This is a genomic window from Streptomyces sp. NPDC002032 (genome assembly GCF_042890765.1).
In the GTDB taxonomy this organism is placed as follows: domain Bacteria; phylum Actinomycetota; class Actinomycetes; order Streptomycetales; family Streptomycetaceae; genus Streptomyces.
The window spans coordinates 1-113,204 of sequence record NZ_JBIASM010000002.1 but is presented as its reverse complement, the minus strand read 5'-3'; the positions used below and the strand labels follow the sequence as shown (position 1 = coordinate 113,204).

Here is a 113,204-nt window from a genome sequence, read left to right as displayed (position 1 = left end):
GTTCTTCCCGGTCGCCGGGTCCGCACTGTCGGCGTCGAGCGCGGAGGCGAACCCGCCCTGCTCGGTGCGCAGTTCACGGACCATGAAGTCGGCGGTCTCCAGCGCGACCCGGCGCGCGAGATCCGACCCGGTGGCCCGCCACAGGTGGGCGTAGGCCCGGCACAGCAGGGCGTTGTCGTAGAGCATCTTCTCGAAGTGCGGGACCACCCACTCCCGGTCCACGGAGTACCGGGCGAACCCGCCGCCGAGCTGGTCGTAGATGCCGCCCCGGGCCATGGCCTCGCAGGTTTCGGCCGCCATCTGGAGGGCGCCTTCGGAGCCGGTGCGGGCGTGATGGCGCAGCAGGAACTCCAGCACCATGGACGGGGGGAACTTCGGAGCGCCGCCGAAGCCGCCGCGCACGGAGTCGTACTCGCGGGTCAGCCCGAGCAGGGCCCCCGCCAGCTCCTCGGGCCCGGGCGGGGTGGCCTTGCCGTAGTCCAGCTGCCGCCCGGCCAGATCCCCCACGATCCGGCGCGCGACCTCCGCGACCTCCTCGGGCCGGCCGGTCCAGGCGGCCCGTACGCCTTCGAGCACCTGCATGAAGGAGGGCATGCCGTGCCGCGGCTCGGGCGGGAAGTAGGTGCCGAAGTAGAAGGGCTCGGCGTCACCCGTCAGGAACACGGTCATGGGCCAGCCGCCCTGCCCGGTCGCGGCCTGCACGGCCTCCATGTAGACGGCGTCGACGTCGGGCCGCTCCTCGCGGTCGACCTTGACGTTGACGAAGTGCTCGTTCATGTACGCGGCCGTCAGCTCGTCCTCGAACGACTCGTGCGCCATGACGTGGCACCAGTGGCACGCCGAATAGCCGACGGACAGCAGAACGGGCACATTGCGCCGCTCCGCCTCGGCGAACGCCTCGGGGGACCACTCCCACCAGTGCACGGGATTGTCGGCGTGCTGCTGCAGGTACGGGGACGTGGCATGGGCCAGGCGGTTCACCATGTGGGCAGTATCGCAGCACCGGCCGCCGGAACCCCGAAACCGGAACGGACCGGGGGGTGGGTGCCGATCGGTCGATCCGCCCCGTCCCGCCGGAGGCAGTGCGATCCACCCAGGAGGTCCGCAGCCGCGTGCTGCGCGCGGCCCGCTACATCCCAGGCGAGCAGCTGGGTACCTGCGACGACACCAGACCGGATCGAAGGGGGGCGCCGCCACGCGGTGTCCAACCGGCGGCCTCCATATTGGATACGGTGTTGCTGTTATGGTGTTGGCCGAGGAGGTGGACGTTTCAGTGGCAGCAGCTGATCGTACGCAGGCGACCCCGGCATCGGGTCGGGGCCCGGGGCGTCCACCCGTGCCGCTGGAGCGCATCGTCTCCACCGCGTTGCAGATCGTGGACGACGAAGGGGTCGACGCCCTCTCGATGCGGACGCTGGCCCAGCGCCTGGGCTCGGGCACGGCGACGCTGTACCGGCATTTCGACAACCGGACAGCGCTGGTCGCCCATGTCGTGGACCGCATGTTCGGCGCCGTGGAACTGAATGGCGACGAACTCCTCGCGATGGGCTGGCAGCAAGCGCTGCGGACGGTCGCGCACACCATGTTCGAGGCCCTGGCCCGGCACCGGAACGCGGCGCGCCTGCTGGTCGAAGAGATACCCCTGGGGCCGAACGCCATGGCACTGCGGGAGCAGTGCGTCGCGGCCCTGCTCGACAGCGGCTTCCCGCCCCGACTGGCCGCCCACGCCTTTGCCACCCTCGCCCGCTACGTCCTCGGATTCGCCATACAGGTCAACGGTCACGGCGGCGGCGGGCAACTCGACGACGCACAACTGTCCGCCGTCTTCCAGAACGTCGATCCGGCCTTGTTCCCGGCAACGAGCACCGTCGCCGGGTCGATGCCCGTTCCGATCGAGGACGAGTTCTCCTTCGGACTCGAACTCCTCCTCAGCGGGCTTGCCCACCTGCACGACGACGCCTGACCAGCCAGGACGACGCGAACCTGAGCTGCCCGCCTACGAAGTCATCGCGGCCGGCGCCCGGGCGTCCGGGGGGGGCAACCGGTCGCCGGATGGTCAGGCCTCCAGCTGTCGCGACCCGAGTGGCCGGCGGTTCGTCAGCGGAAGGCGAAGTGTTCGGCGTGGAGGTGCTCGCGGGGCACGCCCTGGCGGTGGAGGGCGCGGGTGAGGTTTTCGATCATTGAGGCGGGGCCGCAGAGGAAGACGTGCGTGTCGGGGGTGATCGGTCCGGCCTCGGCCTCGATTCTTTCGGCGGTCAGACGGCCGTGGCTGCGGCTGAACGTCGGGTGGAGCCGGAACTCGGGGCGGTGTGCTGCCGCTGCGGTGAGTTCCGGGAGGAACGGGGCGTCTTCGGCGGTGGGGGCGCAGTAGAAGAGGTCGGTCTGGGCCGGCACCGCACCGGGGTGGGTGAGCCAGCCGAGGAAGGGCGCGATACCGATGCCGCCCGCGATCCAGATCTGCCGGGGTCCGCCGAGGCTGTGGTCGAACATGCCGTAAGGACCCTTGAGGGTTGCGGGGTGTCCTTCGCTCACGTCCGTGTAGAGGCCGCGTGTACCGCGGCCCAGGGCACGGATGGTGAGGCGTACCGAGCCGTCGTCCTGCGTTCCTGCGACGCTGAAGGGGTGTTCGTGCCAGCCGCCGACGCGCAGGTAGACGAACTGACCTCCGGTCACGGGAAGCGCCGTCCTGCCGGTGGGCGTGAGGGTGAGGTCGAGGATGTCGGCCGTCGGCCGCTCGACCCGGTGGATGGTGTAGTCCGCCCGGGGTTCCCTGCGCCGTAGCACCAGTTCGTCGTAGGCGTAGGCGGCCATGCCGATGGTGGCCATGGTGACGTAGATCGCCAGGAGGGGCGTGGATCCGTCGATGACGCGATCGAGGAACCAGCCGTGCAACAGCGCCGACAGGAGCAGCAGGCCGGTGAGGCGGTGCAGGAACAGCCAGCGCTCGTAAGGCAGTCGGAGGATGCGGCCGACCTGGCCGAGTGAGATGAGGATGAGCAGCAGCAGACCGATGGCGGAGACGGCACCGAGGAGATGGCCCATCCCTACCGACGCGGTTTGGTGGGCATAGCCGTACGGGCTCCCGTCGAACCCGGAGAAGAAGTGGAGGAGCAGGTGGGGGGTGAGCAGGAGGATGGACCATATGGCGTACCGCTTGTGCTGGCGGTACATGCGGTCCAGGCCGCCGAACCACTGCTCCAACCACCTCAGGCGGGTGGCCAGCACCAGGGTGCAGGACATCAGGTAGGCGGACAGGACGCCGGTGAACTCGCCGATGAAATAGACGGCGCTGAGGCCCTCGGGCCTGAGCCAGTCCCAGGCCAGGTAGAGCATGACCGCTCCGGTCGTGACCGACAGGGGGCCGACGTGGCGCTTCTTCAGGCGCGCGTCCAAGGGGGCGCGTGCGATCCGGATGGCGTAGATCGCTATCGCGATCAGGATGGGCATCGTCTCCCCCTCGGGGGTCGGCACTGCGGACGAAGGGGCGCGGGTGCGGTCGGGCGGACCGTGGGGTCGCGGCTTGAGCGCCATCGGGCCCAGGTGGCTGCGGTTCCGAGGGCGGCTGCCGGCGCTGCCCATCCGTGGAGCCGTGGACTCGATCGGCAGCGCTTCAGGCGAACAAGGCCGCGAGGTAGGAGGCGACAAGCACCGCGCACACGGCGGCGGGCACGAGTTTGGCCACCGGGTCGCCCTTGCGCAGGTGTACGACCACAGCTCCGGCGAGCAGCAGGAGAAGCCCGGCCCCCGCGAGGCCGCCGAGCGGCGGCACGGCGAGGCCCAGCGCCACGCCGGCGACTCCTGCCAGTTGCAGCACCCCGATGCGGCGGTAGGCGGCGACCGAGAAGCCGGTCTCGGCGGCCAGCTCGCGTGCCTTCGGCAGTGCGAGTGTGTTGAGCACTCCGCTTGCCCCGAAGATCAGGGCGATGAGGCAGGCGAGGGTGATGGTGAGGATCATGAGGTACTTCCAGGGTGTCGGCGTGGTGGCGGCGTCACGAGGCTGTTACGGGATGGGTCGGGCGCGGTCGGAGAAGTCGACGGCCTCGGCGTCCGGCCGGTGCGGCGTCATCGTGACGACGTGCGCCCGCGCAGCAGGGTGCGGCTCATTCAGTGGCCCCCCGACCGGGGTGGGTGTGGCTCGGCGGGGGCACGGCGCGGCTCGTTGTCCACGGCGTCATCGCCCGCACGGCGGCTTGGGTGGAGGTGCGGAAGTCCCGGGTGGCGATGTGCCCGAGGTAGCCGTCGGGACGGATCAGCAACAAGGTGTCACCGGTCAGGCCGTAGGCACTGCGCAGCGTGTTCTCGGGGTCGGAGAAGGCGCGGCCCTCGCCCGCGGCCGCTCCGACGGTCAGCCGCTTCAGCTGGGCGCCCGTCGTCGGCCAGTCGAGGAGTTCGAGGTCCCGGGCGGCGCCGGGGCCGTAGGCGACGGCGGTGAAGTGCGGCCCCTGGAGGAGGTCGAACAGGCGGGTCTCGGCGCCGTCGGCGCCGAGCAGTCGGGCGTCCGGGGCGCGGTCGCCCACGTGCAGCGTGCCGCCGTCGCTGCCGTTGGCGGGGGCGAGCGGGCCGCCGTAGTAGGTCAGGGCGAGCTGCTGCTCGTCCTTGCCGCGCTTCATGCTGGAGGGGTCGAGCTTGGCGATGCCGCCCCACTTCTCCGTGGACAGTCCCAGGACCCCGGCGGCGATCGGCTGCCGCTCGGCCTCGTAGGTCTCCAGCAGGGCCGGGTCGGCGCCGGCGAGAACCTGGCCGAGCTTCCAGCCGAGGTTGTAGCCGTCCTGCATACCGGTGTTCAGGCCCTGGGCACCGGCCGGGGTGTGCACGTGCGCCGCGTCGCCGACGAGGAAGACCCGTCCGCGGCCGTAGTGCTCCGCGAGACGGATGTTGGGCCGGAACACGGACTTCCAGTGGATCTCGTGCAGCTGGATGTGCCGGTTGCGGGTGTGGGAGTGGATCCGGTCGATGATGGCGCCGATCTCCTGAGGCGGCACCTCGTCGGGCGTGAGCCGGATCATCCACTGGAACATGTCGCTGCCGGGGAGCGGGCAGGCGGCGATGAGCTTGCCGCCGAGGCCGGGCCACATGTGCCAGCGGTTGCGGGCCAGGCCGCTGACGGAGGCATCCACGATCAGCACGCGGTCGGACTCGTCCGTCGTCCCGGCGAAACCGATGTCGAGCTGCTTGCGCACCGCGCTGGAGCCGCCGTCGGCCCCCACGGCATAGCGGGCGACGATCTCCTCGACCCCGTCCGCGCCCACCACCTTGGCGAGCACCGTGTCCTCGTCCTGCGTCAGCTCGGTCAGTGCTTTGTTGAACTCGACCTCGCGGCCGAGCTCGCTGAGCCGGGCGTGCAGGGCGCGGTCCGTGCGGAACTGCGGGATCAGCCAGGTGTTCGGGTACGGGACGTCCGGGGTTGCCTCTTTGGTGGGGAACATCCTCCACGGCACGCCGAGGGGTCCGGCATGGAGCCCGAGCTTGGGGTAGAGGTCGCCGCCGGCCAGCACGTCGTCGAGAGCGCCGAGGTCTTCGAGGACTTCGAGACTGCGGGGCTGGATGCCCTTGGCGCGTGAGCCGTCGAAGGTGTGGGGGGACCTGTCGACGATCCGGACGTCGAGTCCGCGGCGTACGAGGTCGATCGCCAGGGCGGAGCCCGAGGGGCCGGCACCGATGATCAGTACGTCGATGGGCTGCGGGTTGTTCATGAATCGAGCCTTTCGGTGCGTGCGGACACGAACGGGACGAGCTGGTCGGCGACGTCGCGAGGCCGTTCGAACGGGGCCATGTGCCCGCACTTGGTGATGATGTGGTGGTGATGGGGCTTCAGCAGGGCGCGCGCCGTGTCGATGTGCACCGGCGGCGTGACGGTGTCCTCGTCGCCCCACAGCAGCAGCGTCGGAATGCCCAGTGCCCCCGTCCGCCGGAAGAGATCGTCACGGCCGGCGAGAGGCAGGTGCTGGAGGGTGTCGAAGACCGCGTACAGCGAGCCCTCGAAGCGGAGGGTGCCGAGGACCATCTCGGTCAGTTCCGCGCCGAGCTCGGGGTCCCGGACGTTGTGCCCGAGGTGCCCCTGGAGCAGCCGGAGGCCGCGACGGCGGGCGACCACTCCGGCCAGCAGGTCGCTGCGCAGCAGCCGGTCGGGGGAGGCCAACCGCGGTTTCGCGAGACCGGCGGGGCCGACGATGGTGAGCGTGGACACCTGCGAGCGGTACTGGGCCGCGTACGTCATGGCGACGAGCGCGCCCATGGAGGTGCCGACCAGGTGCAGGGGCCGCGCCGTCAGGCCGAGCCGGTCCGTCAGCTCGGCCAGCTGCCGCGTGAACAGCGTCTCGTCGTATCGCGCCTGGACCCGGTCGGAATAGCCGCGGCCGTAGGCGCTGCAGGTCAGCGTGCGCAGCCCGTGGGCGTGCAGCTCGCCGACGAGGCCGTCCCAGTAGGACAGCGGGATGGTCAGGCCGCCGGCCATCAGGACCACGTCCCCGTCCTCGGGCCCCGTCAGCTCGTAGTGGGTGACGCCGTCGGACAGCTCGACGAAACTGCCGCGCAGCGCCTTGCGCGAGTCGGCGGTGAGCTTGCGGTCCTCGCCCGGGGCGACGAAGTACTTCATGGCACGGGTCTCCTTGCCCTCAGTTCGCGGGGGTGCCGGCGCAGGAGCCGAGGAACTTCGCGATCGCGTACGCGACCCACTGCGGTTCCTCCTCCGGCAGCAGATGTCCGCCGTGGGGGTGGACGAGCTCCTGGGCGCCGGGGATGTCGCGGGTGAAGTGCTGGCCGTCGATGCCCGCGCTGCGCAGCACCAGCGTGGGCATCGTGATGCGGGGGATCTGCGCGCTGCGGTCCGGCTGGTCGGTGTTGCAGAAGTCGACGAAGGCCGAGCGGTTACCGGGGCGGCTCATGAGCTGGTAGGCGCGGTCCACCATGGCGTCGTCCACGATCTGCGCATGCGGCCCGACGGCCTCGCGCAGGCTGCGTTCGACTGCCCCGCGCGGCATCACCCGCCTCAGCAGGGGCCGCACCAGCGGGTTGCGGGTCAGGCGCATCCCCGCGGGCACCGTCTTCTCCGGGTAGCCGGTGGCATTGACCAGCACCAGGCCGGTCAGCCGCTCCGGATGGTCCAGCGCGACGTTCCAGGCGATGTTGCCGCCCAGGGAATTGCCGGCCAACGCGTAGCGCGGCACGCCCAGCGCCTGCGCGAATCCCGCCACCGTCGCGGCGTACGTCGGGATCCGGTAGTCGCGGTCCTTGCGCGGGCCCGTCAGTCCGAACCCCGGCAGGTCGGGACGGATGACGTCGAACGAATCCGACAGCAGATCCGCCGCGCGGTCGAAGTGCTGCAGGGACGAGGCACTGCCGTGCAGCAGCACGAGTACCGGGCCGTGCCCGGCGCGCTTGTAGTGGATCCGCAGGCCGTCCACCTCGACGAACCGGGAATCGGGCTGGGGCTCAGACCAGATACTCATAATGGCTACAGTGTTACCGATAAGGTGGTCGTGTCAAGCGGCAGCCCTCGTCGCGGGCGCGGCGCCCTGCCTGTGCCGGCTCCTGCACGACAACCCGGAACGCAAGGCGCCACGCCTTGAGGCCGAGAACCACGACCACCCGAACGAAAGGTGTGCAGTACATGACACTCCGACGCGTTCTCAGCGGCCTGGGCGCCGCAGCGACCCTCGGCGCTGCCGCGGCGATCAGCACACGTCGCCGCGCTCTGGCGGCAGTCCCCCGCGAGCTGCGGCACCCCGTGCTCTTCCTCCCGCTGAACCTCGGCAACCCGGTCACCCTGGCCATCGCCCGCCGCGTCGTGCCCTTGGCGGGAGCCGCCTTGAGGCCCGGCGTCCGCATCGAGCGGCGCACACTGCCGGCCACGACCGACGACCTGCCCGTCGAGGTGCTCACCTACCGGGCATCGGGCCAAGCGCCGCGCGCAGCACTGCTCTGGATCCACGGCGGAGGAACCGTCATGGGTGCCGCTCGGCAGGAGAACACCTGGTGCAGCCGCGTCGCCGACGAACTCGGCGCTCTGGTCGTCAGCGTCGACTACCGCCTCGCACCCGAAAATCCGTACCCCGCAGCTCTGGACGACTGCTTCGGTGCGCTCCGCTGGCTTCACGCCAGCGCCGCCGACCTCGGCATCGACCCCGCCCGCATCGCCGTCGGCGGCGAAAGCGCCGGCGGCGGACTCGCCGCCGCCGTAGTCCAGCGCGCCCATGATTCAGGAGTCCCGGTCCGGTTCCAACTCCTCATCTACCCCATGCTCGACGACCGCACGGCTCTGCGCGCCGCCCCTCCCGACAGCGCCGGCTACACGTGGACCCCGGACTCCAACCGCTTCGCCTGGACCTCCTACCTCGGCCACCCGCCACAGGACCACGACGATCGCCCCTACATCGCGGCGGCAAGGCGCAGGAGCCTCGAAGGGCTGCCGCCCGCGTGGATCGGTGTGGGCGACCTCGACCTGTTCCACGACGAAGACGTCGACTACGCCCGACGCCTGAGCGAGGCCGGCGTCGCCTGCGAGCTGCGGCTCGAACCAGGCATGTACCACGGTGCTGACGCCTTGCTCGACGGCAAAGCACCTTCGATGACAGCTTTCCGCACTGCCGCCGTCGACGCTCTGCGAACTGCTCTGGCCGAACCCTGACCGCCCCGGCCTGTCCAGCCAACCTCGGATTCTCTCCCACGGCACTGTCGCGTTGGCCGCAGCCTGCGGCCCGCGCCCCTACTCCTCGGCGGCGACAGCAGGTGCGCTGCCCTCCAACCGCCGTCGGATGCCGGCGTACTTCTCGGCCCCCCACGCAGGCGCGGCAGCCAGTTCGGCCCCTACCGAAGCGTCGATGCTCTTGTTCGCTGCTTCCGGAGACCCGGCGTGTTCGGTGGGCCCATGCCCGTGTGGCGAACCGGTTGGCTCATGCGACCTCCCCGTACCTTCTCCAGCACGCCGAGCCCGGACCGGCCTGCACCTCCTCGTCCGCGCGCCCTACGGGAACCGTCTGTGCTGCGTCGAGGATGACGTCACCGATCGACGGGATGAGGTCGAGGCGAAGCATGGGCTCCTGCATGCGCACGGGTTCCCAATCGAGCTCGTGGTGGAGCAGCACCGCGAACGGCGCGCCGCGCCGCTGCCAGAAGGCCATGGGTTCGCCGCAGTCGTTCTCGAACGGTCTGACGATGTCGTCCGGTGCGAATTCGACGTCCGCCGTGTCGGCCCATCTGCCGACGCCCCCGCGCTCCCAGGCCAGGTAGGAACGCATGCTCCGCACGGGGGCCTCAGCGGTGGAATCGTCCGGCGCAGGGCTCGGGCACGGCGGAGCTGACGGGTCGCGTTGGCCCAGAAGAGCCCGCCCCGCTCGGGATCGTGGACCGCGCACAGGACGGGGAGGCTGCCGTCGCGCCAATTGCCCCCGTGGTTCCCGACCTGGACCCGGTGCCCCTCCCGGGTACGCGTCGATACCCCGCCCTTGACCTGCACGGCCAGGGAGTCCGCTGTTCGCTGCCCGTCCTGGACGAAGATGACGTGCAAGTCCTCAGTGTCCGGCGGTTAGGGCAGGGTACCGACATGCCACGTCGGCCGCCGGGGCCCCGGGGGGTACATATATGCGCGGGGGTGACCGGGGAGTTGTCAACTCCCTCTGAATTAGCTCAGATTCCTCACGATCGTGGTGGTCCCGCCGCACACTTGGGCCACGTTGCACGGAGCTCTCCGAGGAGGATGCCGATGCGGGACAGCCATCGCGAAGAGGCCGAACGGCTGCTGGCCCGGGCCGTCGAGGAGGAGGTCCGGCGGGCGGGGGCGGGGGCGCCCGTCGACCGGGAGGCCCTGCTGGCGCGGGGCCGGGAGGCGCTGGACGGGCTCGCCGCGGCGGCGGCCGAGGAGTACGCCGCCTACGTGGCGGCCCTGGACGCGGACGCGGCCGGTCAGCAGTCCCTCGGGGAGGCCTTCCGGCAGGGCAGCACCTCGACGGCCCTGCTGGCGACGGCGGTCGCGGCCGTCGCGGCGGCCGGGGCGGACATGGCCTTCGGCGTCGCCGCCGGTACGGCGCTCAGCGCGGGCATCGTCGTCGGCGTCGCGGGGGCGGCGACGACGGCCGCCAAGGTGGCGGCGGTGCACCTGCCCGCCGCCAACCGCCGGGCCGGGGCCGCGGGCCGCCCCGGCGGGGCCGCGCAGCTGAGGCTGCAGTGGCTGACGGCGCTGGAGGTGCGCGGCGTACGTCCCTTCCTGGAGCAGCAGCGCCCGGTACGGCCGGCGGCTCGGCGCGGCGCAGCCGCCACCGGGCGCACCACACCCCTGTCACCCGGAGCCCACGCGGCGGCGACCGCCAACGGCAACGGCCCCGGGGCCGCGCCGTCGTTGCGCGGCAGCGACCGCAGCGCCGAGGCCCGGCGGCGCGGCATGCTGGAGCAGTCCTTCGCGCAGCTCCCCGACGCCGGCGGCCTCTTCACCGGCCGGCGCGCGGAGCTGACCCGGATCGCCCAGTGGGTCCAGGCCGCCCGGGCCAGCACCGAGACCCGGCCGGTGGTGGTGGTCCTGCACGGCGAGCCCGGGGTGGGCCGCACCGCCCTGGCCCTGCGGGCGGCGCACGCGCTGCGGGACCAGTTCCGCGGGGCCTGTCTGGTGGACATGCGCGGCGGGTCCACCGCCCCCGGCGAGCCCCCGCTGCCCACCCGGGAGGCGCTGCTGCACCTGCTGAACCGGCTGGGCGCCCCGCGCGAGCAGCTCCTCTTCCGCGAGGGGGCCACGGCGGAGCAGCAGGTGCGCCGGCTCGGCGAGCTGTACCACCAGCACCTCCAGGGGCTGCCGGTGACGGTGGTGCTGGACGACGCGGTGGACCCGGAGCAGGTCCGCGCGCTCGTGCCGGAGCGCTCCGAGAGCCTGGTGCTGGTGACGGCGCGGGAGCCGCTGGAGCTGCCGTCCGGCCTGTCGGCGTGGGTGCACCAGCTGCCGGTGGTGCGCCTCGCCGGGGCGGAGGCGGCCGAGGTGCTGGCCGCCGGGGCCCGGGCGGCGGGCGGGCCGGCCCCGGGCGAGGCGGCCGCGGCCGGGCTGCTGGAGCTGGGCGCGGGGCTGCCCCTGGCGCTGCGCGCGCTGGCCCCGCTGGGCGCGGCGCGGGCCTCGGACCTCGGGGGCGGCGCGGGCGCAGGAGACGGATCCGGCGTCGGACCCGGCGTCGGACCAGGCGTCACGCCCGGCGCCGCATCCGGCGACGGCTCGCTGGAGCACGCCCTGGACCTGGCGTACGCACGCCTCCCGGAGGAGCGCCGCCGGCTGCTGCGGCGGCTGCCGCTGGCGGGCCGGGCCTCGCTGGGGGCCGCCGCGGCGGCGGCCCTGGCGGGCACGGACCGGGCCGAGGCCGGCCGGCTGCTGCGCGAACTGGCCGAGGCGGGCCTGCTGGACCTCGTACGCGGGGAGCGGTACCGGATGCACGACGCGGTACGGGCGTACGCGGCCTCGCGGCTGGCGGCGGACGAGGACCGGGCCGAGGCGGCCGCGGCGCACGAGCGGCTGATCCGCGACTACGCGCAGCTCGCGGACGCCGTGATCCGGATGGTCGACGGCAAGATGTCGACCCGCGCCCACCAGTTCGGCGGGCACGGCTTCGCCTCCCTGGACGCGGCCCTGCGCTGGCTGGACGAGGAGTCGAGCTTCATCACGGCGGCGCTGCGGCACTCGGAGGGCGTGGACCAGCAGGCGGTGCTGGACCTGCTGGGCGCGCTGTGCGACTTCTGCCTGCTGCGCGGGGACCTGTACCGGCTCGGCGAGATCAACGAGCTGACGCGGGCGGTGGACGGGGGGCGGCTGAACCGGTCGGTGCAGTGGCGTACGGGCATCGCGGCGCGCCAGCTCGGCGAGCTGGACAAGGCCCGCACCACCCTGACCTCGTTGGTGGACCAGTACAAGGAGGCGGAGCAGGAGGCGGGGGCCGGGATGGCGCTGGTCTCGCTCGGCATCACCCTGCACCACCAGGGCAACCTGCCGGAGGCCGCGGCGCGCATCCGGGAGGCGCTGGTGCTCCAGGAGCCGCCGGAGCTGGCGGGCGACCGGGCCTGGGGGCTGCACGCGCTGGCAGCGGTGGAGCGGGACCGGGCGCACCTGGCGGAGGCGCTGACGCTGCTGGAGGAGTCCCTGACCCTGCACCGGGAGAGCGAGAGCGTGCACGGGGAGGCGTGGGCGTACTTCCAGCTGGGCCAGGTCCGCCTGCGGCTGGGCGACGTACCGCGTGCGGAGGCGGAGCTGGGGCGGGCGCTGGAGTTGTACGGGCGCACGCGCGACGACCGGGGCGAGGCGTGGGCGCTGACCCAGCTGGGCCGGGCCCGGGTGGTCGACGGCGATCCGGCGGGGGCGCTGGAGCGGCTGCGGGACGCGCTGGCCCGCCACCGGCTGGCGGAGGACGCGCGCGGCGAGGCCTGGACGCTGTACTACCTCGGGCAGGCGCTGGAGGAGGACGGGGAGCGCGACCGGGCGGTGCGCGAGCTGGAGCGGGCCCGGACGATGTTCTCGCGGATGCGGGACGTGTACGGGCTGGCGCACGCCCGCTACCAGTCGGGCCGGGTCACCCGCGACCAGCGGGCCGCGCAGACGGGCAACCTGCGCAATTCCGGCTTCGCCCGCCAGCTGCTGATGGACGCCCGGGCCGATTTCCGACGGATCGGGCTGGCCCACGGGGAGGCCTGGACCTGTCTGGAGCTCGCGGTGGTCGACGCGGGCAACGGGCGGGTGGCGCAGGCGCTGGTGCTGTGCGAGGAGGCGACGCGGCTGTTCATCTCGTACGGGGACCGGCGGGGCGAGGACTGGGCCCGTTTCCTGCGCTGCACGCTGCTGCCGTACGCGGTGCCGGCCGCGCCGCAGGAGGCCCGGGCCGAGCTGGACCGGCTGGCGGGGTCCCCGCACCCGCTGCGGGACGGGCGGCTGGCGGACTGCCTGGAGACGTACGGGGTGGTCCTGGACCGGGGCGTGGATCCGGCGGAGGGCTGGCAGGCGTGGCGCCTGGGCATGGTGCCGGACCTGCACGCCCGGGAGGTCATGGGCGTCCCGGTGTCCGCGCCCGCGGCGGAGTGAGCGCGGGGCCCGCGCCGCCCGCACGGCGGCGGGCCGTACGGGCGCGGGCGCGGCGCACGCGCGCCCGCGCACACGTCCGTACGGCGCCGGGCGCGCCGGGCCCCCGACGCCGCATGGCACCCCGGAAGCGGCCTGCCCCCCGGGCGGGGGCCGGCTCCCCGGCGCGTACGGCTCGTACGGGGCCTACGGGCCTACGGACCTACCGGCCTACCGGCCCACGGGCCTACCGGCCCACCGGCCACGGAACCCGCGACCCGCAGGGCGGCCCTACGGGGCCTTCGCGCCCTTGGTCTTGGTCTTGGCGGCCGGGGCCGCCGCGGCGGGCTCCGGGGCCTCCTGGAAGTTGACCCGGCCCATGTGCCGGCTCATGGACTTCATGAGACCCCACACGCCGACGGCGAGGGCGGCGAACACGATGAAGCCCAGGAGCCCGGGGGTCACCTTGTTCTTGTCGAAGGTGTCGGCGGCCAGCGGAAGGAGCTGGGTGAATGCTGCCTGCGTAGCGCTCATAGCTACGCATTCTCCCGGATGCCCGCGAAGAGGTCGGACTCGGGGAGGGAAGTGTCGACCAACGACTTCGCCAGCTCGTACTCCTCCGTGGGCCAGACCTCCTTCTGGATCTCCATCGGGACGCGGAACCAGCCGCCGTCCGGGTCGATCTGCGTGGCGTGCGCGATGAGCGCCTTGTCACGGATCTCGAAGTAGTCGGCGCAGGGCACGTGGGTGGTCAGGGTCCGCTCCTTGCGCTCGAACTCCTTCCACCGCTCCAGCCACTCCCCGTACGGGGATTCCAGGCCGCGGGAGAGGAGTGCCTCGTGCAGGGCGATGGTGCGCGGCTTGTTGAAGCCCTGGTTGTAGTAGAGCTTCTGCGGCTGGTACGGGGTGCCGTACTCGGCCTCGGGGAACTTGTCGGTGTCGGCCGCGCCGTCGAAGGCCACCATCGTGATCTTGTGGGTCATGATGTGGTCGGGGTGCGGGTAGCCGCCGTTCTCGTCGTAGGTGGTGATGACCTGCGGCTTGAAGGCGCGGATCTTCTTCACCAGCTCGCCGGCGGCCTCATCGACGTCCGCGAGCGCGAAACAGCCCTCGGGCAGCGGCGGCAGCGGGTCGCCCTCGGGCAGGCCGGAGTCGACGTAGCCCAGCCATTCCTGCTCGATCCCGAGGATCTCGCGGGCCTCGTCCATCTCCTTGGCCCGCACCTCGTGGATGTTCTCCTCGATGTACTTGTCGCCCTGGAGCTTGGGGTTCAGTACGGAGCCGCGCTCACCGCCGGTGCAGGTCACCACCAGGACGGGCACTCCTTCGGACACGTACTTGGCCATGGTGGCCGCGCCCTTGCTCGACTCGTCGTCGGGGTGGGCGTGGACGGCCATCAGTCGAAGCTGCTCGGTCAAGACAGGATCCTCTGTGATTCGGCGCGAAGGGCGACTTCTATAGTGACCGAATCGGGGGGCGGAAAATTCCAGGGGTACCTCACCCTCCCCAGCGAGAGGAACGATCATGAGCGCCCTGCGCGAAGGACTGCCCGAGGGCCGTTACGGCCGCTCGGCGGATGAGCGTGCGGACCGCAAGCTCAAGATCGTCGGATCGGTCCTCGGGGTGGCCCTGCTGGGCGTGGTCGGCTGGATCGGCTGGGACTACGTCGGCGGGCAGGCGGTCAGCGCCGAGGTGATCAAGTTCCAGATCGTGTCGGACTCCGAGGTCAAGGTGCACCTGGAGGTCCGCAAGGAGGCCTCGGTGACCGGCGTGTGCACGCTCATGTCCCAGGACGAGCAGCACGGCGAGGTGGGCCGCGCCGACTTCACCTTCGCGCAGCGGGACTCGCGGGTGGACGAGATGGTCACGCTGAAGACCACGGGCCGGGCCACGATGATCGAGCTGATCGGCTGCCAGGCCGCGGGCTCGGCGGGCTGACGCGCGGGCCGCCCCGGACCGAAGGCCACCGGCGGCGGGGTGACGATCGGCGTTACCATCGCCGTGGAGACTCGCAGACTCGCGGTGCCTCCGTGCGGCCCGCCCGCACCGCGGGACGGGCCTCGGCGCCCCCACCGGCCACCGGAAGGGGAACACGCGCAGGTCGAGGGCCGCGTGCGCACCGATTTGGAGCGCTGACGGCCGCTGCGACCAGGCGGTACGGCGATTTCGCCGGGTGCGATGACACACTTCATACACATGGTGTCCTCCCCCTTTTCTTCCCGAATTGTTAGGCTCGTGGTTTCGCCCGCCGCTGGCGGCTTTGTATTCCCCTGTACCGACGAGGAGCAACCGTGACCCAGACGAGCGAGAGCGTCACCTGGCTGACCCAGGCGGCGTACGACCAGCTGAAGGCCGAGCTGGACTACCTCTCTGGTCCCGCACGCACGGAGATCGCCACCAAGATCGCGGCCGCCCGCGAAGAGGGCGACCTGCGCGAGAACGGCGGTTACCACGCGGCCAAGGAGGAGCAGGGCAAGCAGGAGCTCCGGGTCCGCCAGCTCACGCAGCTCCTGGAGAACGCGAAGGTCGGCACCGCGCCCGCCGCCGAGGGCGTCGTCGCCCCGGGCACGCTGGTGACGATCGCGTTCGACGGGGACGAGGACGACACGCTGGAGTTCCTGCTGGCCTCCCGCGAGTACGCGTCCTCGGACTTCGAGACCTACTCCCCGCAGTCGCCCCTGGGCAGCGGCGTGATGGGCAAGACGATCGGCGAGGACGCCGAGTACGAGCTGCCGAACGGCAAGAAGGCCGCGGTCAAGATCCTGGCGGTCAAGCCCTTCACCGGCTGATCACCCCCCTGCCGGCCCGCCACGGGCAGGCACGCACGTACGCGTGAGCCCCCGCCGGACCCGGCGGGGGCTCACGCGCGTCCGGGGCGTCGCGCGTCCGGGGGTCAGGCGGTCGCCGAGCGGTACTTGCGGACCGCCAGGGTGCGGAACACCGCGATGATCAGCACCGACCACAGGACCGACGCGAGCTCCGGGTGCTGCATCGGCCAGGCCGCGGGGACCGGGTAGCCCTCCGGGAGGTTGCCGAAGAGCTCGCGGGCCGCCTGGACGGTGGCGCTGAAGGGGTTCCACTCCGCGATGTGCCGCAGGAAGTCGGGCATGTTGTCGGAGGGGACGAAGGCGTTCGAGATGAACGTCAGCGGGAAGAGCCAGATCAGCCCGCCCGAGGTGGCCGCCTCCGGGGTGCGCACCGACAGGCCGATCAGGGCGCCGATCCAGGAGAAGGCGTAGCCGAGCAGGAGCAGCAGGGCGAAGCCGCCGAGGACCTCGCCGGCGCTGGTGTGGGTGCGCCAGCCGACGAGCAGGGCCACCGCCGCCAGCACGACGAGGGTGAGCGTGGTCTGGACGAGGTCGGCGAGGGTGCGGCCGGTGAGGACCGCGCCACGGGCCATGGGCAGGGAGCGGAACCGGTCGATGAGGCCCTTGTGCATGTCGTCCGCGACGCCGGCGCCCGCGCCGGCGGTGGCGAAGGTGACGGTCTGGGCGAAGATGCCGGCCATCAGGAACTCGCGGTAGTCGGCCGGGGAGGTGCTGCCGCCGACGGCGATGGAGCCGCCGAAGACGTAGCTGAACAGGACGACGAACATCACCGGCTGGATGACGCCGAAGACGATCACCTCGGGGATGCGGGACATCCGGATGAGGTTGCGCTTGGCGATCACCAGCGAGTCCCGGACGCCCTGGGTGACGCCGCCGCGCGGACGGGGGGCCGCGGGTTCCGCGGCCGGGGTCGTGACGGTCACCTCGCCGCCTCCTTCCGCGCGCCCTTGGTCCCGGCCGAGGTCCGGGCCGAGGTCCCGGCCCCGGTCCCGGCCGCGCCGTCCGCCTCTTCGTGCGCGGCGCGCTCGGCGGCGTGGCCGGTGAGGGAGATGAACACGTCGTCGAGGGTGGGGCGGCGCAGGCCGATGTCGTCGATCTCGATGCCCCGGGAATCCAGCTCGCGGATGACCTCGGCGAGGAGCTTGGCGCCGCCCGAGACCGGGACGGTCAGCTTGCGGGTGTGCTCCTCGACGGTGGCCTCCCCCTTGCCGAAGCCGACGAGGACCTGGCGGGCGGTGGGGATGTGGTCGCGCTCGTGGACGACGACCTCGACGCGCTCGCCGCCCGTCTGGGCCTTGAGCTGGTCGGAGGTGCCGCGGGCGATGACCTTGCCGTGGTCGACGACCGCGATGTCGTGGGCGAGGCGGTCGGCCTCCTCCAGGTACTGGGTGGTGAGCAGCAGGGTGGTGCCGCCGGCCACGAGTTCCTCGATGACGTCCCACAGGGCCTGGCGGTTGCGCGGGTCGAGGCCGGTGGTGGGCTCGTCCATGAACATCACGGGCGGGCGGACGACGAGGGCGGCGGCGAGGTCGAGGCGCCTGCGCATGCCGCCGGAGTAGGTCTTGGCGGGGCGGTCGGCGGCATCGGCGAGGCCGAAGCGGTCCAGGAGTTCGACCGCGCGCGCCTTGGCCGCGCGGGCGCTCATCTGGTAGAGCTGGCCGACCATCCGGAGGTTCTCGCGGCCGGTGAGGTATTCGTCCACGGCGGCGAACTGGCCGGAGAGACCGATGGAGCGGCGGACCTCGTTGGGGTGCTTCAGCACGTCGATCCCGGCGACGACGGCGCGGCCGCGGTCGGGCTGGAGGAGGGTGGTCAGGACGCGGACGGTCGTTGTCTTGCCGGCGCCGTTGGGGCCGAGCAGGCCCAGCACGGTGCCTTCGGGGACATCGAGGTCCACTCCGTCCAGAGCCCGTACGTCGCCGAAGGTCTTGACCAGACCTTCGGCGTAGATGGCGCCTGGCATGTGGGTGCTCCCAGAGTCGATCGGGCCGTAGGGGCGCGGCGACGTTCGACGGCGAAGCCGCCGAAATCGGGGCGTTCCTACGCGAATCCTAGGCACGCCGGGCGAGCCTCGCCCGGCGCACCGGCACCGTATCGCGTCATATCGCGAGCCGCCACGGCTTTCCCGAAGCCCGCGCCCGGGCCCGCACCGCACCCCGGCCCCGGCCCCGACCCCCGGCCCCGGCCCCGAAGCCCCCGCGCCCTCAGCCCGTGACCCGGTAGCCCGCGCCGTGCAGGGTCCGGGCGACCTGGGCGCAGTGCTCGGGGCCCTTGGTCTCCAGGTGGAGCTCGACCTCGACCTCGGTGAGCCCGAGCCGCGGGTCGGTCCGTACGTGGCTGACGTCCAGCACGTTGGCGTCCACCGTGCTCAGCACCCCCAGCAGCCCCGCGAGGGCGCCGGGCCGGTCGGTCACGCGCAGCCGCAGCGACAGGTACCGCCCGGCGGCGGCCATGCCGTGGCGCAGGATGCGCTGGAGGAGCAGGGGGTCGATGTTGCCGCCGGACAGGACGGCCACGACCGGGCCGCCCCCGTACCGTTCGGGCTCGCTCAGCAGCGCGGCCACCGGGCTGCAGCCGGCCGGTTCGACGACGAGCTTGGCCCGCTCCAGGCAGAGCAGCAGGGCACTGGAGAGCGCGTCCTCGGAGACGGTGCGGACGTCGTCGAGCAGCTCCCCGATGATCTTGAAGGGGACGTCGCCGGGCCGGCCCACCTTGATGCCGTCGGCCATGGTGGTGGGGTCGTCGATCGAGACGGGGTGACCGGCCCTGAGCGAGGGCGGGTACGCCGCCGCGCCCGCCGCCTGCACGCCGATCACCTTCACGTCCGGGCGCAGCGCCTTCACCGCGACGGCGATCCCGGCCGCGAGACCGCCGCCGCCGATCCCGACGAGGATCGTGCGGACCTCCGGGCACTGCTCCAGGATCTCCAGGCCGACCGTGCCCTGTCCGGCGATGATGTCGCGGTGGTCGAAGGGGTGGATGAACACCGCCCCCGTCCGGTCCGCGTGCTCCTGGGCCGCCGCGAGGGTCTCGTCGACGACCTGGCCGTGCAGGCGCACCTCCGCGCCGTACTCCTCGGTGGCGGCCACCTTGGGGAGCGGGGCGCCGACCGGCATGAACACCGTGGAGCGGACCCCGAGCAGGGAGGAGGCGAGCGCGACGCCCTGCGCGTGGTTGCCGGCGCTGGCGGCGACGACGCCCGCCGCGCGCTGCTCGGGGCGCAGGCCCGCGATGCGCACGTAGGCACCGCGCAGCTTGAAGGAGCCCGTCCGCTGGAGGTTCTCGCACTTGAAGTGCACCGGGGAGCCGGTCAGCGCCGAGAGGTGCCGGCTGCCCTCCATCGCGGTGACCCGGGAGACCCCGGAGAGCATCTTCTGGGCCCCCCGCACGTCGTCGAGGATGACCTGCGGAACGGGCTCGGGCACGCGGTAGTTCATGCGGCCAGTCTCGCAGCCCGCGAAGGTCCCGGCTCAGGGGCGAAATCTCGCCATGCGGAACGGTGGTGGGGTGCCCGGACCCAAGCACCGTACGAGTTCTCGTACGCGGCGTACGAGCCGCCGTACGGCCGCGTACTCTGTCCCCCATCCTTGTCGGCCCCATGCGAAGAGAGCCCACGGCCATGCCCTCCATCCCGGCCAGTTCCGACCTGCCCGCGGCGGCCGAAGCGCCCGCCGGATCCGGTCTCCTCGACGCGCTCCAGCACCAGGTCGCGGTCTTCGCCCGGCGGGCCGAGCAGACCCGCCTGGGCGGGGTCGGCCAGGCCCGCAACTCGATGGACCGCGCCGCGTACCTGCTGCTGAACCGCCTCGATCTGGAAGGCCCGATGGGCGTGAAGGCGCTGGCCGGAGGGATGGGCATCGACTCGTCCACCGTCACGCGCCAGGTCGCCCCGCTCGTCGACGCCGGTCTGGTCAAGCGCACCTCGCACCCCGAGGACGGCCGGGCCGTGGTGCTCGCGCTGTCCGCGCGCGGGCTGGCCCGGCTGGAGGAGGTCCGCTCCTCGCGGCGCGAGCTGATGGCCCGCGTGACCTCGGGCTGGAACGAGGAAGAGCGCGAGGCGTTCACGAAGCTGCTGACCCGCTTCAACCTGTCGCTGTCGGAGCTGATGGCCGCGGCGATCGAGGGCGGCCCGGCCTCCTGAGCGAACCCGCGTGATCCGGCCCCGTCCGACCCCTTGACCGGGGTGGTGGGACCGGCCCCACCATGGGTGCCGTGGACCGGCGTTCGGGGCGCGACCCGGAGTTCGAGGCCTTCGTCGCGGGCGCGGCGGGGCGGCTGCTGCACGTCGCCGTCCTGCTGACCGCCGAGCCGGCGGCGGGGAGCGCGGGGGCGGGGGCTGGGGCTGCGGGCGCGACGGCCGCCGGGGCGCCCGCCGCGCGGCGGCTGCTGGCCGGCGCGCTGGCCCGTACGTACGCCCACTGGGAGCGGCTGCGCGGCGACGACCCGTACGACCACACCCGCCAGGAGCTCTGCGCGGCCTACGCCCGCACGGCCCGGCGGCTCGGCCCCGGCACCGGGGTGCTGGCGCGGCTCAGCCCGCCGGAGCGGCTCGTCCTGGTGATGCGGATCTACGAGGGCGTCGCCGAGGAGGTCACCGCCGCCCAGCTGGGGCTGGCCCCCGAGCGGGTCGAGGCCATCTGCAACCGGGCCGTGGCCGCGATGCGGGCGACGCCCGGCCGGGAGACCGCCGCATGAGCCCCTTCGACCGTAAGGAATCGCAGGTCAGGGCACTGCTGGAGGGGCCACATCCAGCGGTCCCGGCCGGTCTGGCGGCAGCCGCCAAGACCCAGGGCCGGCGCCTGCTGCGCCGCCGCCGGGCGCTGCGCCGGTTCGGCTGGACGGTGCTGTGCGCGGCGGCGCTGGCCTTCGCGGTGTGGGCGGCGCTGACCCACCCGTGGGCCACGCCGCCGAGCGACGTCTCCCCTCCCCTGGAGGGCTGGTAGCCCTCCAGGAGCGGGGCCGGACGCTCTAGCCGAGGGCCTGGGTGAGGTCCGCGATGAGGTCGTCGGCGTTCTCGATGCCGACGGAGACGCGGATCAGGTCCGCCGGGACCTCCAGGGCCGAGCCGGCCACCGAGGCGTGGGTCATGCGACCCGGGTGCTCGATGAGGGACTCGACGCCGCCGAGGGACTCGGCCAGGGTGAAGATCTTGGTGCGGCCGCAGACCGCGACGGCCTCTTCCTCGCCGCCGGCGACCTGGAAGGAGACCATGCCGCCGAAGTTGCGCATCTGCTTGGCGGCGATCTCGTGGCCCGGGTGCTCGGGCAGGCCCGGGTAGAGGACCTTGGTGACCTTCGGGTGGCGCTGGAGCACCTCCACGATCTTCGCGGCGTTCTCGGCGTGCCGGTCCATGCGCACGGCGAGGGTCTTGATGCCGCGCAGCACGACCCAGGAGTCGAAGGGGCCGGCGACCGCGCCCATCGCGTTCTGGTGGTAGGCGAGCTCCTCGCCGAGGGCCTCGTCGGCGGCGACGAGGGCGCCGCCGACGACGTCGGAGTGGCCGCCCATGTACTTGGTCAGCGAGTGCACGACGACATCGGCGCCGAGCGCGAGCGGCTGCTGGAGGTAGGGGGAGGCGAAGGTGTTGTCGACGACGAGCTTCGCGCCGGCGGTGCGGGCGATGCCGGCGATCATCGCGATGTCGGTGATCCCGAGCAGCGGGTTCGAGGGGGTCTCGACCCAGATGAGCTTGGTCTTCGGGGTCAGGGCCGCGCGCACCGAGTCGGCGTCGGAGGTGTCGGCCACCGACCACTCCACGCCCCAGCGGGAGACGACCTTCGCGAAGAGGCGGAAGGTGCCGCCGTAGGCGTCGTTCGGGATGACCACGTGGTCGCCCGGCGAGAGCAGCGTGCGCAGCAGGCAGTCCTCGGCGGCGAGCCCGGACGCGAAGGCGAGGCCGCGCCGGCCGCCCTCCAGCGCCGCGAGGTTCTCCTCCAGCGCGGTGCGGGTCGGGTTGCCGCTGCGGCTGTACTCGTAGCCTTCGCGCAGTCCGCCCACGCCGTCCTGCTTGTACGTGGACACCTGGTAGATCGGGGGCACGACCGCGCCGGTCCGCGGGTCCGCCGTGTTGCCCGCGTGGATCGCGCGGGTCTCGAAGCTCTGGTGCTCGTGGCTGTCGTCGCTCATGGACAGATGCTATGCCCCGCGCGGGCCGCGGTCCTCTCCCGGCCTGACGGTGCGCTGGCAGGACGCTGACCCGCCCCCGCGGACCGGCCCCCGGCCCGCGGCTGCGGCACGGGTACGCGGGGGCGGGTACCGGGGGGAGGCGGGGTCATTGGCCTTTCCCCCGTCGCGTCTGGTTCGCTGGAGGGCATGCAGATGATCTGGGTCCTGATGGGGCTCGCCCTGGCCGCGGCCATGACGTTCCAGTTCGTACGGGCCAGGCGCGGCGGCGGCGGCCCCCGGCTGGTCGCCCCCGGCAGCCCCGACGCGGCCGACCCGGCGGACTACGGCTTCGTCCGCCAGGAGGAGCTGGACATCCGGGTGCCCGGGCCCGACCAGGACCTGATGGACGCGCTGGGCAACGTCCAGAGCAGCGGGCAGTGGCGGGCGGCCTCGGCCCTGCTGGCCGGCACCCCCAAGGACGGCGAGCTGCGCTGGCAGCGCGTCCAGGCCTTCGGCGGCGCGGCCGCGCTGGACCTGGTGCACCGGCCCGGGGCGGGCGCGCCGTGGCTGAAGGCGTGGCGGCTGGAGGCGGAGAAGGACGCGGGCGGCGCGCAGGTGCACGCGGAGCTGCTGGTGCAGCAGGCCTGGCGGCATTCCGGCGGGGTCGGTTCCGAGGACCACCGGATCATCCTGGAGGAGGCCCGGGCGGCCTGCCGCAAGGCGGCCCTGCTGGCGCCGGGCGACCCGGTCCCCTTCATCACGGAGCTGGCGATCGCGCGCGCCCTGGGGTACGCGGAGGCGGACTTCGACGCGCTGTGGGCGAAGGTGATCGACCTCGCCCCGGCCCACATGGGGGCGCACCTGGCGGCGCTGCACTACTGGTGCGAGAAGTGGCACGGCTCGCGGGAGAAGGCCGACGCCTTCTCGCACGCGGCGGCGGCGCGCGCCCCCCGGGGCTCGCTGCTGGCGGCGCTGCCGCTGTTCGCGGTGTACGAGCACCTGCCCGAGGTGGTCCTGGTGAGCAGCTTCTGGCAGAGCGCGGTCGTCACGCGGGCCGTGGAGGGGGCGCTGTACGCGGTGCAGTCGGCGCGGGCCGACGACCCGATGCTGGCGCACGTACGGCACCTGCTGCTGGTGTTCCTGGTGAACATGGAGCGCTGGGCGGAGGCGATGGAGCAGGTGCGGCACGTGGACGGTTACGTGGGCGCCCTCCCGTGGTCCGCCACGCCGGACCCGGCCGCCTCGTACGCGGTCCACCGCGCGCTGGCGGTGGCGGGCTACGAGGCCAACGGCGGCTCCCCGGCGACGCTGCCCCACTGACGCCCACCTCCCCCGTACCGCGTACGGGGTGGCGGGAATCCCGCCCGGCCCCCCGCCGTTGACACCCGTACAAGGAGGGAATCCCCATGTTCTCGTACCGTCGCACGCCCGAGCTGCCCACCCGCGAGGAGGCCCTCAAGGGCCGCACGCAGCCGCAGTTCTCCCTGCCCGAGCGCCACACCGTCCTCGGCAACCCGCTCGCCGGTCCCTACCCCGCGCACCTGGAGGTCGCCGACTTCGGCCTGGGCTGCTTCTGGGGCGCGGAGCGCAAGTTCTGGCAGACCCCGGGGGTGTGGACCACCCTGGCCGGCTACCAGGGCGGCTACACCGAGAACCCGGAGTACGAAGAGGTGTGCTCGGGGCAGACCGGCCACACCGAGGTCGTCCGCGTGGTCTTCGACCCGGCGCTGGTCTCCTACGAGGCGCTCCTGAAGCTGTTCTGGGAGTCCCACGACCCCACCCAGGGCTTCCGCCAGGGCAACGACGTCGGCACCCAGTACCGCTCGGCGATCTACACCCACTCCCCGGCCCAGCAGGCCGCCGCGGAGGCCTCCCGCACCGCTTACCAGCGCGTCCTGACCGCCTCCGGCTACGGCGACATCAGCACCGCCGTCCTCCCGGCGGCGGAGCGCCCCTTCTGGCCGGCGGAGCCGTACCACCAGCAGTACCTCGACCGCAACATCAACGGCTACTGCGGCATCGGCGGCACGGGCGTGGCCTGCCCGATCGGCATCGCCGAGGCCGACGGCTGATCGACGCAGGGGGTGCCTCAGGACGACTGAAACCCAGCGACGGCATCGGCGATTCGATTCCATCGGGAGTCAGCCGTCCTGAGGTCCTTTTCAGGCAAGGCTGACTCCGCCGAGCATGAGCTGCCACACGACTCGCCGCGATTCAGGACATGGCGACATCGGGTGCACGAAGCAGCCGGCTTGGCGGGTTGGGACAGTGGTGGGGAGTCCTGGCCGGCGGACTACTGATCGCCGCATGGATCAACAAGGCGGCCGGGCCCGCAGTCGTGATCGCGCTCTCAGCCGCCGTCGTGCTCTGGTGCTTCTTCCAAGCCCCAGTGACATGCGGCGCTCCCGTCAGAGGACGGGAAGACGGCTGCCGCAATAACGCAGCCGCCGTGCACCGCTGAGCTGGGGAGTGGTTCGGGCTCCTACCCCACGTGGTCAGCATGACGTTCAGCCACCAGTGACCGGCCGCACAACGACGTCAGAACCGTCCGTCCACCCCGACGGCTGACTCGCACAAGTCGCAGAGAGTCAACTCGACCGGACGTGATTCACGGAGCTGGCCAGCCGCTCCGCAGCGTTCACAGACCGTTTCGCTGCGCCTCCTGAACTCGCCCACCAGCTCACCGAACCGGGCGGCTTCGGCGGGTGTCCAGTCACCACCCGGTTTCCAAGGGCGGGGAAAAGCCTGGAACGCCAGGCTTGCCCACTTCTGCTTCACTGCCAGAAGCTCATACTCGGGGAACTCCGCAACAATCGACTCGTGGCAGCGCAGCACAAGGGACCGCCAGCCAGGCCCCACAGCGAAGCCGTAGGAGGGATCGCGGAAGTGCTGCCGGACTGGCTCCAGTTCAGCATCTGGTTCGTCGGCAGGACCTCGCTCAGGGTGCCTGCTCATCTCTATGCCTCGTTCGGATCGAATCCGTAGACCCGCAACGCATCAAGATGCAGTTCGCAAGGCCTGTAGCAGTCGCCAGCAAGCGTAGCGACTCGCGCACCGCAGGGGCACGCGCGGTTGAAGCCTGTTTCCCCGGCCGTTCGGGGCGCCCCACGGCTCAGGCTCGACCGCGCTCATTTGCATCGGCAGTCGTCTTTCCCGTTCTGGAAAGGATCAGCAATTGACCCGGTCGCAACCAGCTCGGGAGCATCGAACGCGACAGGCGTACGCCGACATGTGCTCAGGTCTCCGCTGACCGACTACCTGCGGTACGAACTGGCCGCCTACCTAGGCAACATCGCAGCTGGCGAGACCATTGGCATCATCGACCAGGCCGAGCAGCACGTGACCGACCTACCGGATCACGACTTCTGGTTGTTCGATGACCAGGTCGTGTACCGGATGCACTACACGTCCGAAGCTGCGTTCATCGGCGCCGAACTGCTTCCTGCCCACTGCCTTGCCGAGTATCAGGACTACCGAGACCGCGCCCTGGCCGAAGCGGTGCCGTTCGCGGACTACTGGGAGCGGCACCACTGACCGCCGACTCGATCGGGAAAGCCCTGCGGGCGCTGCGCGATGCATCCGGACTCACGGGTGACGCCGTGGCCCGCAGGGCTTCCATGTCTGCCGGAAAGCTCTCGAAGATCAAGACGGGCAAGGTACGCCCGACCGTCCAGGATGTGGCGCCGTATGGGCCCGTGGAAGCACCAGAAGACCATCCGGGCCATCGAAGCCGGCACCACCACGCTCAGGCTCTTCCAGGGCCAGCTCGTCCCCGGACTCCTCCAGACGCCCGAGTACGCCTCTGCCATCTTTTCCCTGCCGCCGGCCATGCCGGAAGAGAGCAGGGCCAAGACCGTGGCGGCTCGCCTCGAACGGCAATCCGTCCTGTACGAGCCGGGCAGGTCGTTCCGCTTCCTCAACTGTCCCTCCCCCGCACACCGCCTGCACCTGTGCCGGGTTGCGGTGTCTCCGCCGCCCTTGCGAAGCAGCGCACAGCGGCGTATGGCGCCGGCAAGACGCTTCATCTCGGCCACGGACAGGATGACCGGCTGATTCGGTGCGGCTGCCTTGATCTCCCACGCCAGCGTGAGCGCAAGACGAACGAAGGGGCACCAGCTGGATGGCCGTGCCCCTTTCCGTTTCAGCTCACTGTCAGTCGCGCCACTTCGGGACCAGCAGGTCAGGGTTGAAGGGGCGTCGGCCTCCGCCGCCCACCGGCAGGACGATCACCGCGTGCAGTGCCTCCCTGATTAGGGCGCGCTTCTGCGCCAAGTCCAGCCTGCCGGAGGTCCAGCGCTCACGTACATCGCCGGTGACTTCGGCCGCACGCTGCTGGTTGAGGACGTGGCGTGTACGGTCCGCACGTAGTTCCTTGACCCGAGATTCCATCTTCTGGTTCTCAGGGAAGAACAGCTCATCCGAGACCTGGTCCTCCTGCCACGCCTGGAGCAGCTTGCGCTGCTTCCGCGTCAAACGGTCCAGCTCGTCTTCCCCTGCCCATTTCTCGTCCACGTGCGCTGCCCTGGCTGCCCGTTCCTCCAGCTTCGCCAGAACTGCCTCCGTGATGAATTCGTCGATCTTGGCACCATTGCGTCCCGTGCCACCGCAGCCGCCCATTCCCTTGCTGGGGCACTGATAGAGGTAGCCACCGGAGAGATCCGGCCGCACGGTCGCACGGAGTGGCGAGTTGCAGATCTGACCTTCCGCACCGGGCTTTCCGCATCGGAGGATTCCGGTCAGCAGGTACGACGGGGTGCGATAGTCCGTGACCGTTCCGTCAGACTTCACGTTGGGACCGACGCGAGCCGAGAAGACGGCATCGATGGCCATCCACTCCTTCGGGGTGATGATCGGCTCCCAGCGGCCCACAACCGGCACGCCGTTGGCGTCGCGGACCAGCTCTCCGTTGTGCTTCCGCCAGCCACACAGCCGCGGGTTCCACAGCGCGAGCTTGAGGGAGCGGCTCGCCCACTCCTTGCCGTTGATCGTGCGGACGCCGGCCTCCCGCCATTCGCGGAGGATCGAGTGCAGGGACTTGCCTGCGATCACCTCGCGGGCACCCTTCGCCAGCCACGCCGCTTCCTCGGGCTCCAGCGTGAGCTTGTCGTCCTGCCAGCCGAAGGCGCGCTTTCCGCCCACCGGGATGCCCAGCTCGGCGCGGGCACGGTGCGAGCGGCGAGCACGCCGCTGCATCTTGCGCACCTCCATCTTGGAGATGACGACACCGAATAGCCCCATGGACTCCACATCCTCGCTGTAGAGGTTCTTCGACCCCTTGGCGTCGGCGTACAGCCGTCCTTCCTCGTACGTGAGCGCGTCCACAAACCGTTCGTAGTCGCCCGCCCGGCGCGTGAGCCGGTCGTCCGCGACCACGATGACGCCGCGTACGGGCTGCCCGTCGGGCATGTGGCCCGACTTGAGCGCCTTCACCATGGCCTCGAAGTCCGGACGCACCACCGCCGCCTTGGCTGCCGACAGGTCGTTGTCGGTGTAGCGGTGCACGATCGTCCAGCCGAGACGGGCCGCCGTCTCCCCGTTCACCTTGTGCTGGTCCTCGACGCCGTGGCCGTCCCTGGCCGTGTCGGCGGAGATACGCGCGTACGAGACAACCGGGATCACCGGTGCCGCTTCGTTCACGTCCCACCCCTTTACGAAGAGTCACTGATTCTACGCAAAGAGTAGTAGTACCCCCAGCAGTACCTCGACAAGAACCCGGCGGGGTACTGCGGCATCGGCGGGACGGGCGTCTCCTGCCCGATCGGCGTGGCCACCGCCGAGTGATCCCGCCCGTCAGCGGACCGTGACGTGGGCGCGGGCCCAGGAGGTGTGGTCGAAGGCGGAGTTGGCGTTGGCGTCCTCCACCACCAGGTGGAGGAGGCGGACGCCGCGGACGTCGAGGTCCAGCGCCACCGGGCCCGTGGCGGCGGTCAGGGTGGCCGTCGTCAGGAGGGTGCGGCCGTCGGCGCGGACGAGGGCGCGGGTCGCTCCGGCTGACGACTGCCGCGCGGAGAAGTCGTCGATGCCGACCAGCGCCGTGAAGCGGTCGGCGCGGCCGCCCAGGTGGTAGACGACCTCCGAGGGGGCGTGGACGCCCAGGCCCTTGGCGTAGGTGACGCCGCCGAAGGCGATCGGGGTGCCGTCGCCCGCCTCCTTGCGGCCGTTCGAGCTGTCCCGTTCGACGGGGCCCCAGCCGTTGGCGGCCGAGACCCAGGGCAGGTCGCTGAGGTAGGCGTCGGCGGTGGGCGGCGCCGGGAGCGGGGTGAAGCGTGTGGACGCCGTGAAGCGGAACGCCGACGTGGTGGCGGAGGCCGTCACCAGGCCGGCCGCCGCCGAGGGCGCCGTCACGGTCCAGAGGGTGGTCAGGGCCGCCCCCGGGGCCAGGGACGCCGCCGTCACCGGGCCGCCCGCAACCGCCGTCCAGCCGGCCGGGAGCGCCAGTTCGACCCGTACGTCCGGCCAGGCGCGGGCGGTGCCGTTGGCCAGCCGGGTCGTCACCGAGACGCCGTCGGAGGCCACCGTCAGGCCCCAGCCGGGGCGCGGGTAGGCGTCGGCCCAGGAGGACCGCAGCAGGCTGGTCAGGGACGTCACCACCGAGGGGTTCGCCGCCGCCACGTCCCGCTGCTCCCCCGGGTCCGCCGCGAGGTCGTACAGCTCGAACTGCCACTGCCCGTCGGGGGCGCCGCGGTCCCGGGCCGGGGCGAACCGCACGCCCTTCCAGCGGCCCTGGCGCACCGCCTCCGCCACCCGCTTCGCCCGCCCCGCGTCCTGTGCGTTGGCCCGGGCGGTGACGCCCTGCTCGTCGCGGTACCAGTACAGGTGCCCGTGGAGCGGGGCCACCGCGCCCGCGCCCGCCAGGACGGGGGCGGCGGAGAGGCCGTCGATGTCGGACGGGGCCGGGGCGCCCGCCAGGTCGGCGAGGGTCGGCAGGAGGTCGTAGAGCGGGGTGGGGCGGGAGCTGGTGGTGCCCGCCGCGATCCGGCCGGGGGCCCAGGCGATCAGCGGAACCCGTACGCCGCCCTCGTAGAGGTTGCGCTTGTAGCCGCGCAGCGGCCCGTTCGCGTCGAACAGGTCGGGGTTGACCCCGCCCTCCTCGTGCGGGCCGTTGTCCGAGGCGATCAGCACCACCGTGCGCTCCGCGATCCCGTGCGCCCGCAGCCGGTCCACGACCGCGCCGACCTGCGCGTCGAGCAGGCTGATCTGCGCCGCGTGCGCCTTGTCGGCCTGCGGCCAGGAGCGGGAGGCGTAGGCGCCCACGTCCGGGATCTCGCTGGGGGCGTGCGGGAGGTTCGGGGTGAGGAAGAGGAGGAAGGGGTCGGGTCCGGCGGCGCGGGCGTCGATGAAGTCCAGGGCGCGGGCGGCGATGGCCTCGGGGGCGTAGGTGCCGGCGGCGAGGGGTTCCTTGACGTCGTTGTGCCACAGGTAGGCGGGCCGGTACTCGTGGGCGTGGCCGTGGTCGATGTACCCGTAGAACTCCTCGAAGCCGCGCGCCGCCGGATGGCTGGGCTGGTCGGCGGCCTCGGGTCCGAAGCCCCACTTCCCGAACAGGCCCGTACGGTAGCCGCGCGCCCGCAGCACCTCCGCGACGGTGGTGTCCCCGTCGCGCAGGGCGCCCTGGCCGCCGCTGTCGGGGTTGGCCCGGACGGGGGCGTGGCCGGTGTGCAGGCCGGTCAGGAGGGCGGCGCGGGAGGGGGCGCAGACGGCGGCCGCGGCGTAGGCGTCGGTGAAGCGCAGGCCCTCGGCGGCGAGCCGGTCGATGCGGGGGGTGGTGATCAGCTTCTGGCCGTACGCGCCGAGGTCGCCGTAGCCCAGGTCGTCGGCCAGGACCACCACGAGGTTCGGGGGCGCGGCGGCCGCGCTCCCCGCGGCCGCGTCCCCGGCGGCCGCGGCCGGTGCGGCCGCGGGGAGCTGGGGCAGCGCGGCGAGGCCCACGGCGGCGGATCCGGCGAGGAAGTGACGGCGGCTGGTCATCTCGGACTCCTGGGCTGCGGACGGTCGGTGACCAGATCATCGGCAGCGGGGCCCGGCGGGGGCCATGCACGGAGCATGAAGAACGTGTGACGGCGGGCGGGGACGCCGGCCCGGAACGCCGGACCCGAAAGAACGCCGGACCGGCCCCCGCGCGTGCGGGGGCCGGTCCGGGGGAAAACAGGGGAGCCGGGGAGCCGGGGAGCCGGGGATCCGGGGATCCGGGGATCAGATGGTCGAGGCGTCGATGACGAAGCGGTAGCGCACGTCGCTGGCCACGACCCGCTCGTACGCCTCGTTGACCTCCTCGGCGGCGATGACCTCGATCTCCGAGCCCAGCCCGTGCTCGGCGCAGAAGTCGAGCATCTCCTGGGTCTCCGCGATGCCGCCGATCATCGACCCGGCCAGGGTCTTGCGGCCGCCGATGACGGAGAACAGGTTCAGCGAGACCGGCTCCTCCGGGGCGCCGACGTTCACGAACGCGCCGTCGACCTTCAGCAGGCCCAGGTAGGCGTCCAGCGGCAGCGGCGCCGAGACGGTGGAGACGATCAGGTCGAAGCTGCCGGCGAGCTTCTCGAAGGTGGTCTCGTCGCTCGTCGCGTAGTAGTGGGAGGCGCCCAGCCGCAGGCCGTCCTCCTTCTTGCGCAGGCTCTGCGACAGGACGGTGACCTCCGCGCCGAGCGCGGCGGCGATCTTCACGCCCATGTGGCCGAGGCCGCCGAGGCCGACGACGGCGACCTTCTTGCCCGGGCCCGCTCCCCAGTGGCGCAGCGGGGAGTAGAGGGTGATGCCGGCGCACAGCAGCGGGGCGGCCACGTCGAGGGCGAGGCCCTCGGGGATGCGGACGGTGTAGTTCTCGTCGACGACGATGTGGGTGGCGTAGCCGCCGTAGGTGGGCTCGCCGTCCTTGCCGACGGCGTTGTACGTGCCGGTCATGCCCTTGACGCAGTGCTGCTCCTGCCCGCGCCGGCAGTACTCGCACTCCCGGCAGGAGTCGACCATGCAGCCGACGCCCACCCGGTCCCCGACGGCGAACTTGGTGACGCCCGGACCGACCTCGGCGACGATCCCGGCGATCTCGTGGCCCGGGACCATCGGGAAGATGCCCTCGCCCCAGCCGTCACGGGCCTGGTGGATGTCGGAGTGGCAGATGCCGGCGAACTTGATGTCGATGAGCACGTCGTGCTCGCCCACCGGACGGCGCGGGACGGTGGTGCGCTCCAGCGGGGCCTTGGGGGCGGGAGCGGCGTAGGCGGCGACCTGGGTGACGGACATGGGGTGATCTCCTCGGACGAGGACGCGCGGCCCGGGGGTGGAAGCGGGCCGCGGCGTCCGTGCAGCGTTGGTGCGGTGCGCCCCACGATGCCGCTTTTGGCGCGGGCCACCCAGCCCCCTGCCGAGCCTAGGACTGCTGGACCTACCCCTGGCGGGGTCAGGATGACCCCCGCGTCCGGTATCCCCTCCGGGGATACTTGCGCTATGGATCACCTCGATCAGCGCGCCGAACTGGGAGAGTTCCTCCGCACCCGCCGGGCCCGGCTGCGGCCCGAGGACGTGGGCCTGCCGGACTACGGGCGCCACCGCCGGGTGCCGGGGCTGCGCCGCGAGGAGCTGGCGCAGCTGGCCGGGGTGTCGGTGGCGTACTACACCCGGCTCGAACAGGGACACGGCCAGAACGTGTCCGCGGAGGTGCTGGACGCCATCGCGCGGGCGCTGCGCCTGGACGGCACGGAGTCGGCGCACCTGAACCACCTGGCGAGCCCCCGCACCCGCAAGCGCAGCCGCCCGAGGCGCCCGCAGCAGGTCAGGCCGGGGCTGCGGTCGCTGCTGGAGGCGATGGACGGCGTACCGGCGTACCTGGTGGGGCGGCGGCAGGACGTCATCGGGTGGAACCCGCTGGCCGCGGCCGTCTTCGGGGACTTCGGGGCGATGCCGGCGGCCGAGCGGAACCTGGTGCGGCTGGTGTTCCTGGACCCGGCCACGGCGGAGCTGTTCGCGGACTGGGAGTGCCGGGCGTGCGAGGTGGTCAGCAACCTGCGCATGTACGCCGGCCAGTTCCCGGACGACGAGCAGCTCTCGGCGCTGGTCGGCGAGCTGTCGGTGAAGAACGAGGAGTTCCGGCGGCTGTGGGCGGCGCACACCGTCGCCGACAACAAGACGCACGGCGTGAAGCAGCTGCGGCACCCGCTGGTGGGCGCGCTGTCGCTGTCCTTCGAGACGCTGACGCTGCCCGACGATCCGGCGCAGTTCCTGGTGACCTACCACGCCGAGCCGGGCTCCCCGTCGGCGGACGCCCTGCGGATGCTGTCCTCCTGGTCGGCGCCCTCCCCCGCCCCTTCCCCCGCCCCTTCCCCCTCCCCGGCGCCGCCCGCGCCGGCCGAGAAGCAGGGCTGAGAGCGCCCGTCCCCCGCCCCCTACAGCCCTACAGCCCTACAGCCCCAGCTGGAAGAGGCCCGCGCCGCGCTCGCGGCGGTAGCCCAGGGCCTCGTTCACGGCCCGCATCGGGCCGTTGTCGTCGGCCACCGTGGTACCGATGCGGCGCAGCCCCGGGTGGCGGGCGGCGGCCCGCTCCAGCATCCGGAGCTTCACCGCCCGGCCGAGGCCCCGCCCCCGGTGCCCGGGGACGACGACGGTGTCGTACTGGAGTGCGCGCGGGCCCTGCGGGTCCGGCAGCACCAGCACGGTGTACGCGGCGACCTCCCCGGCGGGGGTGAGCGCCGCGACGGTCGTCAGCTCCCCGCCCCGGTCCAGGATGAGGCGCTGCGCGGCGTGCAGCCGCTCGGCCGTCCAGGGCCGGAACGCCTCGTCGCTGTCGCCGCTCGGCGCGTCCCGCATCGCCCCGTGGGCCACGGCGAGGGCCGGGGCCCAGGCGTCGGGGACCAGGCCGGACCAGGCCATGAGCTCGTAACCGGGGGTGGCGGGGGCGGCCGGGGCGGTGGCCGGCAGCTCCTGGACGTACCAGGCCATCGGCAGCACGTTGCGGAACCCGAGGGACTCGGCGAAGGCCTGCCCGGGCCCGCCGAGGTCGGCGACGGTGGCGACGGAGGTCCGGCCCTGGGCGAGCAGCTCCTCGCGGACCCGCTCCCACAGGGCCGTGCCCACGCCCCGCCGGCGCGCGTCGGGCCGTACGGTCAGCTCGTCGAGGAACGCGGCGTGGGTGTTGCCCTCCTCGGTGAAGAGCAGCAGGGCGGCCTGCCCGTCGCCCTCGGCGGTGGCCCAGCGGGCGACGTGGCCCCGGGCGGACGGCACCCGCAGCCGCCCGGCCGCCTCCACCCGGGCGGGAGGGGGCAGGCCGGGCAGGGCGGCCGCGTCGACGGCGTGGGCCGCGACCTGGACCGCCCACCAGGCGTCCACCTCGGCGTCGGCCAGGGGCCCGGACAGTGCGTTGATCTTCGTCATGCCCCGGACCCTAGGCGGTGTCCGGGGCGTGCGCTCAGGGGTTTTCGGTCACCGTGACCCGGCCGCCCCGGATGGTCGCGACGCGCGGGGCCCGGCGGGCGAGGGCGCTGTCGTGGGTGACCATCACGAAGGTCAGGCCGTGTTCCTTCCAGAGGCCCTCCAGCAGGTCCATGACCTCGTCGCGCATGGACTCGTCCAGGTTGCCGGTGGGCTCGTCGGCCAGCAGCACCTTGGGCTTCTTCACCAGCGCCCGCGCGATGGCGACGCGCTGCTGCTGGCCGCCGGACAGCTCGCCGGGCAGGTGTCCCGTCCGCTCGCCGAGCCCGACCGATTCCAGGGCCCCGGCGGCCCGCGCGCGCCGCTCGGCGGCTTTGAGGCGGAGGGGGACGAGGGCCGTCTCGACGTTCTCCTGCGCGGTCAGGGTCGGGATGAGGTTGAACGACTGGAAGACGAAGCCGATGCTCTCGGCGCGCACGCGGGTCAGGCGGGCCTCGGAGACGGTGGCCAGGTCGAGCCCGTCCAGGACGACTTGGCCGGCCGTGGGGCGGTCGAGCGCCCCGAGCATCTGGAGCAGGGTGGACTTGCCGCCGCCGGTGGGGCCCTGGATGACGAGCCGGCCGCCGTCCTCGATGGTCAGGTCGACACCGTCGAGCGCGTCGACGGTTTCCTTGCCGCGCCGGTAGCGCTTGGTGACTCCGGTGAGCTGGTACATCTGGTTCCCTCGGTTGCTGTGGGGGTACGCGGCCACGTGCGTGGCCGTACGGACGGACGCGGACGGGCGCGGACGGGCGGACGCGGACGGGCGGGCGCGGACGGGCGGACGCGGCGGCCGGGCGGGCACCCGGGGCCGGCGCCCGGCTACTCGACGCGGCGCAGGGCGTCCGCGGGCCGCAGCCGCGAGGCGCACCAGCCGCCGAAGCCGCCCGCGACGAGGCCGCCGGCCACCGCGAGGGCGACGGCCAGGCCGATGGTGGAGAGCGAGACGGGCGCGGTGAGGGCCACGTCCAGGGCCTTGCCGGCGGTGCGCCGGGCGGCGCCGCCGAACATGCGGGCCCCGCCGCCCCCGCCCCGGCCGCCGGCGCCCGCGAGCCGGGCGGTGAGGCTGGGGCTGACCGCAGTGATCACGTACGCGGCGCCGAGCCCGACGCCGATGCCGAGCACCCCGCCGATCAGTCCGTTGACCAGGGCTTCTCCGGCGACCTGCCGGGTGACGCGGCCGCTCGTCCAGCCGAGCGCCTTGAGGGTGCCGAACTCCCTGACCCGGCGGGAGACGGCGGAGGAGGTGAGCAGCCCGGCGACGAGGAAGGCGGCGGCGAGAACGGCGTAGGAGAGCCACGTCCCCACGGTGGAGGCCAGCGAAGAGGCCGTGGCGAGGGACCCGGAGACGGTGTCGGCGAGGTCGGCCGAGGTGGTGACGGTGGTGTCGGGGACGTTCTTCTGGATGGCCTGCTTGACGGAGCCGATGGCCTGGGAGTCCTCGGCCTGTACGTAGACCGTGGTGATCTTGTCGGCGGCCCCGGCGAGGGTCTGGGCCTGCCGGAGCGGGAGGTAGACGTTGGCGGTGGCGTCACCGCTGTCGGCGGTGGCGATGCCGATGACCTTGAACGGGGTGTTCTTGATGGTCAGCGTGGCGTCCACGGCGAGCTTGTTCTGGGTGGCGTACGCACGGTCCACGACGGCGACGGCGGTGTCGGCCTCGCCCGCCCGGAAGGTGCGGCCGGAGGTGATCTTCGAGGTGGTGAGGGGGCCGAGCGCGGGGTGCGCCACGTCGGCGCCGTAGACGGAGAAGGAGTTGACGTCGAAGTTCGCGCCGCCGCCTTCGACCGACCCGCCCTGACCACCGCCCGTACCGCCCTGGCCACCGCCCGCGCCGCCGCCGCCCGCGCCGCCGCCGCCCGCGCCGCCCCGGCCGGTTCCGGTACCGCCCTGGGAGTGCCTCAACTCGCCCCGCTTGAACTGGCCGTTGACCTTCATCACCTGGAGGCTGAGGCCGCCCACCGCCTGCGCGACCCCGCTCTGGCCGGACACCTTCCCGACGGTGGCCGCGTCGAGGGTCTGGAAGCCCTGAGGCATCACGATGTCGTGGCTCTGCTCGGCGTCCGCGTTCCCGTCGCCCTCGCCCTTGGCGTCGAACTGGAAGCGTGGTCTGGAGGGTTGTCCGTTCTCCCCCGGCGGGGTCTGCGCCTTGGTGACGGTCATGTCCGTGCCGAGGCCGTAGAGCGACTGGAGGACCTTGCCCTGGGCCGCGTTCATGCCCGCCGAGACGGAAGTGACCACGATGACGAGGGCGATGCCGAGGGCGAGCCCGGAGGCGACGACGAGCGCGGCCTTCCGGCGGCGGCGCAACTCGCGCCGGAGGTAGGTGAAGAACATGCGGCCGAAACTAGGCAGCACCCCTGATGGCCGGATAAGGCGCGGGTAAGAGTCGGATGAGAAGCACGGAAAAGCCGGACGGCGGGGACCCCTGGTGGGGTTCCCGCCGTCCGGCGTCAAAGCCGTCGCGCTGTCAGACCATCAGACCGTCAGGCCGTCAGGCCGTCAGGCCGTCAGGCCGTCAGGCCGTCAGGCCGTCAGGCCGTCAGGCCGTCAGATGCGGATCAGGCCGAGGGACCGGCCTTCCACTCCGCCCAGCTCATGTTCCAGCCGTTGAGGCCGTTGTCGGGCTTGACGGTCTTGTCCGGGGAGTTCATCACGGTGACCACGTCGCCGATGAGCGAGTTGTCGAAGAACCAGGCACCCGCGGTGTCCGGGTCGTTGGCGCCCTTGGAGTCGTTCAGACCGACGCAGCCGTGGCTCGTGTTCACGCTGCCGAAGATCGAATCGGATCCCCAGTAGTTGCCGTGGATGAAGGTGCCGGAGGTCGACAGCCGCATGGCGTGCGGGACGTCCTTGATGTCGTACTCGCCCTTGCCCTCACCGTTCTTGAAGCCGACGGTCGCGCCGTCCATCCGGGTCTCCTTGAACTTCTCGGAGATCACCATCTGGCCGTTGTACGTCGGGTTCTCCGGGGAGCCCGCCGAGATCGGGATGGTCTTGAGGACCTGCCCGTCCCGCGTGACCGTCATCTTCTTCGTCTTCGTGTCGACCGTGGAGACCTGGCTCCGGCCGATCTTGAAGTTGACCGTCTTGTTCTGGACGCCCTGGATGCCGGGAGCACCCTGCACGCCTTCCAGCGCCAGCTTCAGCGTGACGGTGGAGTTGGCCTTCCAGTACTCCTCCGGGCGGAAGTCGAGGCGCTGGTTGCCGAACCAGTGGCCGACGATCTCCTGACCGCTGCTGGAGGAGACGGTGATGGCCGCCTGGACGGCCTTCATGTCCTTGATCGGCTTGTTGAAGGTGATGGAGACCGGCATGCCCACGCCGACCGTCTCGCCCTCGTCCGGGATGTACGAGCCGATGAAGCTGTTCTCCGGGGACACCGTCGTGAAGGAGGCGTTCTCGTGCGCCTCGCGCCCGGCCTCGTCCTTCGCGGTCGCCGCCAGCGCGTACTTCGTGGAGCGCTTGAGCGCGCCCTCCGGCTTCCAGCTCTTGCCGTCGGTGGAGATCTTGCCGGCCACCGCCGTGCCGTCCGTGGTCTTCAGCTCGACCTTGGTGAGCGTACCGTCGCTGACGGTGACGTTCGTGGCGTCGTTCAGGCCGATGTTGGTCGCGCCGTCCTTGGGCGTGATGGCTATTCGCGCCTTGGAGGTGTCCTTGGCGGCCGCCGCGTCCACGTCTGCCTGCGACTTGCCCGTTTCGCCGTTGCCCTTTGCCTTCTCGTTGCCCGCGTCGTTGCAGGCCGAGAGCATCAGTACGCCGCCGAGCACGGCGGATACGGCCACCAGGGACCGCCTCCGCCGCTTGCTGTACGTCCTCACACGTCACTCCATCGTTGCCGGAAACCCCGAGGCTGCATTCCCGAGATCGGGCCGGGCAGGGGCGTGAACCCCTGCTCGTCCTGACAACGCGTTACGACGCGGAACGGTTCCACATTCCGTTCGGATGTGTGCAACCCCACGGTCAGGCGTTGTCGGCCTCTTCCTCGAAGTCACCATCTTCCTCGTCCAGGTCCCACTCCAGCGACTCGGGGTCGTATTCGACCGGTTCGCTGCTCCAGGAGGCCTGCGCCAGCTCCACTCCCGACAGCTCCGCGACCAGGTCGGTGGGGTCCACCAGGTAGGCCAGGGCCTCCGATTCGTCCTCCCGCACGGCCGACTCGGCGTGCCCGCGCTCCTCGTCAGGCATGAACTCGTCGGCCTTGATGTGCGCGAGGGCCGCTCCGATCAGGGCATCGGAATCGGTCACCTCCAGCACCAAATCCACCCGAAGCCGTACGTATCGTGATGTCTCAGAAGGGTTCATACGACGGAGAGTAAGCCCGCGACAGCCTCGACTTTCCCGCGACCCGCCCCTTTCACTAGCATCTGCCCACACGGCCAATTCGCTGCTTCCGCAAGGGGGATCGCACCGTGTCCGCACCTCGACCGCTGCTCACCGCTCTCGGAGCGACCACCCTCCTCGCCGCCCTCTGGTTCGTCCCGTCGGCGAACGCCACGGCCCCCGGACATCCGGCGGGCACCTCCGGCGCGCCCGCCGCCGCCAACACGGGCACCGTCACCGGCACCGGTACGGGCACCGGCAGCATCGCCGGGGCCGGCGAGCCGGAGGAGGGCACCGCCGTGGTCACCCTCTCGCTCGCCGACACCGGCGGCGTCGACACCACCCCGTACGTGCTGGGCGGCACGCTCTGCCTGGGCGTGGGGGCCGGGTTCGTGGCCTTCTCCGTACGCCGCTCGCGCGTCCAGTAGCCGTACCGCGCCGTACTGCGCCCTACGCGAAGGGCCGCGCCCCCGGGGATCGGATCCCCGGGGGCGCGGCCCTCGTACGGCTGCCGGTCGCCCCGGCGTCGTCAGGCGAGCGGGCGTCTCAGGCCAGCGGGCCCGTCACCGGCTCCACGGCGGCCACGAGCGCGCCCGCGCGCACGAAGGCGTCGGCGGCGGCCAGGTCGGGGGCGAGGAAGCGGTCCGGCCCCGGACCCTCCACGCCCGCCGCCCGCACGGCCTCGATCGCCGCGCGGCTGGCCGGCGCCGGGGTGAGGTGCTGGCGCAGCTCGATGGCGCGGGTGGCGGCGTAGAGCTCGATGGCGATGATCCGCGTCAGGTTGTCGATCGAGGTACGGAGCTTGCGCGCGGCCGACCACCCCATGGAGACGTGGTCCTCCTGCATGGCGGAGGACGGGATCGAGTCGGCGGAGGCCGGCACGGCGAGCCGCTTCATCTCGCTGACCAGGGCCGCCTGCGTGTACTGGGCGATCATCAGACCGGAGTCCACGCCGGCGTCGTCCGCGAGGAACGGCGGCAGGCCGTGGCTGCGGTTCTTGTCGAGGAGGCGGTCGGTGCGGCGCTCGGCGATGGAGCCGAGGTCGGCGGCGGCGATGGCCAGGAAGTCCAGGACGTACGCGACCGGGGCGCCGTGGAAGTTGCCGTTGGACTCCACGCGCCCGTCGGGCAGCACCACCGGGTTGTCGACGGCGGCGGCCAGCTCACGGGAGGCGACCAGCGCGGCGTGCGCCAGCGTGTCGCGGCCGGCGCCGGCGACCTGCGGGGCGCAGCGCACGGAGTAGGCGTCCTGCACGCGCGGAGCGGACTCCTCCTGGAAGTGCCCGGTCAGCCCGGACCCCTTCAGCACGGCGGCCATGTTGGCGGCGGAGGCGCTCTGACCGGGGTGCGGGCGGATGGCGTGCAGCTCGGGCTGGAGGACCTTCTCGCTGCCGAGCAGGGCCTCCAGCGTCAGCGCGGCGGTGATGTCGGCGGAGGTGTACAGGGTGGCGAGGTCGGCCAGGGCCATGACCAGCATGCCGAGCATGCCGTCGGTGCCGTTGAGGAGGGCGAGGCCCTCCTTCTCGCGCAGTTCGACGGGCTCGATCCCGGCCTCGGCGAGCAGTTCCCCGGCGGGGCGGACGGTGCCGTCGGGGCCCTCGGCGTCGCCCTCGCCCATCAGCGCCAGGGCGCAGTGGGAGAGCGGGGCGAGGTCGCCGGAGCAGCCGAGGGAGCCGTACTCGTGGACGACGGGGGTGATCCCGGCGTTGAGCACGTCGGCCATGGTCTGGGCGACGGAGGGGCGCACGCCGGTGTGCCCGGAGGCCACCGTCTTCAGGCGCAGGAACATCAGGGCGCGCACGACCTCCCGCTCGACGCGCGGGCCCATGCCGGCGGCGTGCGAGCGGACGATGTTGCGCTGGAGCTGCGCGCGCAGCTCGGGGCTGATGTGCCGGGAGGCGAGGGCGCCGAAGCCGGTGGAGACCCCGTAGACGGGCTCGGGCTTGGCGGCGAGCGCGTCGACGATCCCGCGAGCGTGGGCGAGGGCGTCGAGCGCCTCGCCGGACAGCTCGACCCGCGCGTTGTCCCGGGCGACCGCGATGACGTCCTCGGCGGTGGTCCCGGACGTCCCCACCACGACAGTGTGCATATCCATATTCAGCACCCTACGGACTGAATCCCAACCTGTCACTAGCCAAAATTGTCACGATCCCGCCAGGGGTGCGCCCCTTACCGGAACCTCGCTCGGAGCCGGCCGTCCGGGGCGCCCCCGAGGCCCGCCTGGGGGGCGGCTCGCGCGGGGCGGGCCCCTCACTGCCGTCCCCGGAACCGGCGGCGCTCCCCCGGCGCCTCGCGGGCGGCGGCCGCGTCGGCCAGGCGGACCACCGCCGTGTCGCGCCCCGCCACCACCGGCCCCGCCGACCGCGCCGCCTTCGCCTTGTACTGCGCCGCGTCCGCCAGCCGGAACAGCCGGCGCGAGGACTGCACGGGCCCGATCGGGTCCCCCGTCGAGGCGACTCCGCAGGCCACCCCCTCGCCCAGCTCCAGCTCGGCGGCCCGGACGCAGACCTCCTCGGTCACCCGTACCACCTCGTCGGCCGAGGGACCCGAGCTGACCAGGCAGAACTCGTCCCCGCCCAGGCGGGCGACCAGCGCACCCGCCAGCATGGCCCCGCACAGGCTCAGCACCGATCCGAACCGCTCCAGCAGCCGGTCCCCCGTCGCGTGTCCGAGGGTGTCGTTGACCTTCTTGAGGCCGTTCAGGTCACACACGACCAGGCTCACCACCGCACCGGTGCGCCGGTGCTCCTCCAGCGCCTCGTCCAGCCGCATGTCCACGGCCCGCCGGTTCGCGAGCCCGGTCAGCGGGTCGGTGAAGGCCAGCCGGCGCGCCTCCTCCAGCCGCTCGTTCTGCGCGAGGCCGGCCGCGACCACCGCCGCCAGCACCGTCGCGAACTCGGCGTCGTCCCCGTCGAAGTCCGCCAGCCCTTCGTCGCGGGCCACGTACAGCTCGCCCCAGGCGCGCCCGCTCAGCACGATCGGCGCGACCACGCAGGTACCCCGCCCGCGCCGGCGCAGGGCCTCGCCCCGGCGGCCGGGGCGCTCGCCCACCGCGCTCTCGACCCAGGCGTGCGGCCCGCCGCCGCCGGCCCAGCGCTCGTGCAGGAACTCAGTGATCTCCGGGAAGTCGTGCACGGGATAGGACTCGTCGTCGGGGAACTCCTCCTCCCCGGCCCGCCGCTCCCCCTCGTTCACCAGGACGCGCAGCCGCCCCCGCTCGCGCTCCCAGGCGGAGATCGCGGCGAACGACCCGTCCATGGCCAGCCGCGCGCCCCGCGCGGCGGCCCGGACGCTGTCCCGCGGCGCGCACGCCGCCGCCATGGCCTGCGCGAGTTCCACGACGGCCCGAAGCCGCCCGTCAACTCCCATCACCCCAGGTTAGGGGTTTTGTCCGATTTAGTGACAATGGGCGCGTCGTTCGGCAGCAGCAAGATCACCACGGACGCGGCCCCGGCCCGGCCGGGGACGCGCGGTGGCTACTCCCCGGGCCAGTTCGGCCGGCGCTTCTCGTTGAACGCCGCCACGCCCTCGGCCCGGTCCCCCGAGAAGGCCACCGTCCGCCAGGCCGCGTCCTCGATCTCCAGCCCGGCCGCCAGGTCCATCCCGTGCCCCAGCCGCAGCGCCCGCTTGGCCGCGCGCAGCCCGACCGGGGAGTTCGCCGCCATCGCCGCCGCCAGCTCCAGGGCCCGCTCGCGGTCCTCGCCCGCCGGGGCCACCGAGTCCACCAGGCCCAGCGACAGGGCCTCCGCGGCCTCCACCCGGCGCGCCGTGAAGATCAGCTCGGCCGCGCGGGCCGCCCCGACCCGCCGGGGCAGCAGCTGCGTACCGCCGCCGCCCGGGATCACGCCCACCGACACCTCGGGCAGCCCGACCACCGCCGTCTCGTCGGCCACGATCACGTCGCAGGCCAGCGCCAGCTCGAAGCCGCCGCCCAGGGCGAAGCCGTGCACCGCGGCGACGGTCGGCATCGGCAGCTCCAGCACGCCCCCGTAGGCGCCGCGGGCGGTCGGCCGCTGGCGCACCAGCTCGGCGTCCGAGAAGGAGTTGCGCTCCTTGAGGTCGGCGCCCACGCAGAAGGCCCGCTCATGGGTGGAGGAGAGCACGACGACCCGTACCGAGGCATCGGCGGCCAGCGCCGCGCAGGCGGCCCCGATGGACCGCGCCATCTCGGTGGACACGGCGTTCATCGCCTTGGGACGGTCCAGCACCAACTCGGCGACGACTCCGCCGTCGCCGTGGCGCCGCACCCCGACGAACTCCCCGAACCGGACCTCGTCCACAGCCACGCCACCCTCCCGGTTAACGAACGTTACCCGGGGATCTTAGGCGCCCTGCGCGTCAGCGACCAGGGCTCCACGACACCCAGACCGCGCACCGGCCGCTGCCACATCGGCTGGAGCGCGAAGCGGTACGCGCCGCCGCCCTCCTCGGTCTCGGCGTCCTTCTCCGACTTCGGCGCGGCCCCCGTACGGCTCAGCTCCTCGGCCATGGCGCCGTCCACCAGCACCGCGTCCTTGGGGGCTATGGAGGTCAGCCGCGAGGCCAGGTTCACCGTGGTCCCGAAGACGTCGCCCATCCGGGTCGTCACCGTGCCGAAGGCGATGCCCACCCGCAGTTCCGGCATCTGCGGGTCGGCCTCCATCGTCTCGATCAGCCGCAGCGCGATCTCCGCCGCCGTCGAGGCGTCGTCGGCGGCGTACAGCACCTCGTCGCCCAGCGTCTTGATCAGCCGGCCGCCGTGCGCCGCCACCAGGTCCGCCGCCGTCGTCTCGAAGGCCTCGACCAGCTCGCCGAGCTCCTCCTCCTCCAGGCGCCGGGTCAGCCGCGTGAAGCCCACCAGGTCCGCGAAGCCCACCGCGAGGCGCCGGTCGACCATCTCCTCGTCGTCCGCGACCTGCACGACCCGGCCCGTGGCCGCCGCCAGCTGGCGGCGCCACACGTAGACCAGGAACTCCTCCAGCTCCGGCAGCAGCAGCTCGACCAGCGGGTACGTGACCTCGGTACGGGTCATCCCCGGCTCCGGGGGCTCCGTCAGGCCCTCCAGGAACGAGTCGATCTGCCACTCCGCCAGCCGGGCGGTGGTCTGCCCCGTGGAACGGGCCACCTGCACCGCCATCGGCTCGCTCAGCAGCCCCGCCTCGACGAGACCGGCCAGCCGCCGCAGGGCCAGTACGTCGGCCTCCGTCAGGGCCTTGGCCTGCCCGATGTCCGCGAAGCCCATCGCCCGCCAGAAGCGCGAGGCCAGCTCCATCGACACCCCGGCGCTGCGGGCGGCCTGGAACGGCGTGTACCGCCGCTCGGCGCCCAGGATCAGCTGCTCCAGCCGGATGGCGAGCGGATCGGCGGTGGGCTGGGCGGTGTGGTCCACCTCGTGCAGGGGAGTGTGCTGGTCACGCCCGATGGGGGTGCCGTGACCGCCCCCGGAGCCCGATCCGGACGGGGACGCGCCGGACGAAGAGTCGTCGACGGTCAAGGGCCGCCTCCTGTCCATTCCGTGCGCACTGCGAAACCGGGTGATCACCGCGGGACCGGGATCGCCTAAACCATACGGCAGGTGTGCCGTAGCTCACTCCCCATCCTCGGGGCGGACGGTTTCCGGCGCCTCCGCCCGCGATCCGGGCCCGGGGCCCTGGGGGCCCGGCCCCGGGCGGGGCGCCGGCCGAGCCCCCCGCCCCGGCCGCCCCGGGTCCCGCCCCCGCCCCGGCCCGGCCCCGCCGGGGTCAGCGCACGGAGCGCAGGTGCACCACGTCCCCCGCCCCGACGGCCTCCCGCTCGCCCTCCGGGGTCCGGATCACCAGCCGCCCGTCCGCGTCCAGCGCTTCGGCCGTTCCGGTGAGCGTGCGCCCGCCGGGCAGCTCCGCGCGGACGTGGCGGCCCAGCGTCGCGCAGCCGGCCGCGTACGCCTCCTGGAGCCCGCACTCCGCGGGGTCGCCGCCGGCCTCGCGCCACTTCCCGTACCACTCCTCCAGGGACCGCAGCACGGCCTTGAGCAGCGGCTCCCGGTCGGTCACCGTCGCCTTGGCCAGCAGCAACGACCCGGCGGCCGGTACGGGCAGCTCGTCCTCGGTGAGGGTGACGTTGAGCCCGATCCCGACGACGACCCCGTCCCCGACCCGCTCCGCGAGGATGCCGCCGGTCTTGCGCTCCTCGCCCTCCACCGCGACCAGCAGGTCGTTGGGCCACTTGAGCTCGGTGTCCACGCCCGCCGCCCGGGACAGCCCCTGCGCCGCGGCCACCCCGGCCAGCAGCGTCAGCCACCCCCACCGCTCCTGCGGCACGCCCGCGCCCGGCTTCAGCAGGACGGAGAAGAACAGCCCCGACCGGGCCGGTGCCGTCCAGGTACGGTCCAGGCGACCGCGCCCCGCGCTCTGCTCCTCGGCGACCAGCACGGCCCCCTCCGGCAGCCGCGCGGCCCGCGCCGCGAGATCGGTGTTGGTGGACCCGGTGGCGGGGACCACCTCCAGGGAAGTCCACAGCCCGCCCTCGACGACGAGGGCCCGGCTCAGCGCCGCGGCATTGAGGGGAGGCCGGTCCAAGCTCGACCAGCGTCCGGCGGAAGCTCCGGCTGAAGCATCTGATGGCGTCATGCAAGCCAATGTAGGTGTGTCAAACGCCGCACTGCCGAGCGCCATGCCCGCCGATACGCTACGCACCAGTAGCCAGCAGCAGTCATTCAATTGACCAGGCAGTTGACACCACACAGGGAGCCGCGACCCCGATGTCACAACCCTCAGAGCCGATCGACATGCACACGACCGCGGGCAAACTCGCGGATCTCCGCCGCCGCGTCGAGGAAGCCACCCACGCCGGTTCCGAGCGGGCCGTCGAGAAGCAGCACGCCAAAGGCAAGCTGACGGCCCGTGAGCGGGTGGCGTTGCTCTTGGACGAGGGGTCCTTCGTAGAGCTGGACGAATTCGCCCGGCACCGCTCCACCAACTTCGGGCTGGAGAAGACCCGCCCCTACGGCGACGGCGTCGTCACCGGCTACGGCACGGTGGACGGCCGGCCGGTGGCCGTCTTCTCGCAGGACTTCACCGTCTTCGGCGGGGCCCTCGGCGAGGTCTACGGCCAGAAGATCATCAAGGTGATGGACTTCGCGCTGAAGACCGGCTGTCCGGTCATCGGCATCAACGACTCCGGCGGCGCCCGCATCCAGGAGGGCGTCAGCGCCCTCGGCATGTACGGCGAGATCTTCCGCCGCAACGTCCACGCCTCCGGGGTGATCCCGCAGATCAGCCTGGTCGTCGGGCCCTGCGCCGGCGGGGCCGTGTACTCCCCGGCCATCACCGACTTCACCGTCATGGTCGACCAGACCTCGCACATGTTCATCACCGGTCCGGACGTCATCAAGACGGTCACCGGCGAGGACGTCGGCTTCGAGGAGCTCGGCGGGGCCCGCACCCACAACAGCACCTCCGGCGTGGCGCACCACATGGCGGGTGACGAGAAGGACGCCATCGAGTACGTCAAGTCCCTGCTGGCGTACCTGCCGTCGAACAACCTCTCCGAGCCGCCCGCGTTCCCGGAGGAGGCGGACACCGAGGTCTCCGCCTCCGACCTGGAGCTCGACACGCTGATCCCCGACAGCGCGAACCAGCCGTACGACATGCACACCGTGATCGAGCACGTGCTGGACGACGGCGAGTTCCTGGAGACGCAGTCGCTGTTCGCCCCGAACATCCTCACCGGTTTCGGCCGGGTCGAGGGGCACCCGGTGGGCATCGTCGCGAACCAGCCGATGCAGTTCGCCGGCTGCCTGGACATCAACGCCTCCGAGAAGGCGGCACGGTTCGTGCGGACCTGCGACGCCTTCAACGTGCCGGTGCTGACGTTCGTCGACGTACCGGGCTTCCTGCCGGGCACCGACCAGGAGTACAACGGGATCATCCGGCGCGGCGCGAAGCTCATCTACGCGTACGCCGAGGCCACCGTCCCGATGATCACCATCATCACCCGCAAGGCCTTCGGCGGCGCCTACGACGTCATGGGCTCCAAGCACCTCGGCGCCGACCTGAACCTGGCCTGGCCGACCGCGCAGATCGCCGTCATGGGCGCTCAGGGCGCGGTCAACATCCTCCACCGGCGCACCATCGCCGAAGCGGGGGACAATGAGGTGGAGGAGGTGCGCGCCCGCCTGATCGGCGAGTACGAGGACGCGCTGCTCAACCCCTACACGGCCGCCGAGCGGGGGTACGTCGACGCGGTGACCATGCCGTCCGAGACCCGCGCCCACGTGGTCAAGGGGCTCCGCCAGCTGCGCACCAAGCGGGAGTCCCTGCCTCCGAAGAAGCACGGCAACATCCCCCTCTAGGCCCCCCGAGGAGCTCACCGTGATGATCAAGGTCGTCAAGGGCAACCCGACCCCCGAGGAGCTGGCCGCCGCACTGGCGGTGGTCCAAGCGCGCGCGGCGGCGCTGGCCTCGGCCCCGTCGGGCGCGCCCCGGGTCCCGGACGAGTGGGCGTCCCCGCGCCGCGTGGCGCGGCGGCGGCTGCCGCAGCCGGGCCCGCACGCGTGGGGCCGTACGTACTGGCCCGCGCAGGGCTGAGCCGGGCCGCACCCGGGGAACATGGCACGAACGGACGGTGGCGCCTGAGTACGTGTACTCAGGCGCCACCGCCGTGCCGGGGGCCAGGATCGGGGCATGCTCTGGTCAGACCCGAAGGACGAGCCGCCCGAGGACATGCGCGACGCCCAGGCGATGCTCCGGCGGCTGCTGCTGGTGCTCGCGCTGGCGATGGCCGTCGCGGTGTACGTGCTCGGCATCGCCCCGTTCTGATCTCCCGCCCCGAACCGCCCGGAACCGCCCGGACCGCCCGCCCGGACCGCCCGCCCGGAACTCCCGCCCCCGCCCTACGATGGCCCCCATGACCGTAGAGCCACAGCGCACGCTCGTCCTCGCCTCCGCCTCCCCCGCCCGGCTGAACCTGCTGCGGCAGGCCGGCCTGGCCCCGCACGTGATCGTCAGCGGTTTCGACGAGGACACCCTCGAACACGACGAGCCGGCCGGGCTCGCCCTGGCCCTGGCCGAGGCCAAGGCGGCCGTCGTGGCGGGGCTGGAGGAGGCCGCGGGCGCGCTGGTGATCGGCTGCGACTCGGTGCTGGAGCTGGACGGCGAGGCCCTCGGCAAGCCGGCCGACGCCACGGAGGCCACCGCCCGCTGGAAGTCGATGCGCGGCCGGGCCGGCGTCCTGCGCACGGGCCACTGCGTCATCGACACGGCGACCGGCCGTCAGGTCTCGGCGACCGCCTCCACGACGGTCCGCTTCGGCGAGCCGACGGACGCGGAGGTGGCGGCGTACGTGGCGAGCGGCGAGCCGCTGCACGTGGCGGGGGCGTTCACCCTGGACGGCCTGTCGGCGCCCTTCATCGACGGCATCGACGGGGACCCGGGCAACGTGATCGGCCTCTCGCTGCCGCTGCTGCGCTCCCTGCTCGGCGAACTGGGCCTGTCGATCACGGACTTGTGGGCCTGAGCTCCTTGACCGGCGGCAGCGGCTCCGTCCGGCCCGTGGCGTAGAGCGTCAGGGTCAGGACGAGCAGGCACAGGATCAGCATCGTCGCCGCGAAGGCGCCCCAGCCGACGAGCCCCACGGCCAGGGCGCCGAGGAGGACGTGGGTGAGCGCGGCGGCGATGATCACGACGCGGGCGAACCGGCCGGGCGCCCGGTCCCGCAGGCCGGTCAGGGCGAGCAGGACGGCGCACAGCAGCAGGAAAGCCCCCAGGGCCGCGCCGAGCCCGTAGGTGGCCGCCGACATGACGTCGGGGTCCATTCCGGCGATGGACATCGACTGGTTCGCGGTCGTCTTGCCCAGGACGACGTGGACGAGCACCAGGACCGCCGCCTCCACGGCCAGCGCGAGCGCGCCCAGCCCGGCCACGAATCTGCGCAGCACGACGCCCCCCATCCCCCGCACACCACAAGCGTGTTCGACGCCCTGGAGGCTACTAACGAGTAAACCTGCGGACAAGGGGGCGGGGCGGCTTCGTTACGAGAGCCCTCCGTGACGGCTCTCACTCAAAGAATGCATAGGCCGTTCGTAGGGACTCGACAAAGAATCAGCGGGGGCCGCTGACCCGCCGAACAGAGACCTTCTCCGCGCAACGGGGTTACTGTGCAGTCGGGGATCTCCCTGACCTGGGGCGACACAAGGGCTTTCGCCGGACGAGGACGCTCGCGTCACGCTGCGTGTGGGCAAGCTCACCACCGGGGAAGGGTCGAAAGGCCGTGTCGGCTGTCCCTAAACTCAGCTTGTTTCAAGGAGGGAGCCATCGTGCGCAAGGTGCTCATCGCCAACCGTGGCGAAATCGCTGTCCGCGTTGCCCGGGCCTGCCGGGATGCCGGGATCGCGAGCGTAGCCGTCTACGCCGATCCGGACCGGGACGCCCTGCACGTCCGCGCGGCAGACGAAGCTTTCGCGTTGGGCGGTGACACCCCGGCCGCCAGCTACCTCGACTTCGACAAGGTCCTGCAGGCCGCGGCGGACTCCGGGGCCGACGCGATCCATCCCGGATACGGGTTCCTGTCCGAGAACGCCGAGTTCGCCCAGGCCGTCCTCGACGCCGGTCTGACCTGGATCGGGCCGCCCCCGCAGGCCATCCGCGACCTCGGGGACAAGGTCGCCGCCCGCCACATCGCCCAGCGGGCCGGCGCGCCCCTGGTCGCGGGCACCCCCGACCCGGTCTCCGGATCCGATGAGGTCGTCGCGTTCGCCCGCGAGCACGGCCTGCCCATCGCGATCAAGGCCGCCTTCGGCGGCGGCGGCCGCGGCCTGAAGGTCGCCCGCACGCTGGAGGAGATCCCCGAGCTCTACGACTCCGCCGTCCGCGAGGCCGTCGCCGCCTTCGGCCGCGGCGAATGCTTCGTCGAGCGCTACCTCGACAAGCCGCGCCACGTCGAGACCCAGTGCCTGGCCGACACCCACGGCAACGTCGTGGTCGTCTCCACCCGTGACTGCTCGCTCCAGCGCCGCCACCAGAAGCTGGTCGAGGAAGCCCCCGCCCCGTTCCTGACCCCCGCCCAGAACGAGGAGCTGTACGCGGCCTCGAAGGCGATCCTGAAGGAAGCCGGCTACGTCGGCGCGGGCACGGTGGAGTTCCTGGTCTCCGCCGACGGCCTGATCTCCTTCCTGGAGGTCAACACCCGCCTCCAGGTCGAGCACCCCGTCACCGAAGAGGTCTCGGGCATCGACCTGGTCCGGGAGATGTTCCGCATCGCCGACGGCGAGGAGCTCGGCTACGGCGACCCCGTCCTGCGCGGTCACTCCATCGAGTTCCGCATCAACGGCGAGGACCCGGGCCGCGGCTTCCTGCCCGCCCCCGGCACCGTCACCCGCTTCGATCCCCCCACCGGCCCGGGCGTGCGCCTGGACACCGGTGTGGAGTCCGGCTCGGTCATCGGCCCGGCCTGGGACTCGCTGCTGGCCAAGCTGATCGTCACCGGCGCCACCCGCGAGCAGGCCCTCCAGCGCGCCGCGCGCGCCCTGGCCGAGTTCGAGGTCGAGGGCATGGCCACCGCCATCCCCTTCCACCGCGCCGTGGTCACCGACCCCGCGTTCGCGCCGGCCGACGGCAGCCCGTTCACCGTCTACACCCGGTGGATCGAGACCGAGTTCGTCAACGACATCCCGGCCTTCGTCGCCCCGGCGGCCGAGGACACCGACGACGAGCCGGGCCGCGAGACCGTCGTGGTCGAGGTCGGCGGCAAGCGCCTGGAGGTCTCGCTGCCCTCCTCGCTGGGCATGACCCTGGCCCGCACCGCCGCCGCGGGCGGCGCCAAGCCCAAGCGGCGCGCGGCCAAGAAGTCCGGTCCCGCCGCCTCGGGCGACACCCTCGCCTCGCCGATGCAGGGCACGATCGTGAAGGTCGCGGTCGAGGAGGGCCAGCAGGTCAACGAGGGCGACCTGGTCGTGGTCCTGGAGGCCATGAAGATGGAGCAGCCCCTCAACGCCCACCGCTCGGGCACCATCGTGGGCCTGACCGCCGAGGTCGGCGGCTCCCTCACCTCCGGCGCCACCATCTGCGAGATCAAGGACTGACCTCCCGGATCCCCGCACGTGACGAGGCCCCGCCCGGTTCCCGGGCGGGGCCTCGTCGTCGTCCGGTCCGGTCCGGGCGGTCTGCGCCGGGCCACCCTGGCGGGAGCGGCCCGACGGACACCGTCCGGAGGTGGATCCGGCGGTCAGCGGCGCCGCATGTCCGCGACGCGGGCCCGTTCCCCGGCCTGCTGCTCCAGCATCGACGCGGGGGCACTGCGCAGCTGGGCGGTGGGGCCGCCGCGCCGCTGGACCGGCAGCGGGGATTCGCGGCGGGGCCTGCGGCCCTGCATGCCCTCCCCGCCCGCGCCGCCGCCGTGGCCCCCGCCGGAGGCCACCGCGGCGCCCGCCACGGTGATCTGCACGCCCTGGTCGGCCAGCGCCTGGAGCTCGGTGGCGGCCCGGTCGTCGTGCGGCGGCGGCTCGTCCGTGACCAGCCGCGTCATGACGTCCGTCGGGACGGTCTGGAACATGGTGTCGGTCCCGAGCTTCGTGTGGTCGGCGAGCACCACCACCTCCGCCGCGGCCTGCACCAGCGCCCGGTCCACGCTCGCGGAGAGCATGTTGGAGGTGGACAGCCCGCGCTCGGCGGTCAGCCCGCTCCCGGACAGGAAGGCCCGGGACACCCGCAGCCCCTGGAGGGACTGCTCGGCGCCGCTGCCCACGAGGGCGTAGTTGGACCCGCGCAGGGTGCCGCCGGTCATCACCACCTCCACCCGGTTGGCGTGCGCCAGGGCCTGGGCGACGAGCAGCGAGTTGGTGACGACGGTGAGGCCGGGCACCCGGGCGAGCCGGCGGGCCAGCTCCTGGGTCGTGGTGCCCGCACCGACGACGACGGCCTCGCCCTCTTCGACGAGGCCGGCCGCGACATCGGCGATGGCGGTCTTCTCCGCGGTCGCGAGGTGGGACTTTTGCGGAAAGCCGGACTCCCGCGTGAAACCGCCCGGCAGTACCGCACCGCCGTGCCGGCGGTCGAGGAGTCCTTCTGCCTCCAGTGCCCGCACGTCCCGCCGTACGGTCACTTCGGAGGTCTGGACGACGCGGGCGAGCTCACGGAGCGAAACCGCTCCGTTGGCGCGCACCATTTCGAGGATCAATTGGCGACGTTCTGCAGCGAACACGAAACTGACAGTAATGCCAGCGACCGTCTGCTTTCAGCTCTTTGCGCCGGAATACCGAAGTTGTCCATACGGCGGGCCGACCAGTGGTATACGCGACGGGACGGCGGTGCGAACATCCGCGGCACATCCGCCCCTCACCTCGACTCCCGCCCCAACCTCCGTACGGGAAGGGGCGGTTGGCCGCCGCTCAGGCCTCGCCGGCCGCCTTGCGGGTGTGCAGCTGGCGGGCGACCTCGGCGATCGAACCGGACAGGGAGGGGTACACCGTGAACGCGTTTGCGATCTGCTCGACCGTCAGGTTGTTGTCGACGGCGATCGAGATCGGGTGGATGAGCTCGCTCGCGCGCGGCGCGACGACGACGCCGCCGACGACGATGCCGGTGCCCGGGCGGCAGAAGAGCTTCACGAAGCCGTCCCGGATGCCCTGCATCTTGGCGCGCGGGTTGCGCAGCAGCGGGAGCTTGACCACGCGGGCGTCGATCTTGCCCGCGTCCACGTCGGCCTGGGTGTAGCCGACGGTGGCGATCTCCGGGTCGGTGAAGACGTTGGAGGAGACCGTCTTCAGGTTCAGCGGGGTGACCGCGTCGCCGAGGAAGTGGTACATCGCGATGCGGCCCTGCATGGCGGCCACCGAGGCCAGCGCGAAGACGCCCGTGACGTCACCGGCCGCGTAGACGCCCGGCGAGGTGGTGCGGGAGACCTTGTCGGTCCAGATGTGGCCCGAGTCCTTGAGCCGGACCCCGGACTCCTCCAGGTTCATGTCCCGGGTGTTCGGGATGGCGCCGACGGCCATCAGGCAGTGCGTGCCGCCGATGACGCGCCCGTCGGACAGGGTCACCTCGACGCGGTCGCCCACCCGCTTGACGGACTCGGCGCGCGAGCGGCCGACGACGTTCATGCCGCGGCGGCGGAAGACGTCCTCCAGGACGGCGGCGGCGTCCGGGTCCTCGCCCGGCAGCACGCGGTCGCGCGAGGAGACCAGCGTCACCCGGGAGCCGAGGGCCTGGTACGCGCCGGCGAACTCGGCGCCGGTCACACCGGAGCCGACCACGATGAGCTCCTCGGGAAGCTCCTCCAGGTCGTAGACCTGGGTCCAGTTCAGGATCCGCTCGCCGTCGGGCATCGCGTCCGGGATCTCGCGGGGGTGCCCGCCGGTGGCGATGAGGACCGCGTCGGCGGTCAGGATCGTCTCCGTGCCGTCGGCGGCCGTGACGATGACGTCCCGGGTGCCGTCGATGCCCTGCGGGCCGCCGAGCTTGCCGCGGCCGCGCAGGACGCGGGCGCCGGCCCGGGTCACGGAGGCCGTGATGTCGTGGGACTGGGCCAGCGCGAGGCGCTTGACGCGCCGGTTCACCTTGCCGAGGTCCACGCCGACGACGCGCGCGGCCTGCTCGATGTGCGGGGTGTCGTCCGCGACGACGATGCCCAGCTCCTCGTACGACGAGTCGAAGGTCGTCATGACCTCGGCGGTCGCGATGAGAGTCTTCGAGGGCACGCAGTCGGTGAGCACCGACGCCCCGCCCAGACCGTCGCAGTCCACGACGGTCACCTCCGCGCCGAGCTGGGCCCCCACCAGGGCCGCCTCATACCCGCCGGGTCCGCCGCCGATGATCACGATCCGGGTCACGAAAAGTCCGCCTCACGTCTTCCCGGCCGGCTGCCGCCCCGGCCGGTGTTCCGGGGGGTCTCCCCGGGGGATGCATTCCGTGCCCCATTGTCCCGCACTCCTCAAGGTGCTTCTCCCCCGGTCCCGCCCCCGGTGCGCCATCCGGGCACGCGGGCCGGGGCGCCCCTCCCGTACCCTCGACCTCATGTCGCTCTACGCCGCGTACGCCGGCAACCTCGACCCGCGGCTGATGACGCGCCGCGCTCCGCATTCGCCGCTGCGCGGCACGGGCTGGATCAACGACTGGCGGCTGACCTTCGGCGGCGAGCAGATGGGCTGGGAGGGCGCCCTCGCCACGGTCGTCGAAGCCCCCCGCCACCAGGTCTTCGTCGCCCTCTACGACATCGCGCCGCTGGACGAGGACTCCATGGACCGCTGGGAGGGCGTCGGGCTCGACATCTACCGGCGCATGCGGATCCGGGTCCACACCCTGGACGGCGAGGAAGCCGCGTGGGTGTACGTCCTGAACGGGTACGAGGGCGGCCTGCCCTCGGCGCGGTACCTGGGCGAGATCGCCGACGCCGCCGAATCGGCCGGCGCGCCGCACGACTACGTGATGGAGATCCGCAAGCGCCCCTGCTGATCTCCGCCCGGTCTCCAGCGGGTCCCGAGGGGTCCTCCGGGCCGCGCGGCAGCCGCCGGGGACGATTCGGCGGAAACGACAAGGCAACGATCCGAACACCGTGAGCTGCGCCATCTACGCGCGTAGGCCGAGAGCGGCTACGCTCGTCCGCGTGAACGCATCTGTTACCGACCCCTTCGCCCACGCCGACGCCGCCGCCACCCGCCTGCGCGAGCTGACCGGCGTCGATTCCCACGATGTCGCCCTCGTCATGGGCTCCGGCTGGGCTCCCGCCGCCGAGGCGCTGGGTGCGCCCGAGGCCGAGTTCCCGGTCACCGAACTGCCCGGCTTCCCGCCCCCGGCCGTCGAGGGCCACGGCGGCAAGATCCGCTCGTACAAGATCGGCGAGAAGCGCGCGCTGCTCTTCCTCGGCCGGACCCACTACTACGAGGGCCGCGGCGTCGCCGCCGTCGCGCACGGCGTCCGCACCGCCGTCGCCGCCGGCTGCAAGACCGTCGTCCTGACCAACGGCTGCGGCGGTCTGCGCGAGGGCATGAAGCCCGGCCAGCCGGTCCTGATCAGCGACCACCTCAACCTGACGGCCACCTCGCCGATCGTCGGCGCGAACTTCGTCGACCTCACCGACCTGTACTCGCCGCGCCTGCGCGCGATGTGCAAGGAGATCGACGCGAGCCTGGAGGAGGGCGTCTACGTCCAGTTCCCCGGCCCGCACTACGAGACCCCGGCCGAGATCAACATGATCCGCGTGATGGGCGCCGACCTGGTCGGCATGTCCACCGTGCTGGAGGCCATCGCCGCCCGTGAGGCCGGCGCCGAGGTCCTGGGCATCTCCCTGGTCACCAACCTGGCGGCGGGCCTGTCCGGCGAGCCGCTCAACCACGAAGAGGTCCTCCAGGCCGGCCGCGACTCGGCCGCCCGCATGGGCACGCTGCTGACGCAGGTCCTCGCCCGCATCTGATCGACGTACGAGAGCTAAGGCGGAAGCAGTGCAGGAACAGGACGACCTGATCACCCGGGCGCAGGCCTGGCGGGCCGAGGACCCCGACCCCGAGACGGCGGCCGAGCTCGGCCGGATCATCGAGGCGGGCGACACGGCGGAACTCGCGGACCGTTTCTCCGGCACGCTCCAGTTCGGCACCGCCGGACTGCGCGGCGAGCTCGGCGCGGGCCCCATGCGGATGAACCGCGCCGTGGTCATCCGGGCGGCGGCGGGCCTGGCGGCCCACCTGCTGGCCCAGGGCCACGCCAGCGGCCTGGTCGTCGTCGGCTACGACGCGCGCTACAAGTCGGCCGACTTCGCCCGCGACACCGCCGCCGTGATGACCGGCGCCGGGCTGCGCGCGGCCGTCCTGCCCCGGCCGCTGCCGACGCCGGTCCTCGCGTTCGCCATAAGGCACCTGGGCGCCGTCGCCGGCGTCGAGGTGACCGCGAGCCACAACCCTCCCCGGGACAACGGCTACAAGGTCTACCTCGGCGACGGCTCGCAGATCGTGTCGCCCGCCGACGCGCAGATCGCGGCGCAGATCGACGCGATCGGCGCACTGGCCGGCGTACCGCGTCCGGAGAGCGGCTGGGAGGACCTCGGTGACGAGGTCCTGGAGGCCTACCTGGCCCGTACCGACGCCGTCCTGACCCCCGGGTCCCCCCGGGGCGTGCGGACCGTCTACACGGCCATGCACGGCGTCGGCAAGGACGTCGTGCTGGCGGCCTTCGCCCGCCACGGCTTCCCGGCCCCGGTGCTCGTCGCCGAGCAGGCGGAGCCGGACCCGGCCTTCCCGACGGTCGCCTTCCCCAACCCGGAGGAGCCGGGCGCGATGGACCTGTCCTTCGCGAAGGCCGCCGAGGCGGAGCCGGACATCGTCATCGCCAACGACCCGGACGCCGACCGCTGCGCGGTGGCCGTCCCGGACGGCGACGGCGGCTGGCGGATGCTGCGCGGCGACGAGGTCGGCGCGCTGCTGGCGGCCCACCTGGTCCACAAGGGCGCGCAGGGCACCTTCGCGGAGTCCATCGTCTCCTCGTCGCTCCTGGGCCGGATCGCCGAGGCCGCGGGCCTGCCGTACGAGGAGACCCTCACCGGCTTCAAGTGGATCTCCCGCGTCGAGGGCCTGCGCTACGGCTACGAGGAGGCGCTCGGCTACTGCGTGGACCCGGAGGGCGTCCGCGACAAGGACGGCGTCACGGCCGCCCTGCTGGTGGCGGAGCTGGCCTCGGTCCTCAAGGAGCAGGGCCGCACCCTGACCGACCTGCTGGACGACCTGGCGATGGAGCACGGCCTGCACCACACCGACCAGCTGTCGGTGCGCGTCGAGGACCTGTCGGTCATCGCGAACGCCATGGCCGCGCTGCGCGCCGAGCCGCCGGTGTCCCTCGCGGGCCTGCGGGTGGTCTCGGCGGAGGACCTGAACCGGGGTACGGACTCGCTCCCGCCCACGGACGGCCTGCGCTACTACCTGGACGGCGACTACAAGGCCCGGGTCATCGTCCGCCCCTCCGGCACCGAGCCCAAGCTCAAGTGCTACCTGGAGGTCGTGGTCCCGGTGGCCGACGCGACCGACCTGGCTCCGGCCCGCGCCCGCGGCCAGGAGATCCTGGACGCCGTCAAGAAGGACCTCGCGGCAGCCGCCGGCATCTGAGGCCCCCGACGGCCCGACGGCCCCCCGAGCCCCGGCTCGGGGGGCCGTCGGCGTACCCGGGCCCGCGCCGCCGCAGGCGCCCGTACCGCCGCTACCCCTTCCCCGCCACGCCCGCCACGCCCGCCACGCTCCGCACGCGGCGGCGGTGGCGGGCCACGCGCTCGCGGTTGCCGCACTGTTCGCTGGAGCACCAGCGGCGGCGGTGGCCGCGGGAGGTGTCGAGGTAGACGCGGGCGCAGCCGTCGCCCTCGCAGGCGCGCAGCAGTGCCAGGTCGCCGGGGTCCGTCAGGAGTTCCACCGCGTCCCGGGCCACCGCCGCGAGCAGGCCGGGGCACTCCACCCCGCCGCACAGCTCCCGTACGAGGTGCCCCTCCCGGTCCCGTACCGCGCACAGCCCGGGCGGCGGGCCGGCCGCCGCCGCGTTCACCCGGGTCAGGGCGCCGGCGGCCTCCTGCGGTCCGGCGGCCCCGGCCAGTTCGGCCCGTACGAGGCTGTCCACATCGGCGCGCAGGCCGCGGAAGGCAGCCACCCAGTCGGGCCCGAGCCGTCCCAGCGGGGTCCGGTCGGGCACCAGCCCGGCGCCGACCAGCCACAGCCGCAGCTCGTCGGCGTCACGGATGCCCTCCGCGTCCCCGTGGGGCGTGAAGGTGGCCAGCAGGTCGAGACAGACCCGCCCGGAGTCGAACCACATGCGCGTCACCGCCTAGGTCTCGCCGTGGGCCGCCTCCCCAGAGTGCCGGGGCGCGGTGCGCAGCGGAAGCCCCCGGCGGGGCCCTACGCGGGCGGCGGGTCGTCGTGGAGCAGGCGCTGGAAGAGACGGTGGTCGCGCCAGGCCCCGTCGATGTGGAGGTAGCGGGGGGCGGTCCCGTACGCGGTGAAGCCGGCCTTGGCCAGGACCCGCTGGGAGGCGAGGTTGCCGAGCAGGGTCCCGGCCTCGACCCGGTGCAGGGCGAGTTCGTCGCGGGCGATCCGGCAGACCTCCTCGACGGCGGCCGTGGCCAGGCCCTTGCCGTTCCAGTCCCGGTCGGTCCAGTAGCCGATGCCGCCGCTGCGCAGGGGGCCCAGCGCGATGGAGCCGAGGTTGATCCCGCCGACCGGGTCCGGGCCCGCGACCAGCACGTACGGCAGGGTCCGGCCGGCCTCGCGCTCGGCCAGCAGCCCCTCGATCCGCTCCCGTTGCCCGGCCTCGGTGTAGAACCGGTCGGGGCGGTGGGGCTCGTAGGGCTTCATGAACGCCCGGTTGCGGGCCAGTACGCCGGCCAGCGCGGCGGCGTCGTCGAGCGTGACGCCCCTCATCTCCACCCCGTCAATGATCACCCGGCATGCTAGACCGCCCCCTCCGCCCGGGACCAGTCCCCCGCGTCCAGCGGCAGCCGGTATCCCCGCTTGACCACGGTCTGGATCAGCCCCGGGGCCCCCAGCGCCGCCCGCAGCCGGGCCATCGCGCTCTCCACGGCGTGCTCGTCGCTGCCCGCCCCCGGCAGCACGCCGAGCAGTTCGGCCCGCGACACCACCCACCCGGGCCGCCGGGCCAGCGCCGTCAGCAGCGCCATCCCGGCGGGCGGCACGGGCCGCAGCGCGCCGTCGACGAGGACGGCGTGGCCCCGGATCTCCATCCGGTGCCCGGCGACCGGCAGGGCCCGGGCCCGGGCGGGGAGTTCCTGGCAGAGCAGCTGCACCAGCGGACCGAGCCGGAACCGCTGCGGCGCCACCGCCAAGATCCCCTCGGCCTGGAGCGGCAGCGCGGTCACCGGCCCGACGCAGGCGCCGAGCACCGGCCCGCGCAGCGCCTCCACCACGGCCTCCCGCAGCCCGCGCTGCGCCGCCCGGGCCAGCATCGAGGCCACGGCGGGCGCGGAGGTGAAGCTGACGGCGTCCAGCGCCCCCACCGCGACGGCGTCCAGCAGCCGGTCCAGCGGCGCGAGGTCGCGCGGCGGCATCCACCGGTACACGGGCACCGCCACCACGTCGGCGCCGGCCGCGCGCAGGACCTCCACGAACCCGGGCAGCGGCTCACCGTGCAGCTGGAGCGCGATGCGCCGGCCCGCGACCCCGTCGGCCAGCAGCCGGTCCAGCACCTCGGCGAGGGATTCGGAGCCCGGCGACCAGGCCTCGACGAGCCCGGCGGCCCGTACGGCCCCCTTCACCTTGGGTCCGCGGGCCAGCAGTTCGGCGGTGCGCAGCCGTTCCAGGAGACCCTCGCCGATGCCCCATCCCTCGGCGGCCTCGATCCAGCCGCGGAAGCCGATGGCGGTGGTCGCGACGACGGCGTCCGGCGGGCAGTCGATGAGCTCCTCGGTGGCGGCCATCAGCTCGCCGTCGTCGGCCAGCGGCACGATCCGCAGGGCGGGCGCGTGCAGCACGGCCGCTCCGCGGCGGCGCAGCAGGGCGATCAGGTCGTCGGCGCGCCGGGCCGCGGTGACGCCGACGGTGAAGCCCGCGAGCGGGCCGTACGCCGGCTCGTCCGGGACGGACGCCGTGGACGCCGTGGACGTGAGGGGCATCGCGGGCGGCGCGGGCATCGCCGGCGTCGGGGGGTTCGTGGGCATCTCGGGTGACCTGCCTCGGCTTGCGGGGTGCCCGGTGGGGGCGGGTGGCGCGGGAACCGAGCCTGTCAAGGCGTCGTGTCTGCTTGGGTTCCAGGGTATTTCGGGGCCGTAACGCGGCGCCCTCACACGGAGGTGAGCTGTGCCCGTCCGGCGCTCCCGGCCGCCGGAGCCGCCGTCCGCCCGGGCCGGCGCAGGTATACGGCCCAGGTGACGGCGCAGCACACCGCGTAGAAGCCGAGGAAGGTGACGAAGGCGGCCGTGCCGGAGCCGCCGTCCCGGAACGCCTGCCGGAAGACGAGGTTGACGCCGAGGCCGCCGAGCGCCCCCACGGCTCCGATCAGTCCCATGGCGGCCCCGGAGAGCCGCCGCCCGTACGCGGCCGCCCGTTCGCCCGTCAGGCCCCGGGCGAGGCCCTGCGCGTGGAAGATGCCGGGAACCATCTTGTAGGTGGAGCCGTTGCCGGCCCCGCTGAGCGCGAAGAGGGCCACGAAGCCGGTCAGGAACACCGGCAGGGAGTCCCGTACGGAGGCCAGCACCACCACCCCGGTGGCCGCGGCCATCGCCGCGAAGGCGGCCAGGGTGATCCGCGCCCCGCCGAACCGGTCGGCGAGCGCCCCGCCCACCGGCCGGGCCAGGGAGCCGAGCAGCGGTCCGAGGAAGGTCAGCGAGGCGGCCTGGAGCGGGGTGTGGCCGAAGCGGGTCTGCAGGACCAGCCCGAAGGCGAAGCCGTAGCCGATGAAGGAGCCGAAGGTGCCGACGTAGAGGAAGGCCATGATCCAGGTGTGCCGCTCCCGCAGGGCCTCGCCCACGGCGCCCGAGTCGCCGCGCACGGGCGCCAGGTTGTCCATGCGCAGGAGCGCCAGCACGGCCGCCGCCACGATCAGCGGGACGTACGCGGCGAGCAGCAGGCGCGGGTGTCCGGCCCCGGCGGTGGCGATGACGAGCAGCGCGGCGAGCTGGACGACGGGCACGCCGATGTTGCCGCCGCCCGCGTTGAGCCCGAGGGCCCGGCCCTTCTCGCGGAGCGGGAAGAAGGCGTTGATGTTGGTCATGGAGGAGGCGAAGTTGCCGCCGCCCACCCCGGTCAGCGCGGCCACGGCGAGGAAGGTCCCGTACGAGGTGCCCGGCTCCATGACGGCCAGCGCGGCGACGGTCGGGACGAGCAGCAGCAGGGCGCTGAAGACGGTCCACTCGCGGCCGCCGAAGCGGGCCACGGCGAAGGTGTAGGGGATCCGGACGAGGGCGCCGACGCAGGTGGCGGTGGCGATCAGGAAGAACTTCCCGGCCGGGTCGATGCCGTAGGCGGGGCCCATGAAGAGCACCAGCACGGACCACAGGGACCAGACGGAGAAGCCGATGTGCTCGCTGAACACCGAGTACAGCAGGTTGCGCCGGGCGATCGGCCGGCCCGTCCGCCGCCAGAACGTCTCGTCCTCGGGGTCCCACCGCTGGATCCAGCGGCCCCCTTCGCGCGGTGCGGTGGTACGGGTCATCACACGCCTCCCCAGCTGTCGCGTCCGTGGAGCCCGACGCTACGGACGGCGCGTTTCCGCCCCGCCCCCGCCGGATGACCGGCGGGCTACCTCGCGCTCACCCGTCGCCGGCCCCCGGTGTGAGCGCCGCCGGGAGCCAGCTGCCCGGGGGCACGTCCAGCCAGCCGTGCGCCCGGGCCAGCCCGTCGGCGGCCCGGAGCAGGGCGTCGAGGCCCGGGTGGCGCAGACCGCGCGCCCACACCAGCGCGAGCGGGGACAGCGGTACGGGGTCCACCAGGGGCCGCTTGACGCAGCCGGGCAGCTCCGCGAAGTCCACGGTGGCCAGGACCGGGGTGCGCGTCTTGGCCATCACCCGGCCGAACTCCTCCTTGCCGACCGCGACCGGCGCGGGCGGCGCCAGCGCGATGTCCCGTCCGGCGAACAGCTCGCGGGCCAGCCCTGTCCACTCCAGAGTGCGGGGGTTCCCGGCCCCCGCGTAGACGCTCTCCCCGGCGAGCGCGGCCAGCGGTACGCCGTCCAGCGCGGCCAGCGCGTGGTCCTCGGGCAGCAGCACGGCCAGCGGCTCGTAGCGCACGGGCCGGTGCGCGAGCCGCACGCCCAGCGCGGGCGCCAGCCCGGCCGCGTACCCGAAGGACACGTCGAGCCGGCCGGCGGCGATCTCGGCGGCCGCGTGGCTGAGGCCGCTCTCGAAGCGGGCCATCAGCTCGCAGCCGGGGGCGAGTTCACGGGCCCGTTCCAGCACCCGGCGGCCGGTGCCGGGGCCGTCGGTGTTCACGTCGACGAGCAGCGGCCGGGGCGGCCCGGCGAAGGCCGCGGCCAGTTCCCGGTGGGCGCGCAGCACCTCGCGGGCGTGGGGCAGCAGCCGTTCCCCGTCGGCGGTCAGCTCGACCGCGCGGGTGGTGCGCAGGAACAGGGCCGCGCCCAGCTCCCGTTCGAGGCGGCGCACGTCGCGGCTGAGGGCCTGCTGGGCGACGTGCAGCCGGGCGGCGGCGCGGGAGAAGTGCAGCTCCTCGGCCACGGCGAGGAAGCCGCGCAGCAGCCGGGGGTCCACGGCGTCACGGGAGTTCACCAGCGGAGACTAACAACGCGGGCGGACCGTACGGGATTGACAACAGGGGTGCGTGAAAGGCTCCGGAACAGGTGTTGGACCGGGACGGGGGCCGGGCCGCAGGCTCGTGCCATGCCGCAGACGACCCCGCTGATGGCCGTGACCGGAAGCACCCTGGTCCTGGCCGCCCCCGCCGCCCCCGTCCCCTCCGCCCCCGCCGTCCCGTCCTCCCCCTCCGCCCCCGCCCGGGCCCTCGGCCCGTACGCGCGCCTCTTCGCCGTCCCCGGTGCCCGCGGGTTCACCGCCGGGAGCCTGCTGGCCCGGCTCCCGGCGGGCATGTTCGGGATCAGCGCGGTCATGATGATCGCCGGGCAGCGCGGCTCGTACGCCCTCGCCGGGGCGGTCACCGCGACCGGCATGGCCGCCACCGCCGTGGTCGCGCCGTGGACGGCCCGGCTGGTCGACCGGCACGGCCAGGCCCGGGTCGCCCTGCCCGCCACCGTGATCGCGGTCCTCGGCTCGCTCTGCCTGGCGCTGTGCGTCCGGACCGGGGCCCCCGCCTGGACCCTGTTCGCCTCCTACGCGGCCACCGCCACCACCCCCAACACCGGCGGCATGTCCCGGGCCCGCTGGACCCATCTGCTGCCCCGCGCCGCCCACCACGGCGCGATGTCCTTCGAGCAGGCCGCCGACGAGCTGTGCTACATGCTGGGCCCGGTCCTGGCCGCCCTCCTGTGCACCGCGCTCTTCCCCGAGGCGGGCACCCTCACCGGCGCGGCCCTGCTCCTGACCGGCATGCTCGTCTTCACCGCCCACCGCGCCACCGAGCCCCCGCCGGCCGGGGTCCCGCACGCCGGGGGAACCCGGGCGCTGCGTCCGCTGCTCCCGCTGCTCGGCCTGTTCCTCGCCACCGGGGCGGTGTTCGGCTCGATGGAGGTCACCTCGGTGGCGCACCTCTCGGGGCTCGGCCTCGGCGCCGCGTCGGGGCCGGTGCTGGCGCTCCAGGCGGCGGGCTCGTGCGCGGCCGGGCTGTTCTACGGCACCCGCCGCCCCCGCAGCCTCACGCTCTGCCTGGCCGTCCTGGCCGGCGCGATGGCACTGCCCTGGGCGGCGGCCGCGTCCGGCTCGCTGCCGCTGCTGGCGGGGGCGCTGCTGCTGGCGGGGACGGCGACGGCCCCGGTGATGGTCACGGCCATGTCGCGGGTGCAGGCGCTGACCCCGGCGGGCCGCCTCAACGAGGGCATGACCCTCGCCGTCACCGCCATCCTGGCGGGCATCGCGGCCGGCTCGGCGGCGGCCGGTCTGGCCGTCGACCGGCTGGGCACCACCAGCGCGTACGCCCTCCCGGCCATGGCTGCCCTTTTTGCCCTCTTTATCCGGCGGGCGAGTGACCGTACCCGCGTGGTACTCACGACCGGCGAGCGCGATCCGCAATAACTGGGGGGTCTTCCCAGCGCCCTTCCCTTCGCGGAGGAACTCCCCTTGTCTGCTTCCCGTTCCGTTTCGGCGGCCCTGTTCGTCGCGGCCGTCACCGCCTCCTTCCTGGTGCCGGTCGCACCGGCCCTGGCCGCCGACTCCCCGCACCTGCGGTTCTCGCAGCCGTACGTCCCCTCGATCGCCCCCGGCACGAGCGGCCGCGTCGTCATCGCCGCCTCGAACGGAGAGGACGCGGCCCGCAGCGGCACCTTCCACATCACCGCCCCGGAGCGGACCACCTTCCCGGAGGCCCGGATCTACTGGAACGGGCAGCGCGCGGCCGGCTCCTGCACCCGCTCCTCCGACGCGCGCCTGCTGACCTGCGAGGCCGGGACCCGCGCGGGCTTCGCCTTCCCGGCGAACGAGCAGACCCGGCTGGCGGTGACCGTGCGCGTGGACGCCGGCGCCCCGCAGGGCACGACCCTCGACGGCGGTGAATGGGCGGCCGACTCGGCGGCCCCCGCCCTGTTCGCGGTGGCCACCCCGGTGACGGGCCCGAAGGGCGACGACGGCCGCCCGGGCCACGACGGCCACCACGGCAAGCCGGGCCGCCCGGGCCCCAAGGGCGAGAAGGGCGACCAGGGCGAGAAGGGCGACCGCGGCGACACGGGCGAGCGCGGCCCGAAGGGCGACCGCGGCCCGGCCGGTCCCCGAGGCCCGCAGGGCCCCCAGGGCCCGAAGGGCGACACCGGCCCGTCGGGCGGACCCAAGGGAGACAAGGGAGACAAGGGCGACCGGGGCGACCGCGGCCCGAAGGGCGAGCGCGGCGACACGGGCGACCGCGGGCCGGCCGGTCCCCGAGGCCCGCAGGGCCCCCAGGGCCCGAAGGGCGACAAGGGAGACACCGGCAAGCCCGGCAGCTGCAAGAAGTGCGGCGGCCACCACGGCAAGGGCGAGAAGGGCGACAAGGGGGACAAGGGCCAGCACGGCGCGACCCCGTCGGCCCGCATCGTCACCTCCGGCCAGGGCCTCGGCGTCCGCTCCGGCCCCGGCACGGACCACGAGAAGACCGACAAGATCCCGAACGGCACCGTCGTGAAGCTCCAGTGCAAGGTCAACGGCCAGACCGTGGACGGCAATGCGATCTGGTACAAGCTCGCCGACGGCTCCGGCTGGATCGCCGCCCGCTACGCCCAGAACCTCAACAAGATCCCCGTCTGCTGACGCCCCCCGGACCCCCATGACAAAGGCCCCGCAGCCGAGAGGCCGCGGGGCCTTTGCCCTTCCACAAGGGAGTTACAGAGGCGACGGAAACGGTCACTCGTACCAGGTGACGCGACAAACGTAGACGCACTCGTGCCGGGGGACGGCGAGGAAGCTGATGAAGCCGCGCCCGCCGAGGATGTCGAACTCGCGCAGGCCACCCGGTCTTCCGGTGGGCCGGCCGACGGTTTCGGCATCACGGCCCAGAACCGACAATTCGGCGGCGATCCGTTCGACCTCCGCGATCACGCCGGGCGGCAGCCCACCGGTCACGTGGGTGTGGTCGTCGGTGTTGTAGTCCCAGGTCCAGCCGCTCACAGGCCGGTCTCGGCCTCTGCCTTGTCGAGGATCTGCTGGATCTCCGTCAGGGCGGCCGCGGGATCGTCCGCCCCCTCCTGGACCAGCCTCTCCAGGGCGTGCAGGCGGGCAGCCCGGCGGGGATGGCGTTCGATCTCCACGAAGACGGCCCACGAGTGGATGAACGCCCTCAACGGGGCCAAGGACTGCGCCTGCTGGGCACTCGTCGTGGCGTCGAAGAGGTGCTGCGTCAGGTCCGGCACGCGACTGGGGGCGATCTTGGCCACGGCCTCGCGGAGGGCGGCGGGCGTGAGTTCCGGCATGGGGATCAGCGGTCCGCCGTCGGCGGGGATCGGCGTACTCACGTGTCCTCCTCGGTCGGACTCCCCTCGGGAGTGGAGTCCCACGTTACCGCCGCGCCCGCCGGCCCGCGGATCCTTCGGCCATGACAAAGGCCCCGCAGCCGAGAGGCTGCGGGGCCTTTGCCCACATGGGATGAGTGGAGATGGCGGGAATCGAACCCGCGTCCAACGGTGCAGAAGCAGGGCTTCTCCGAGCGCAGTCCGCTGCGCTTTTCTCAGCCCCGGAGATCACACGGACAAGTCTCCGACGGGCTCAGTCACTGTTTGGTTTCCCTCCAGCCCCCGTGACCGGGGCTAGAGGTTTAGATCCCTAGTTGACGCCAGGATCCGGACCGGGACCACTTCCGGGCTGACGCTCCTCACAGAGGCTTCAGCTCACTGTTATTAGGCAGCGAGGGTGAAGCGGGAGTTATCGCTCTTGGAGTTGGCGATTATTGTTTGCGACATATGGTTAGCGAGATCATTGCCGCTTCCTCGGCTCGCTTCCCCTGCATCGACATCCGCTGTCGAAACCGATCATCCCCATGTTTTTTTAACAAGCTGCTCCGCCCCTTGCGGGGTGGTGCTGACGCCATGGTACGCGAAGACGACCACCGCGTGCCAGGCGATTAAACCGTACCGCGCTGCTTGCGGCGGATCGCCGAGATCGCGCGGTTCGTCTCACGGGTGTCCTGCTTCTCCCGCAGCGTCTGCCGCTTGTCGTACTCCTTCTTGCCCTTCGCCAGCGCGATCTCCACCTTCGCGCGGCCGTCCTTGAAGTACAGGGCGAGCGGGACGACCGTGTGGCCCGACTCCTCCGCCTTGCGCTCCAGCTTGTCGATCTCCTCCCGGTGCATGAGGAGCTTGCGCTTGCGCCGGGCGCTGTGGTTGGTCCAGGTGCCCTGGCTGTACTCCGGCACGTGCACGTTGTACATCCAGACCTCGCGGCCCTCCACCGACACGAAGCCGTCCACGAGGGAGGCCCGGCCCTGACGCATGGACTTGACCTCGGTGCCCGTGAGCACGATCCCGCACTCGTAGGTGTCGATGATCGTGTAGTCGTGCCGCGCCTTCTTGTTCTGGGCGATCAGCTTGCGCCCTTTTTCCTTAGCCATAGTGCGGTCATTTTCGCACTACGGACCCACCCCGAGGCCACCCAATACCGTGCGGCCCCGATCCTCGGCCCCGTCGCCCGCCGCGAGGTCCGGGGTGATCCCCCCGCCGTCGAGGCTGCGGCCCGCCGGCGTGCGGTACGTGCCCACCGTCAGCTCCGCCACCGAACCGTCCGGGAGTTCGGTCGGCATCTGCACCGAACCCTTGCCGAAGGTGCGGGTACCGACCGTCACGGCCCGGCCCCGGTCCTGGAGGGCGCCGGTGACCAGCTCGGCCGCGCTCATCGTGCCGCCGTCCACCAGGGCCACCAGCGGCCGGACCGTGTCCCCGCCGGGCGCGGCGTACAGGGCGCGCTCGGAGCCCCGTACGTCGTACGTGGCCACCAGCCCGCCGTCCAGGAACGCGGAGGCCGCCGTCACCGCCTCGGCGACCAGGCCCCCCGGGTTCCCGCGCAGGTCCAGCAGCACCCCGCCGCCCGCCGGGGCCGCGCGGACCGCGTCGCGCACCCGGTCCCCCGAGCCGCGGGTGAAGGAGGCGACCTTGATCACGGTGGTGCCGTCGGCGAGGCGGCGTACGGTCACCGGCTCGGCGCGCAGCCGCTCCCGGCGCACGGTCTCGGTGAGGGCGGCGCCGTCCCGGCCGAGGCCGAGCACCACCGGAGTGCCCGCCTCCCCGCGCAGCAGCGCCACCACCTCGGCCACGGCCAGGCCGGTCACGCCGTGGCCGTCCACGCTCAGCAGCCGGTCCCCGGTGCGCAGCCCGGCCCGGGCGGCGGGGCTGTCGGGCTGGACCCGCTCGATCTCGATCGCGCCGTCCCGGCGGCGGCCGGTCCAGACGCCGACGCCGGTCCAGCGGCCGTTGAGCTCGTCGGTGAAGGCGGCGTACTCGCCCTGGTCGTAGACGGCGCCCCAGCGGTCGCCGCTGCGGCTGACCACCTCCTCGGCGGCCTTCTTCCCCGACTTGCCCTCGGCGACGGCCTCGGCGGCGGCGCGGGCGACGGCCTCCCGGTCGGCGGTGCCGCTCCCCCGGGGGGCGGGCACGGGCGAGCCCACGAGCGCGAGCGGCCGGTCCTCCCGCGCCTCGCGGGGGCTCCAGCACCCGCTCCCCGCACCGGCGCCGACGGTGGCGAGGAACAGCAACGTCAAGACGGCCCCGCGACGCAGGTCGCGGGGCCAAAGACAGAGGGCGGGCAGACCCGGCATGCCGCCGAGTCTAGGACAAGCCCCGCGCGGGCACGGCCGGTTGGCCGGACCGCCCACGGGGCGCTCGTCACACCTTGAGGTACTTGCGCAGCGCGACGAACGCCGCCAGGGAGGGCATCAGCAGGCCGATGACCAGGACCAGCGGGAGCTTGGTGAGGACGGCGTCCCAGCCGATGAAGTTGATCAGCTGGAGCTTGTCGCGCAGGCCGATGCCGTGGTCGATCACGAAGTACTGGCCGGCGCCGAGCATGCCGCAGGCGAGACCGGCGCCGATGAGTCCGGCGACGGCGGCCTCCATGATGAACGGCACCTGGATGTAGAAGCCGGAGGCGCCCACCAGGCGCATGATCCCCGTCTCCCGCCGACGGCTGAACGCCGAGACGCGCACCGTGTTGACGATCAGCAGCAGCGCCACGATCAGCATGATCAGCATGATGCCGAGGGCCGCCCAGTTGAGGGTGCCGAGCAGGGCGAAGAGGTTGTCGAGCTCGCTGCTCTGGTCGGCGACCGACTGGACGCCGTCGCGCCCGGCGAACGCGGAGGTGATGACCGCGTACTTCTCCGGGTTGCGCAGCTTGACCCGGAAGGAGTCCGGCATCTGGTCCGGGGTGACGACGGAGGCCAGCGCCGTGTGGCCGAAGCGCTCCTTGTAGTGCTTGTAGGCCTCGTCCGAGGACTCGTACATGACCGTCTGGACGAGGGCCATCTTCTTGAGCTCGGTCTCGATGCCCTGCTTCTGCTCGGGGGTCACCGCGCCCTTGGAGCAGGGTTTGCCGCCGCCCGCCGCGGGCGCCCCGGCGGCGGGGGCTCCGGCCGCGTCGATGGCGTCGTTCTTGGTGCAGAGGTAGACGGTGACGTTGACCTTGTCGTACCAGAACCCCTTCATCGCGCTGACCTGGTCGCGCATGAGGAGGGAGCCCCCGAAGAGGGCCAGCGAGAGGGCCACGGAGATGATGACGGCGAAGGTCATGGTGAGATTGCGGCGGAGGCCGACGCCGATCTCCGACATGACGAACTGGGCGCGCATGGCGTCTGGGGACCTTTCAGTGCTGGTAGCCGTAGACACCGCGCGACTGGTCGCGCACGAGTCGGCCCTGTTCGAGTTCGATGACGCGCTTGCGCATCTGGTCGACGATCTGCTGGTCGTGCGTCGCCATGATCACGGTGGTGCCGGTCCGGTTGATCCGGTCCAGCAGCTTCATGATCCCGACGGAGGTCTGCGGGTCGAGGTTGCCGGTCGGCTCGTCCGCGATCAGCAGGGCGGGCCGGTTGACGAAGGCGCGGGCGATGGCCACGCGCTGCTGCTCGCCGCCGGACAGCTCGCCCGGCATCCGGCCCTCCTTGCCGCCGAGGCCGACCAGCTCCAGCACCTGCGGGACGGCCTTGCGGATCTCACCGCGCGGTTTGCCGATCACCTCCTGCGCGAAGGCGACGTTCTCGGCCACCGTCTTGTTCGGCAGGAGCCGGAAGTCCTGGAAGACGGTCCCCAGCTGGCGCCGCATGTGCGGGACCTTCCAGTTGGAGAGCTTCGCGAGGTCCTTCCCCAGCACGTGCACCTGACCGTGGCTGGCCCGTTCCTCGCGCAGGACCAGCCGCAGGAAGGTGGACTTGCCGGAGCCGGAGGAGCCGACCAGGAAGACGAACTCGCCCTTGGCGATGTCCAGGGAGACATCTCTGAGTGCGGGACGGTTCTGCTTCGGGTAGGACTTGGAGACGTTGTCGAATCGGATCACGGGTGCACCACGGTCGCCGGGAGTAGGTGAGCGTGACCATACGCGACCGGGCGCGGGGTGGGGACCCGGCATCCGCAGTTGCCCGATTTATCCCGGGTGCCCGCCGGGTCGTTTCGCGATTGCCCGGACGGGCCGCGCCGAATGTCGGCGGAGCTGGCACAGTGGTAGGGGAACGGACCCGGTCCCCGTGCCGTTAACGAGGGGACGAGAGGAGGAGCGCATGACATTTGACCGGCTCGTATGCGCGAACTGCGCCGCACCCGTCAGCCAGGGCCGCTGCCCGGTGTGCCGGGCGAACCGGGAGCGCCTCCAGCAGCAGGAGGGCCCCTTCGGCGGCCTGAATCCGGTGACGCTCATCGCGCTTCTGGTTGTGCTGGTGGGCGCGCTGGCCCTGGTGGCCCGGACCGCCTAGCAGGCCGCGCCGCGTCCCGATCACCGATGGCCGTGATCACACGTAATGAGGACGTCATGGGAAAGGGCCCGGACACCTGAGGGTGTCCGGGCCCTTCCTCATGCTCTGGGCGGGCGGGGGTTACGCGCCCTGCTCCTGCTGCTTGCGCCAGCGGATCCCGGCCTCCAGGAAGCCGTCGATCTCGCCGTCGAGGACCGCCTGCGGGTTGCCGACCTCGAACTCCGTCCGCAGGTCCTTGACCATCTGGTACGGGTGCAGGACGTAGGAGCGCATCTGGTTGCCCCAGGAGCTGCCGCCGTCCTTGAGGGCGTCCATCTTGTCCTTCTCCTCCTGGCGGCGCCGCTCCAGCAGCTTGGCCTGGAGGACGTTCATCGCGCTGGCCTTGTTCTGGATCTGCGAGCGCTCGTTCTGGCAGGAGACCACGATGCCGGTCGGCAGGTGCGTGATGCGCACCGCCGAGTCGGTGGTGTTGACGCCCTGGCCGCCGGGGCCGGAGGCGCGGTACACGTCGACGCGCAGCTCGGCCTCGTCGATCTCGACGTGGTCGCTGGTCTCGACGACCGGGAGGACCTCGACGCCGGCGAAGGAGGTCTGGCGGCGGCCCTGGTTGTCGAAGGGCGAGATGCGCACGAGGCGGTGCGTGCCCTGCTCGACGGAGAGGGTGCCGTAGGCGTACGGGGCCTTGACGACGAAGGTGGTCGACTTGATGCCGGCCTCTTCCGCGTACGAGGTCTCGTAGATCTCGGTGGAGTAGCCGTGGCGCTCGGCCCAGCGCAGGTACATGCGCTGGAGGCGCTCGGCGAAGTCGGAGGCGTCGACGCCGCCGGCCTCGGCACGGATGTTGACCAGGGCCTCGCGCTCGGCGTACTCGCCGGAGAGCAGGGTCCGGACCTCCATCTCGTCCAGCGCCTTGCGCACGGAGACCAGCTCGGTCTCCGCCTCCGCGAGGGTGTCCGCGTCGTCCATCTCCTGGGCGAGCTCGAACAGGACCGCGAGGTCGTCGATCCGGCCGCGCAGGGTCTCGGTCTTGCGGACCTCCGCCTGGAGGTGCGAAAGCTTGCTCGTGATCTTCTGGGCGGCGTCCGGGTCGTCCCACAGGGACGGCGCGGCGGCCTGCTCCTCGAGCACGGCGATCTCTGCCCTCAGCTTGTCGAGGTCCAGGACGGCCTCGATCGACCCCATGGTCGAGGAGAGGGACTTCAGCTCTTCGGAAACATCGACGACTGCCACGGGTCCAGACTAGCCGGTCCCCGGAGGGCACTCTCCGGCCAGGCCGGATCAACCCGTACGGGGAGGGGTGGGTACGGGCGTACGCTCACCGTATGACTGTTCACCTCGTGAAGCGCCGCCATGTGGACCACATGCGTGTCACCACCACGAGCTGTCAGCCGACGGACCCCGCACGAGCCTGATCCACCCCGATCCGACTTCGGTCCCGTACGCGGCCCTTCTGCCCCGGCGCCATCCCTGCCGGCGGCTCGCTCCTCCGCCTTGCCCCGCCATCTCAGGGGCACGGGACCCCGTGACATCCGAAACGGAGCCGTCATGCCGTCCGCGCACCCTTCCTCCTCGCTCTCCCCCTCCCCCTCTCCGGCCCTCTCCCCGGCCTTCTCCCCCGCTTCGGCGCCCTCCGCGTCCGACCCCGCCGCCTCGCTCGCCGTCATCGACCTCTCCCGGGCGGACGACCCCGCCGAGCGGGCCGACTTCCTCAAGCAGCTGCACGCGGCCGCGCGGGACACCGGGTTCCTGTACCTGACCGGGCACGGCATAAGCGAGTCGGAGACCGCCCGGATCCTTGAGCTGACCAGGGCCTTCTTCGCGCTCCCGGAGGCCGACCGGCTTTCGGTGAGCAATCTGAACTCCCCGCACTTCCGGGGCTACACCCGCATCGGGCACGAGCTGACGGGCGGCGCCAGCGACTGGCGCGACCAGCTCGACGTCGGCGCCGAGCGGCCGGCTCCGGCGGTGGGGCCGGACGACCCGGCGTACCTGTGGCTGGAGGGCCCCAACCAGTGGCCGGCGGCCCTGCCGGAGCTGCGCGGGGTGGTCCTCGACTGGCAGGCGCGGCTGGCGGCGGTGGCGCACCGGCTGCTCCAGGAGCTGCTGGCCTCGATCGGCGCTCCCTCGGACTTCTTCGACGCGGCCTTCGCCGACCGCCCCCACCTGCACACGAAGCTCATCCGCTACCCGGGGTCCGCGCCGTCGGGCGCCGGCCAGGGCGTGGGGGCGCACAAGGACTACGGCTTCCTGACGCTGCTGCTCCAGGACTCGGTGGGCGGGCTCCAGGTGGTCCGGGACGGCGGCTACGTCGACATCGCGCCACGGCCCGGAGCGTTCGTGGTGAACCTGGGCGAGCTGCTGGAGATCGCCACGGAGGGGTACCTGCGGGCCACCGACCACCGGGTGGTGAGCCCGCCGGGGGCGGTGGAGCGCTACTCGGTGCCGTTCTTCTACAACCCGCGGCTGGACGCGGTCGTCGAGACCGTCCCCGGGGAGTACCTGCGCTCCGCGCCGGGCCTGGCCCAGGACTCGTCGAACCCCTTGCACGCGGAGTACGGCCGCAATGAGCTCAAGGGCTGGGTACGCGCCCACCCCGCGGTGGCCCGCCGCTGGCACCCGGCCCTGACGACGGCCTGACGCGGGGCGGCCGGGGGCGACGGCCCGACGCGGCGGACGGGGCGGCTCCGGCCGGCCCCGGCCGGGGCCTCGGCTCCCGGCCGGTCTACGGCTGGGCCGGGGCGGAGTGCTCGTTGTCCCGCGGCCGCGGCGCCGGGTCGTCGCCGGACAGGGCCAGCCAGCTCCCGACACCGACCGCGGCGGCCAGCGCCACCGCCGAGGCGGACAGCACCAGGCGCCGCTTGCGCGCGGCCTCGGCCCGGTGCCGGGCGGAGCCCGGGCGGTGACCGCCGGCCGGCCGCGGGACCCGGGCCGTGCCCAGCGCCCCGCCCGCCAGCTCGTCCGGCCCCGGCACCCGCATGGAGGTGTGGGTGTCCCGGTTGGAGTCGGTCGAGGAGCCCGGCACCAGGGGAACCACCCCGCGCCTGCGCACGGGCTGGGCGGCCGGCTCCTGGGAGGGCTCCGGCGGCTCCGCGTCGGCGTCGTCGGGCTCGTCCACGTCCAGCGGGGGCATCCCGGCCAGCAGCGGCAGCAGGTCCCGCAGCCGGACGGACAGCTCCGAGGCCCGCAGCCGGGAGGCCGGCGCCTTGGCCAGGCACTGGACCATCAGCTGCCACAGCTCGTCGGGGATCCCCGGCAGCGGGACGACGGTCTCCGTCACGTGCCGGCGCAGCACCGCGCCCGGGTGTCCCCCGCCGAAGGGGGTGAAGCCGGCGAGCAGCTCGTAGAGCACGGTCGCCAGGGCGTATATGTCGACGGCCGCCCGCGGCGGCAGGCCCTCCACTATCTCCGGCGCGAGGTAGTCCGGCGTGCCGATGATCCGGGTGGTGGGCGCGCCGGCCCGCCCTCCCGTGGCGGCCCGGCGGGGCGAGTCGATCAGCTTGGCCACGCCGAAGTCGGTGAGCAGCGCGGGGTGCGCGCCGCCCGGGCCGAGCGGGCCCTGCATGTCGAGGAGGACGTTCTCCGGTTTGACGTCCCGGTGGACGACGCCCGCCGCGTGGGCCGCCGCCAGCGCGTCCGCGACGTCCGCGACGACGGCCACGGCCGCCTCGGGGGCCAGCCGCCGCTCGCGGTCGAGGCGCGTGCGCAGGTCCGTGCCGCGGACGAGGTCCATGACGAGGGCGAGGTCGTTGCCGTCCACGACGAGGTCGCGGACGGAGACGATGTGCGGGTGCTCCAGGCCGAGCAGGGCGCTGCGCTCCTGGACGAAGCGCCCGACCAGCTCCTGGTCCGACGCGAGGTCCTCGCGCAGCAGTTTGACGGCGACGGGGCCGTCAGGTCCCTCGCCCAGCCACACCGTGCCCGCGCTGCCGCGCCCCAGGATCTGGTGCGCGGTGTACCGGCTGCCGATCTTCCGTGCCACGACTGCTCCCTCAGCGGCTGGCGTACGCGATAAAGCTACGCGGCCGAATGGGGGTTGAACGCTCCGGATCGCGGCGACCTTCACTTCTGCGGGCGAAATCACGTCCTGGATGTCGACAAATCCACGAAGTCGGCGCTACGGGGCCGCATCGGCGGCCCCGTGACGGCACGTCAGGGGGTTCCGCCGCCACCGCTCGTGGAGCTTCCGAAGGAGCTGACGAAGTCGACGGCCTGATTGCCCCAGCTCCAGACCTGGTCCCACCAGCTCTTGCCGGTGCCGACCCATTCCTGGAGCGGGGTGAGCTCCCAGACCAGCCAGCCGCCGACGAACAGCAGCAGGATCATGACCAGACAGCCCTTGAGGCAGCCGAGCCCGGGGATCTTGACCGGGTTGACGCTGCGGCGGCGCGGTTCGCGCGGCTCACGCGGCTCACGCGGGGGCCGCTGCTGCTGCGGGGGCTGCGACGCGGGCCGCTGCTGCTGGGGAGGCTGCTGCGGCGGCTGGTACTGCTGCGGCTGCTGGTACTGCTGAGGCTGCTGGTACTGCTGAGGCTGCTGCGGCTGATAGTGCTGCGGCTGCTGCTGGTACTGCTGCGGCGGAGGCGCCGGGCGGTACTGCGGAGGCTGCTGGTACTGCTGCGGCGGCTGGTACTGCTGCTGCTGCCGGGGCTGGTGCTGCGGGGGCGGCGGGGCCTGCCGCTGGGGGCGCCGGCGCAGCGGGTCCTCGCTCGGGTCGAGGTACTGCATCTGCGTCTGCTCGTTGCGGTCCCGCGCGGCCCGCATCTGCGACTCCCACGGGTGCGGGCTGTCGGGCCGCTGCACCGGGGGCATCACCGAGGTCGGGTCGGGGGCGCCGCCCCGCGCGCCGGGGGCGCCGGTGCTGGGCAGCACGGTGGTGGCGTCGGCCCCGCCGACCGGCGGCAGCACGCTGGTCATGCCGTTCGGGTCGTAGGCGCCCATCGGCGCGGCGGCCCCGGCGGGCAGCGCCTGCGTCGGGCCGGCGGCGCCGGGGACCGTGGGGACGGGCGCGGGCGAGGGGTCGGGCACGAGCAGGGCGCCGACGCCGATCGCGGCCTCGACCTCGTCGGGCGAGGAGTGCACGCGGATGCCGGAGGCGACCACGCGCAGGCCGCGGGCGAGGTTCTCGGCGCTCGGCCGCTCGTCGGGCTCCTTGCGCAGGCAGCGCTCGATGACGGTCCACAGCGGCTCGGGCAGGGTCGCGGGGCGCTGGGGCTCCTCGCTGAGGTGCCGGTGGAGCACTTCGAGGGCGGTGCCGCCCGCGAAGGGCGGGCGCCCGGTGACGAGCTCGTACAGGAGGATGCCGGCGCCGTAGATGTCGACGGCGGAGGTCTGCGGGCGGCCCTCGGCCGACTCGGGCGCCACGTAGGCGGGGGTGCCGACGAACTCGTGGGTGCGGGTCAGGCCCGGGGAGTCGGCCAGGCGCGCGATGCCGAAGTCGGTGAGCATCGGCTTCATCTGGCCGCCGCGCTCGTCGAGCAGCACGTTGGCGGGCTTCAGGTCGCGGTGGACGACGCCGTCGGCGTGGCTGGCGGCGAGCGCGTCGGCGATCTGCGCGGTGAGCAGGCACGCGGCGACCGGGCTGAAGGGGCCGTTCTCGCGGATGTACTTGTGCAGGTCCGGGCCGTCGATCAGGTCCATGACCAGGGCCAGCAGGTCCCCCTCGACCACGAGGTCGCGGGTGCGGACGATGTTGGGGTGGGTCAGGCGCAGCAGGACGGAGCGCTCGCGCAGGAAGCGCATGACGATGTCCGCGTCCTGGGCCAGCTCCTCCTTGAGGACCTTGATGGCCACGGTCTCGCCGGGCTGCCCGGCGACGGCTGCCTCCGCGCCGGCGGTCTCCCGCTGGCGGGCACGCCAGACAGTGCCCGTGGCGCCGCGCCCGAGCGGCTCCTCGAGCAGGTACTTGCTGCCGACTGGCCGCACGTCTCGCGCTCCCCTGCTGTCGTGTTCGTCGGGTGTTTCCCCGGGGTGTTTCGGCTGATTCCGCTGGATGGGTTTCCGGCCCAACTCTAGGGGGTGTCCCCGGGGAAGACGCGGTCCGACGGAGGTTGGTTGCCGCACATATGTGCGAAGGGTGAGTTTTGCGGGGTATGCCGGAGGCGATTTTCCGCAGCTCCGTGTCCGTATTCGTACGACGGGCGGACAGTACCGAGATCGATCAAGATCATTTGTCGGCAGGTGCCGGGCGTGTCGTACACGACAGGTGCGAGGATGCACCCGTACGGAACGGCGGGGACGGGAGCCGCGCCTTCCGGCAGACCTGACCGGACGACGCGTCCGTGCCGGGCGGGGGGTGTGCGGGCAGGCGTGCCCCGCCGTTTCCCTGCCGGGCGCACGCACCGCGCACCGCGCGCTCGCGCTCCGCGCAGAAGGGACCGCTGACGCGATGCAGATCCGGCTGACCGTCCTCGGGCCGCGCAGCGGCCACCAGAGCTCCACCGCCCCGGCCGGCTGTGACGTGCTCGTCACCGCGCCCGCCGGGACCGCGCTGGCCGCGGTCGCCTCCGGGCTCGCGGCGACCGTCGGCGGGCCCGACACCGGCGGCACGGTGGTGCTCTACTGCGGTGCGCGCCGGCTGGACGCGCAGCGCGCCGTGCTCGGGGAGCCCCCGCTGGTGGACGGCGCGGTGCTGACGCTCAACGCCCCCGCCCCGGACGCGGACGCCGTCGGCGACTGCGGCCTCCCGGCGGGCGACGGCCCCGCCGAACCGCAGCTGCACGTGGTGGCCGGGCCCGACGCGGGCGGTGTGCACCTGCTGCACCCCGGGGCCATTCGCATCGGGCGCTCGGCGGACGCGGACGTACCGCTGGACGACCCGGACGTGTCACGGCTGCACTGCGCGGTGACGGTGGGGGCGGACGGCCGGGTGGCGGTGGCCGACCTCGGCTCGACGAACGGCACCACCCTCGACGGCGCCCCGGTGGGCGTGCGGGCGGTCCCGCTGGCGCCGGGCGCGCTGCTGCGCATCGGCGAATCGACGCTCCGGCTGGCCGCAGGGGGCGCGCGCCCCCTGCCCGTCGCCCCGGACCTGGAGGGCCACCTCGCGCTCCCGGGCCGCACGCACGCCCCCGGCGGCGCCGACGGCGCGGGCGGTTCCGCCCCCCACGCCCCGGACCCCGGCCCGCACACCGGCGGCGGCGCCGGCACCTCCTGGCCCCCGGCCCCCGGCGCCCCGGCAGCCTCCGGCGGCGCTCCCGCCGAATGGCCCGCGCCCGGCGGGAGCGGCCCCCGCAGGGAGCCCCCCGACTCCGGCATGGGCCTGCACCCCGGCACCCCCCGCCCCGGCACGCCCGGCGCGGGCTCCCCCGGCACGTACGGCGGCGGTCCGGCGGGCGTCCCCGCCGACGACCCCGCCGACGGCCCGGCGGGCGGCGGCAAGCGGCGCGGGCTCGGGGCCTGGGCGCGCCGGTGGGTGCGCGGCGAAGGGGCCCCGGAGGAGGCCGGGGCCGAGGCGGAGCCGGTGGTGGCGGCCGCGGTGCCCGACGCCGACGACCCGGCGTCGCTGCTGCTGGCGGCGCTCGGGCCGACGGAGCGGCTCTGGTCGCGCGGCCCCGGCCACCCCGGGTTCCTGGAGGCCGGACTCGGCGCCGGGAGCCGGGTGGCGCTGACCGCGTGCGGTTCGCTCGGGATCACGGGGCCGCGGGCGCGGCTGACGGGCGTGGCCCGGTCGGTGATCGCCCAGCTGGCCGGGCTGCACGCGCCCGCGCGGCTGGAGGTGGTGCTGCTGGCGGCGGACCGCGTACGCCCCCTCCAGGAGCGGCGGCGCGACTGGGGCTGGCTCGGCTGGCTGCCCCACGTACGCCCGGCGCACGGACAGGACTGCCGGCTGCTGCTGGCGTACGACCGGGAGCAGGCGGCGGCCCGGACCGGGGAGCTGGCCCGGCGCCTGGACGACAGCGCGCTCGGCACGAACTGGGCGGCGGCCGACGCGGCGGCGCTGCGGCAGGCCGCGCGGGCCTACGCGGGCCCGCGCACCCTGGTGGTCCTGGACGGCGATCCGGGCGCGGGCGCCCTGCGCGACGTCACGGCCCGGCTCGCCTCGCACGGGGCGGCCGCGGGCATCCACGTACTGGTGCTCGCGGAGGCGCCGGCGGCGACCGCGGCCTCTCCGGTGGCGGCGACGTACGAGGCGGCCTGCGCGGCCGCTCCGGCGCTGCGGGACTGTACGGCGGCCGCCCTGCTGAGCGGGGACGTCGCCACGGCCGTCCGCCTCTTCGCGGTGGCGGGCGGCAGACTCCAGCCGCCCGGGGAGACGGCCGTCGCGGACGGGGTCTCGGCCGCCTGGGCGGAGCGGTTCGCCCGGGCGCTGGCCCCGCTGCGCGCGGAGGGGGCGGCCGGGGAGGGTTCGGGGTACCGGCCGGCGGCGGCGAGCCTGCCGGCGGCGTCGCGGCTCCTCGACGAGCTCGGCCTGGCCCGGGCCACCCCGGCCTCCCTGATGGCCCGCTGGGCGGCCGCCACCGACCAGGGCCAGGACGTCGGCGGCCGCGCCGAGATCGTGCTCGGCGCGGGCCGGCGCGGCCCGGTCGGCGCCGAGCTGGTCCACGACGGACCGCACCTGCTGGTGGAGGGTCCCGCCGGGAGCGGCCGCACGGAGCTGCTGCGCTCGCTGGCCGCGTCCCTCTCGGCGGCGGCCCGCCCCGACCGGCTGGGCCTGGTCCTGCTGGACGGCGCCGGCGGGGAGCGCGGCGACGGCCTCCTGCCGTGCACGGAGCTCCCGCACGTGTCGGCCCACCTGGTGGCCTCGGACCCGCTGCGCATGCGGGAGTTCGCGCAGGCCCTCGGCGCGGAGCTGAAGCGCCGCCACGAGCTGCTGGACGGGGTCGCCTTCGCGGAGTGGCACGCCGGGCGGGAGCTGTCGGGCCGGATGGTCGCACCCCGCCGGCCCACCCCGGGCGAGCTGCGCGGCGACCTCGACTCCCCGCGCACCGGCACCCTGCGGCTGCGGGCGGCGGCCACCCGCGCCGAGCCGCCGGCCGGGCCGAGTCCGCTGCCCCGGCTGGTGGTGCTGGTGGACGACTTCGACGCGCTGGTCGCGCCCGCGCTGGGCAGTACGGGCCGCCCGGCGGCCGGTTCGGTGGTGCGGGCGCTGGAGGCGGTGGCCCGCGAGGGCACCCGGCTCGGGGTGCACCTGATCGCGGCCAGTGCCCGCCCGGACCGGACGGCGGAGACCGAGCTGGTGCGCCGCTCGACGCTGCGGGTCGAGCTGGACGCGCCGGACCGCCCGGGTCCGGGCCGCGGCGTGCTGCGGTACGCGGACGGGCGCGCGGTGCCGTTCCAGGCGGGCCGGGTGACGGGCCGGATCCCGCGCACGGCGACGCTGCGGCCGACCGTGGTGCCGGTGGAGTGGGAGCGGATGGGTGATCCACCGGCCCGCCGTCCGGTGCGCGAGCTGGGCAACGGCCCGACCGACCTGGCGCTGCTGGCCAGTGCCCTGGAGCGGGCCTCCCACCTGGTCTCGGCGGTGCCGGTGCTGTTCCCGCCCGCGCCCTGAGGCCCCGTACCGGCCCGGTGGCGCCCCCGTCACGCGCTATTGCGGGGGCGCCCGGGTCGGCGTAGACCTTGTGGTCCGGGACACACCACGGACATCGGGGGCACAGCCATGCGCGAGCACGGAACGAGCCGTACGAGATTCGGCTGGACGGCACTGGCGGCCGCGGGCGCGCTGGCGCTCTCGGCGTGCGGCGGCGGTCCGCAGCCGGGTCCGGAGCGGACCGGGGCGGGCGAACCGTCGGCGCGGCGCGTGGAGCTGCCGAAACTGGACGGCGAGAAGCTCTCGGTGGCGGCCGTCTGGACGGGCGGGGAACAGGCCAACTTCACGAAGGTGCTGAAGGAGTTCGAGAAGCGGACGGGCGCCTCCGTCACCTTCGTCCCGGCGCAGGACCCGATCGTCACCTTCCTCGGCACCAAGATCGCGGGGGGTCAGCCGCCGGACGTGGCGCTGCTCCCGCAGGTCGGGGCGCTGGTGTCGGCGGTGAAGAACAAGTGGGTGCAGCCGGTGGGCCCGGAGGCGACGGCGCAGCTGGACGCGAACTACTCGCCGGGCTGGAAGAAGCTGGGCGCGGTCGACGGAACCCAGTACGGGGTGTACTACAAGGCGGCGAACAAGTCGCTGGTCTGGTACAACGCGAAGGCCTTCGAGGCGGCGGGGGTCAAGCCCCCGGGGACCTGGAAGGAGCTGCTCGCGGCGGCCGACACCCTTTCCGCGTCGGGCACGCCGGCGGTGTCGGTGGCGGGCGCGGACGGCTGGACCCTGACGGACTGGTTCGAGAACGTCTACCTCTCGCAGGCGGGCCCGGAGAAGTACGACCGGCTGGCCCGGCACGAGCTGAAGTGGACGGACGACAGCGTCAAGCAGGCGCTGACCACGCTGGGCGAACTGTTCGGACGCAAGGACTACCTGGCGGGCGGGACGGCCGGGGCGCTGGCGACGGAGTTCCCGAAGTCGGTGACGCAGACCTTCACCGGCGGTGACCGGCCCGCGGCGGCGATGGTCTTCGAGGGCGACTTCGTGGCGGTGAACATCGCGCAGACCCAGGCGAAGGTCGGCGAGGACGCGCTGGTGTTCCCCTTCCCGGCGGTGGGCGCGAAGGCGCCGGTGGTCTCGGGCGGTGACGTGGCGGTGGCGCTGAAGGCGTCGAAGGGGGCACAGGCGCTGCTGACGTTCCTGGCGTCGGCGGACGCGGCGGAGATCCAGGCCCGGGAGGGCGGTTTCATCTCCCCGAACAAGGCGGTGGCCCCGGGCGCGTACCCCAACGACATCCAGCGGGGCATCGCGAAGGCGCTGATCGCGGCGGGCGACGACTTCCGCTTCGACATGTCGGACCAGGCTCCGGCCGCCTTCGGCGGGACGCCGGGGGCCGGGGAGTGGAAGACGCTCCAGGACTTCCTGGCGAACCCGTCGGACGTGGCGGGCACCCAGGCGAAACTGGAGGCGGACGCGGCCAAGGCGTACGGGAACTGATCCCGTGCCGGCCACGGTCGAAAACGGTCCGCCCGCCGGACCGCCCCGTCCGGCGCCCCGTCCGGCGCCCCGCGCGGCGCGGGCGTCCGGCCTGCGGTCGGACGCCGGGCGCCGCCGGCTGGTGGCGGCGGCGTTCCTGCTGCCGGCGCTGGTGCTGCTGGGGGCACTGGTCGTGCAGCCCATCGGCTACTCCCTCTACCGCAGCCTCTTCGACCGCTCCGGCGACGTGTTCGTGGGGGCGGCCAACTACGGGGAGATCGTGCGGGATCCGACGATCCGTACCGCGCTGGGCAATACGGCGCTGTGGGTGGTGCTGGCGCCGACGACGGCCACCGCCCTCGGGCTGATCTTCGCGGTGCTGACCGAACGGGTGCGCTGGGGCACGGCGTTCAAGCTGCTGGTGTTCATGCCGATGGCGATCTCGATGCTGGCGGCGGGCATCATCTTCCGGCTGGTCTACGACCACGACCCGCAGCGGGGGGTGGCCAACGCGGTGTGGGTGGGGGTGCACGACACCTTCGCCGAGTCGTCCGCGTTCCCGAAGGCCCGCCCGGGCCGGGACTCCCCGCTGGAGCCGGCCGAGGGCGGCGCGTTCGTGACGCGTACGGCGGTACGGGCGGGGGTGCCGGTGATGCTGCCGCTGGTCGGGGTGGCGCCGGAGGACCTGCCGGCGGGGACCCGTACGGCCGGGGTGGCCGCCGCGGAGCCGGGGAAGGTGACCGGCACCGTCTGGCAGGACTTCACCCGGGGCGGCGGCGGCCGGACGAACGCGGTCGACGCCACCGAGCAGGGGTTCTCCGGGATGCGGGTGGAGGCGGTGCGGGACGGGCGGGTGGTGGCCTCGGCGACGGCCCGCGCGGACGGCACCTTCTCCCTGCCGGCGGCGGCCGACGGGGCGCGGCTGCGGCTGCCCGGCGCCAACTTCCGGGCCGCGTACGCGGGGGTGGAGTGGCTCGGCCCGACGCTGGTGACCCCGGCGGTGATCGGGGCGTACGTATGGATGTGGGCCGGTTTCGCGATGGTGCTGATCGGGGCCGGGCTGGCCGCCGTACCGCGGGAGCTGCTGGAGGCGGCGCGGGTCGACGGGGCGGGCGAGTGGCAGGTGTTCCGGCGGATCACGGTGCCGTTGCTGGCGCCGGTGCTGTCGGTGGTGCTGGTGACCCTCGTCATCAACGTGATGAAGATCTTCGACCTGGTCTTCGTGATCGCGCCGGGCGCGGTGCAGGACGACGCGAACGTGCTCGCGCTCCAGCTGTACCGCACCTCGTTCGGGACGGACGCCGACCAGGGGCTGGGCAGTGCCATCGCGGTGCTGCTGCTGGTCCTGGTGGTGCCGGTGATGCTGGTGAACATCCGCAGGCTGCGCAAGGAGGGGGACCGATGAGCACACCCGCCGTCGGCCGGCTCGCGGCGCGCGCCGCGTCCGGGGCCGTCCGCGTCTTCCTCGTCCTGGCGGCGCTGTTCTGGCTGCTGCCCACGCTCGGCCTGCTGATCTCCTCGTTCCTGTCCCCCACCGACCTGAACACCGGCGGCTGGTGGCAGGTGCTGACCGAGCCGTCGAAGCTGACGGCGGCGAACTACTCCCGGCTGCTGGCGAACGACACCATCACCGGTTCGCTGCTGAACACGGTGGCGATCGCCGTCCCGGCGACGCTGCTCGTGGTCGCCCTGGGCTCGCTCGCCGGATACGCCTTCGCCTGGCTGGAGTTCCCCGGGCGCGACGGGCTCTTCCTGGTCGTGGTGGGGCTGCTGGTGGTCCCGGTGCAGGTGGCGCTGATCCCGGTGTCCCGGCTCTTCGGCGCCGTCGGGCTGTTCGAGACCACGGCGGGGGTGGTGCTGTTCCACACCGCGTTCGGGCTGCCGTTCGCGGTGTTCCTGCTGCGGAACTTCTTCGCGCAGATCCCGCGCGAACTGCTGGAGGCGGCCCGCCTGGACGGGGCGGGCGAACTGCGCCTGTTCGCCCGGGTGGTGCTGCCGCTGGGCGGACCGGCCATCGCCTCGCTCGGCATCTTCCAGTTCCTGTGGGTGTGGAACGACATGCTGGTCGCGCTGGTCTTCGCGGACTCGGCGCACCCGCCGGTCACCGTCGCGCTCCAGCAGCAGGTGAGGCAGTTCGGGAACAACATCGACGTGCTGGCGCCGGGGGCGTTCCTGTCGATGGTGGTGCCGCTCGTCGTGTTCTTCGCGTTCCAGCGGCAGTTCGTGACGGGGGTGATGGCCGGAGCCGTCAAGTAACGGCGCGATCAAGGGGTTGACGTGCGGCGTTGACGCTGGGTAACCCGAATGCCGCGCGCCGCGTAACCCGAACGCCGCGCGCGGGGTTCCTGGGCCACCTGCCCGCGCCGACCCCTGGATGTGCCGTGCCCCGGTTCAGCGTCATCGTGCCCGCGTACAAGGTTCAGGCGTACCTCCAGGAGAGCCTGGAGTCGGTCCTGTCCCAGTCGTACCCGGATCTGGAGCTGATCGCGGTGGACGACGCCTCCCCGGACGCCTGCGGTTCGATCATCGACGAGTACGCGGCGCGCGACCCCCGGGTCACCGCGGTGCACCTGGCGCACACCCTCGGCCCGGGCCCGGCCCGCAACGCGGGCCTGGCCCGGGCGAGCGGCGACTACCTGGTCTTCCTCGACGGCGACGACACCCTGGCGCCCGGCGCGCTCCAGGCCGTCACCGACCGCCTGAAGGCCACCGGCTCCCCCGACGTCCTCGTGTACGACCACGCCAGCACCTGCTGGACCGGCGAGGCGGTGCGCGACCGGTTCGCGCACCGCCTCACCGAGGAGGGCCCGGCCAGCTTCCGCCTCGCCGACCGGCCGGCGCTGCTCGGCATGCCGGCGGTGGTGTGGAACAAGGCCTACCGCCGCGAGTACGTGGAACGCGAGGGCCTCGCATTCCCGCCCGGCCTCTACGAGGACACCCCCTGGACCTATCCGGCGCTGCTGGCCGCCGAGTCCGTCGCCGTCCTGGACCGGGTCTGCGTGCACCACCGCCGACGCCGCACCGGATCCCTCCTGACCACCTCGACCCGCCGCCACCTCGACGTCCTCGACCAGTACGAGCGGGTCTTCGGCCACCTCGCCACCCGCCCCGGACTGGAGCGCTGGCGGCCCGCCGTGCACCGGCGGATGGCGGAACACCTCTGCGCCCTGTACGCCGACCCGCGCCGCCTCCCGCGCGCCGCACGCGCCGAGTTCTTCGCGCGGGCCTCGGTCCTGCTGCGCCGCCACCGGGCCCCGGGCGCGGGCTCCGGCTCGCCGCCCCCGTCCCTGTCGCGCGCCGACCGGCTGCGGCACGGCCTGATGCGGCTCGGGCTGCGGCGCGCCTACGGGCTGCTGTCCGTGCTGCGCGCGGCGGGCCTGGCGGCGGGCGGCACGGCCGGAGCCCTGGGCCGGGGGCTGCGCGAGTGCGCGCTGCGCGCCCACTACCGCCTCCAGCGGTTGCTGCCGCTGCGCCCGGAGCTGGCCGTCTTCTCCGCGTACTGGCACGGCGGCTACGCCTGCAATCCGGCGGCGATCGAGGCGAAGCTGCGGGAGCTGGCCCCGCGGATGCGCACGGCCTGGATCTGCGGTCCGGAGCACGCCGCGACGCTGCCGCCCGAGACGACCGCGCTGCGGCCCGGCTCGGCCGCGTACTGGAGCGCCCTGGCCCGGGCCACGTACCTCACCACGAACGTCAACTTCGACCGCGCGCTGGTCAAGCGGCCGGGGCAGATCCTGCTGCAGACCCAGCACGGCACCCCGCTCAAGCGGGTCGGCCTCGACCTCCAGGACCGCCCGGCGGCCACCCCGACCACGGACTTCGCGGGTCTGCTGCGCGGCGCCGACCAGTGGGACTACCTGCTCTCCGCTAACCGGCACTCCACGCTGGTGTGGGAGCGGGCCGTGCCCTCCTCGTACACCACCCTGGAGTACGGCTACCCGCGCAACGACGCCTTCCACCGGGCCACCCAGTCCGACGTGCTGGCGCTGCGGGAGCGCCTCGGGATCCCGCCGGGCTCCTGCGCGATCCTGTACGCCCCCACGCACCGCGACTACCGCCGCAGCCGGCCCGAGCACCTGGACTTCGAGCGGGTCCTGCGTGACCTGGGCCCGCGCTTCGTCCTGCTCGCCCGCACCCACCTGACGTACGCGGGCACCGACCGGCCCTGGGACGCGCACCCCCGGCTGATCGACGTCTGCGCGTACCCGTCGGTGGAGGAGCTCTGCCTGGCCTCGGACGCGCTCGTCACGGACTACTCGTCCCTGATGTTCGACTACGCGGCGCTCGACCGGCCGATCGTGATCCACGCGGACGACTGGGAGGCGTACGAGGCCGCCCGGGGCACCTACTTCGACCTGCGGGCCTGCCCGCCGGGGGCGGTCGCGCGCACGGAGGACGAGCTGGTCGACATCTTCGCCACCGGCCACTGGCAGGGCTCGCGCTCGGCGCAGCTGCGGTCGGCCTTCCGGACCCGGTTCTGTTCCTTCGACGACGGGTACGCCGCCGAGCGGGTCGTGCGCCGAGTCTTCCTCGGCCAGTCCGCGACGCTCCCGGCGGTCACCCCGCTGGAGGAGCGCCGGCCCGCCCCGGCGGCCCCGGCGCCGGTCCCGGAGCCGGCCCTGACCCCGCGCTTCGCCTACTGACCGCTCGGGGCCGGCTCCGTACCCCGGGTCGGCCCGCGGCCGGCCCCGCCGTCAGTCCGCCCGCAGGCCCGCCACCACGGACCGGGCCAGCTCGTCCAGGTACCCGGCCGCGACGGCGTCCCGTACGACCACCTGGCGCCAGTACAGCGGCCCGATCGCCAGGTCGAGCGCCCGGTCGGGGCAGGCCGTCGCCGGGAGCTCCCCGCGCCCGACGGCCTCGGCGACGATGCCCTCGGCGAGCCGCTTCTGGCCGTCCAGCAGGGCGCCCCGCACCGCGTCCGCGATCTCGGGGTTGCGGGCTGCCTCCACCAGGAGGTCGGGGATCACCGCCGAGGCCACCGGGTGGCGCAGTACGTGTGACATGACCTCCAGCAGGGCCCGTACGTCCCCGTACAGCGAGCCCGTGGCCGGTACCGGGATCCCGTCGGCGGCGACGGCGCCCACCAGGTCGAGCACCAGGTGCAGCTTGGACTTCCAGCGCCGGTAGACGGCGGTCTTGCCGACCCCGGCCCGGCGGGCGATGCCCTCGATCGACATCCGGGCGAAGCCCACCGCCGCCAGTTCCTCCACGACCGCGGCGCGGATCGCCTCGGTCACGTCCTCGCGCAGGACGGCGGCCCCTGCGGGGGCGCGGCGGGCGGGGGCGGGGGCGGGCTCGGTGGTCATGCACAGAGCATAGCGGCGGCATCGTCACGACGATACGGTTGCGTTCCGACGCCGGAACGCCCTAACCTCACCGTAGCGACGATACGGACCCGTCCCATCGCCAGCGGCGCCCCGCCCCCGTCGAAAGCGACCCCCGTGACCGTGACCAGCGACACCGCGAAGAGCGTCACCGCGAAGAGCAACACCGCCCAGAGCGACACCGCCGAGAGCGACACCGCACCGCCGACCGCCGCGGAGCTGGCGGCGGCCCACGGCCTGACCGTCAGCGGCGCCCGCCCCTCCCTGCCCCGCTACCTCGCGCAGCTCTGGGGCCGGCGCCACTTCGTGACGGCGTACGCCAGCGCCCGCATGCACGCCACGTACAGCACGGCCAAGCTCGGCCAGGTCTGGCACCTGATGACGCCGCTGCTCAACGCGGCCGTCTACTACTTCATCTTCGGCATCGTGATGCACGCCAGCCACGGCGTCTCCGACTACCTGCCGTTCCTCATCACCGGCGTCTTCGTCTGGGACTTCATCGGCAGCTCCATCAACGCCGGCACCCGCGCCGTCCACGGCAACCTCGGCCTGGTCCGCGCCCTGCACTTCCCCCGCGCCAGCCTGCCCATCTCCTCCGTCGTGCAGCTCTTCCAGCAGCTGCTCGTCACCATGGGCGCCCTGGTCATCCTGCTCCTCGCCTTCGGCCAGACCCCCGGCCCGGCCTGGCTGATCGCCCTGCCGGCCCTGTTCCTGATGGCCGTCTTCTGCGCGGGCTGCGCCCTGGTGATGGCCCGCATCGGCAGCAAGAGCCCGGACGTCAGCCAGCTGATGCCCTTCGTGCTCCGCACCTGGATGTACTCCTCGGGCGTGATGTGGTCCATCGACTCCATCCTGAAGACGGACCAGCTGCCCCACTGGGTCGCCCTCGCGCTCAAGACCAACCCGGCGGCCGTCTACATCGACCTCATGCGCTTCGCCCTGATCGACAGCTTCAAGGCGTCGTCGCTGCCCCACCACGTCTGGCCGATCGCCATCGGCTGGGCCCTGCTCGCCGGCGTCGGCGGGTTCGTCTACTTCTGGAAGGCAGAGGAGGAGTACGGCCGTGGCTGACACCCTGACCCGCAGCACGACACCCACCACCGCTCCCGGCCCCGCCGCCCCCGGCGGGCGGATCCCCACCGTGATCGCCGACGAGGTCCACGTCGTCTACAAGGTGCACGGCTCCGGCACCCGCAAGGGCGGCGCCACCGCCGCCCTCAGCCGGATCTTCTCCCGCACGCCCGCCCCCGGCGTCCGCGAGGTGCACGCCGTCAGGGGCGTCAGCTTCACCGCGTACAAGGGCGAGGCGATCGGGCTCATCGGCTCCAACGGATCGGGCAAGTCCACCCTCCTGAAGGCCATCGCCGGCCTCCAGCCGGTGGCCTCCGGGGCCGTCTACTCGCACGGCCAGCCCTCGCTCCTGGGCGTGAACGCGGCCCTGATGAACGACCTCACCGGCGAACGCAACGTGGTCCTCGGCGGCCTCGCCATGGGCATGACCCGCCGGCAGATCCACGAGCGCTACCAGGACATCGTCGACTTCTCCGGCATCAACGAGAAGGGCGACTTCATCTCCCTGCCCATGCGCACCTACTCCTCCGGCATGGGCGCCCGGCTGCGGTTCTCCATCGCCGCCGCCAAGGACCACGACGTCCTGATGATCGACGAGGCCCTGGCCACCGGCGACGCCGCCTTCCAGCGCCGCAGCCAGGCCCGCATCGAGGAGCTCCGCGCCCGCGCCGGCACCGTCTTCCTCGTCAGCCACGGCATCGGCACCGTCCGCGAGACCTGCGACCGCGCGATCTGGCTCGAATCGGGCGTCCTGCGCATGGACGGCCCCTCCGCGGAGGTCTGCGACGCCTACGAGGCCTTCACCCGCCGCTGAAAGACGGGCGGGCCCGGGACCACCAGTGGTCCCGGGCCCGCCCGTTCGCCGTTCGCCGTACGGCGCCGGCTACGCGTGGACGCGCAGCAGCGAACGCATCGTCCGCATCGCCACCGACAGGTTCGCCAGGTCGAAGTCGTCCGAACCCCGGATCTCGTCCAGGGTCGTCCGGGCCCGGCCGATGATCGCCGCGTTCTTCTCCTCCCAGAGCTTGAACCGCTCCTCGGGAGTCGCGTCCCCGTCGCCCACCGCCAGCACGTCGGCGGTCAGCGCGGCGTGCGCCGCGAACAGGTCCTCGCGGATGGAGGCACGGGCCATCGACTGCCAGCGGTCGGACCGCGGCAGTTCGATGATCCGGTCCATCAGCTGGGTGATGTCCAGCCGGTCGGCGAGGTCGTAGTACACCTCGGCGACGGACAGCGGGTCCACGCCCGTGCGGTCCGAGATGGCGACGATGTCCAGCGTCGGGAACGCCGAGGAGAAGCCGGCCACCTTCGCCGCGAGCTCCTCCGGCACGCCCTCGCCGGTCAGCTCGTCCATGATCGACCGGTACCACTCCAGGTCCGCGCCGCGCACCAGCTTCGGCAGCTCGGCCCAGACCTGCTCCACCCGGGACGAGAACAGCTCGATGGTCTCGGTGATCTGGAGCGGCTGCGGCCGGTTGTTGAGCAGCCAGCGCGTACCGCGCTCGACCAGACGGCGCGAGTGCAGCCGCACCCGGGTCTGGACGTCGGCCGCGACCTTGTTGTCGAGCGCCTCGACGGCGTCCCACACCTCGGCCAGGCCGAAGATCTCGCGGGCCGACAGCTGCGCCCGCACGATCTCCTCGGTGGACGCCCCGGTCTCCTCCCGCAGACGGTGCAGGAAGGTCGTACCACCGGTGTTGACGGTGTCGTTGACCAGCAGGGTCGTGATGATCTCCCGGCGCAGGGCGTGCGCGTCGATCTGCTCGGGGAACTTCGCGCGCAGGGCGCCCGGGAAGTACGCGTGCAGCAGACGGCGCAGGTACGGGTCGTCCGGCAGCCCGGTGGCGATGAGCTCGTCCGCCACCGTGATCTTGGTGTACGCGAACAGGACGGCCAGCTCCGGCTGGGTCAGGCCCTTGCCGTTGCTCAGCAGCTCGCGGATCTGCCGGTCCGTGGGCAGGAACTCCAGCTGCCGGTCGAGCCGTCCGGTCCGCTCCAGGCGGCGCATGAAGCGCTGCTGCGCGTGGAGCAGGCTCGGCGCCTGGGCGGCGCCGTTGGCGAGCGCGGTGTTCTGCGCGTAGTTGTTGCGCAGCACCAGGTGGCCGACCTCGTCGGTCATCTCGGCGAGCAGCTTGTTGCGCTGCTTGACCGTCATGTCGCCGTCCGAGACCACCGCGTTCAGCAGGATCTTGATGTTCACCTCGTGGTCGGAGGTGTCCACGCCCGCGCTGTTGTCGATGGCATCGGTGTTGACCTTGCCGCCCTCGCCGCCGGCGCCGGTGCGGGCGAACTCGATGCGGCCGAGCTGGGTCAGGCCCAGGTTGCCGCCCTCGCCGATCACCTTGGCGCGGACGTCGGAGCCGTTGACGCGGATGGCGTCGTTGGCCTTGTCGCCGACATCGGCGTGGGTCTCGGCGGTGGCCTTGACGTACGTGCCGATGCCGCCGTTCCACAGCAGGTCCACGGGGGCCTGGAGGATGGTCTGCATCAGCTCGGCCGGGGTCATCTTGGTGACGCCCGCCTCGATGCCGAGGGCCGCCCGCATCTGCGCGTTGACCGGGATGGCCTTGGCGCTGCGCGGGTGGATCCCGCCGCCGGCCGACAACAGCGCGGTGTCGTAGTCCGCCCAGGAGGAGCGGGGCAGGTCGAACAGCCGGCGGCGCTCCGCGTAGGAGGTGGCCGCGTCCGGCGTCGGGTCGATGAAGATGTGCCGGTGGTCGAAGGCCGCGACGAGGCGGATGTGCTCGGAGAGCAGCATGCCGTTGCCGAAGACGTCGCCGGACATGTCGCCGACGCCGACGACCGTGAAGTCCTCGGTCTGGGTGTCGTGGCCCAGCTCGCGGAAGTGCCGCTTGACCGACTCCCAGGCGCCGCGGGCGGTGATGCCCATGCCCTTGTGGTCGTAGCCCGCGGAGCCGCCGGAGGCGAACGCGTCGCCCAGCCAGAAGCCGTAGGACTCCGCCACGCCGTTGGCGATGTCGGAGAAGGTGGCGGTGCCCTTGTCGGCGGCGACGACGAGGTAGGTGTCGTCCTCGTCGTGACGGACCACGGCCTTGGGCGGCACGACCTCCCCGGCGACCATGTTGTCGGTGATGTCCAGCAGCGCCGAGATGAAGATCTTGTACGAGGCGATGCCCTCGGCGAGCCACGCGTCGCGGTCCACCGCCGGGTCCGGCAGGTTCTTCGCGACGAAGCCGCCCTTGGCGCCGACCGGCACGATCACCGTGTTCTTGACCATCTGCGCCTTGACCAGGCCCAGGACCTCCGTACGGAAGTCCTCACGGCGGTCGGACCAGCGCAGGCCGCCGCGGGCGACCTTGCCGAAGCGCAGGTGGACGCCCTCCACGCGCGGGGAGTACACCCAGATCTCGTAGGCGGGGCGCGGCGCGGGCAGGTCCGGGATGGCCTGCGGGTCGAACTTCATCGACACGTAGGAGTGCGGCTCGCCCGCGTCGTTCGGCTGGAAGAAGTTGGTGCGCAGCGTCGCCTTGATCAGGGTGAGGAAGGCCCGCAGGATCCGGTCCTCGTCGAGCGAGGCGACCTGGTCCAGGGCTCCGTCGAGCTCCTCCAGCATGGCGTCGATGAGCTCGGTGCCGGCGGACTGGCGGCCGGGCGACATCCGGGCCTCGAACAGCGAGACCAGCAGCCGGGTGGTGTGGACGTTGTTGCGGAGGGTGTCCTCCATGTAGTCCTGGCTGAAGGTGGAACCGGCCTGGCGCAGGTACTTCGCGTACGCGCGCAGCACGACCGCCTGCCGCCAGGTCAGCCCGGCGCCGAGGACGAGGGTGTTGAAGTTGTCGTTCTCGGCCTCGCCGGTCCAGACGGCCGCGAAGGCCTCCTGGAAGCGCTCGCGGGCGTCGTCGCCGAGGTAGGAGTCCCCGTTGCCCGGCGCCAGCGGCATCCGCAGCCCGAAGTCGTAGATCCAGGCGCTGACCCGGTCGGTGCGGCGCAGCTCGTACGGCCGCTCGTCGGTGACCTCGACGCCCAGACGCTGCAGGACGGGCAGGACGGCGGAGAGGGAGACCTGCTCGCCGGTGCGGTAGATCTTGAACCGGCGCTCGCCGGGGCCCGCGCCGACGGGCTCGTACAGCGACAGCGCGAACTCGCGCTCGCTGGCGGAGAGCCGCTCCAGGTGGCACAGGTCGGCGACGGCCGCGCGCGGCGAGTGGTCGGCCTTGTAGCCCTCGGGGAACGAGGTGCCGTACTTGCGCAGCAGCTCGGCGGCGCGCTCCTCGCCCAGCTCGGCGACCAGGGCCTCGCCGAAGCCGTCGGCCCAGGAGCGGGCCGCGTCGACGAGGCGGCCCTCGATGCGCTCGACGTCGGCGTCGGTCAGCGCGGGCAGCTCGGTGCCCTGCGGGACGCGGACGACGAAGTGGATCCGGGAGAGGATCGACTCGGTGTTCCAGGCGGTGAAGTCGACGCTGATGCCGTCGAGCTCCTCCTTCAGGATGTCGATCAGACGCAGCCGCACGCCGGTGGTGTAGCGGTCGCGCGGCAGGTAGACGAGCGCGGAGTAGTAGCGGCCGTACTCGTCCTGGCGCAGGTACAGCCGCAGCCGGCGGCGCTCCTGGAGGTACAGCACGGAGGTGACGATGGACCGCAGCTGGTCGACCGGGGTCTGGAACAGCTCGTCGCGCGGGTAGGTCTCCAGGATCTGGAGCAGGTCGCGGCCGTCGTGGCTGGACGGGGAGAAGCCGGCGCCGTCGAGGACCTCGGTGACCTTGCGGCGGATCACCGGGACGCGGCGCACCGACTCGGTGTACGCGGCGGAGGAGAACAGGCCGAGGAAGCGGCGCTCGCCGACCACGTTGCCGTCGGCGTCGAACTTCTTCACGCCGACGTAGTCGAGGTAGGACGGGCGGTGGACCGTGGAGCGGCTGTTGGCCTTGGTCAGCACCAGCAGGCGGTGCTCGCGGGCCTTGGCGCGCGCGTCGGCGGGCAGCCGGTTGAAGGACGGGGACACCGGGTGGCCGTCCTCCTTGCCGCTGTGCAGCGGGTCGGAGCGCAGGATGCCGAGGCCGGTGCCGGGAACGGCGGTCAGGGCGTCGCCGTCGACGAGGTTGTACTCGCGGAAGCCGAGGAAGGTGAAGTGGTCGTCGGCGAGCCAGCGCAGCAGCTCGCGGGCCTCTTCGAGCTCGTACTCGCGCAGGTCGGGCGCGGTGGGCTCGGCGGGGAGCTCGTCGGCGATGCGCAGCGCGGCGTCACGCATCTTCTCCCAGTCCTCGACGGACTCGCGGACGTCGGACAGGACGCGCAGCAGGTCGACGGTGATCTGCTTGAGGTCGGCCTTGTCGGTCTCGCGGTCGATCTCGACGTGGATCCACGATTCGACGAGCGAGTCGTGGGGGCGCGCGGTCCGGGGGCCGTGGGCGTCGCAGTCGGGGCCGAGGATCTCGATCAGCTTGCCGGTGACGTCACGGCGCACGACGACCTGCGGGTGGATCACGACGTGGATGCCGCGGCCCTGGCGGGACAGCTCGTTGGTGACGGAGTCGACGAGGAAGGGCATGTCGTCGGTGACGACCTCGACGACCGAGTGGCTGGAGGTCCAGCCGTTCTCCTCGACCGTGGGGGTGTGCACGCGGACGTTCGCCGTGCCCTGCGGCCGGTTCTCGGCGAGCCGGTAGTGGGAGAGCGCCGCACCGAACACGTCGACCGGATCCCGGTCGCCGAGGTCTTCGGGGGCGGTGTGCAGGTAGTAGCGCTGGAGGTAGGAGAGCGTGGTGCCCTTTTCGGGACGCTCCCCTTGCTCGGACCCAGTCGGAAGTAGCCCCCCGGCCGGGCTGTTCTCAGCTACCCGTGCCGCCCGCGCGAGCAGCTCGGCCTTTGCTTCGTCCAGCTTGGTCTGCATGTCCTCTGGCTCCTGTCGCGCGCCATTGCGTGACGTAGGTGAAGGAAGGATGGACGCAGCTCCGCCCCGGGGCGGTGCGTGCGTCCGGATGGGGTGTCGACGCGCTCGCGTCGGATGAGCCGACCGGGAGGGATTCGGCCATGATCTGCAGGACGTCCCGGCGGCGGGGACCAGCGAGGGCCCGGGCACGGAAGTGCGCCGGGCGCGGGCCGGGGGCGTCCGTGCCCCCGATGACTATCGCGCTGATCACGGGTACAAGGCTATCTCGCCCCACCCCCCGCTCGTCATTGACAGCATCTGTACAAATCCCGGGGGGAAACCTGGACACTCTGGCCAGCGACGCCGCCATCCGGACGTGCCCGGCGCAGCTATCCGGCCAGCTCGCGAGCTGCGGCGACGGCGTCGGCCAGGGTGTCCACGACGGGGACACCGGCCGATTCCAGACTGGTGCGGCTGTGCGAACCGCCCGTGTACAGCACGGCGCGGGCCCCGATGTGCGCCGCGGCGAGCGCGTCGTCCACCGCGTCTCCGATGAGGATCGTCCTTGTGGCGGTCACTCCGGTGGACTCCATGGCAGCCATATGGCGTACGAGATGTCCCGCCTTGGTGGTGTGCGAGGGCCCGGTGCGGCCGTCGACGCGCAGGAAGTGCCGCTCGATCCCGTGCGTGCGCACCAGCGGCACGAGCTTCTCGTGGGGCGCGAGGGAGAGCAGGGACTGGGTGAGCCCGTCGGCCTGCCAGCCGCTCAGCAGCTCCCGGGCGCCCTCCGCCAGCCCCGCCGTCCCGGCGGCGGCCCAGTAGTGCCGGTGGAAGGTCTCGTCCATGACGAGCCACTCCTCCTCGGTGGGCAGCCGGCCCATGAGGCGCTCGTAGAACTTCGGCACCGGTACGACGTACAGGTCGCGGTACGTCTCCAGGGTGATCGCGGCGAAGCCCAGTTCGGCGAAGGAGGCGTTGGTGGCAGCGATGACGGCGTCGATGTCGTGCAGCAGCGTGCCGTTCCAGTCCCAGACGATGTGGGCACCGGTTTCGGCGCTCATCTCAGCAGCCCCGGGATCTCCTGCACGCCGAACCAGAGCAGCTCGTGGTCATCGGCGCCGTCGACGGCGGTCCGCGCGTCGTCGTCCCCGGCGTCGGCGGCCTCCAGCGCGGCGGCGGCCGCGGCGACGTCCTGTTCGGCGTCGTCGGCGTCGGCGTGCACGGCGGCGGCCACCGCGAGCCGCACGGCGGCGGCGAGGGCGACCCGGCCCAGGGCGGCCTCGTCGTCCCCGGGGTCGGCGGTGACGGCCTTGTCGTCGACGTCGAGGGCGACGACGACCCGGCGGCGCGGGGCGTCCGCGTCCGCGGCGAGCAGCCGCAGGGAGGCGGCCGCGGCCCGGCCCAGGGCGGCGTACTCCAGCTCCTCGACGTCGTCGGAGACGTACCACTCCCGCAGCCCGGGCGTCACGGCGTACGCGCGGAGCGGGGCGGGCCCCAGCTCGCCCGCCTTGTGCGCCTCGGCGAGACCGGGGAGTGTCAGGGGGACGTACACGCGCATGGCCGGCTGCTTTCGGTAGTCGGAAACGCCCTCAGGATACGACCGCGGCCTCCCGCACCGAATCCCCCCTGGTGCGGGGCCCCCGGATCTCGATCGCCGCGCAGCGCCAGCGCAGGTCGGGGCCCTGCTCCAGGCGGAAGGCCATCGCGGAGACCCGGTCGCCGGTGGCGATCCGCGCGAACGCCTCGATGACCCCCGGGCCCGGGTGGAACCGGCCGCAGTGGCGCAGGACGGGGCGCGGACGGTCCGGTGCGGGCCGGGTGGGGGCCAGGGAGGCCAGCTGCTCGTACGCGGGCCCCACGGTGAGCCCGAGCAGCGAGTGGACGGGCCGCTGGCCGCTCAGCACCGCGAGCAGGCGCTGCGCGAACCAGTCGTGCGGCCCGCCCCGGCGCCCCGCCCGCGGCCCCCCGCCCGGCCCCCGCGCGTCCCGCCGTCCGCCGGGCCGGGTCCGGGCCGGTGCGCCCGTGCGGCCACGGCCCTCGCCGCCGGTCGCCGCGCGGCTGGTGGTGGTGATGTCCATGGCGGTTCCCCCGTAGGTTCGGTGACTCGGTGTGACCGTTCTACGGCCACCCCGCGACGCTCCGCAATCACCGCGGGACCTCCGCCGCGCCCCGCCCGTCCCACCACCTATCCGGGTGACCCGCCCCCGCCGGCCCTCCGTCCCACCCGGCCCAAGCCCCCCGGGGTGGACGGCCGCCCCCACCCCCCACACCCCCCGATAGGCGACCCCCCGTCACCCACCCGGCCCAACCCCCCACCCACCCCCCACCCCGGCCCGCCGGCCCGGCGCCGCCGGAATCCGGCCCCGCACCACGACGGCCGGGGCCGGACACCCTCAGGTGTCCGGCCCCGGCCGATGGTGGTGGTGCTGCCGGTACGCCCGGAAGCGGGGTTACTTCTTGCGCCGGCGCCCGCCGGAGGCCTTCTGCGCCTTGCGCCGCTCGGCCCGCGTCATCCCGTCGCCACCGGCGCCCTCCGCGTCGAACTCGCCCTCGACGACCCCGCCCTCCCCGTCCACCGACGGGGCGGAGAAGTGCAGCCGGTCCGGGCGCTGCGGAGCGTCCAGGCCCTTGGCCCGGATCTCCGGACGCGCGGCCGCCGGCTCCTTCGACAGGGACGGCGCCGCGGCCTGCACCGGAAGCTCCTCGACCTGCTGCTCGACCTGGACCTCCAGGTTGAACAGGTAGCCGACGGACTCCTCCTTGATGCCCTCCATCATGGCGTTGAACATGTCGAAGCCCTCCCGCTGGTACTCGACCAGCGGGTCCTTCTGGGCCATCGCCCGCAGGCCGATGCCCTCCTGGAGGTAGTCCATCTCGTAGAGGTGCTCGCGCCACTTGCGGTCCAGCACCGACAGCACCACGCGCCGCTCCAGCTCGCGCATGACGTCGGAGCCGAGCGCCTTCTCGCGCGCCGCGTACTGCTCGTGGATGTCGTCCTTGACGGACTCGGCGATGAACTCGGCGGTGATGCCCGCACGATCGCCGGCCGCCTCCTCCAGCTCCTCCACCGTCACCTTGATCGGGTAGAGCTGCCGGAAGGCACCCCACAGCCGGTCCAGGTCCCACTCCTCGGCGAAGCCCTCGACCGTCTCGGCCGCGATGTACGCGTCGATCGTGTCGTCCATGAAGAAGACGACCTGCTCGTGCAGGTCCTCGCCCTCCAGGACGCGGCGGCGCTCACCGTAGATGACCTCGCGCTGGCTGTTGAGGACCTCGTCGTACTTCAGGACGTTCTTGCGCGTCTCGAAGTTCTGGGTCTCGACCTGCGACTGGGCGGACGCGATCGCGCGCGTCACCATCTTGTTCTCGATCGGCACGTCGTCCGGCACGTTCGCCATCGCCATGACCCGCTCGACCATCTGCGCCTTGAACAGACGCATCAGGTCGTCACCGAGCGAGAGGTAGAAACGGGACTCGCCCGGGTCGCCCTGGCGGCCCGAGCGGCCGCGCAGCTGGTTGTCGATACGGCGCGACTCGTGCCGCTCGGTGCCCAGCACGTACAGCCCGCCGAGGTCCTTGACCTCCTCGAACTCGGCCTTCACGGCCGCCTCCGCACGCTTGAGCGCCTCGGGCAGGGCGTGCGCCCACTCCTCGATGTGCTCCTCCGGGTCGAGGCCGCGCTGGCGCAGCTCCGCCTCGGCGAGGTCGTCCGGGTTGCCGCCGAGCTTGATGTCGGTACCGCGGCCGGCCATGTTCGTGGCGACCGTGACCGCGCCGCGGCGGCCGGCCTGGGCGACGATCGAGGCCTCGCGCTCGTGCTGCTTGGCGTTGAGGACCTCGTGCGGCACGCCCCGCTTGGAGAGCTGCTGCGAGAGGTACTCGGACTTCTCGACCGACGTCGTACCGACGAGGATCGGCTGGCCCTTCTCGTGCTTCTCCGCGATGTCGTCGACGACCGCGGCGAACTTCGCGACCTCGGTGCGGTAGATCAGGTCCGGCTGGTCCTTGCGGACCATCCCGCGGTTCGTCGGGATCGGCACGACGCCCAGCTTGTAGATCTGGTGGAACTCGGCGGCCTCGGTCATGGCCGTACCGGTCATGCCCGACAGCTTCGTGTACAGGCGGAAGAAGTTCTGCAGGGTGATCGTGGCGAGGGTCTGGTTCTCGTCCTTGATGTCCACCCCTTCCTTCGCCTCGATGGCCTGGTGCATGCCCTCGTTGTACCGGCGGCCGGCCAGGATGCGGCCCGTGTGCTCGTCGACGATCATGACCTCGCCGTCGATGACGACGTAGTCCTTGTCGGCCTTGAAGAGTTCCTTGGCCTTGATCGCGTTGTTGAGGTAACCGACGAGGGGAGTGTTCACCGACTCGTACAGGTTCTCGATGCCGAGCCAGTCCTCGACCTTCGCGACACCCGCCTCGTGGATGGCGACGGTGCGCTTCTTCTCGTCGACCTCGTAGTCGCCGGTCTCCTCGATGCCCTTGAGCGGCTGGCCCGCCTCGCCCTTGGTCAGCCGGGTGACGAGCTTGGCGAAGTCGGCGTACCACTTGGTGGCCTGGTCGGCCGGACCCGAGATGATCAGCGGCGTACGGGCCTCGTCGACCAGGATCGAGTCGACCTCGTCGACCACGGCGAAGTTGTGGCCGCGCTGCACCAGCTCGTCCTGCGACCACGCCATGTTGTCGCGCAGGTAGTCGAAGCCGAACTCGTTGTTCGTGCCGTACGTGATGTCACAGCTGTACTGCTCCCGGCGCTGGGCCGGGGACATGTTCGCCAGGATGCAGCCGACGCTCAGGCCCAGGAACTTGTGGACGCGGCCCATCATCTCGGAGTCGCGCTCGGCCAGGTAGTCGTTCACCGTGATCAGGTGGACGCCCTTGTCCGACAGCGCGTTCAGGTACGCCGGGAGGGTACCGACGAGGGTCTTGCCCTCACCGGTCTTCATCTCCGCCACGTACCCCAGGTGCAGGGCCGCGCCGCCCATGATCTGCACGTCGTAGTGACGCTGGCCGAGGACGCGCTTCGCGGCCTCGCGCACGGTCGCGAACGCCTCGGGGAGCAGGTCGTCCAGGCTCTCGCCGTCCTGGTACCGCTGCTTGTACTCGTCCGTGAGCGCGCGCAACTCGGCGTCGGAGAGGTTGACGAAGTCCTCTTCGATGGAGTTGACCTGGTCCGCGATGCGGTGCAGTTTGCGCAGGATCTTGCCTTCGCCTGCACGCATGAGCTTGTTGAAGACGGACACCGAGGTTTGTCTCCTTGCCGGTCGGGCCTGGGCACTGTTCGTAACCGGGCACGGCAGGTGGGCCCCACCGCAACGGCCATCGTAAGCGAGGACGTGGTCGCGCCGGGAGGTCCGCCGTATCCGCGGGGCACGGGTGCCCGGAATGAGAACGTGTGGGCAGGGCCGAAGGTGCCGGTGGGGACGGAAACTGCTCGCCCGCGCTCCCCCGCACCGCCACAATCCGTGGATGGAACCCACCACACTGCGAACGGAACGCCTGGACCTGCGCCCCTTCGCCCCGTCCGACGAGGACGAGGTGTACGCCGCCGCCCAGGACCCCGGCATCCAGCGCTGGACCATGGTGCCCTCCCCCTACGAGCGCGCCCACGCGAGGACCTTCGTGAACGAGCTGGTCCCCGAAGGCTGGCGCGCGGACACCGGGTACGGCTTCGCCGTGCGCCTGGGCCGGGGCGGCCCGCTCGTCGCGGCGGTCGGCGTCCACGTCCGCGGCGCCGACGCCTACGAGATCGGCTACTGGGCGACGAAGGAGCACCGCGGCCACGGCTACATGACCGAGGCCGTCGGCGCCGTCGCCCGCTGGACCTTCACCGCCCTGGGCGCCGCCCGGCTCGAATGGCGCGCCGAGGTGGGCAACGCGGGCTCGCGCGCCGTCGCCGAGAAGGCCGGCTTCCGCGTCGAGGGCCTGCTGCGGGCCGCCCTGCACCGCGGCGGCACCGTCCGGGACTGCTGGGTCGGCGGCCTGCTCCCCGGCGACCTCGGCCTGCCCTGCGCCCTTCCCTACCTGCCCGCTGTCAGTGCCGGGTCCTAGGCTGCGGCCATGACCAGCAGCCTGCCGCAGCCGACGCTCTCCCTGTCCGCCGACGAGGCCCGGCGCATCGCGCTGCGCGCCCAGGGCTTCCTCGGCGCACCCGACCGCAAGGGCGGCGTCCGCGCGATGCTGCGCCACCTGGGAGCCGTCCAGCTGGACACCATCTCCGTCCTGGCGCGCTCGCACGAGCTGATCCCGTACGCACGCCTGGGCGCGGTCGGCCGGCAGACGGTGGAGCGGGCGTACTGGACGGAGAACCACGCCTTCGAGTACTGGTCGCACGCGGCGTGCGTACTGCCGATCGAGGAGTGGCCCCACTTCGCCTTCCGCCGCCGGGTCAAGCGGGCACACGGCTACCGCTGGCACAAGATGCGCGACCGGGAGGCCTCCTGCCGCCTGGTCCTGGACCGGCTGACCGCCGACGGGCCGCTGACCTCGACCGAACTGGGCGGCGCGAAGAACGGCGGCCCCTGGTGGGACTGGTCCGAGACCAAGATCGCGGTGGAGTGGCTGCTGGACACCGGTGACGTCGTCTGCACCGAGCGCCGCGGCTGGAAGCGGGTCTACGACCTGGCCGGGCGGGCGGTGCCGGCCGAACTGCTCCACGACGACCTCGACGACCGCGAGTGCCTGCGCCGGCTGGTCGCCCTGGCGGGCCGGTCCCTGGGTGTGGCCACCCGCGCCGACCTCGCCGACTACCACCGGCTCAAGGGGGAACAGGTCGACGCGGTGATCGCGGACTCCGGCCTGGTCCCGGTCGCGGTCGAAGGCTGGGCCAAGGCCGCCTGGGCCGACCCGGCGGCGCTGGCCGAGGCCCCGCGGGGCCGCCACCGCACCACCCTGCTCTCGCCGTTCGACTCCCTCGTCTGGGACCGGCCGCGGACGGAGCGGATCTTCGGCTTCGCCCACAAGCTGGAGGCCTACGTCCCCAAACCCCAGCGGGTCCACGGGTACTTCGCGATGCCGCTGCTGGCCGGCGGCCTGCTCCAGGGCCGTGTCGACCCGGCCCGCGAGGGCACCACCCTGGTGGCCCGCCAGCTCTCGCTGACCACCCCGAAGGCGGCCGCCCCGATGGCGCGGGCCCTGCGGGAGGCAGCGGAGTGGGTCGGCTGCGACGCGGTCCGCGTCGAGCGCGCCTCCACCCCCGAGGAGGCCGCCGCGGTCACCGCGGAACTGAAGGCGCTCTGAGCGGACTAGCGGATCTCCAGGATCTTCTCGCGCATCGCGTAGACGACCGCCTCCATGCGCGAGTGCAGCTGGAGCTTCTCCAGGATGTTGCGCACGTGGTTCTTGACGGTGTTCTCCGAGATGAACAACTGCTTGGCGATGTCCCGGTTGTTCATCCCGGTCGCCACCAGCTTCAGCACCTCCAGCTCGCGGTCGGTCAGCCGCGGCGCGGGCACCAGCCTGCGCTCGTCGGTGCGCTGGATCATCGACTTGAACTCGGTCAGCAGCTTCGACGCCATCGACGGGCTGATCTGCGACTGCCCGTCCGCCACCGCGCGGATCGCCGTGGCGACCTCGTCCGTGGAGATCTCCTTCAGCAGGTAGCCCGTGGCGCCCGCCTTGATCGCGTCGTAGAGGTCCGCCTCCTCGTCGCTGATCGTCAGCATGATGATCTTCGCGGAGGGGGCCACCTCCTTGATCGAGGTACAGGCCTCGATGCCGCCGCGCCGGGGCATCCGCACGTCCATCAGCACGATGTCCGGCAGCAGGTCGGCGGCCTTGTCCACCGCCTCCGCCCCGTCCCCGGCCTCGCCCACGACCTGGATGTCCTCCTCCTGGGCGAGAACGATCTCCAGCCCGCGCCGGAAGAGGGCGTGGTCGTCGACCACGAGCACCCGGATGGGTTCCCCGGCCGGGTCGGCCGCCGCGTCCGCCAGGCCCGCCGCCCGACAGCCCGTGCCGTCGTCACCGCGTACCGGCCCGAAGCCGTCCGCCATCGTTCCTCCCCCTGCATGTGCCCAGTTGCCGGGTCAACCCTGCGGGGTCCGCCACCGGTTGACTGCCCGCCATGATTCCATGCCCGGGTGTCGGCGAGGGGGCACGTCGGCGGCCGTGCGGCCCATACGAGCCACTACCGGCCACCCTCCGACGCATCCCGGTCACCTCCCGGCCGGATCAGGCCGGGATACGGCCGATTTTCGGCCACGGCACCTGCCACGGCACCTCGTACAGGTGCCCCCGCGGAGCGCCTCGGGCGCTCCGCGGGGGCAACGGAGAGGGGGTCAGCCGCCCAGCGCGCCGCCCGCGCCCGCGGCCGGCTCGTCCGAGCTGGAGGCGCCATCGGCGTTCAGGTGGACGACGCCGTAGTCGTAGGCGTGACGGCGGTAGACGACGCTCGGCATCTTGGTGTCGGAGTCGACGAACAGGTAGAAGTCGTGTCCGACCAGTTCCATCTCGTAGAGCGCCTGGTCGAGCGACATCGGTCCGGCCGAGTGGGTCTTCTCGCGGACGATCAGCGGGCCCTCGCCCTGTACTTCCAGGGGTCCGATCCGAGTGGTCGGGACCCCGTCCGCCTGCTCCTGGGAGACCGGCTCGCCGTTGCTGTTGAGCGAGGCGACACCGGGCACCACATCGGCGACCTCCGCCGCCGAAAGCCGGCCGTTGCCCCGCCGGGTGAACCGCTTGTCGTGCTGCTTGCGCAGCCGGGCCTCCAGCTTGTCCTGGGCGAGGTCCAGCGCCGCGTACGGGTCGGCGGCCGCGGCCTCGGCCCGGATCACCGGGCCCCGCGAATGCAGGGTGATCTCCACGCGGTCAGAGCGGTCGGCCTGCCGCGGGTTGTGCTCCTTGGACACCTCGACGTCCAAGCTGATCACCTTGGCGTCGAGCTTCTGGATCCGCTCGGGATTCAGCTTCTCGGCCACGTGCTTGCGGAACCGCTCGGGCACTTCGGTCTTGCGGCCCTTGACGACGATGTCCACGCAGAACTCCGTTCCCGGAGAGCCCCACCGCCAGCGGCGAAGCGTCTCCCTTTCGCACCAGGCCCCGGTGAACACCGGAGCCTCGGACTTGGCGACTTTCACCTCCTCCTCCCCCATCGGCAAGATCTACATCCCACCGACTTCGGAGCAGAGAGAACCCCCTGAACGGGCACTGACACGAAGTCCTCACAACCGAACATATCTCTCAATGCCGGTTGTCGGCACCCGCTACCGGAACGTACCTCCGTTCAGGTGGCTGTTCCCTCTTACTACCTGCAACGATGCGCATTCCCCGGCAGTTCCAAATCTATTCACGAGTTTTTTGCTCTGTACGAGTTGCCGACCGTTTCTCCGCCGAAGGAGTCCGCCGACGCCGCCACCACGGCCGCAGCCCGCACCCGCAGCCCGGCCGCCCTCAGCGCCCGCGCCGCCTCCGCGAGAGTGGCCCCGGTGGTGATGACGTCGTCCACCAGAACGATCCGCGCCCCCTCGACTGCCCGCGTCCCGCCCGCGCACACCCGCAGCGCCCCCGCCAGGTTCTCCAGCCGCTCCCGCGCCCCCAGACCCGCCTGGTCGGCGACCCGCCGCCGCAGCCGCAGCACGGGCGCCACCCGCGCGGGCACACCGCCCGCCCGCAGCCGGGCCGCGGCAGCCAGGGCCACCCGGCGCGCCGGATCGTGGCCGCGCGCCCGCAGCGTCGGCCGCGCGGACGGTACGGGGACCAGCACCAGCTCCCCCGCCCCGCCCCCCTCCCCCTCCGCGTCGGCCCGGAGCACCGCCGCGGCCAGGGCGGCGCCGAGCGGCCCGGCCAGCGGCAGCGCCCCGCGCTCCTTGTGGGCCAGTACGACGGCCCGTACGACCCCCTCGTACGCGGCCCCGGCCACGACCACGGGCAGCCCGACGGGACCCGCCCGGCGCGCCGCCGGACGCACCCGCCCGGCCCGGCCGCCGCCGAGCGCGCCCCGGCAGCCTTCGCACAGCACCCGGCGCGCGGCCCCGCAGCCCGCACAGTCGGACGGCAGCACCAGCCCCGCCAGCTCCTGCCACCACCCCCGCATGCCTCCACCCTGCCGGGCGGCGCACGCCCCCGCGACCCCTGTGGAAAACCCGGGGCGTCACGCGTCACCCGTCACGCGTCACCCGTCACGCCGCACCCGTCACACGCCGGCCACCACACGTCACGCGGCACCCGTCACACGGCACGCGCCACCCCCCAGCCCACGCCCCTCAGCCCGGGTACACCGGCGCCCGGCCGCCCGCCGCCACCGTGCGCCACTGCGCCCCCGGCGGCAGCCACACGATGCCGTCCTCCGTCGAGGAGGCCACGACCGGCTTCGCCTCGTCCTCGGCGGCCGCGATCGCGCTCAGCCCCGTCGCCCCCGGCAGACTCGCCGCGACCATGGACCCGTCGGCCAGCATGTAGCGGGCCTGGTCGACCCCGCCGCTCTCCCGGCCCACCACCAGCAGCCGCCCCCGCGGCGCCCAGCTCATCGCGGTGACCTCCGCCATCTGCGGGGCGGCCGGCCGCAGCTCCCGCACCGACAGCGGCGACGCGTCCCCCTGCACCTCCGGCCGCTCGATCCGCCCGAGGTACAGGTTCTTGCGCCCGCCCTCCCGCTCGACGAGCAGCGCGAGCCGCACCCCGTCCGGCGAGGCCTTCAGCGCCGTGATCTTGCCCCCGTCCAGGCCGGCGACGTCCACCTTCTGCGGCGCCCCGGTCCCCCCGGGAATCCGGTACAGGCCCTGGGTCTGCGGATCGAGGTCCGCGATCCACAGGTCGCCCTGGGCGTCCCAGCTGGGCGCCGTCAGCTTGCCGGTCTTGCTGTTCAGCAGCGGCGGCGGCATCTGCCCCGCCGTCGTCAGCGTCACCACGTACAGCCCGTGCCCGTCGTCGGAGACGACCGCGGCCCGCTTCTCGTCGTACGTCACGGCCGCCGAACCCACCTTGAAGGCCGCGGCGGTGGCCAGCGGCCCCGGCGCGGGCTCCGGCTTGTCCTGCTGCTGCTCCTCGGCGTTGACGTTGAGGACCATCCGGACCAGCTTGGAGTCCTTGTCCACGTAGTACTGGTGCTCCGGCGACGGCGGCCGGTTGGCGAGGACCGACGCGGTCGATCCGGTCACCCAGCACAACGAGGACCTGCCGTCGGGGCGCAGCAGTTCGACCCGGTCCAGCCGCGAGGCCGTCAGGTCCCGCACCGTGTAGAGGAGTTGGGTGGCCATCTTCTGGCACTGCGGCTGCCCGACGTTGCCGCCCTTCTCGTTGAGCGGGACGCGCAGGGTGTTCTGGCCGTCGTAGGAAAGGGACTTGGTGCCCTCGCGCAGGGCCGCGCCGGTGGGGAAGGCGGTGGAGACGACCGGACCGAGCCACTTGGAAGGACCGGCGAGCAGCGACTGCACGGTCTGCGTGGTCGGGTCCATCCGCGAATCGGGGTCGCTGCGCTGGCGCACGTACACCGGGTCGGCGACGAGCTTGCCGCCCGCGAAGTAGTACTTGTTCACCGGCTTGTAGATCCGCTGGAAGTCGGACTCGCTGAGCACGAGGCCGCTGGGCGGGGTCGCGATCCGCCACTGCTTGTCGACCTGGACCAGCTGGAGGAACTCCTCGTACCGCTTGCCGCCGGTCTCCGGCTGGTAGGCGCTGCGCTCGTCGACGGTCGCCAGCTTCTTGCCGGTCACCTTCCAGCGGGGCCCCTCGGGGTCCCGCTCGCCGTGGACGGGCACCCGGTCGAGGCCCGCCGAGAGCACGGTGACGGCCGAACCGGGCTTCCACTCCTTCGCGGCGCCCTCGGTGAGGTACTTGCGGGCGGTCGCCAGCTGCGGGTCGTCACTGGTCATGGCCTCCAGGAAGCCGTCGACGATGTCGGCGGGGCTGGCCTTGTCGGCCGGCGGGGCACCGAACACCCGTACCTGGGAGTCGACGCCCTGCGCGGCGTCCACCCGCCGGATCTCACCGCGGTCGGGCATGGAGGCACAGCCGGCCAGCAGCGCCCCCACGGCGCCGCACGCCAGGACCGCCCCGATGCCTCCCGGCCCCCCACGCCGTACGCCCCGTACAGGCCGTACGGTCCGCGCGCGCCGCGCGTCCGCCGGCGCCCGTTCAGCGTCCTCCACCGGATCCATCCTCCTGTGCTGCTCCCTGATCGGCGGGCCTGGCCACGACCCGGGCGCCGTTGCCGGGCAGCGCGGTCGGATCGGCGGGCACGGGCTGGGCGGTGGTGACGGCGGGCCTGGGCGGGATCGGCGAACGGTCGGCCCGCTCGGCGCGGCCCGCGCCCCCCGCACCGGGCCGCCCGCCCGAGCCGTTGTGGCGCCCTGCGGCGTCGGCCGCGGCCCGGGCCCGGTTGCCCCGCGAGTCCTCGGGCTCCAGCGGGATCGGCGATCCGCGCAGCGGCTCGTCGGCGGTACGGGGCAGGGTGAGGCGGAACTGGGAGCCGCCGCCCGGCTCGCCCCAGGCCTGGAGCCAGCCGCCGTGCAGCCGGGCGTCCTCGACGGCGATCGACAGGCCCAGGCCCGTACCGCCGGTGGTGCGCGCCCGGGCCGGGTCGGCGCGCCAGAACCGGTTGAAGACGCGGGTGGCCTCGCCGGGCTTGAGCCCGACCCCGTAGTCGCGGACGGCGACCGCGACGGCCCCGCCCGCCGAGGCGAGCCGGACCACCACGTCACGGCCCTCGCCGTGCTCGACGGCGTTGACGACGAGGTTGCGCAGCACCCGCTCCACGCGGCGGGCGTCGGCCTCCGCTATCACCGGCTGGGTGTCGCCGAGGACGCGGATGCGGCTGCCCTTGTGCTCGGCGAGCGGCTCGGCGCCGTCGATGACCCGGCGCACGACGTCGCGCAGGTCGATGGGCTCCGCCTCCAGGGCGGCCGCGCCCGCGTCGAACCGGCTGATCTCCAGCAGGTCGGCGAGGAGCGACTCGAAGCGGTCGAGCTGCCCGGCGAGAAGCTCCGCGGAGCGGGCCGTGACCGGATCGAAGTCGACCCGGGCGTCGTGGATGACGTCGGCGGCCATCCGGACGGTCGTCAGCGGGGTGCGCAGCTCGTGGGAGACGTCCGAGACGAACCGGCGCTGCATCCGCGAGAGGTCCTCCAGCTGCTGGATCTTGTTCTGGAGGTTCTGGGCCATTTTGTTGAAGGCCTCGCCCAGACGGGCGATGTCGTCCTCGCCGGTGACCTTCATCCGCTCCTGGAGCCGGCCGGCCGAGAGCCGCTCGGCGATCCCGGCGGCCATCCGCACGGGCGTCACGATCTGCCGCACGACGAGCGAGGCGATGGCGCTGAGCAGCACGACGACGAACAGCCCGGCGGTCGCGATGGTGCTCTTGACCAGGTTGAGGGATTCCTCCTCCTGGGTGAGCGGGAAGAGGTAGTACAGGTCGTACGGGTCCCCGTTGATGTCGGTCAGCCGCTTGCCGACGACCAGCGCGGGCTCCGGGAGCTTCTCCCCGCTCCCGGCTGTGTACTTGATCTGCGAGAAGGTCTTGAAGGTGCCGGTGGCGTGGTTGACGGCCCGGCGCAGCTCCAGCGGGACGCTCGCCGTCGGATCGACGTTGCCGGAGGCGCGGGCGCCCTTGACGCCCTGCGCGCCGGGCGCCTGCTCGCCGGTGCCCGCACCGAGCGCGACCACCTCGAAGGCGGTCTGCCCGCCACTGGCCAGCTGCTTGACCAGGGAGTTCATCCAGGTACTGGCGTCCCGGCCCACCTTGTTGTCGGCGGCGTCGGCCCCGTCCACGGCGGACGGCGTGTTGGCCTTCTCCTGGGCGACCGCGAACCCGCCCGCGGCCTGGCTCTGCGCGGCCTCCTCCTTGGCGTCGAGGAGACCCTTGCTGACCTGCGCGATGACGACGAAACCCAGCGCGAGGACCACCGCCAGCGACATCAGCAGCGTCGCCGCGACCACCCGGAGCTGGATGTTGCGCCGCCACAGGCGGACAGCCGGAAGCAGCGGCCGTCGTACGAGGCGTACGAAGAGCCGCAGCACGGGGCCGCCGGGCGTTCCGTCCTTGCTCGGACGCAGCACCCGGCCGCCCCACGGAACTCCCCGTCGGGAGCCGCCCCGGGGTGTGCCGGGCGGCACGTCAGCTGGGTCCGGCCTTGTAGCCGACACCACGCACCGTCACGACGATCTCGGGGCGCTCCGGATCCTTCTCGACCTTCGAGCGCAGCCGCTGCACGTGCACGTTGACCAGGCGGGTGTCCGCCGCGTGGCGGTAGCCCCAGACCTGCTCCAGGAGCACCTCGCGGGTGAACACCTGCCACGGCTTGCGCGCGAGCGCGACCAGCAGGTCGAACTCCAGCGGGGTCAGCGCGATGGCGGCCCCGTCCCGCTTGACGGAGTGACCGGCCACGTCGATGACCAGGTCACCGATGACCAGCTGCTCCGGCGCCGGCTCCTCCGAACGCCGCAGCCTCGCCCGGATCCGGGCGACCAGCTCCTTCGGCTTGAACGGCTTCACGATGTAGTCGTCGGCGCCCGATTCCAGGCCCACCACGACGTCGACCGTGTCGCTCTTCGCGGTGAGCATGACGATCGGCACCCCGGACTCGGCCCGGATCAGCCTGCACACCTCTATGCCGTCCCGTCCGGGCAGCATGAGGTCGAGCAGGACCAGGTCCGGCTTCGCCTCCCGGAAGGCAGCCAGCGCCTTGTCGCCGTCCGCTACGAACGACGGCTCAAAACCTTCTCCACGCAGCACAATGCCGAGCATCTCGGCCAGCGCGGTGTCGTCGTCGACGACAAGGACTCGTCCCTTCATGCTTGACATCATCCCATTAGCTAATCGTTACCTGGCGGTGAGCTGTCCCACAGCCAAAAGGGCTGGAAATCGCCCCTCGGACCTGCGTGGTGATCAGGACGACCAGTCTGCCTCGGATCCGCGCGACAATTGAAGGGACGAGCGGCCGGGGATCGTGGGGGACGGCCGGTCCCTTCCGTGATCGCCCGTGGCACGATGGCAGCCGACCAGCGCGCCGGCCACGGCAGGTGCACGTGAAGGAGCGACGATGAACGACTCTCCGGGCTGGGCCACGCCCGGATCCCCGTCCGACGGCCAGGGCTCCGAAGCCGACCGGCCCGCCGCGGCGCCCGCCGCGCCGCCCGCCGGCGACGGCAAGTGGTCCGCCGCCCAGCCGCCGCCCGGACAGTGGTCGAGCCCGGGCACCACCCCGCCGCCCGCCCCCGCCCCGGCGCCGCCGGCGCCCCCGAGCCGGCCCGCCGGCTGGGGCTCGTACGACTCCCCCTCCCAGCCCGGCCAGCACCAGCAGCCCGGCGCGCCCTACGGCTACCCGGGCGCCCCCGGCGGCTGGGGCGGCCCGCCGCCCGCCGCCAAGCCCGGGGTGATCCCGCTGCGGCCCCTCGGCCTCGGCGAGATCCTGGACGGCGCGGTCAGCACCCTGCGCGGCCACTGGCGCTCCGTGCTCTCCATCAGCCTCGTCGTCGCCGCCCTGTGCCAGATCGGGCTGCTCTTCGTCCAGCGCGCCACCGTCGACAGCGCCCTCCTCTCCACCGGCCGCAGGCCCACCGACGCGGAGCTCGCCGACCAGCTGGGCAACACGGCCTTCCTCTACGGCGCCCAGTACTTCCTGGAAGCCCTCGGACTGTTCCTGGTCACCGCCCTGCTCGCGCCCGTCGTCAGCAGCGCCGTCCTCGGCCGGACCTCCACCGTCTCCGGCACCCTGAAGGCCGTGCGCCCGCTGGCCCCGCGCATGATCGGCCTGATCGCCTTCCTCGTGCTGGGCGCCCTGGCCGCCGCCTTCGTACCGGCCCTGCCCGGCATCCTCACGGGCAACGTCACGGCCGCCGCCCTCGGCGTCCCCGTCGGCCTGGTGCTCCTGGCCTGGTTCTACGTGACCTTCGTCCTGGCGCCCCCCGCGCTGATGCTGGAACGCGGCTCGGTCTCCGACGCCCTCAAGCGCTCCGCGAAGCTCGTCCGCGGCTCCTGGTGGCGGATCTTCGGCATCAGCCTGCTGACCTGGGTCCTGCGGACCATCACCGCGGGAATCATCGTGATGCCGTTCGCGGGCATCGCCCTGTTCCTCGCCCCCGGCGGCTTCAGCGGCCTCCTCGACGGCACCGCGGCCACCAGCTGGACCTTCCTGATCATCACCGCGCTGGGCGGGATCATCGGCTCCGCCGTCACGGTGCCCATGCAGACGGGCGTCACCACCCTCCTCTACGTCGACCAGCGCATCCGCCGCGAAGCCCTGGACCTGGAGCTCGCCCGGGCCGCCGGCCAGGGCGGCGCCGGACCGGTCACCGGAGGCTGACGCACCGATGGGGACGGGGGGACTCATCGTCACGGGCGCGGCGGCCCTGCTGCCGCGCTCCGGGACACCACCGGTGACGACACCGCGCGACGCCGCCCGCGAGGCGGCCGAACGCGAGCTGTCCAAGCCCGCCTACCACCAGCACGACCCGGGGCTCCTCCAGCGCGCCCTGGACCGCCTCTGGGAGTGGCTCGGCGGGTTCCTCGACCGCGCCGCGGGCGCCACCCCGGGCGGCGGCCTCGGCCTGTTCGCCGTCGCCCTCCTCGTCGTACTGGCCGTCGCCGCCCTGTGGTGGCGGCTCGGCACCCCCCGCCGCACCGCCACCGGCGCCGGCACCCTCTTCGACCAGGGCCCCCGCAGCGCCGCCGACCACCGCACGGCCGCCGAGGCCCACGCGGCGGCCGGCCGCTGGACCGAAGCCGTCCAGGAACGCATGCGCGCCCTCGTCCGCTCCCTGGAGGAACGCACCCTCCTCGACCCCCGCCCGGGCCGCACCGCCGACGAGGCCGCCGCCGAAGCCGCCACCGCGCTGCCCGCCCACGCCGGCGACCTGAGCGCCGCCGCCCGCGCCTTCGACGAGGTCACCTACGGCGGCCGCGCGGGCGACCCCGAGGCCTACACCCGCCTGCGCGCCCTGGACGAAACCCTGACCCACACCAAACCGGCGGCCCCCCGATGACCCCCGACCCCACCCCGGGCACCCCGCCCGGCGAGAACCCGCGCCCCGCCACCCCACCCGGCGAGGGCAGCCACCCCGCCACCTCGTCGGGCAAGGGCACGCGCCCCGCCACCCCCACCCCCGCCACTCCGCCCGGCCCGGGCATGCCCGCCATGCCCGAGAGCCCGAGCACCCCCGCACCCGCCCCCGGCGCCCCCACCCCCGCCATCCGGCCCGGCGAGGGCACCCTCCCCGGCGCCCCCACCCCCGCCACTCCGCCCGGCCCGGGCATGCCCGACCCCGCCCGCCCGAGCACCCCGGCACCCGCACCCGGCACGGGCACCGGCACCGCCCCCGGCACCCCCGCATCCCCCACCCCGCCCGGCCAGGGCAAGCGCAAGCGCACGGGCAGCACCTCCGCCGACGCCTCCCCCGCCCGGCTCTGGGCCCGCGCCCGGGGGATCCTCCTCGCCCTCGGGATCGTGCTCGTCGCGGCCGTCGCCCTCGCCGGGCTCCAGACCGGCGACCGCCACGGCCTCCTCGACCCCCGCTCCGCCGACCCCGACGGCACCCGCGCCCTCGCCCAGCTCCTCAAGGAGCACGGCGTCACCAGCCGGGTCGTCACCAACGCCGACGAGGCCGCCGCAGCCACCGGCCCCGCCACCACCCTGCTGGTCAGCGACCCCGACCTGCTCGGCGAGCCCCAGCGGCGCGCCGTCCGCTCCGCCATCGAACTCTCCGGCGGCCGGACCGTCCTCGTCGCCCCCGGCAGCGACAGCCTCCCCGACCTGGCCCCCGCCGCCCGCACCCAGGGCTTCGCCCACCAGCGCGACCTCGACCCCCGGGCCCCGGGCAGCACGGACTGCACCCTCCCCGCAGCCGCCACCGCCGGCCGGGCCGGCACCGGCGACGGCCTCCGCTACACCACCGCCCTCCCCGGCTCCGCCGCCTGCTACCCCAGCGGCGGCCACCCCACCGTCCTCGTCCTCCCCAGCACCACCAAGGGCGGCGACACCGTCCTCCTCGGCTCCGCGTCCTTCCTGCGCAACGACCGGCTCGCCGACCAGGGCAACGCCTCCCTCGGCCTCCAGCTCCTCGGCTCCCGCCCGGACCTCGTCTGGTACCTGCCCACCCTCGCGGACATGGCCTCCGACACCGGCTCCGACGAACAGGGCCTCCTCGACCTCGTCCCCGCCGGCTGGGCCTGGGCCCTGCTCCAGCTGTTCGTCGCCGCCGTCCTCGCCGCCCTGTGGCGGGCCCGCCGCCTCGGCCCCCTCGTCACCGAGGACCTCCCCGTCGCGATCCGCGCCTCCGAGGCCACCGAAGGCCGCGCCCGCCTCTACCGCAAGGCCGCCGCCCGCGACCGCGCCGCGACCGTACTGCGCGCCGCCACCCGCGAACGCCTCGCCGCCCTGGTCGGCGTACCGGCCCCGCAGGCCCACGACCCCGTCACCCTGGTCCCCGCCGTGACCGCCCGCCTCCACACCGGCGCCGGCCCCAACGACCCGGCCACCACCCTCCTGTTCGGCCCCACCCCCGCCGACGACGCGGCACTCGTCGCGCTCGCCGACCACCTCGACGCCCTCGAAAGAGAGGTCCGCACCTCATGACGGCCACCACGGACAGCGCCCGTTCCTCCCTGGAAGCGCTCCGCACCGAGATCGCGAAGGCCGTGGTCGGCCAGGACTCCGCCGTCACCGGCCTCGTCGTCGCCCTCCTGTGCCGCGGCCACGTCCTCCTCGAAGGCGTACCCGGCGTCGCGAAGACCCTCCTGGTCCGCGCCCTCGCCGCCTCCCTCGAACTCGACACCAAGCGGGTCCAGTTCACCCCCGACCTGATGCCGAGCGACGTCACCGGCTCCCTCGTCTACGACGCCCGCACCGCCGAGTTCTCCTTCCAGGACGGCCCGGTCTTCACCAACCTCCTCCTCGCCGACGAGATCAACCGCACGCCCCCCAAGACCCAGTCCTCCCTCCTCGAAGCGATGGAGGAACGCCAGGTCACCGTCGACGGCACCCCCCGCAAGCTCCCGGAGCCCTTCCTCGTCGCCGCCACCATGAACCCGGTCGAGTACGAGGGCACGTACCCCCTCCCCGAGGCCCAACTGGACCGCTTCCTCCTCAAGCTGACGGTCCCCCTGCCCTCCCGCGAGGACGAGATCGGCGTCCTGACCCGGCACGCCGCCGGCTTCGACCCCCGCGACCTGCACGCCGCGGGCATCCGCCCCGTCGCCGGCGCCCGCGACCTCGAAGCCGCCCGCGAGGCCGTCGCCCGCACCACCGTCTCCCCCGAGATCACCGCGTACGTCGTCGACCTCTGCCGCGCCACCCGCGAATCGCCGTCCCTCACCCTCGGCGTCTCCCCCCGAGGCGCGACCGCCCTGCTGGCCACCGCCCGCGCCTGGGCCTGGCTCACCGGCCGCGACTACGTCACCCCCGACGACGTCAAGGCCCTGGCCCTGCCCACCCTGCGCCACCGCGTCCAACTGCGCCCGGAAGCCGAGATGGAGGGCGTCACGGCCGACGCCGTGATCACCGCGATCCTCTCCCACGTCCCCGTACCCCGCTGATGGCCCTCACCGGACGCGCCGCCCTGATCGCGGCCCTCGCCAGCATCCCGGTCGGCGTCCTCGAACCCAGCTGGACGGGGATCCTCGCCGTCAACGGCCCCCTCGCGCTGGCCTGCTGCGTCGACTACGCCCTCGCGGCGCCCGTCCGCACCCTGGAACTGACCCGCTCGGGGGCCACCTCGGTCCGACTCGGCGAACCGGCCGACGTCCACCTCACCGTCGCCAACCCCGCCGGCCGCACCCTGCGCGCCCGCATCCGCGACGCCTGGCCCCCCAGCAGCTGGCAGCCCGGCACCGAGGCCGCCGCCTCCCGCCACACCCTGACCGTGCCCGGCGGCGAACGCCGCCGCCTCACCACCCGGCTGCGCCCCACCCGGCGCGGCGACCGCCGGGCCGCCCGCGTCACGGTCCGCTCCTACGGCCCCCTCGGCCTGCTCGCCCGCCAGGGCTCCCACACCGTCCCCTGGACGGTCCGCGTCCTGCCGCCGTTCACCAGCCGCAAGCACCTCCCGTCCCGCCTCGCCCGCCTGCGCGAACTCGACGGCCGCACCAGCGTCCTGACGCGCGGTGAGGGCACCGAGTTCGACAGCCTGCGCGACTACGTACCCGGCGACGACACCCGTTCCATCGACTGGCGGGCCACCGCCCGCCGGCCCAAGGTCGCCCTCCGCACCTGGCGCCCCGAACGCGACCGGCACATCCTGATCTGCCTGGACACCGGACGCACCTCGGCGGGCCGCGTCGGCGACGCCCCCCGCCTGGACTCCGCCATGGACGCGGCGCTGCTCCTCGCGGCCCTGGCCACCCGCGCCGGCGACCGCGTCGACCTGCTGGCCCACGACCGCCGCCCCCGCGCCCAGATCCAGGCCCGCTCGGCCGCCGACACCCTCCCGGCCTTCGTCAACGCCATGGCCGGCCTCGAACCGGCCCTCGTCGAGACGGACGCCCGCAGCCTGGTCTCCACGATCCTGCGCAGCACCCCCCGGCGCTCACTGGTCGTGCTCCTGACAAGTCTGGAGGCGGCCCCGATCGAAGAGGGCCTGCTCCCGCTCCTCCCCCGCCTCACCCAGCGGCACACGGTGATCGTCGCCTCGGTCGCGGACCCCCACATCGCCGAGATGGCCGCCGCCCGCGGCTCCCTGGACTCCGTGTACGAGGCCGCCGCGGCCACCCAGGCCCAGTCCCAGCGCCGCCGCACCGCGGAGCAACTCTCCCGCCACGGCGTCCACGTGGTCGACGCCACCCCCGAAGCCCTTCCCCCCACCCTGGCCGACACCTACCTCTCCCTCAAGGCCGCCGGCCGCCTGTAACCCCCCGCACCACCCCGGAGGGCACTTTGGCCGACCTCACCCCCGAGCAGCTGCGCCGCATGCACGATTTCGCGGAACAGCTGGCCGAGCTGGCCGAGCACCAGGAAGACCGGTGGAAGGTGCAGACCACCGATGGTCAGATCTCCCTCACGATGCTGAGCCCCGCGGCTCCCCATGGGCTCAATGTCGTGCGTCTGCGCCGCCAGATCGAAGCCCAGACACCCGAGGTCATGGCCCTCAACAACACGACCATGGGTGATCCACACACAGGACTGACGAAGGTGCCCGACCTCATGGCCACCGCCGGCCGCTGGACCCTCGACACCAGCGGCCTCAAGAGCTACCCCGCCGACTGGTGACAAAAGCGGGGTACCCCGTAAACGCAGAAAAGCCCCGCACCAGTTTCCTGGTGCGGGGCTTTCCCACAATGATTGTTCGGCGGCGTCCTACTCTCCCACAGGGTCCCCCCTGCAGTACCATCGGCGCTGAAAGGCTTAGCTTCCGGGTTCGGAATGTAAACCGGGCGTTTCCCTAACGCTATGACCACCGAAACACTATGAAGTTAACCAACCGGATATGGACACAGTTCGTTACTTCAGAACTAACACAGTGGACGCGAGCAACTGAGGACAAGCCCTCGGCCTATTAGTACCAGTCAGCTCCACCCGTTACCGGGCTTCCACATCTG

Annotated in this window: 96 protein-coding genes, 1 rRNA gene, 1 other RNA gene and 3 pseudogenes (1 of these 101 running past the window's edge); 43 read left to right on the top strand and 58 right to left on the bottom strand. The window is 73.1% G+C overall.

The window, feature by feature from the left end; genetic code table 11:
• Window positions 1-984: the 5' portion of a thioredoxin domain-containing protein gene (locus ACFYYT_RS04640; RefSeq protein ID WP_351820120.1), read on the bottom strand. 1,071 nt of this gene lie to the left of the window's left edge; the window shows 984 of its 2,055 coding nt (coding positions 1-984); its start codon is at window positions 982-984; its stop codon lies off the left edge, out of view.
• A gap of 352 nt (window positions 985-1,336) precedes the next feature.
• Between ACFYYT_RS04640 and ACFYYT_RS04635 the strand changes: the two genes are divergently transcribed.
• Window positions 1,337-1,963 (top strand): TetR/AcrR family transcriptional regulator, encoded by a 627-nt coding sequence (locus ACFYYT_RS04635; protein WP_351820117.1) that lies wholly within the window; start codon window positions 1,337-1,339, stop codon window positions 1,961-1,963.
• A 134-nt stretch (window positions 1,964-2,097) separates the two neighbouring features.
• Here ACFYYT_RS04635 and ACFYYT_RS04630 read toward each other — a convergent pair whose 3' ends face one another.
• The 5 genes from ACFYYT_RS04630 to ACFYYT_RS04610 all read right to left on the bottom strand — a co-directional run bounded on the left by ACFYYT_RS04630 (window position 2,098) and on the right by ACFYYT_RS04610 (window position 7,448).
• A complete protein-coding gene (locus tag ACFYYT_RS04630) occupies window positions 2,098-3,447 on the bottom strand; it encodes a ferric reductase-like transmembrane domain-containing protein (protein WP_351820114.1) in 1,350 nt (449 codons plus the stop codon).
• Window positions 3,448-3,610: 163 nt separating this feature from the next.
• The gene (locus ACFYYT_RS04625) at window positions 3,611-3,955 is read right to left on the bottom strand and encodes a DoxX family protein (RefSeq protein WP_351820111.1); all 345 of its coding nucleotides are present in this window, start codon (window positions 3,953-3,955) and stop codon (window positions 3,611-3,613) included.
• A 145-nt stretch (window positions 3,956-4,100) separates the two neighbouring features.
• Window positions 4,101-5,693 (bottom strand): FAD-dependent oxidoreductase, encoded by a 1,593-nt coding sequence (locus ACFYYT_RS04620; protein ID WP_351820108.1) that lies wholly within the window; start codon window positions 5,691-5,693, stop codon window positions 4,101-4,103.
• Window positions 5,690-6,595, bottom strand: coding sequence for an alpha/beta hydrolase (locus ACFYYT_RS04615; RefSeq protein WP_351820106.1), 906 nt, complete (start codon window positions 6,593-6,595; stop codon window positions 5,690-5,692). Before ACFYYT_RS04615 ends, ACFYYT_RS04620 begins: the two co-directional genes overlap by 4 nt.
• Before the next feature lie 19 nt (window positions 6,596-6,614).
• On the bottom strand, window positions 6,615-7,448 hold the full coding sequence (locus ACFYYT_RS04610; RefSeq protein WP_351820103.1) for an alpha/beta hydrolase: 834 nt from the start codon (window positions 7,446-7,448) through the stop codon (window positions 6,615-6,617).
• A 161-nt stretch (window positions 7,449-7,609) separates the two neighbouring features.
• Between ACFYYT_RS04610 and ACFYYT_RS04605 the strand changes: the two genes are divergently transcribed.
• Complete coding sequence (locus tag ACFYYT_RS04605; RefSeq protein ID WP_351820100.1) at window positions 7,610-8,626, top strand: alpha/beta hydrolase; 1,017 nt, start codon at window positions 7,610-7,612, stop codon at window positions 8,624-8,626.
• 265 nt (window positions 8,627-8,891) lie between these two features.
• On the opposite strand, the gene ACFYYT_RS04600 is transcribed toward ACFYYT_RS04605, so the two are convergent.
• Together ACFYYT_RS04600 and ACFYYT_RS04595 are read right to left on the bottom strand one after the other, a co-directional pair.
• On the bottom strand, window positions 8,892-9,236 hold the full coding sequence (locus ACFYYT_RS04600; RefSeq protein ID WP_351820321.1) for a hypothetical protein: 345 nt from the start codon (window positions 9,234-9,236) through the stop codon (window positions 8,892-8,894).
• A gap of 110 nt (window positions 9,237-9,346) precedes the next feature.
• A pseudogene (locus tag ACFYYT_RS04595) lies at window positions 9,347-9,454 on the bottom strand (hypothetical protein); the annotation flags it as partial.
• Window positions 9,455-9,700: 246 nt separating this feature from the next.
• On the opposite strand from ACFYYT_RS04595, the gene ACFYYT_RS04590 reads away from it, so the two are divergent.
• Complete coding sequence (locus tag ACFYYT_RS04590) at window positions 9,701-13,036, top strand: tetratricopeptide repeat protein (RefSeq protein ID WP_388606934.1); 3,336 nt, start codon at window positions 9,701-9,703, stop codon at window positions 13,034-13,036.
• Between the two features lie 267 nt (window positions 13,037-13,303).
• On the opposite strand, the gene ACFYYT_RS04585 is transcribed toward ACFYYT_RS04590, so the two are convergent.
• Together ACFYYT_RS04585 and mca are read right to left on the bottom strand one after the other, a co-directional pair.
• On the bottom strand, window positions 13,304-13,546 hold the full coding sequence (locus tag ACFYYT_RS04585) for a hypothetical protein (protein ID WP_351823092.1): 243 nt from the start codon (window positions 13,544-13,546) through the stop codon (window positions 13,304-13,306).
• A 2-nt stretch (window positions 13,547-13,548) separates the two neighbouring features.
• Window positions 13,549-14,430, bottom strand: coding sequence for a mycothiol conjugate amidase Mca (mca, locus tag ACFYYT_RS04580; RefSeq protein WP_351823089.1), 882 nt, complete (start codon window positions 14,428-14,430; stop codon window positions 13,549-13,551).
• A 106-nt stretch (window positions 14,431-14,536) separates the two neighbouring features.
• Between mca and ACFYYT_RS04575 the strand changes: the two genes are divergently transcribed.
• Both ACFYYT_RS04575 and greA read left to right on the top strand, forming a co-directional pair.
• Window positions 14,537-14,950: a DUF4307 domain-containing protein gene (locus tag ACFYYT_RS04575; RefSeq protein ID WP_351823086.1), complete on the top strand. Its 414-nt coding sequence runs from the start codon at window positions 14,537-14,539 to the stop codon at window positions 14,948-14,950.
• 353 nt (window positions 14,951-15,303) lie between these two features.
• Entirely contained in the window at window positions 15,304-15,801 is a 498-nt protein-coding gene (gene greA / locus ACFYYT_RS04570; protein WP_351823083.1) for a transcription elongation factor GreA, read from the top strand.
• A gap of 104 nt (window positions 15,802-15,905) precedes the next feature.
• On the opposite strand, the gene ACFYYT_RS04565 is transcribed toward greA, so the two are convergent.
• The 3 genes from ACFYYT_RS04565 to ilvA all read right to left on the bottom strand — a co-directional run bounded on the left by ACFYYT_RS04565 (window position 15,906) and on the right by ilvA (window position 19,277).
• Window positions 15,906-16,763, bottom strand: a complete 858-nt coding sequence (locus ACFYYT_RS04565) for an ABC transporter permease (RefSeq protein ID WP_351823080.1) — start codon at window positions 16,761-16,763, stop codon at window positions 15,906-15,908.
• Entirely contained in the window at window positions 16,760-17,803 is a 1,044-nt protein-coding gene (locus tag ACFYYT_RS04560; protein ID WP_351823077.1) for an ATP-binding cassette domain-containing protein, read from the bottom strand. The genes ACFYYT_RS04565 and ACFYYT_RS04560 overlap by 4 nt, the downstream gene beginning before the upstream one ends.
• Window positions 17,804-18,044: 241 nt before the next feature.
• A complete protein-coding gene (ilvA, locus tag ACFYYT_RS04555) occupies window positions 18,045-19,277 on the bottom strand; it encodes a threonine ammonia-lyase (protein WP_351823074.1) in 1,233 nt (410 codons plus the stop codon).
• A gap of 182 nt (window positions 19,278-19,459) precedes the next feature.
• Between ilvA and ACFYYT_RS04550 the strand changes: the two genes are divergently transcribed.
• The 3 genes from ACFYYT_RS04550 (at window position 19,460) to ACFYYT_RS04540 (ending at window position 20,783) form a co-directional block, all read left to right on the top strand.
• On the top strand, window positions 19,460-19,981 hold the full coding sequence (locus ACFYYT_RS04550; protein ID WP_351823071.1) for a MarR family transcriptional regulator: 522 nt from the start codon (window positions 19,460-19,462) through the stop codon (window positions 19,979-19,981).
• Between the two features lie 62 nt (window positions 19,982-20,043).
• Window positions 20,044-20,535 carry a sigma factor-like helix-turn-helix DNA-binding protein gene (locus ACFYYT_RS04545; RefSeq protein ID WP_351823068.1) on the top strand — a complete coding sequence of 164 codons (492 nt, stop codon included), beginning with the start codon at window positions 20,044-20,046 and terminating at the stop codon, window positions 20,533-20,535.
• Window positions 20,532-20,783 (top strand): hypothetical protein, encoded by a 252-nt coding sequence (locus tag ACFYYT_RS04540; protein ID WP_351823065.1) that lies wholly within the window; start codon window positions 20,532-20,534, stop codon window positions 20,781-20,783. Before ACFYYT_RS04545 ends, ACFYYT_RS04540 begins: the two co-directional genes overlap by 4 nt.
• A gap of 25 nt (window positions 20,784-20,808) precedes the next feature.
• Here the strand turns inward: ACFYYT_RS04540 and ACFYYT_RS04535 are convergent, their stop codons facing one another.
• The gene (locus ACFYYT_RS04535) at window positions 20,809-21,966 is read right to left on the bottom strand and encodes a cystathionine gamma-synthase (protein WP_351823062.1); all 1,158 of its coding nucleotides are present in this window, start codon (window positions 21,964-21,966) and stop codon (window positions 20,809-20,811) included.
• A gap of 186 nt (window positions 21,967-22,152) precedes the next feature.
• Here ACFYYT_RS04535 and ACFYYT_RS04530 point away from each other — a divergent pair, with 186 nt between their 5' ends.
• The 5 genes and pseudogenes from ACFYYT_RS04530 to ACFYYT_RS04510 all read left to right on the top strand — a co-directional run bounded on the left by ACFYYT_RS04530 (window position 22,153) and on the right by ACFYYT_RS04510 (window position 25,998).
• Window positions 22,153-23,265 (top strand): hypothetical protein, encoded by a 1,113-nt coding sequence (locus ACFYYT_RS04530; protein WP_351823059.1) that lies wholly within the window; start codon window positions 22,153-22,155, stop codon window positions 23,263-23,265.
• An 86-nt stretch (window positions 23,266-23,351) separates the two neighbouring features.
• Window positions 23,352-24,017 (top strand): peptide-methionine (S)-S-oxide reductase MsrA, encoded by a 666-nt coding sequence (gene msrA / locus ACFYYT_RS04525; RefSeq protein WP_351823056.1) that lies wholly within the window; start codon window positions 23,352-23,354, stop codon window positions 24,015-24,017.
• Between the two features lie 1,159 nt (window positions 24,018-25,176).
• Window positions 25,177-25,479, top strand: coding sequence for a DUF6879 family protein (locus ACFYYT_RS04520; protein ID WP_351823054.1), 303 nt, complete (start codon window positions 25,177-25,179; stop codon window positions 25,477-25,479).
• Window positions 25,395-25,616, top strand: a pseudogene (locus ACFYYT_RS04515) (helix-turn-helix domain-containing protein); the annotation flags it as partial. The gene ACFYYT_RS04520 and the pseudogene ACFYYT_RS04515, both read left to right, overlap by 85 nt.
• Window positions 25,617-25,632: 16 nt before the next feature.
• On the top strand, window positions 25,633-25,998 hold the full coding sequence (locus ACFYYT_RS04510) for a Scr1 family TA system antitoxin-like transcriptional regulator (RefSeq protein ID WP_351823051.1): 366 nt from the start codon (window positions 25,633-25,635) through the stop codon (window positions 25,996-25,998).
• Window positions 25,999-26,097: 99 nt separating this feature from the next.
• On the opposite strand, the gene ACFYYT_RS04505 is transcribed toward ACFYYT_RS04510, so the two are convergent.
• Complete coding sequence (locus tag ACFYYT_RS04505) at window positions 26,098-27,582, bottom strand: recombinase family protein (protein ID WP_351823048.1); 1,485 nt, start codon at window positions 27,580-27,582, stop codon at window positions 26,098-26,100.
• Window positions 27,583-27,630: 48 nt separating this feature from the next.
• On the opposite strand from ACFYYT_RS04505, the pseudogene ACFYYT_RS04500 reads away from it, so the two are divergent.
• Window positions 27,631-27,726: pseudogene (locus ACFYYT_RS04500) on the top strand (peptide-methionine (S)-S-oxide reductase); the annotation flags it as partial.
• Between the two features lie 9 nt (window positions 27,727-27,735).
• Here the strand turns inward: ACFYYT_RS04500 and ACFYYT_RS04495 are convergent.
• The gene (locus ACFYYT_RS04495; protein ID WP_351823045.1) at window positions 27,736-29,913 is read right to left on the bottom strand and encodes a sulfatase-like hydrolase/transferase; all 2,178 of its coding nucleotides are present in this window, start codon (window positions 29,911-29,913) and stop codon (window positions 27,736-27,738) included.
• 225 nt (window positions 29,914-30,138) lie between these two features.
• The gene (locus ACFYYT_RS04490; protein ID WP_351823042.1) at window positions 30,139-31,185 is read right to left on the bottom strand and encodes an NAD(P)-dependent alcohol dehydrogenase; all 1,047 of its coding nucleotides are present in this window, start codon (window positions 31,183-31,185) and stop codon (window positions 30,139-30,141) included.
• Window positions 31,186-31,389: 204 nt separating this feature from the next.
• On the opposite strand from ACFYYT_RS04490, the gene ACFYYT_RS04485 reads away from it, so the two are divergent.
• Window positions 31,390-32,304: a helix-turn-helix transcriptional regulator gene (locus tag ACFYYT_RS04485; protein WP_351823039.1), complete on the top strand. Its 915-nt coding sequence runs from the start codon at window positions 31,390-31,392 to the stop codon at window positions 32,302-32,304.
• Window positions 32,305-32,340: 36 nt separating this feature from the next.
• On the opposite strand, the gene ACFYYT_RS04480 is transcribed toward ACFYYT_RS04485, so the two are convergent.
• The 5 genes from ACFYYT_RS04480 to ACFYYT_RS04460 form a co-directional block, all read right to left on the bottom strand.
• Window positions 32,341-33,309: a GNAT family N-acetyltransferase gene (locus tag ACFYYT_RS04480; RefSeq protein ID WP_351823036.1), complete on the bottom strand. Its 969-nt coding sequence runs from the start codon at window positions 33,307-33,309 to the stop codon at window positions 32,341-32,343.
• A gap of 34 nt (window positions 33,310-33,343) precedes the next feature.
• Window positions 33,344-34,021 carry an ABC transporter ATP-binding protein gene (locus tag ACFYYT_RS04475; RefSeq protein ID WP_351823116.1) on the bottom strand — a complete coding sequence of 226 codons (678 nt, stop codon included), beginning with the start codon at window positions 34,019-34,021 and terminating at the stop codon, window positions 33,344-33,346.
• A 146-nt stretch (window positions 34,022-34,167) separates the two neighbouring features.
• Window positions 34,168-35,682 carry an ABC transporter permease gene (locus ACFYYT_RS04470; protein ID WP_351823033.1) on the bottom strand — a complete coding sequence of 505 codons (1,515 nt, stop codon included), beginning with the start codon at window positions 35,680-35,682 and terminating at the stop codon, window positions 34,168-34,170.
• A gap of 224 nt (window positions 35,683-35,906) precedes the next feature.
• On the bottom strand, window positions 35,907-37,166 hold the full coding sequence (locus tag ACFYYT_RS04465) for an Ig-like domain-containing protein (protein WP_351823030.1): 1,260 nt from the start codon (window positions 37,164-37,166) through the stop codon (window positions 35,907-35,909).
• Between the two features lie 142 nt (window positions 37,167-37,308).
• Window positions 37,309-37,593: a hypothetical protein gene (locus tag ACFYYT_RS04460; protein WP_351823027.1), complete on the bottom strand. Its 285-nt coding sequence runs from the start codon at window positions 37,591-37,593 to the stop codon at window positions 37,309-37,311.
• A gap of 164 nt (window positions 37,594-37,757) precedes the next feature.
• Between ACFYYT_RS04460 and ACFYYT_RS04455 the strand changes: the two genes are divergently transcribed.
• On the top strand, window positions 37,758-38,096 hold the full coding sequence (locus tag ACFYYT_RS04455) for a hypothetical protein (RefSeq protein WP_351823024.1): 339 nt from the start codon (window positions 37,758-37,760) through the stop codon (window positions 38,094-38,096).
• 118 nt (window positions 38,097-38,214) lie between these two features.
• Here the strand turns inward: ACFYYT_RS04455 and hutH are convergent, their stop codons facing one another.
• The 5 genes from hutH to ACFYYT_RS04430 all read right to left on the bottom strand — a co-directional run bounded on the left by hutH (window position 38,215) and on the right by ACFYYT_RS04430 (window position 44,254).
• Window positions 38,215-39,756, bottom strand: a complete 1,542-nt coding sequence (hutH, locus tag ACFYYT_RS04450; protein ID WP_351823113.1) for a histidine ammonia-lyase — start codon at window positions 39,754-39,756, stop codon at window positions 38,215-38,217.
• Window positions 39,757-39,917: 161 nt separating this feature from the next.
• Window positions 39,918-41,036, bottom strand: a complete 1,119-nt coding sequence (locus ACFYYT_RS04445; protein WP_351823021.1) for a GGDEF domain-containing protein — start codon at window positions 41,034-41,036, stop codon at window positions 39,918-39,920.
• Between the two features lie 107 nt (window positions 41,037-41,143).
• Window positions 41,144-41,947 carry an enoyl-CoA hydratase-related protein gene (locus ACFYYT_RS04440; RefSeq protein WP_351823110.1) on the bottom strand — a complete coding sequence of 268 codons (804 nt, stop codon included), beginning with the start codon at window positions 41,945-41,947 and terminating at the stop codon, window positions 41,144-41,146.
• Window positions 41,948-41,976: 29 nt separating this feature from the next.
• Window positions 41,977-43,140, bottom strand: a complete 1,164-nt coding sequence (locus tag ACFYYT_RS04435; RefSeq protein WP_385323373.1) for an adenylate/guanylate cyclase domain-containing protein — start codon at window positions 43,138-43,140, stop codon at window positions 41,977-41,979.
• Between the two features lie 247 nt (window positions 43,141-43,387).
• Window positions 43,388-44,254 (bottom strand): biotin--[acetyl-CoA-carboxylase] ligase, encoded by an 867-nt coding sequence (locus ACFYYT_RS04430; protein WP_351823018.1) that lies wholly within the window; start codon window positions 44,252-44,254, stop codon window positions 43,388-43,390.
• A gap of 131 nt (window positions 44,255-44,385) precedes the next feature.
• Here ACFYYT_RS04430 and ACFYYT_RS04425 point away from each other — a divergent pair, with 131 nt between their 5' ends.
• The 4 genes from ACFYYT_RS04425 (at window position 44,386) to ACFYYT_RS04410 (ending at window position 47,141) form a co-directional block, all read left to right on the top strand.
• On the top strand, window positions 44,386-45,978 hold the full coding sequence (locus ACFYYT_RS04425) for an acyl-CoA carboxylase subunit beta (protein ID WP_351823015.1): 1,593 nt from the start codon (window positions 44,386-44,388) through the stop codon (window positions 45,976-45,978).
• Between the two features lie 22 nt (window positions 45,979-46,000).
• Window positions 46,001-46,213 (top strand): acyl-CoA carboxylase epsilon subunit, encoded by a 213-nt coding sequence (locus tag ACFYYT_RS04420; protein ID WP_351823105.1) that lies wholly within the window; start codon window positions 46,001-46,003, stop codon window positions 46,211-46,213.
• 96 nt (window positions 46,214-46,309) lie between these two features.
• Window positions 46,310-46,444: a morphogenic membrane protein MmpB gene (gene mmpB, locus ACFYYT_RS04415; RefSeq protein WP_351823012.1), complete on the top strand. Its 135-nt coding sequence runs from the start codon at window positions 46,310-46,312 to the stop codon at window positions 46,442-46,444.
• 79 nt (window positions 46,445-46,523) lie between these two features.
• Window positions 46,524-47,141, top strand: coding sequence for a nucleoside triphosphate pyrophosphatase (locus ACFYYT_RS04410; protein WP_351823009.1), 618 nt, complete (start codon window positions 46,524-46,526; stop codon window positions 47,139-47,141).
• Here the strand turns inward: ACFYYT_RS04410 and ACFYYT_RS04405 are convergent.
• Window positions 47,122-47,562 (bottom strand): hypothetical protein, encoded by a 441-nt coding sequence (locus ACFYYT_RS04405; protein ID WP_351823007.1) that lies wholly within the window; start codon window positions 47,560-47,562, stop codon window positions 47,122-47,124. The two genes, ACFYYT_RS04410 and ACFYYT_RS04405, sit on opposite strands and share 20 nt — an antisense overlap.
• Before the next feature lie 378 nt (window positions 47,563-47,940).
• On the opposite strand from ACFYYT_RS04405, the gene ACFYYT_RS04400 reads away from it, so the two are divergent.
• Window positions 47,941-49,704, top strand: coding sequence for a biotin carboxylase N-terminal domain-containing protein (locus tag ACFYYT_RS04400; RefSeq protein WP_351823005.1), 1,764 nt, complete (start codon window positions 47,941-47,943; stop codon window positions 49,702-49,704).
• A gap of 143 nt (window positions 49,705-49,847) precedes the next feature.
• On the opposite strand, the gene ACFYYT_RS04395 is transcribed toward ACFYYT_RS04400, so the two are convergent.
• Together ACFYYT_RS04395 and ACFYYT_RS04390 are read right to left on the bottom strand one after the other, a co-directional pair.
• Window positions 49,848-50,822 carry a DeoR/GlpR family DNA-binding transcription regulator gene (locus tag ACFYYT_RS04395; protein ID WP_351823002.1) on the bottom strand — a complete coding sequence of 325 codons (975 nt, stop codon included), beginning with the start codon at window positions 50,820-50,822 and terminating at the stop codon, window positions 49,848-49,850.
• Window positions 50,823-51,009: 187 nt separating this feature from the next.
• Window positions 51,010-52,449 (bottom strand): NAD(P)H-quinone dehydrogenase, encoded by a 1,440-nt coding sequence (locus ACFYYT_RS04390; protein ID WP_351822999.1) that lies wholly within the window; start codon window positions 52,447-52,449, stop codon window positions 51,010-51,012.
• A 184-nt stretch (window positions 52,450-52,633) separates the two neighbouring features.
• Here ACFYYT_RS04390 and ACFYYT_RS04385 point away from each other — a divergent pair, with 184 nt between their 5' ends.
• From ACFYYT_RS04385 to ACFYYT_RS04375, 3 genes are all read left to right on the top strand, one after another.
• A complete protein-coding gene (locus tag ACFYYT_RS04385) occupies window positions 52,634-53,071 on the top strand; it encodes a gamma-glutamylcyclotransferase (protein ID WP_351822996.1) in 438 nt (145 codons plus the stop codon).
• Between the two features lie 151 nt (window positions 53,072-53,222).
• Window positions 53,223-54,029: a purine-nucleoside phosphorylase gene (locus tag ACFYYT_RS04380; RefSeq protein ID WP_351822993.1), complete on the top strand. Its 807-nt coding sequence runs from the start codon at window positions 53,223-53,225 to the stop codon at window positions 54,027-54,029.
• Window positions 54,030-54,057: 28 nt separating this feature from the next.
• Window positions 54,058-55,707: a phospho-sugar mutase gene (locus ACFYYT_RS04375; RefSeq protein WP_351822990.1), complete on the top strand. Its 1,650-nt coding sequence runs from the start codon at window positions 54,058-54,060 to the stop codon at window positions 55,705-55,707.
• 91 nt (window positions 55,708-55,798) lie between these two features.
• Here ACFYYT_RS04375 and ACFYYT_RS04370 read toward each other — a convergent pair whose 3' ends face one another.
• The 5 genes from ACFYYT_RS04370 to ACFYYT_RS04350 all read right to left on the bottom strand — a co-directional run bounded on the left by ACFYYT_RS04370 (window position 55,799) and on the right by ACFYYT_RS04350 (window position 60,818).
• Window positions 55,799-56,398 carry an ABATE domain-containing protein gene (locus tag ACFYYT_RS04370; protein WP_351823102.1) on the bottom strand — a complete coding sequence of 200 codons (600 nt, stop codon included), beginning with the start codon at window positions 56,396-56,398 and terminating at the stop codon, window positions 55,799-55,801.
• A gap of 83 nt (window positions 56,399-56,481) precedes the next feature.
• Window positions 56,482-57,003 carry a GNAT family protein gene (locus ACFYYT_RS04365; RefSeq protein ID WP_351823099.1) on the bottom strand — a complete coding sequence of 174 codons (522 nt, stop codon included), beginning with the start codon at window positions 57,001-57,003 and terminating at the stop codon, window positions 56,482-56,484.
• A 29-nt stretch (window positions 57,004-57,032) separates the two neighbouring features.
• Window positions 57,033-58,211 carry a uroporphyrinogen-III synthase gene (locus ACFYYT_RS04360; protein WP_351823097.1) on the bottom strand — a complete coding sequence of 393 codons (1,179 nt, stop codon included), beginning with the start codon at window positions 58,209-58,211 and terminating at the stop codon, window positions 57,033-57,035.
• 167 nt (window positions 58,212-58,378) lie between these two features.
• A complete protein-coding gene (locus tag ACFYYT_RS04355; RefSeq protein WP_351822988.1) occupies window positions 58,379-59,749 on the bottom strand; it encodes a nitrate/nitrite transporter in 1,371 nt (456 codons plus the stop codon).
• A 97-nt stretch (window positions 59,750-59,846) separates the two neighbouring features.
• Window positions 59,847-60,818, bottom strand: a complete 972-nt coding sequence (locus tag ACFYYT_RS04350; protein ID WP_351822985.1) for a LysR family transcriptional regulator — start codon at window positions 60,816-60,818, stop codon at window positions 59,847-59,849.
• 111 nt (window positions 60,819-60,929) lie between these two features.
• Between ACFYYT_RS04350 and ACFYYT_RS04345 the strand changes: the two genes are divergently transcribed.
• Together ACFYYT_RS04345 and ACFYYT_RS04340 are read left to right on the top strand one after the other, a co-directional pair.
• The gene (locus ACFYYT_RS04345; protein WP_351822983.1) at window positions 60,930-62,234 is read left to right on the top strand and encodes an MFS transporter; all 1,305 of its coding nucleotides are present in this window, start codon (window positions 60,930-60,932) and stop codon (window positions 62,232-62,234) included.
• Between the two features lie 45 nt (window positions 62,235-62,279).
• On the top strand, window positions 62,280-63,437 hold the full coding sequence (locus tag ACFYYT_RS04340) for an SH3 domain-containing protein (protein ID WP_351822980.1): 1,158 nt from the start codon (window positions 62,280-62,282) through the stop codon (window positions 63,435-63,437).
• 93 nt (window positions 63,438-63,530) lie between these two features.
• Here ACFYYT_RS04340 and ACFYYT_RS04335 read toward each other — a convergent pair whose 3' ends face one another.
• From ACFYYT_RS04335 to ftsE, 7 genes are all read right to left on the bottom strand, one after another.
• Window positions 63,531-63,794, bottom strand: a complete 264-nt coding sequence (locus tag ACFYYT_RS04335) for a hypothetical protein (RefSeq protein WP_351822977.1) — start codon at window positions 63,792-63,794, stop codon at window positions 63,531-63,533.
• Complete coding sequence (locus ACFYYT_RS04330) at window positions 63,791-64,096, bottom strand: hypothetical protein (protein WP_351823095.1); 306 nt, start codon at window positions 64,094-64,096, stop codon at window positions 63,791-63,793. Before ACFYYT_RS04330 ends, ACFYYT_RS04335 begins: the two co-directional genes overlap by 4 nt.
• A 174-nt stretch (window positions 64,097-64,270) precedes the next feature.
• Window positions 64,271-64,659: a transfer-messenger RNA gene (gene ssrA, locus ACFYYT_RS04325) on the bottom strand.
• An 84-nt stretch (window positions 64,660-64,743) separates the two neighbouring features.
• Window positions 64,744-65,229, bottom strand: a complete 486-nt coding sequence (gene smpB / locus ACFYYT_RS04320; protein WP_351822974.1) for an SsrA-binding protein SmpB — start codon at window positions 65,227-65,229, stop codon at window positions 64,744-64,746.
• Window positions 65,230-65,247: 18 nt separating this feature from the next.
• On the bottom strand, window positions 65,248-66,429 hold the full coding sequence (locus ACFYYT_RS04315; RefSeq protein ID WP_351822971.1) for a S41 family peptidase: 1,182 nt from the start codon (window positions 66,427-66,429) through the stop codon (window positions 65,248-65,250).
• Window positions 66,430-66,496: 67 nt separating this feature from the next.
• Window positions 66,497-67,456, bottom strand: a complete 960-nt coding sequence (gene ftsX / locus ACFYYT_RS04310) for a permease-like cell division protein FtsX (RefSeq protein ID WP_351822969.1) — start codon at window positions 67,454-67,456, stop codon at window positions 66,497-66,499.
• A 16-nt stretch (window positions 67,457-67,472) separates the two neighbouring features.
• The gene (ftsE, locus tag ACFYYT_RS04305) at window positions 67,473-68,162 is read right to left on the bottom strand and encodes a cell division ATP-binding protein FtsE (protein WP_030240478.1); all 690 of its coding nucleotides are present in this window, start codon (window positions 68,160-68,162) and stop codon (window positions 67,473-67,475) included.
• A 220-nt stretch (window positions 68,163-68,382) separates the two neighbouring features.
• On the opposite strand from ftsE, the gene ACFYYT_RS04300 reads away from it, so the two are divergent.
• Entirely contained in the window at window positions 68,383-68,574 is a 192-nt protein-coding gene (locus tag ACFYYT_RS04300) for a hypothetical protein (RefSeq protein WP_351822964.1), read from the top strand.
• Between the two features lie 120 nt (window positions 68,575-68,694).
• Here the strand turns inward: ACFYYT_RS04300 and prfB are convergent, their stop codons facing one another.
• Window positions 68,695-69,804, bottom strand: a complete 1,110-nt coding sequence (prfB, locus tag ACFYYT_RS04295; RefSeq protein ID WP_351822962.1) for a peptide chain release factor 2 — start codon at window positions 69,802-69,804, stop codon at window positions 68,695-68,697.
• 315 nt (window positions 69,805-70,119) lie between these two features.
• Between prfB and ACFYYT_RS04290 the strand changes: the two genes are divergently transcribed.
• Window positions 70,120-71,211 (top strand): 2-oxoglutarate and iron-dependent oxygenase domain-containing protein, encoded by a 1,092-nt coding sequence (locus tag ACFYYT_RS04290; RefSeq protein ID WP_351822960.1) that lies wholly within the window; start codon window positions 70,120-70,122, stop codon window positions 71,209-71,211.
• Window positions 71,212-71,296: 85 nt separating this feature from the next.
• Here ACFYYT_RS04290 and ACFYYT_RS04285 read toward each other — a convergent pair whose 3' ends face one another.
• Window positions 71,297-72,553 carry a serine/threonine-protein kinase gene (locus ACFYYT_RS04285; protein ID WP_351822957.1) on the bottom strand — a complete coding sequence of 419 codons (1,257 nt, stop codon included), beginning with the start codon at window positions 72,551-72,553 and terminating at the stop codon, window positions 71,297-71,299.
• A gap of 170 nt (window positions 72,554-72,723) precedes the next feature.
• Complete coding sequence (locus tag ACFYYT_RS04280) at window positions 72,724-74,496, bottom strand: serine/threonine-protein kinase (RefSeq protein WP_351822954.1); 1,773 nt, start codon at window positions 74,494-74,496, stop codon at window positions 72,724-72,726.
• 463 nt (window positions 74,497-74,959) lie between these two features.
• Here ACFYYT_RS04280 and ACFYYT_RS04275 point away from each other — a divergent pair, with 463 nt between their 5' ends.
• From ACFYYT_RS04275 to ACFYYT_RS04255, 5 genes are all read left to right on the top strand, one after another.
• Entirely contained in the window at window positions 74,960-78,064 is a 3,105-nt protein-coding gene (locus ACFYYT_RS04275; RefSeq protein ID WP_388606920.1) for an FtsK/SpoIIIE domain-containing protein, read from the top strand.
• 108 nt (window positions 78,065-78,172) lie between these two features.
• Window positions 78,173-79,534 carry an ABC transporter substrate-binding protein gene (locus ACFYYT_RS04270; protein WP_351826874.1) on the top strand — a complete coding sequence of 454 codons (1,362 nt, stop codon included), beginning with the start codon at window positions 78,173-78,175 and terminating at the stop codon, window positions 79,532-79,534.
• Window positions 79,535-79,538: 4 nt separating this feature from the next.
• Entirely contained in the window at window positions 79,539-80,918 is a 1,380-nt protein-coding gene (locus ACFYYT_RS04265) for a carbohydrate ABC transporter permease (RefSeq protein WP_388606919.1), read from the top strand.
• Window positions 80,915-81,769 carry a carbohydrate ABC transporter permease gene (locus tag ACFYYT_RS04260; RefSeq protein ID WP_351826875.1) on the top strand — a complete coding sequence of 285 codons (855 nt, stop codon included), beginning with the start codon at window positions 80,915-80,917 and terminating at the stop codon, window positions 81,767-81,769. The genes ACFYYT_RS04265 and ACFYYT_RS04260 overlap by 4 nt, the downstream gene beginning before the upstream one ends.
• A gap of 125 nt (window positions 81,770-81,894) precedes the next feature.
• Window positions 81,895-84,156, top strand: a complete 2,262-nt coding sequence (locus tag ACFYYT_RS04255) for a bifunctional glycosyltransferase family 2 protein/CDP-glycerol:glycerophosphate glycerophosphotransferase (protein WP_351826876.1) — start codon at window positions 81,895-81,897, stop codon at window positions 84,154-84,156.
• 51 nt (window positions 84,157-84,207) lie between these two features.
• On the opposite strand, the gene ACFYYT_RS04250 is transcribed toward ACFYYT_RS04255, so the two are convergent.
• On the bottom strand, window positions 84,208-84,822 hold the full coding sequence (locus ACFYYT_RS04250; RefSeq protein ID WP_351826877.1) for a TetR/AcrR family transcriptional regulator: 615 nt from the start codon (window positions 84,820-84,822) through the stop codon (window positions 84,208-84,210).
• A gap of 237 nt (window positions 84,823-85,059) precedes the next feature.
• Here ACFYYT_RS04250 and ACFYYT_RS04245 point away from each other — a divergent pair, with 237 nt between their 5' ends.
• Window positions 85,060-85,911, top strand: a complete 852-nt coding sequence (locus ACFYYT_RS04245) for an ABC transporter permease (protein ID WP_351826904.1) — start codon at window positions 85,060-85,062, stop codon at window positions 85,909-85,911.
• A gap of 4 nt (window positions 85,912-85,915) precedes the next feature.
• On the top strand, window positions 85,916-86,725 hold the full coding sequence (locus tag ACFYYT_RS04240; RefSeq protein WP_351826905.1) for an ABC transporter ATP-binding protein: 810 nt from the start codon (window positions 85,916-85,918) through the stop codon (window positions 86,723-86,725).
• Between the two features lie 69 nt (window positions 86,726-86,794).
• Here ACFYYT_RS04240 and ACFYYT_RS04235 read toward each other — a convergent pair whose 3' ends face one another.
• From ACFYYT_RS04235 to secA, 5 genes are all read right to left on the bottom strand, one after another.
• A complete protein-coding gene (locus ACFYYT_RS04235) occupies window positions 86,795-91,762 on the bottom strand; it encodes an NAD-glutamate dehydrogenase (RefSeq protein ID WP_351826878.1) in 4,968 nt (1,655 codons plus the stop codon).
• A gap of 368 nt (window positions 91,763-92,130) precedes the next feature.
• On the bottom strand, window positions 92,131-92,802 hold the full coding sequence (locus tag ACFYYT_RS04230; protein ID WP_351826879.1) for an HAD hydrolase-like protein: 672 nt from the start codon (window positions 92,800-92,802) through the stop codon (window positions 92,131-92,133).
• A complete protein-coding gene (locus tag ACFYYT_RS04225; RefSeq protein ID WP_351826880.1) occupies window positions 92,799-93,299 on the bottom strand; it encodes a DUF6912 family protein in 501 nt (166 codons plus the stop codon). The genes ACFYYT_RS04230 and ACFYYT_RS04225 overlap by 4 nt, the downstream gene beginning before the upstream one ends.
• 31 nt (window positions 93,300-93,330) lie before the next feature.
• On the bottom strand, window positions 93,331-93,819 hold the full coding sequence (locus ACFYYT_RS04220; protein WP_388606915.1) for an Rv3235 family protein: 489 nt from the start codon (window positions 93,817-93,819) through the stop codon (window positions 93,331-93,333).
• Between the two features lie 372 nt (window positions 93,820-94,191).
• The gene (gene secA / locus ACFYYT_RS04215) at window positions 94,192-96,984 is read right to left on the bottom strand and encodes a preprotein translocase subunit SecA (RefSeq protein ID WP_351826881.1); all 2,793 of its coding nucleotides are present in this window, start codon (window positions 96,982-96,984) and stop codon (window positions 94,192-94,194) included.
• A gap of 226 nt (window positions 96,985-97,210) precedes the next feature.
• Here secA and ACFYYT_RS04210 point away from each other — a divergent pair, with 226 nt between their 5' ends.
• Together ACFYYT_RS04210 and ACFYYT_RS04205 are read left to right on the top strand one after the other, a co-directional pair.
• Window positions 97,211-97,792 (top strand): GNAT family N-acetyltransferase, encoded by a 582-nt coding sequence (locus ACFYYT_RS04210; RefSeq protein WP_351826882.1) that lies wholly within the window; start codon window positions 97,211-97,213, stop codon window positions 97,790-97,792.
• Between the two features lie 9 nt (window positions 97,793-97,801).
• Window positions 97,802-98,980, top strand: a complete 1,179-nt coding sequence (locus ACFYYT_RS04205) for a DNA glycosylase AlkZ-like family protein (protein WP_351826883.1) — start codon at window positions 97,802-97,804, stop codon at window positions 98,978-98,980.
• A 5-nt stretch (window positions 98,981-98,985) separates the two neighbouring features.
• On the opposite strand, the gene ACFYYT_RS04200 is transcribed toward ACFYYT_RS04205, so the two are convergent.
• The 6 genes from ACFYYT_RS04200 to mtrA all read right to left on the bottom strand — a co-directional run bounded on the left by ACFYYT_RS04200 (window position 98,986) and on the right by mtrA (window position 106,481).
• Complete coding sequence (locus tag ACFYYT_RS04200; protein ID WP_351826884.1) at window positions 98,986-99,735, bottom strand: response regulator transcription factor; 750 nt, start codon at window positions 99,733-99,735, stop codon at window positions 98,986-98,988.
• Between the two features lie 285 nt (window positions 99,736-100,020).
• Window positions 100,021-100,716, bottom strand: coding sequence for a ribosome hibernation-promoting factor, HPF/YfiA family (hpf, locus tag ACFYYT_RS04195; RefSeq protein WP_351826886.1), 696 nt, complete (start codon window positions 100,714-100,716; stop codon window positions 100,021-100,023).
• Between the two features lie 311 nt (window positions 100,717-101,027).
• The gene (locus ACFYYT_RS04190) at window positions 101,028-101,774 is read right to left on the bottom strand and encodes a phosphoribosyltransferase family protein (protein ID WP_351826887.1); all 747 of its coding nucleotides are present in this window, start codon (window positions 101,772-101,774) and stop codon (window positions 101,028-101,030) included.
• Between the two features lie 169 nt (window positions 101,775-101,943).
• Entirely contained in the window at window positions 101,944-103,680 is a 1,737-nt protein-coding gene (locus tag ACFYYT_RS04185; RefSeq protein WP_351826888.1) for an LpqB family beta-propeller domain-containing protein, read from the bottom strand.
• A gap of 133 nt (window positions 103,681-103,813) precedes the next feature.
• The gene (gene mtrB, locus ACFYYT_RS04180; protein WP_388607140.1) at window positions 103,814-105,694 is read right to left on the bottom strand and encodes an MtrAB system histidine kinase MtrB; all 1,881 of its coding nucleotides are present in this window, start codon (window positions 105,692-105,694) and stop codon (window positions 103,814-103,816) included.
• A 97-nt stretch (window positions 105,695-105,791) separates the two neighbouring features.
• Window positions 105,792-106,481 carry a two-component system response regulator MtrA gene (gene mtrA / locus ACFYYT_RS04175; protein ID WP_351826892.1) on the bottom strand — a complete coding sequence of 230 codons (690 nt, stop codon included), beginning with the start codon at window positions 106,479-106,481 and terminating at the stop codon, window positions 105,792-105,794.
• Window positions 106,482-106,716: 235 nt separating this feature from the next.
• Between mtrA and ACFYYT_RS04170 the strand changes: the two genes are divergently transcribed.
• From ACFYYT_RS04170 to ACFYYT_RS04145, 6 genes are read left to right on the top strand one after another with little or no spacing between them, the layout of a single operon-like run.
• On the top strand, window positions 106,717-107,979 hold the full coding sequence (locus tag ACFYYT_RS04170; RefSeq protein ID WP_351826893.1) for a hypothetical protein: 1,263 nt from the start codon (window positions 106,717-106,719) through the stop codon (window positions 107,977-107,979).
• Window positions 107,980-107,986: 7 nt separating this feature from the next.
• Window positions 107,987-108,658 carry a DUF4129 domain-containing protein gene (locus ACFYYT_RS04165; RefSeq protein WP_351826894.1) on the top strand — a complete coding sequence of 224 codons (672 nt, stop codon included), beginning with the start codon at window positions 107,987-107,989 and terminating at the stop codon, window positions 108,656-108,658.
• Window positions 108,655-110,247 carry a DUF4350 domain-containing protein gene (locus ACFYYT_RS04160; protein WP_388606911.1) on the top strand — a complete coding sequence of 531 codons (1,593 nt, stop codon included), beginning with the start codon at window positions 108,655-108,657 and terminating at the stop codon, window positions 110,245-110,247. Before ACFYYT_RS04165 ends, ACFYYT_RS04160 begins: the two co-directional genes overlap by 4 nt.
• Entirely contained in the window at window positions 110,244-111,206 is a 963-nt protein-coding gene (locus ACFYYT_RS04155) for a MoxR family ATPase (protein ID WP_351826896.1), read from the top strand. Before ACFYYT_RS04160 ends, ACFYYT_RS04155 begins: the two co-directional genes overlap by 4 nt.
• On the top strand, window positions 111,206-112,516 hold the full coding sequence (locus ACFYYT_RS04150; RefSeq protein ID WP_351826898.1) for a DUF58 domain-containing protein: 1,311 nt from the start codon (window positions 111,206-111,208) through the stop codon (window positions 112,514-112,516). The genes ACFYYT_RS04155 and ACFYYT_RS04150 overlap by 1 nt, the downstream gene beginning before the upstream one ends.
• Window positions 112,517-112,575: 59 nt before the next feature.
• Window positions 112,576-112,875 (top strand): hypothetical protein, encoded by a 300-nt coding sequence (locus ACFYYT_RS04145; protein WP_351826900.1) that lies wholly within the window; start codon window positions 112,576-112,578, stop codon window positions 112,873-112,875.
• Window positions 112,876-112,949: 74 nt separating this feature from the next.
• Here the strand turns inward: ACFYYT_RS04145 and rrf are convergent.
• Window positions 112,950-113,067: ribosomal RNA gene (gene rrf / locus ACFYYT_RS04140) — 5S ribosomal RNA — on the bottom strand.
• Window positions 113,068-113,204: the final 137 nt, after the last annotated feature.

Excerpts from the sequence above, each read along its gene's own strand:
- ACFYYT_RS04630 (WP_351820114.1), bottom strand. The coding sequence starts at position 3,447 with ATGCCCATCCTGATCGCGATAGCGATCTACGCCATCCGGATCGCACGC.
- ACFYYT_RS04625 (WP_351820111.1), bottom strand. The coding sequence starts at position 3,955 with ATGATCCTCACCATCACCCTCGCCTGCCTCATCGCCCTGATCTTCGGG.
- ACFYYT_RS04620 (WP_351820108.1), bottom strand. The coding sequence starts at position 5,693 with ATGAACAACCCGCAGCCCATCGACGTACTGATCATCGGTGCCGGCCCC.
- ACFYYT_RS04615 (WP_351820106.1), bottom strand. The coding sequence starts at position 6,595 with ATGAAGTACTTCGTCGCCCCGGGCGAGGACCGCAAGCTCACCGCCGAC.
- ACFYYT_RS04610 (WP_351820103.1), bottom strand. The coding sequence starts at position 7,448 with ATGAGTATCTGGTCTGAGCCCCAGCCCGATTCCCGGTTCGTCGAGGTG.
- ACFYYT_RS04605 (WP_351820100.1), top strand. The coding sequence starts at position 7,610 with ATGACACTCCGACGCGTTCTCAGCGGCCTGGGCGCCGCAGCGACCCTC.
- ACFYYT_RS04600 (WP_351820321.1), bottom strand. The coding sequence starts at position 9,236 with ATGCGTTCCTACCTGGCCTGGGAGCGCGGGGGCGTCGGCAGATGGGCC.
- ACFYYT_RS04590 (WP_388606934.1), top strand. The coding sequence starts at position 9,701 with ATGCGGGACAGCCATCGCGAAGAGGCCGAACGGCTGCTGGCCCGGGCC.
- ACFYYT_RS04585 (WP_351823092.1), bottom strand. The coding sequence starts at position 13,546 with ATGAGCGCTACGCAGGCAGCATTCACCCAGCTCCTTCCGCTGGCCGCC.
- ACFYYT_RS04575 (WP_351823086.1), top strand. The coding sequence starts at position 14,537 with ATGAGCGCCCTGCGCGAAGGACTGCCCGAGGGCCGTTACGGCCGCTCG.
- ACFYYT_RS04560 (WP_351823077.1), bottom strand. The coding sequence starts at position 17,803 with ATGCCAGGCGCCATCTACGCCGAAGGTCTGGTCAAGACCTTCGGCGAC.
- ilvA (WP_351823074.1), bottom strand. The coding sequence starts at position 19,277 with ATGAACTACCGCGTGCCCGAGCCCGTTCCGCAGGTCATCCTCGACGAC.
- ACFYYT_RS04550 (WP_351823071.1), top strand. The coding sequence starts at position 19,460 with ATGCCCTCCATCCCGGCCAGTTCCGACCTGCCCGCGGCGGCCGAAGCG.
- ACFYYT_RS04545 (WP_351823068.1), top strand. The coding sequence starts at position 20,044 with ATGGGTGCCGTGGACCGGCGTTCGGGGCGCGACCCGGAGTTCGAGGCC.
- ACFYYT_RS04540 (WP_351823065.1), top strand. The coding sequence starts at position 20,532 with ATGAGCCCCTTCGACCGTAAGGAATCGCAGGTCAGGGCACTGCTGGAG.
- ACFYYT_RS04535 (WP_351823062.1), bottom strand. The coding sequence starts at position 21,966 with ATGAGCGACGACAGCCACGAGCACCAGAGCTTCGAGACCCGCGCGATC.
- ACFYYT_RS04530 (WP_351823059.1), top strand. The coding sequence starts at position 22,153 with ATGCAGATGATCTGGGTCCTGATGGGGCTCGCCCTGGCCGCGGCCATG.
- msrA (WP_351823056.1), top strand. The coding sequence starts at position 23,352 with ATGTTCTCGTACCGTCGCACGCCCGAGCTGCCCACCCGCGAGGAGGCC.
- ACFYYT_RS04510 (WP_351823051.1), top strand. The coding sequence starts at position 25,633 with ATGGGCCCGTGGAAGCACCAGAAGACCATCCGGGCCATCGAAGCCGGC.
- ACFYYT_RS04495 (WP_351823045.1), bottom strand. The coding sequence starts at position 29,913 with ATGACCAGCCGCCGTCACTTCCTCGCCGGATCCGCCGCCGTGGGCCTC.
- ACFYYT_RS04490 (WP_351823042.1), bottom strand. The coding sequence starts at position 31,185 with ATGTCCGTCACCCAGGTCGCCGCCTACGCCGCTCCCGCCCCCAAGGCC.
- ACFYYT_RS04485 (WP_351823039.1), top strand. The coding sequence starts at position 31,390 with ATGGATCACCTCGATCAGCGCGCCGAACTGGGAGAGTTCCTCCGCACC.
- ACFYYT_RS04480 (WP_351823036.1), bottom strand. The coding sequence starts at position 33,309 with ATGACGAAGATCAACGCACTGTCCGGGCCCCTGGCCGACGCCGAGGTG.
- ACFYYT_RS04475 (WP_351823116.1), bottom strand. The coding sequence starts at position 34,021 with ATGTACCAGCTCACCGGAGTCACCAAGCGCTACCGGCGCGGCAAGGAA.
- ACFYYT_RS04470 (WP_351823033.1), bottom strand. The coding sequence starts at position 35,682 with ATGTTCTTCACCTACCTCCGGCGCGAGTTGCGCCGCCGCCGGAAGGCC.
- hutH (WP_351823113.1), bottom strand. The coding sequence starts at position 39,756 with ATGCACACTGTCGTGGTGGGGACGTCCGGGACCACCGCCGAGGACGTC.
- ACFYYT_RS04445 (WP_351823021.1), bottom strand. The coding sequence starts at position 41,036 with ATGGGAGTTGACGGGCGGCTTCGGGCCGTCGTGGAACTCGCGCAGGCC.
- ACFYYT_RS04430 (WP_351823018.1), bottom strand. The coding sequence starts at position 44,254 with ATGACGCCATCAGATGCTTCAGCCGGAGCTTCCGCCGGACGCTGGTCG.
- ACFYYT_RS04425 (WP_351823015.1), top strand. The coding sequence starts at position 44,386 with ATGTCACAACCCTCAGAGCCGATCGACATGCACACGACCGCGGGCAAA.
- ACFYYT_RS04420 (WP_351823105.1), top strand. The coding sequence starts at position 46,001 with ATGATCAAGGTCGTCAAGGGCAACCCGACCCCCGAGGAGCTGGCCGCC.
- mmpB (WP_351823012.1), top strand. The coding sequence starts at position 46,310 with ATGCTCTGGTCAGACCCGAAGGACGAGCCGCCCGAGGACATGCGCGAC.
- ACFYYT_RS04410 (WP_351823009.1), top strand. The coding sequence starts at position 46,524 with ATGGCCCCCATGACCGTAGAGCCACAGCGCACGCTCGTCCTCGCCTCC.
- ACFYYT_RS04385 (WP_351822996.1), top strand. The coding sequence starts at position 52,634 with ATGTCGCTCTACGCCGCGTACGCCGGCAACCTCGACCCGCGGCTGATG.
- ACFYYT_RS04370 (WP_351823102.1), bottom strand. The coding sequence starts at position 56,398 with ATGTGGTTCGACTCCGGGCGGGTCTGTCTCGACCTGCTGGCCACCTTC.
- ACFYYT_RS04365 (WP_351823099.1), bottom strand. The coding sequence starts at position 57,003 with ATGAGGGGCGTCACGCTCGACGACGCCGCCGCGCTGGCCGGCGTACTG.
- ACFYYT_RS04360 (WP_351823097.1), bottom strand. The coding sequence starts at position 58,211 with ATGCCCCTCACGTCCACGGCGTCCACGGCGTCCGTCCCGGACGAGCCG.
- ACFYYT_RS04355 (WP_351822988.1), bottom strand. The coding sequence starts at position 59,749 with ATGACCCGTACCACCGCACCGCGCGAAGGGGGCCGCTGGATCCAGCGG.
- ACFYYT_RS04345 (WP_351822983.1), top strand. The coding sequence starts at position 60,930 with ATGCCGCAGACGACCCCGCTGATGGCCGTGACCGGAAGCACCCTGGTC.
- ACFYYT_RS04330 (WP_351823095.1), bottom strand. The coding sequence starts at position 64,096 with ATGCCGGAACTCACGCCCGCCGCCCTCCGCGAGGCCGTGGCCAAGATC.
- smpB (WP_351822974.1), bottom strand. The coding sequence starts at position 65,229 with ATGGCTAAGGAAAAAGGGCGCAAGCTGATCGCCCAGAACAAGAAGGCG.
- ACFYYT_RS04315 (WP_351822971.1), bottom strand. The coding sequence starts at position 66,429 with ATGCCGGGTCTGCCCGCCCTCTGTCTTTGGCCCCGCGACCTGCGTCGC.
- ftsX (WP_351822969.1), bottom strand. The coding sequence starts at position 67,456 with ATGCGCGCCCAGTTCGTCATGTCGGAGATCGGCGTCGGCCTCCGCCGC.
- ACFYYT_RS04300 (WP_351822964.1), top strand. The coding sequence starts at position 68,383 with ATGACATTTGACCGGCTCGTATGCGCGAACTGCGCCGCACCCGTCAGC.
- ACFYYT_RS04290 (WP_351822960.1), top strand. The coding sequence starts at position 70,120 with ATGCCGTCCGCGCACCCTTCCTCCTCGCTCTCCCCCTCCCCCTCTCCG.
- ACFYYT_RS04275 (WP_388606920.1), top strand. The coding sequence starts at position 74,960 with ATGCAGATCCGGCTGACCGTCCTCGGGCCGCGCAGCGGCCACCAGAGC.
- ACFYYT_RS04270 (WP_351826874.1), top strand. The coding sequence starts at position 78,173 with ATGCGCGAGCACGGAACGAGCCGTACGAGATTCGGCTGGACGGCACTG.
- ACFYYT_RS04260 (WP_351826875.1), top strand. The coding sequence starts at position 80,915 with ATGAGCACACCCGCCGTCGGCCGGCTCGCGGCGCGCGCCGCGTCCGGG.
- ACFYYT_RS04250 (WP_351826877.1), bottom strand. The coding sequence starts at position 84,822 with ATGACCACCGAGCCCGCCCCCGCCCCCGCCCGCCGCGCCCCCGCAGGG.
- ACFYYT_RS04235 (WP_351826878.1), bottom strand. The coding sequence starts at position 91,762 with ATGCAGACCAAGCTGGACGAAGCAAAGGCCGAGCTGCTCGCGCGGGCG.
- ACFYYT_RS04230 (WP_351826879.1), bottom strand. The coding sequence starts at position 92,802 with ATGAGCGCCGAAACCGGTGCCCACATCGTCTGGGACTGGAACGGCACG.
- ACFYYT_RS04225 (WP_351826880.1), bottom strand. The coding sequence starts at position 93,299 with ATGCGCGTGTACGTCCCCCTGACACTCCCCGGTCTCGCCGAGGCGCAC.
- ACFYYT_RS04220 (WP_388606915.1), bottom strand. The coding sequence starts at position 93,819 with ATGGACATCACCACCACCAGCCGCGCGGCGACCGGCGGCGAGGGCCGT.
- ACFYYT_RS04210 (WP_351826882.1), top strand. The coding sequence starts at position 97,211 with ATGGAACCCACCACACTGCGAACGGAACGCCTGGACCTGCGCCCCTTC.
- ACFYYT_RS04205 (WP_351826883.1), top strand. The coding sequence starts at position 97,802 with ATGACCAGCAGCCTGCCGCAGCCGACGCTCTCCCTGTCCGCCGACGAG.
- ACFYYT_RS04200 (WP_351826884.1), bottom strand. The coding sequence starts at position 99,735 with ATGGCGGACGGCTTCGGGCCGGTACGCGGTGACGACGGCACGGGCTGT.
- ACFYYT_RS04190 (WP_351826887.1), bottom strand. The coding sequence starts at position 101,774 with ATGCGGGGGTGGTGGCAGGAGCTGGCGGGGCTGGTGCTGCCGTCCGAC.
- ACFYYT_RS04185 (WP_351826888.1), bottom strand. The coding sequence starts at position 103,680 with ATGCCCGACCGCGGTGAGATCCGGCGGGTGGACGCCGCGCAGGGCGTC.
- mtrA (WP_351826892.1), bottom strand. The coding sequence starts at position 106,481 with ATGATGTCAAGCATGAAGGGACGAGTCCTTGTCGTCGACGACGACACC.
- ACFYYT_RS04170 (WP_351826893.1), top strand. The coding sequence starts at position 106,717 with ATGAACGACTCTCCGGGCTGGGCCACGCCCGGATCCCCGTCCGACGGC.
- ACFYYT_RS04165 (WP_351826894.1), top strand. The coding sequence starts at position 107,987 with ATGGGGACGGGGGGACTCATCGTCACGGGCGCGGCGGCCCTGCTGCCG.
- ACFYYT_RS04160 (WP_388606911.1), top strand. The coding sequence starts at position 108,655 with ATGACCCCCGACCCCACCCCGGGCACCCCGCCCGGCGAGAACCCGCGC.
- ACFYYT_RS04155 (WP_351826896.1), top strand. The coding sequence starts at position 110,244 with ATGACGGCCACCACGGACAGCGCCCGTTCCTCCCTGGAAGCGCTCCGC.
- ACFYYT_RS04150 (WP_351826898.1), top strand. The coding sequence starts at position 111,206 with ATGGCCCTCACCGGACGCGCCGCCCTGATCGCGGCCCTCGCCAGCATC.
- ACFYYT_RS04145 (WP_351826900.1), top strand. The coding sequence starts at position 112,576 with ATGCACGATTTCGCGGAACAGCTGGCCGAGCTGGCCGAGCACCAGGAA.